Here is a 115,079-nt window from a genome sequence, read left to right on the forward strand (position 1 = left end):
TCCGAGCCGACGGTCCCGCAGTGGGGACAGCCGGTCGCGGATCCGATCCGCTCGGAGTGGAGCCCTCCGGCGGCCGGCGTGGACCCGACCCTGCCGCAGTGGGGCGCGCCCCCGGCCGGCACGGCATCGGCGGCGTGGGGTCCGCCCGCCACGCCGCCGACCTCGGGCGCGGGCCAGCCGGCCGGCGGTTTCCCGCCGCCCACCGGCGGTGGCCACCCCCACCCGACATCCGGCGCCGGCCAGCCCCCGTCGTCGGGAGCACCGGGTGGCTATCCGCCGCCCGGCCCGTTCCCTCCGGCCGGGCCGACGCCGCTCCCACCCGGTCCGCCGCCGGGTGGCCAGTGGGGTGTCCCCGGCGGGTACGCTGCGCCGCCCACACCGCCCAGGAAGGGTGGCGGCGGAAAGATCGCGCTGATCATCGGGCTGGTGGTGGTCCTCCTGCTCTGCCCCTGCCTGGGCCTGGCCGGCTGGGCGGTGTGGCAGGCCGCGAGCGACGACTCCCCGTCGGTCTCGATTCCGGAGACGACCTCGGTGCCCGTCCCGCCGAGCGGGCCCCCGGCGCCGACCGCCGAGCCCAGCCCGACCGGGGCCGAGGACTTCCGGCGTGGCGACTGCGTGGTCAACGACGGCACCGACGACGACGCCGAGCTGCGCAAGGTGCCGTGCGGCCCGAACACCTACGAGGTGCTGCTGCGGATCCCGGCGTCGACCGACGGCGACCGCTGCCAGGTCCTGGCGCCGGAGGCGACCGCGAACTACGTGCACGACAACTCGGTGAACCTGCTCGACTACGTGCTCTGCCTGAAGGAGCGCTGATTGCCGAAACTAGGGCTGTCTAGCGTGAGTGCTAGACAGCCCTAGTTTTGGATCGAGACCCGAACGAATCGCCGACACGCCGGTAGCCCCATCTACGGATATCTAGCCCGGCCGCTAGACGGCCCGATACTCTCCGATTCGTGGATCCGGTCCGCAACCCCTACGCCCCCGGCGCTGGACAGCGCCCGCCCGAGCTGGCCGGGCGGGGACGCGAGCTGGACGTCTTCGACATCGTGCTGGAACGCATCGCGCGCGGCCGGCCCGAACGCAGCCTGATGCTCACCGGCCTCCGCGGGGTGGGCAAGACCGTCCTGCTCAACACGTTGCGGTCGCAGGCCATCAACCGGCTCTGGGGCAGCGGCAAGATCGAGGCCCGGCCGGACCAGTCGCTGCGCCGCCCGGTCGCCGCCGCCCTGCACATGGCGGTGCGCGAACTGGCGCCCCGGCACCGCGCCCCGGACCGGATCGACGCCTTCCTCGGCGTCCTGAAGGCCTTCGCGCAGCGCTCGGCGCCAGCCGGGCGGGGCGGCGCCGCCCCCAGACTGCGGGACCGGTGGCAACCGGGCATCGACGTTCCGGCCGCGAGCGGACGGGCCGACTCCGGTGACATCGAGATCGACCTGGTGGAGCTGCTCTCCGACGCCGCCGGGGTGGCCGCCGACGTCGGCACCGGCATCGCGATCTTCATCGACGAGATGCAGGACCTCGGCGCCGAGGATGTCTCCGCCCTCTGCGCCGCCTGCCACGAGCTGTCCCAGCTGGGCGCCCCGCTGATCGTGGTCGGCGCCGGCCTGCCGCACCTGCCGGCCGTGCTCAGTGCCGCCAAGTCGTACTCCGAGCGGCTCTTCCGCTACCAGCGCATCGACCGGCTCGACCGGATCGCCGCCGACCAGGCGCTCTGCGCGCCGGCCGAGCGCGAGGAGGTCGAGTACGAGCAGAAGGCGCTCGACCTGCTCTACGAGAAGTCCGGGGGCTACCCCTACTTCGTCCAGGCGTACGGCAAGGCGACCTGGGACCACGCTCCGCGTTCCCCGATCACCGCCGCCGACGTGCGGGTGGCGGCGCCCGAGGCGGAGGCCGAACTGGCGGTGGGCTTCTTCGGCTCCCGGTTCGAGCGGGCGACCCCGGCCGAGCGCGAGTACATGCGGGCCATGGCCACGCTCTCCCTGGTCGACGGCGACGCGGACGGCGGTGGCCGGGACGACATGGACGCCGCCGTGCCGACCGCCGAGATCGCCCGTGCCCTGGGCCGCAAGCCCGCCAGCCTCTCCCCGGCCCGTGACGCCCTGATCAAGAAGGGCCTCATCTATTCCGGCGAGCGCGGCACGGTCGCCTTCACCGTCCCCCACTTCGGCCGCTACCTGCGGACCCAACCGGCGTGATCCCGCCGCCCCACCCCGCGCGAGGTGCGGGCCGGGGATGGAGCCGAGCGGGGTCAGACCTTGGACCAGGGGGGTGGGAAGAGGACCTCGCCCTGCGGGGGCGGGCCGTCGCCGCTGGTCGCCGGGGGCAGCACCAGGGCCTGCCACGGCTCGCCCAGGCCGGACCAGGGGCTGGTGAGGCCCATCCGGTCGGCGCGGTCGAAGCCGAACCGCCGGTAGTAGGCCGGATCGCCGAGCACCACGACGAGCCGCTCGCCCAGTTCGGTGGCCGCGTCCAGGGCGGCCTGCACGACCGCCGTACCCAACCCGATGCGCTGCCGGTGCGGAGCGACCGCCACCGGGCCGAGGGCGAGCGCCGGCGCAGCACCCCGCTCGGAGCGCACCCGTACGCGGGTGAGCAGCGCGTAGCCGACGACCTCGCCCCCGTACTCGGCCACCATGGCGAGCTCCGGCAACCAGGCCTCGGTGCCGCGCAGCTCGTCGACGAGACCGACCTCCGGCGGGGTGGTCACGTCGGGGCGGGCGAAGGCGGCCGCCAGCACGCGACGGACCGCGCCGCTGTCGGCCGGGTCCTCCGGCCGGAGGCGCAGTGTCGTCACGCCGGGGACGTTACCCCTCGACCGGGGTCCATCCGCGACGGTCGCTGGAATCGGCGTGGCGGAAGTCCACGCCGACCGATCCGGATCGGCGGTTGCCGGGGTAGCGACGGGCGGTACGGGGTATGACTGAGCCATGACACCCGTACGCTCCCTCGCCCGCGCCATGCTGAGCGGCATCTTCGTGGTCAGTGGGGCCCGTAACTTCGCCAACCCGGACCGGCTCGTCGCTGCCGCCAAGCCGGTGACCGATCGGGTGACGCCCCTGCTGGAGCGGACCCACCCCCGCATTCCCACCGACACCGAGACGCTGATCCGCGCCAACGCCGCCGTGCAGCTCGGCGCCGGCCTGATGCTCGCCACCGGGCGGTTCACCCGACCGGCGGCGCTGATCCTGGCCGGCACCCTGGTGCCCACCACCGTGGCCGGGCATCCCTTCTGGACCAACCAGGACCCGGCCCAACGCAACAACAACCAGATCCACTTCCTGAAGAACCTCGGCCTCTTCGGCGGCCTCCTGCTCGCCGCCGCCGACACCGAGGGGAAGCCGGGCCTGCGCTGGCGGGCCGGTCACCGGATCGGCCACTCCCGACGCTCCGTGCAGCGAGCTGTCCGTACCGCCCGCCGGGAGGCGCGGATCGCCGTACGATCGGCAGCGACGGCTCGACGCCTTCCCGGCTGACCTGCGTCGATCCTCCCCTCCGTCGGCTTCCATCCGGGTCAACGCCGCGAATTCGGCGAACCACCCGCTAGGCGTTAACGCGGTGGAAATGTCAAAAACTTGTGTGGGATCGGACACGGTCGCATAACGCGGGAGGCACTGACGTGAGGGACCGTTCTAGGCTCCCTACCGGACCTGGACGGCTAGGACGACCTTGGTACGGGGGTGGCCACGCGATGCCGACGACCGTCGGTAGACGGGTGGACCGCCTCGCCCCGGTCCGTCGCGTTGCGCGCGGCATCGACCGCAGGATCGTCGTACGGGCCGGCGTCGTGGCCGCTGTCGCCTACGCCGCCTGGCTCGCCATCGGCGCGTTCGGGCGGCCGTACAACTTCTTCGACATGAAGATCTACCACGGCGCGGTCGTGTGGTGGGCGAGCGGCCACGAGTTGTACGAGTTCATCTCCCCCGGCACCACCCTGGGTTTCACCTACCCCCCCTTCGCGGGGCTGGTCATGCTCCCGATGGCACACCTCCCGGTCGGCCTCGCCGGCCTGGTGAACGCGGCCGCGAGCATCGCCGCGCTGGCCGTCGTCCTGGCCGGGCTGCTGCGCCCGGTCGTGGACCGGCTCGGCTGGCCGCTTTGGTACACGGTGGCGATCGCCACGCCGCTCGCCGTCGCCCTCGAACCGGGCCGGGAGACCCTCGGCTACGGCCAGGTCAACCTGCTTCTCTTCGCACTGGTCATGGCCGACCTGATCGGCCTGCGCTGGCAGGCCCGCCGGGGCACCCACATGGCGCCCACGGACGGCCTGCTGCTGCGGTTCGTCTACAGCGGCGCCTGGGCCGGCGTGGGCATCGGTCTCGCCACCGCGGTGAAGCTGACCCCCGCTCTCTTCATCGTCTACCTGATGATCACCCGCCAGTGGCGGGCGGCGGCCACCGCCGTCGGCACGGTGGTGGCCGTGACGATCGGCTCGTTCGCCGTGGTCGGCCCAGAGTCGCGGGCGTACTTCGGCGGGGTGCTCTGGCAGACCGAGCGGGTCGGCGCGGCGGACATGACGCCCAACCAGTCGCTCGCTGGCCTGCTGGCCCGCCTCTACGACTCGATCGAGACGCCCGGGCTGTTGTGGTTCGCGTTCGCGATCCTGATCCTCGCGCTCGGCCTGTCCCGGGCCGCCAACGCCCGGGCCGACGGCGACGAGCTGACCGCGTTCACGCTGGTCGGGCTCACCACGAACGTGGTCAGCCCGATCTCCTGGACGCACCATCTCGTCTGGGTGATCCCGGCGATCATGGTGCTGGCCGACGCCGCGGTACGCCGCCGGGAAGCCAGCCGCGGGCTCATCGCCCGGGCCGGGCTGGGTGGCCTGCCGGGGGTCAACGGTCTGCGCTACCCGATCTGGTACCCGGCGCTGACCGGGCTCCGCCACGGCGTCGCCGCCGTGGTTCTCTACCTGCTGTTCCTGATCTCCCCGATCTGGCCGTACGAGCACCAGCTCCCCGAGGTGTCGCACTATTACGACGGCCTCTTCGGCGCCCTGATGGAGAACTCGCTGGCCCTGGCGCTGATCGTGCTGGTCGCCGCGCTGCCGTGGCGGCCGGGCGCGGAACCGGCCTTCTACGGTGAGCGGGCGGGCCGGGCGATTGCGCAGGCCAACCGGCGCTGACCGCCGGCCCGCCAGCGCGTGCACCTGGCGGCGGGCCGACCGCCGGCCGGGCCGGAGGTCAGGGGCAGTTCACCCACTCCTCGGTGCCGTCGGCGAACACCTGCCGCTTCCAGATCGGCAGCCGCGCCTTCACCTCGTCGACCAGTCGGGCACAGGCGGCGAACGCGGCGGCCCGGTGGGCGGTGCTGACGGCCGCCACGAGGGCCGCGTCGCCGATCTCCAGCGGCCCGATCCGGTGCGAGACGGCCACCGCGTACACCTCGGGGTCGGCGGCGATCTCCGCGGCGACCTCGCGCAGCACCCGCTCGGCGCTCGGGTGGCCCTCGTACTCCAGGCTGACCACCGCGCGGCCGTGGTCGTGGTCGCGGACCACCCCCTGGAACGACACGACCGCACCGGCCCGCCGGTCCGCCACCGCCGCCTCGTGCGCGGCCAGGTCCAGTGGGCGCTCGGTCACCTCGCCGAACGCGATGGCCGGAGCGGTCACGACGCACGCTCCCCGGGCAGCAGCGGCAGCGGGACGACGGGCACCCGGTCGCCGGGCTGGCCGGCCGTGCCGGGCCGGATCACCGCGAACCCGTCCGCGCCCGCCAGCCCGCGCAGCATGGCCGACCCGACGTGCCGCAGCGGGTGGGCGGTGCCGGCGGCGCGGTCCAGCCGGACCAGGGCGAGGTGCGTGTGGTCGCCGCGACCGGGAACCGGCTCGGCGAGCGTGGCGTGCGGCAGCACCGGCATCGGACGGCCGGCGAGACCCGCCAGCAGCGGGGCGACCAGCGACACCAGGGCGACCACCGCGGACTGCGGGTTGCCCGGCAGGCCGGCGACGAACCGCACCCGGCCGTCCGGGTCGACCAGCCGGGCCAGCAGCATCGGGAAACCGGGTCGGACGGCGACCGTGTTGACCACGTACTCCGCCCCCAGCTCCCGCAGCGCCGGGTGCAGGTGGTCGACCGGGCCGTGCATGGTGCCGCCCGTCGTGCACACCAGGTCGGCGTCGGTGAGCGCCCCCCGCAGTGCGGCCACGTGCGCGGGGAGGGTGTCGGCCACCGGCCCCACCACGTCGGCAGGCCGCACCACGCACCCGTACCGGCGCAGCCAGCCCGGCACCACCGGGCCGAGGGCGTCCCGCACCCGGCCGGCGCCGGGTGGCCCGGCCGTCAGCAGCTCGTCGCCGAAGACCCGCAGCGCCGCGCGCGGCTGCCGCCGCACGCGCAGGCTGTCGTGACCGCAGGAAGCGGCCAGGCCGATCACCGCCGGATCCACGGGAGTGCCGGTGGGGAGCAGAACCTCCCCGGCGTGCGCCTCCTCGCCCGGCTCGCGCCACTCCGGCACCGGCCGCGGGGTGCCCGCCACCAGCCCGTCGGGGGTGCGGCTCGACTCCTCGACGCGCAGCACGGCGGTGGTGCCGGCCGGGACCATCGCGCCGGTGGCGATCTCGACGGTCGTGCCGTCCTCGGCCAGCGGTGCCGGGGTGCCGCCGGCCAGGACCCGGCCCACCGGCCGCCACGGACCGGTGCCGCGCACCGCCCAGCCGTCCACGCTGGAGGTGGGGAACGCCGGCAGCGGCGTGCGGGTCGTCAGCGGCTCGGCCAGGGTGTGCCCGTCGATCTCGGCGAGCGGCCGGTCGACCACGGGCAACGCGGCGGCCAGGCCGACCTCGTACACCCGGGCGCGGGCCTCCGCCCACCCCGCCGAACGGGACGCGGCGACCGGCTCGGCGGCCGATGCGGTTTCCGTGCTCACCCGACGAGCCTATCGGGGCGGTCCGACGAACGCCGCCCGCCTGCGTGCCGGCCTGGCCCGACGGGTGCGATTCAGTGGTCGCCGCCCCGGATCTGGTCGACGGCGTGGGCGAGGATCGGACCCAGCACGGCCAGCCCGTCCCGGGCGCCCCCGGTGGACCCGGGCAGGTTGACCACCAGCGTCCGGCCCAGGACCCCGGCCACCCCCGGGACAGCACCGCGGTCGGCACCCGGTCCCGGCTGTACGCGCGGATCGCCTCCGCGATGCCCGGGATCTCGTGGTCGAGCAGTGCCCGGGTCACCTCCGGGGTGCGATCCGACGGGTTGATGCCGGTGCCGCCGCTGGTCACCACGACGTCCACCCCCTCGGCCGCGGCGGCGCGCAGCGCCGCGCCGACCGGCTCGCCGTCGGGCACCACGATCACCGGCTCGTCCACCGCGCAGCCCAGCTCCCGCAGCCCGGCGGCGAGCAGGGGACCGCTGGTGTCCGCGTACACGCCGGCGGCGGCCCGGTTCGACGCCACGACCACCCGCGCCCGGATCACGGCCGGTCCTCGGGCCGCACCCACTCGCCGGTCTTGCCGCCCTCCTTGCGCAGCACCCGGACCGCCTCCAGCGACGCCGCCGGGTCCACCGCCTTCACCATGTCCACCAGGGCCAGGCCGGCGACCGCCACCGCGGTGAGCGCCTCCATCTCGACGCCGGTGCGGTCGGCCGTGCGGGCCGTCGCGGTGATCTCGACGGTTTCGTCGGTCAACGTCAGGTCGACCGTCACCCCGTGCAGGGCGATCGGATGGCAGAGCGGAATCAGGTCGGGGGTGCGCTTCGCACCCATGATCCCGGCGAGCCGGCCGACGGCGAGCGCGTCGCCCTTCGGCAGCCCGTCGCTCCGCAGCAGGTCGACGACCTCGCGGGTGGTCCGGAGCCGCCCGGCGGCGACGGCCAGCCGGCCGGTCACCGGCTTGGCGGAGACGTCGACCATGCGGGCGGCCCCGGCCGGGTCGACGTGGGTGAGCTGCGCGGAATCCGTCACGAGCGCGAGCCTAGCCGCCCGGTGGGACGGCCGGTGCTCGGCGGCGTGGCGGAGGAGCGGCGGCGACCCTCCGGTGCCGGGATGCGATCGGCCCGGTCCACTGCGACGCCGCCCCTCCGCGTTGGCCCGCCGCAGAGGAAGCTGGGGGATCCCCCGGCGGCGGGCGCCTCGGCGCTCGAGGTTCTGCCATGAGTCAGAACCTCCCCCGTTCGGCCGGACCAGTCGAAGTTAGTGGTAGCCGCGATAAGAAATCGATAAGCGGGTGTTTCCTCAGCTCAGGAGGCATCGTCGGTGCGCTGGGCGGCGTCGCCTCGACGGCCGTCGTCGATGTCGGCGAGACGGTGCTCGACCTCGGCGCGCTCGGGCACACCCATCCGCCGGAAGATCGCCAACGCGCGCTCCCAGCACCGGCGGGCCTCGGCCACGTCCGTCGCCACGGCGTGCTCGGCGAGGCCCGCCAACGCCCGCCCCTGCTCGTACGGGTGGGCGATGCGGGTCGCGATGCGGAGCGCCGCCTGATGCAGTTCGACGGCCCGCTCGGTCCGCCCCATCCTGGTCAGGGTCAACGCCAGGTCGTTGAGCACCGCGGCCTCCACGTGTCGCTCGCCGGAGTCCACAGCCAGCTTGGCGGCGAGTTCGTGCTGCTCGACGGCCTCGTCGAGGCGGCCCAGGTGCCGCAGCGCCACGCCCATGTCGTTGCGCACCTCCGGCTCGGCGTACCGGTGGCCGGTCCGTTCCCGCAGCGCCAAGGCGGCGGACATCAGCCGGATCCCCTCGGCGTGCCGCCCCATCCGGCTCTTGACCGAACCGATGTGGCCGAGAGCGTTGAGCAGGTGGAAGTAGTTGTTGTTCAGCCGGCCATGGAAGAGATGGGTGCGATGCATCCGCAACGCCTCGTCATACCGGCCGAGCGACGTCAGCGCGAGACCGATGTTCGGCAGAAAGCTCGGCACCTCGTCGCTCTCGAGGTAGCGGCGGGCACGCAGGCCCCGGTGGCCCACCTCGACGGCCTTGGCCAGGTCGCCGCGTATCCAGTAGACCGCGACCATGTTCGCCCGATAGCGGTCGGTGCTCGGGCGATCGCCGAGATCCTCGGCGATCGACACCGCGGCGGCGAGGTGCTCGAGGCAGGACCCGTACTCCGACATCCGCAGGTAGGCGGAGGCCAGATAGTTGTGCATCATCGCCGTCGCCCGCTTGTCGCCGAGTGCGCGTGCGGCCGCCAGACCGTGCGTGTGGATGTTGATGATGTCGTCGAAGTAGGCGCGGATGTAGAGGAAACGCCACAGCACCCGGGCCAGGCGCCAGGTCTGCTCCCGCAGGCCGCGTTCGTGGGCCGCCGCGACGAGCGACACGAGATTGCCGCGCTCCGACTCCAGCCATTCCGTGCCGGCCGGTTGCGGCGACTCGACGAGGTCGGGCCTGCGCGGTGCGCCCAGTGCGACCTGGCTCCGGAGGAACCTGGGCTCCACCGTCAACGCCGCACGGAGTGCGGTGTGAAGCACGAAGTCGAGCAGATCCGACAGGGCGCCGGCCCGTTGCCGGGGCGGGTGATCGCGTTGCGCCAGTTCGTGGGAGTACTGGCGGATGAGGTCGTGCATCCGGTAACGCCGGGCTGTTGTCTCCTCCACCAGGTGGAGGTCGACCAGTTCGTCCAGCGCGAGTTCCGCGGTTTCCGCCGGCAGGCCGGCCAGCGCAGCCGCCATCGGCAGCGTCAGGTCGTCGCCCGGATGCAGACTGAGCAGCCGGAACAGCCGTTTCGCGGACGGTTCGAGGAGCTCGTACGACGTGGCGAAGGCGCCCGCCACCGACCGGTCCTTCGCGGTCAGATGACTGAGTCGACCAGCGCTGTCCTCCAGCAGCTGCGCCAGGTGCGACACCCGCCACGCCGGGCGGTTCGCCAGCCGCGACCCGGCGAGCCGGATGGCCAGCGGGAGGTGCCCGCACCGCCGGACGACGGTCGCGGCGGCCTCGGCCTGCCCCGCCATCCGGGTCGCGCCGGCGGTCGCTTCCAGCAGCGCCAGCCCTTCCTCGGTGCTGAGGACCGGCAGCGAGTGCGGCGGGCCGGCGTCCAGACCGACAAGTCGACGACGGGACGTGACGATCACCAGCGTCCCGGGCTTCACCGGCAGGAGCGGGGCGACCTGATCGGCGCTGGCGGCGTTGTCGAGCACCACGACGCTGCGCCGGCCGGCGAGTTCTCGACGCCACAGATCGCCGCGCCGGGCCCGGTCGGTCGGAATCCGTCCGGCCGGCACGCCGAGCTGCCGAAGCAGGACACCGAGCGCGGCGGCGGGGTCGATCGCGCCCGGACCTTCGTGCCCACGCAGGTCGATGAAGAGAGCGGCGTCCGGGTAGCGCGGCGCGAGCAGCCGGGCCACGTGGACCGCCGTCGTGGTCTTGCCGCTGCCGGCCATCCCGTCGATGACGTGCACGGGGGACGTGTGCCCCTCGAGCCGCCGCGTCTCGGCCAACAGCAGGCTGACCGTCTCGCCGCGCCCGATGAACTGCGGCACGGGTCGCGGCAACCAGTCGAGCGCGCCGTCGGGGGGCCGTCCGCCCGCCCCGCCGGCCAGATCCGCCGGGCCCGGCACACCATCGGCTCCGGGGACCCTCCGGCCGGCTCCGGACAGGTCGCGTAGCAGTCGTCGGACCCGTTGCAGTTCCGCACCCGGCCCGACACCCAGTTGCTCCTCGAGCACGGTACGGGCAGCCTCGTACGCCTCGAGGGCCGCCGCCCGGTCACCCCGCAGGTGCAGGGCCCGGACCAGCAGCGCCTGGGCGGTTTCCCGGAGCGGGTGCGACGCCACCAGGTCCCGCAACAACGGGATGGCCGTCCCGGGATGACCCCGGCGCATCCGGACCTCGGCGAGGAGTTCCGTGGCCAGGATCCGCTCCTCCTCGGCGGCCGCCACCCGGGCGGACAGCAGCGGTCCGAGTGGTACGCCGGCGAGCATCGGGCCGGTCCAGCGGCTCAGTGCCCGCTCCAACAGCGCCTCGGCCTGTTGGTGTGCGCTTCTGGCGATGCTGCGGCGGGCGTCCGCACACTCGTCCGCGAATCGGAAGAGATCGAACGCCGCCGGCCGGAGGGCCAGTCGGTAGCCGCCGCCTTCCCGCACCAGCAGTCCCCGCCCGGACTGGTGCGCCTCGAAGGTACGTCTGAGGTTCGCGGCGTAGGTCCGCACGTTCGCGACCGCGGACCGTGGCGGCTTCGTCGGCCACAGCTCGTCCACCAACCGGTCGACCGTGATCACCCGGTCGGCCTCCATGGCCAGGACCGCCAGAACCTGCCGCTGTTTAGGCGTGCCGAGGGCGAGGGGACCGTGCCCGGGCGTCCGCACCTCGAGAGGGCCGAGAAGACGTATCCGCACCTCATTCCCCCGCTCGCCGGCCCGCCACAAAACGCACATCCGTCGCAACTGGCCCAGAATTGTTCACCGGACCTGAAGATATCAGAGAGCGATGGCAGTTTCTCGATCCGTAGACCCAATGACCAACGGCCGTCGTTCGGCGTTCAACACTCGAATGACCGGTTCCCCGCGCGCGCGAAACCATTCAAACTCGATAATTGAGAGGCCGACGCTTACGCACCGACATCCGGACCGGAACGGACCGTAACAATCAATGGCTGCATTTGCGCATACTGCGCCAAAAGACATCTAACCCGCCTAAGAACTCCTTATCCGTCATAACATCAACGGGCCTTCAGGGGCGCGAATCGATGAGGACGATCGGACGAGGAGAGAGCGATGCGAGTCAACGACTGGCTGTGAGCAGGATCTTTCGACACGGCCCGAACGCCCGTAAAGTGTTGACAGACACTACCGGCGCCGCCCGCACAGGGGGGACGTGGCCAGAGATCAGCGACGCGACAACGAGACCGATCGGCGGCTTCGGCTGCTAGTCGGTCTCGTCGTGTTCTCCGCGAGCGTCGCGCTCGCGATATCTGTACACGCGATGAGCCGGAGCGTCCCGGCCACCAGCCGAATGCTGGTGCTTCTAGGAACGCTCACCTTCCTGGTCGCAGTCGGTGCCAAGTTCAACGTCCGTATCCGGATCAGGGCCACCACGCACGGCATCTCCTGGACCGAGGTCGCATTTCTCGTCGGTCTCGCCGTGGCACCGGCACCGATGGTCATCGTCGCCACCGCACTCGGAGTGGGAATTGCACGGACCATCGGCCGACTGGCGCCCTTGAAGCTCGCCTTCGGGGTAGCGAAGGACACCCTGCTCGTCACGACCGCCGCGCTGGTACTGGCCGCCGCGGACTGGCGGTGGTCGGCGAGCGGCTCCCTCACCGAACTGCTGCCTCCGCTGGCGGCGGCCTACCTGGCGGTGGTCGTACTGGACGAGGTACTGACGATGCCGGTGATCGCCCTGGCGACCCGGACGCGTCTCCGTGACCTCTTCCGGGCGCACTACGATCTGCGGCTCGCGAGCGCCGCGGCCCGGTTCGTCGTGATCGTCGCGACACTCGCCATTCTCCGCAGCAACCCCAGCTTCCTGATCGTCGTGCCACCCCTCGTCCTGAGCCTGCACCTCGCCTACTCCAACCGTCTCCGCCACCGCGCCGAACGCGACGCCTGGCAGCGGCTCGCGCGTACCACCGACGCGCTCAACGTGGTCGACCTCGACCAGGTCCTCACCACCGCCGTCACCCAGGCCGGCGAACTGTTCAGCGCCGACGAGGTCGAGATCGAACTGCGCGAGGGCGGTCGCACCGTGCGCGGCGGGGCCGGCACGATCACGTACGACGGGGCCGCCGGCGAGGCCACCACGGTCGACGGCACGGTCCTCACCGCCCCGCTGGAGGGTCACGACCGGGCCACCGGCGTCGGCGTGCTGCGGCTGCGGTTCCGCGGCCCGGTGCAGCTCTCCGAACGCGAGCAGTACACCCTGCGTACCTTCGCCTCGGCACTGTGCACCGCCGTGCGCAACGCCCAGGCGTACGCGGAACTGGCCCGGGTCGCCGACGAGCACGCGTACGCGGCCACCCACGACGCCCTCACCGGCCTGGCCAACCGTCGGCACCTGCTGGACGAGGGCACCGAACAGCTCGGCACCCGGCACGCCGAGGGCGTCACCGCCCTCGTCCTGATCGACCTCAACCACTTCAAGGAGGTCAACGACACGCTCGGGCACGCCGCCGGGGACCAGGTGCTGGTGCAGGTCGCCGAGCGGCTGCGCACCGCCGCCCAGCCCACCGATCTGGTGGCCCGGCTGGGCGGCGACGAGTTCGCCGTCCTCCTGCGCGGCCTGCCCGCCCCGGCGGTGGCCGCGCACCGCGCGGAGTCGCTGATCGCCACGCTGCACGAACCGTTCGATCTCGACGGCATGCGGATCAGCCTGGAGGCGAGCGGCGGCATCGCCGCCGCCCCGGCGACCGGCGGCATGGCCGAACTGCTCCGCCGCGCGGACGTCGCGATGTACCAGGCGAAGCGGGCCGGCCAACGCATCGCCACGTACGCCCCGAACCGGGACACCGCCGACGTCGCCCGGCTCACCCTCGGCGGCGACCTGCCGCGAGCCGTCGCCGACCACGAGTTCACCGTCAACTTCCAGCCGATCGTCGACCTCGGCACCGGCGCCGTGACCGGCGCGGAGGCACTGGCCCGCTGGCATCACCCCACCCACGGCGTGATCGACCCCCTGCGGTTCCTCGAGGCGGTGGAGCGCTCCGGCCTGCTCCCCGCGTTCGCCGAGGCGATCCTCGACCAGGCGCTCGTCGCCGCCGGCAGCTGGCGGGATGCCGGGTTCGACGTGCCGGTGGCGGTCAACGTGTCGCCCCGCAGCCTCCTCGACGCCCGCTTCCCCGGCTCGGTGCTGGCCCGCCTGCGGGCCCACGACCTGCCGCCCGACCGCCTCGTGCTCGAGCTGACCGAGACGCTCACCCTCAGCCAGCTCGACATCGTCGACCGGGTGCTCAGCCGGCTCCGGGACGAGGGCGTACGCCTCGCCCTCGACGACTTCGGCACCGGCTACTCGTCGCTCTCCCTGCTGTCCCGCATCCCGGTCCACGAACTCAAGATCGACCGGAGCTTCGTGACGGAGATGGAGAGTTCCGTCGAAGCGGCCGCCGTCATCCGCTCCACGCTGGACCTCGGCCGCAGCCTGGGCCTCACCGTGATCGCCGAGGGCGTCGAGAACGAACCGCAGCGCCGCGCCCTCTGGGAGCTGGGCTGCACCGGCGGGCAGGGCCACCTCTTCGCGCGGCCGATGCCCGCCGGCACGCTGCTCGCGGCGCTGCGACGCGGCCCCGGCGGCCGCCCCGGTCTGCTCGCGGCACCGCTGCACGACGCCGGCGCCGTCGTCCGGCTACCCGCCGGCCGCCGCTCCGCCACCCGCGGTCGCAACCAGCCGGCCTGACCGGCGGAGCCCTGGCGACCCGCCCGCGACCCCGCGTCCGACCGGCGGAGCCGGTGGCCCGACCCGTGACCAGCCGCGCCCGGTCCACCCACCGGCGTTCTGCCAGACTGGCCGGCGTGACCGTCGCCGCTCCGACCGTCCGCCGCCACCGGTGGCAGGCCATCGACACCGCCGCCGGCGGTCTCGCCCTCGACCTCACCCTCTACGCCGTCGCCGCGGTGTTCGCCGCGGTCACCGCGCTGACCTCCACCCTTCTCCCGCACCGGGCGTGGGGCGGCGTGGCCGCCGTCGGCTACCTGGTCGCCGCGCTGGCCGTCGCCGGCCAGCTTCTGATCCGCCGCCGCCACCCCGGCTCGGCGCTGGCCGGCCGGCCCGGCCGCTGGGCGCTCACCGCATTCACCTGGGCCGCCACCGCCCTGCTCCCGGTCGTCCTGCAGAGCGTCGAACGCGCCGGCGGACGCACCGACCGGGCGCAGGAGGAGGTCATCGTCGTCGAGGAGTCCGGGCGGCGCCTGGTCGACACCGGCACGCCATACCTGGGCCACGACGCGATCGCCACCCTTCCTCCCGGCGAGCAGCTGCTCGGTTACACGCCGTACCAGCCGGGGATGGCGCTCTTCGGCCTGCCCCGGGCCGCCGTCGACGCCGCGTGGACCGACGCCCGGGTCTGGTTCGCGCTCGCCACCGCCGTCGCGCTCGCGCTCGCCGTGCGTACCCTCCGGCACGCCGGCACCCCCGACCAGCAGGGCCGCCGGGACGGCACGGTGCTGCGCGGCGTCCAGGCCGCCACCGTTCTTCCGGTCTGTGCCCTCACCCTCGCCACCGGCGGCGACGACCTGCCCGTACTCGCACTCTGCCTGCTGGCGCTCGCGCTCGCCGCCGCCGGCCGACCCGGCCGGGCCGGTGTCGCCGTGGGCCTGGCCGGCGCCCTAAAGCTCTTCGCCTGGCCGGTGGCCCTCGTGCTGGTGATCTGGGGCGCGACCCGCCGCGCGGGCTGGCGGGTCGCCGCCGGCGCCCTCGGGCTGCCCATCGCCGCTCTCCTGCCCGTCCTGCTCGTCGACCGCGACGCGCTCGTGGAGAACGTGCTGCGCTTCCCGCTCGGCCACGGCCTGGTCACCAGCCCGGCCCAGTCGCCGTTCCCCGGCCACCTCGTCGCCACCGCGCTGCCCGCCGGCCGCGCGGTTGCCGGCGCCCTCCTGCTCGCCGCCGGCCTCGCCATCGCCGTCCGGGTCGCCCGCCGCCCGCCCCGCACCGCCGCCGGCGCGTCGCTCATCTGCGGGTACGGGCTGCTCGCCGCGATCGTGCTGATGCCCTCGACCCGGTTCGGCTACCTGCTCTACCCCCTCGCCTTCCTGGTCTGGGTGCCCGCGCTCACCCGGCCCGGATCCGCCAACCACCCGGCGGATTCCGCAGCCACGGCGTAAACCTGAGGGATGACCACCTACCGAGACCGAACCGACGCGGGACGCATGCTCGCCGACCGGCTCACCGCGCTCGTCGGCGACCCGGACGTCATCGTCCTCGGCCTGGTACGCGGGGGCGTGCCCGTGGCCAAGGTGATCGCCCAGCGGCTCGGCGCCCCGCTCGACGTCCTCGTCGTCCGCAAACTCGGCATGCCGTGGGCTCCCGAGGTCGCCTTCGGCGCCCTCGGCCCCGGCGAGGTGCAGGTGCTCAACGACGTGGTCGCCAGCCGGCTCAGCCCGGAGGACATCGCCGACGTCCGCCGGCGCGAGCAGGCCGAACTGGACCGCCGTGAGCGGCTCTACCGGGGCGACCGGCCACCGCTGGACCTCGCCGGCCGCACCGCCGTCATCGTCGACGACGGGCTCGCCACCGGCGCGACCGCCCGCGCCGCCGTCCAGGTCGCCCGTCACCTCGGCGCCCGCCGGGTCATCGTGGCCGTCCCGGTCGGTTCGCAGGAGGCGTACGAGATGCTCTCCGCCGAGGCGGACCAGGTCGTCTGCCCACAGCACCCGGCGGACTTCATGGCGGTCAGCGCCTACTACGACGACTTCCACGAGGTCTCCGACGACGAGGTCACCGACGCGCTGACCGCGACCGCGTGAGCCGACCAGGTACCGTCGCATGATGAGCCTCACCTGTCCCAAGTGCCACGGAGAGATGCGCCAGTACGAGCGCAGCGGCGTCGTCATCGACCAGTGCAGCGAGTGCCGGGGGATCTTCCTCGACCGCGGCGAACTGGAGAAGCTGTTCGAAGCGGAGGCCAACTGGAACCGGCAGCACGCCGCTCCCGCCGCCGCCCAGCCCGGCCAGCCCACCCACCAGCAGGGCGGGTACCCGCCGCCCCCGCCACCGCCGCCCGCACCGGCCCCGCACCAGCCCGGCTACGGCACCGTGCCGCCCCCACCGCCGCCCGCGCACGGCTACCCGCCGGCGCCGGCGTACGGGGGCCACGGACAGCACTACGGCTACCACGGCCACTACCGGCGCAAGAAGCGCAAGAGCTTCCTCGACGAGATGTTCGGCTGAGCCGGCCGACCTGCCGCCCGCTCCTCGGCCGTGCGCGGCCGCCCCGCCCGTGCGACGCTGCGTCCATGAGGGCGCACGTCGCACTGGCGGAGGCGTACGACGGGGTCACCCGGGTCGTCACCGGCCTCGACGACGCCGACCTGCAGCGACCCACCCGATGCCGGGGCTGGCTCGTCGTCGACCTGCTCCTGCACCTCGTCGGCGACGCCCAGCGGGCTCTGGTCGCGCTGGCCAGCCCGGCCGCCGGCCCTCCGGACGTGGACGACGTCGGCTACTGGCGCTCGTTCCCGGCCGGCGATGACGACGGTTCGCGGCACGCCTGGTGGGTACGCCGCTCTGCCGCCGCGTTCAAGCGGCCCACCGGCGTCGTCCGGCTCTGGGCCGACACCGCCCCCGCCGCCGTCCGCGCGGCCGCCGCCGCGGACCCCGACGCCTGTGTCGCCACCCAGGGCCACGTGCTGCGGGTGGCCGACATGCTGGCCACCCTGACCACCGAGGCGGTCGTGCACCACCTGGACCTCGTGGTGGACCTTCCCGACGCGCCCCTGCCCGGTCCGGCGGCGACCCGGATCGCGGTGGCGACCATGGACAGGCTGCTCAGCGACGACGCCGTCCGCCCGGCCGGCTGGGACGGCCACGAGTACCTGCTCAAGGCGGCCGGGCGGCTTCCGCTCAGCGACCGGGACCGCCTGGAACTCGGCGAGGTGGCCGGCTGGTTCCCCCTGCTGGGCTGACCGACCGTGGAGTCAGACGATGGCCATGTCCACGAAGCGCGACAGGTGCAGCTGCGCCGCGACCGTCACCGTGTCAGTCGGTCCATTTCGATGTTTTGCAACGATGAAGTCCGCTTCGCCCGCTCGCGGCGACTCCTTGTCGTAGTAGTCGTCACGGTGCAGAAGTATGACGACGTCCGCATCTTGCTCAATTGAGCCGCTCTCGCGCAAATCGGACAATTGTGGCCGCTTGTCGGTGCGCTGCTCGGGGCCGCGGTTCAGCTGGCTCACCGCGATCACCGGGCACTCGACCTCCTTGGCCAGGAGCTTGAGGCCACGCGACAGGTCGGCGACCTCCTGCTGCCGGCTCTCGGTGCGCTTCGGTGAGGTCATCAGCTGGAGGTAGTCGACGACGATGAGCTTCAGGTCGTGCTTCTGCCTGAGCCGGCGCGCCTTGGCCCGGATCTCCATCAGGTTCATGCTCGGCGTGTCGTCGACGAAGAGCGGCGCCTCACTGATCTCGCCCATGCACCGGGCGAGCTTCGTCCAGTCGTCGTCCGAGAGCTGGCCGCTGCGCAGCACGTGCAGCGGCACCCGAGCCTCGGCCGAGAGCAGCCGCATGACGATCTCGACCTTGCTCATTTCCAGCGAGAAAATCGCCGACGCCTGGTTGGCCCGGATAGCGGCATTTCGGGCAAAATCCATGCTCGCCGTGCTGTTGTGGGTGGGAATCATGGACCGGCCGGCCAGATAGAGGTGCTCTGGGTTGTCGACCGTGACGCACCGGACCGGCACGCTCGGGGCCGGTCGAACGTCCACGATGAAACGCGACGTCGACCGCACATCCGACGTGGTGCGCCGGCGGGCTGTGTGCGCCGCCCGCTTACGCTCCAGCCGGAAGATCGGATCCGGCGTCGAAAAGTTCAGGGTGTACGCGGTCGAGGAGTCGGACGTGCGGCCCCGAACGGCCCTCGTCGTAACGGTGCAGCGATAGCCGAGGCCGACCACCAGCTCGTGCACGTCCTCAGCGAGCCGCCTGGAGGTGGAGGTGTACTGCAGGTTGCCGGTCGGGGCGACGGTGCCGTCGGTGTCCATCAGGCCGGCCAGCAGGGCGCGTCGCTGCGTCTCGGACGCGCGTAGGTAGTCCCGTGGGATGTGCTTCTCGGCCGCGACGCCGATCTGTCGGAGCAGGGCGATGAACGACCCGTTCGCGGCTCGGCAGTCGGCGCAACGCCGGACGGCGGGGTTCTCGCGGAGCGCGCGCCGGCCGCAGTGTGGGCAGGTCCGGTCCGGCGAGGCGACGACCCCGGGAAGCCGGATGGTGTAGATCATCGGGCCGCTGGGCCGAACAGCGAAACCGTCCCGCTCGACGTACTCGCAGATCTCTGGATCGGCGGTGGTGAAGCGGCTGGCACCGGTCTGCCCGTCGCCGAGCCAGACGCCCAGGGTGTAGGGCGGGATCGACAGATCCCGCTCCGGGAGTTGGAGCGGACGGCAGTTCTCCACGGCGTGGTTCAACCGCCGGTCGGCCGTATCGGTGCGCAACGTGGCCGCGATCTCGGTGGTCGTCACCACGCCGTCGTGGCGGGCGCGGGTCGGCGGAGCGCCCTGCCGCTCGACCCGAGCGAGCAACCCGGCGAGCAGCGGGCTGGCCGGGTGACCCGGGGCGGTCCAGTTCCGCGCCTTGCCGGCTCTCGTGACGGGCCGGCTGATGCGGCCGTTGGAGCCGATCTCGGCCGCGACGGTGTGCAGAACGTTGCGGAACCCCGTGCCGACCTGGGCGACGGCGTCCGACATCGTGACGAGGTGGTCGGGAGCTGTCGCCGCCCTCGCGGACGCGGCCCGGACCGTCGCCACCGATGACTCCGACCAGCGTCGACGGGACCGCCGCTCCGGCTGGCGGCGACTGGCCCGGGTGGTCGTCTTCCACAGGTGCTCGGCGTCGGCCACGATCACCGTGCCGTCGGAGAATTCCACCTCGTAGCACGGTCGGCCATACATGACGTCGAACGCCGCCGTGACGGTGGTGGGCCGGCCGTCGGCGGCGAGCAGTTGATCGCCGGTCTTGACCTCGCCCATGGTGGTCCACCCCTCCGGTGTCGGCAGGGGCGTGTCGAGGGCGAGCGCCTTGCCCAAACCAGGCCGGCCCGCAACGATGATCAATTGGCCCGGGTGCAGGCCGTTGAGCAGGCGGTCGAGGTCGGTGAAGCCGGTGGGCACACCGGTCATGACGCCGCCCTGGGCGCCGACCGCCTCGATCTCGTCGAGGGTGGGCTGGAGCATGTCGGCGAGGACCGCGAAGTCCTCGCTCACCCGCCGCTCGGTGACGTCGTACACGGCCTGCTGGGCGAGGTCGACGACGTCGTCCACGTCGCGGCTGCCGCCGGCGGCGGTGCCGTAGCCGAGTTGGACGATGCGGGTGCCGGCCTCGACCAGCCGGCGGAGCACGGCCCGCTCGCTGACGATCCGGGCGTAGTAGGCGGCGTTGGCCGCGGTGGGCACGCTCGCGATGAGAGTGTGCAGATAGGGTGCGCCACCGATCCGGACCAGGTCGCCGGAGTCGGCCAGCGCCGCTGCCACGGTGATCGAGTCGGCTGGCTCGCCCCGGCCGTAGATCTCCAGGATGGTGTCGAAGATCGTGGCGTGGATCGGCCGGTAGAAGTCGTTGCTCTTGAGGATCTCGACGACGTCGGCGATCGCGTCCTTGGAGAGCAGCATGCCGCCCAGCACGCACTGCTCGGCGGCGATGTCCTGCGGTGGCGTCTTCTCGAACTGGCCGTCGCGCGGCGCCGGCGCGGAAGGCTGCTCGCCGGGGCGCGGGGCCGCCCGCATGTCGTCGGTGACCGACACGGTGCCCCCCTCCACGCCGTCGATGCTCGTTCCAGCTCTACCGCCGGGGTACGACAACTCGTCGACCCACACTGCGATCGGGGGTCATCGCGCGGCGGGTCGGGTGGTCACGATACGGAACACGTGGTCAGCCGCTCAACCGCGCCGGTGGACGAGTCTCGGGACAACCTGTGGACGCCGGTGGGCGAGCATGTGCGCAGCGTGTGCACAGGCTGTGGACAACGGTTGGGGAATCCACCGCCATTACGGCGGTGAGCTGGGAGAATTCCATCCCCACCCTGTGGACGACAGAATCTCGGTCAGACTTGGGCCTCATTTGTCCCGTACTATCTGCACCACCGGCTATGTCGAGACAGCGGGTTGCGCTTTCAGGTGGAGAAGGGTCACGCTGCGGCCGTGAGTTACCGGGACTGGGAACGCGGAGAGGATGGCCCGCGGGGACGACGGTCGGTCGCCCGCTGGGGCGATCCGGCCGTCCCGCCGGTCGACTCGTACGAGGCCGAGAGCTACCGCACGCCGAGCCGCCGCCGGGCGATCGAGCGGGGCCAGGAGGAGCCGGTCGACGCCTACCTGCCGCGTTGGGCCCTGGAGTCTGGCGTCCGCCGGGCCGACGGCGGCGGGCGGCACGCGGCGCCCGACGACGATGACAGGTACGAGGTGTATCCGCCCCGGTCGCCGGACGCCTGGGACGCCGCCGAACCGACGAGCGGGTGGCGGCGGGTCGCCGAGACCAGCTGGCGGGAGACGCCGGCGATCGGCGCCGCGCCGGCGGCGGACCACACCCGCGAGTGGACGTTCGACCGGCCCCAGGGCCAGGGGTACGTGGGGAGCCGCCGGGCCGACGACGAGCCGGTCTCCGAGGTGGGTCCGCAGACGCGCCCGAGGCGGGCGGTGTCGCGCCGGCAGCCGGTGGTCTGGTCGGGTCTGGAGGAGACGGAGACGCCAGCCGAGTCGGAGCCCGCCTGGTCGGACCGGCCGACCGGGCGGAGCCGGCGGGCGGTCACCGGGACGCCGGCCGGGGATCCCTGGGACCGGTCGTCAGCCTCCGGCCCGGCCGATCCCTGGGACCGGGAGGCGCGGCGCGGGGCGGAGCCGCCGTACCGGCCGGCGGTGGATCCGTGGGACGCGTCGGGTGTGCACGCGTGGCAGCCCGTCGACGAGGGCGACCGGTGGGGCCGCACCGAGAGTCCGGACCGGTGGGACCGGACGGACGCCACCGGCCAGTGGCAGCAGCCGGACGTCACCGGTCAGTGGGACCGGTACGTGGAGCCGGCGTGGGAGCGGACGGAGGCGCCCCGGTCGGACCGGGAAGCCGAGAAGTGGGCCTGGGCGCGGGACGACCGGGACGACGGGTTCTGGTCGGGCACCCGGCTGGCCGGCGACGACCCACGGTGGATGGACGCTCCGCCGTCGGCGCCGCGCTCGCCGGTGGTCTCGTACTCGGCGCCGCGGCCGCGGCCGCGCCCGGCGCCCCGGCGTCAGCTGGACCGCCCGCTGGCCGCCGCACCGGCCTCGGTCGGGTCCGTACGGCGCCGGATGGAGTCGGTGGGTGCTGGGCCGTGGTCCCGCCGCCTCGAGGACGACCTGCTGGATCCGGAGGCGGGCGGGTCGCTGCGACCGTTGCTCTACACGGCGGCCTGCTATCTCCTGCCGATACTGGTGATCTTCGTGTGGGTGTTGACGCTGGACGCCTCGGCGCCCGCCGGATGCGTGACCGACATCAACGGCGGAGGGTGCAACTCGCCGCGGTCGCGGGCGCTCGGGTCGCTCGCGGAGGGCATGCCGCGGTTCGGGTTGGCGCTGGCGAGCAGTCTGGTCGTGGCGATGCTGCTGCGCCGGGTCGGAACGACGTGGCGGGCGGCCACCGTGGCGCTGGCGGCGGCGGTGGTGGGCGGCGGCGTGTCGACGGTGATGATCAGCGCCATCACCGGGCAGCCGATCGGCTGACAGCGGCGGCCCGGGGACGTCGTCCACGCGGTGGCCCACGCGGGCCGAGGCGACCGGATTACACATACACGACAGGGCCCGCGCCGGACTCGGCGCGGGCCCTGTCGTGCTGGTGGCGGGGTGTCAGCCCTTGACGACGCTGAGGTCGAACGTGGCGGTCACCTCGGGGTGCAGCTTGATCCGCACCGGGTAGGAGCCGGTCGACTTGATGTGACCGGGCAGCTCCAGCCGGCGGCGGTCCAGCGTCGGGCCACCGGCGGCCTTGACGGCCTCGACGACCTCGGTCGGGGTGACCGAGCCGAAGAGCCGGCCGCCGTCGCCGGCGCGGGCCTTGAGGGTGACCTTCAGGCCCTCGAGCTGGCCCTTGACCTCGTTGGCGTGGCCGAGGTCGCGGATCTCCCGGGCGGACCGCGCCCGCTTGATCAGCGTGACCTGCTTCTCCGCGCCCTTGGTCCAGGTGATCGCGAAGCCCTGCGGCAGCAGGTAGTTGCGGCCGTAGCCGTCCTTGACCTCCACGATGTCGCCCGGGCTGCCGAGGCCGGACACCTCCTGAGTCAGGATGATCTTCATCTCGGTGCCCCCTCTCAGCGAGCCGTCGCCGTGTACGGCAGGAGCGCCATCTCGCGGGCGTTCTTGACCGCACGGGCGATCTGCCGCTGCTGCTGCGAGGTCACGCCGGTCACCCGCCGAGCGCGGATCTTGCCGCGGTCGGAGATGAACTTGCGCAGCAGCGCGGTGTCCTTGTAGTCGATGTAGGTGATCCCGTCCTTGTCGAGCGGGTTCACCTTCTTCTTCGGCTTGCGAAGTGCCGCAGCCTTGGCCATTGCTCTTGCTCCTGGTTTGCGATCGCGGGCGCTCGGCGCCATCAGAACGGGGGCTCTTCGTCGAAGTTGCCGCCACCGGAACCGCCGCGCGAGGGGGCGGGAGCCGCCGAGGCCCAGGGGTCGTCGAAGTTGCCTCCGCCGCCCTGGCCACCACCGCCGCCGAAGCCGCCGCCGCCCGAGCGGGACATCTTCTGCACCTTCGCCGTGGCGTAGCGCAGCGACGGGCCGATCTCGTCGACCTCGAGCTCGATGACGGTGCGCTTCTCGCCCTCGCGGGTCTCGTAGGACCGCTGGCGCAGTCGGCCGGACACGATCACGCGGGTGCCGCGCTGCAGCGACTCCGCGACGTGCTCGGCGGCCTGCCGCCAGACGGTGCACGAGAGGAACAACGGCTCGCCGTCCTTCCACTCGCCGGACGCCTTGTCCATGAACCGGGGCGTCGAGGCGACCCGGAACTTGGCGACCGCCGCACCGGAGGGGGTGAATCGCAACTCGGGGTCATCGGTCAGGTTGCCGATGACCGTGATGGTGGTGTCTCCTGCCATGACCATCTCCTCGCGCACTCATCGTCTCGCCGTACAGGCTCTCAGAGCCGTCCGACAATGCCGATGAGGCTGATCCGGGGGTGTCGGGTCGGGATGCGACTAGCGCGTCTCCGGCCGGATGACCTTGGTGCGCAGCACCGACTCGTTGAGTCGCAGCTGACGGTCCAGCTCTGCCACGGCCGCAGGCGTCGCCTGCAGGTCGATGACGGCGTAGATGCCCTCGGCCTTCTTGTTGATCTCGTACGCGAGGCGCCGGCGGCCCCACACGTCGGTCTTCTCCACCGAGCCACCCGCGGTCCGGATCACGTTCAGGTACGTGTCGAGCGACGGGGCGACGGTGCGCTCCTCGAGGCTGGGGTCGAGGATCACCATGATCTCGTAATGACGCAAGACGTGCTCACCTCCTGTGGGCTAAGCGGCCACGGTCCTTCCGTGGCAGGAGGTCGTGCGTCGTGGCCCGGGCCGGACCGGGGGGACCCGGCCGAACGCGGACAACCGGACCAGGATAGCCGGTCCGGACGATCATGCCCGGGGTGGTGGCGCCACCCGGACGTACGCCGACGGGGGGCCGACCACGACGTCGATGTCGAGGCGGCCCCCCGTGACGGAGGCCGCGGGGCGTCCCGTCCGCATTCCTTGGGTGGGACCTGGGGAGGAACGACCACACCGATGAGGTTGGACCGGAGACGCCCCGCGGAGCTTCATCATGTTGTTACCCGAACTTATACCTAATCAAGCTACTTGTCGGAGAAATCGGAGAATCTCCGACAATTTTCTTGAGTAGTTGAATCGGTTGGATCGGGCTGTCCCCGCCGCGCCGGGCCGCGCGGCGGGGCGCCCTGCCTGGATCGGGTCCATGCGGCCACGGTGCTCGAGGTTCCGCCGCCTGACACGGCGGGCCGGACGTCCCACTCCCCTCAACGACCGCCGACCACCTCGGGTGACGCGCGGCGCTCCACCGCCGTCGCCCCGACTGTCGGCGACTCGACGTAGGCTCCCCTCCATGCGCATCGGAGCCCACGTCGATTCGACCGACCCGCTGGCCGAGGCGACCGCGAGAGCGGCCGACGCCGTGCAGTTCTTCCTCGCCGACCCGCAGGGCTGGAAGGCGCCGAAGCCCCGCGAGGACGCCGATCGGCTGCGCGCCGCCGAGGTGGACCTGTACGTGCACGCGCCGTACGTCATCAACGTGGCGACGTTGAACAACCGGATCCGCATTCCCAGCCGGAAGCTCCTGCTGGCGCACGCCCAGGCCGCCGCCGCCATCGGCGCCCGCGGCCTCATCGTGCACGGCGGCCACGTCAACGCCGGCGACGACCTCGCCGTCGGCTTCGACAACTGGCGCAAGACCTTCGCGTACGCGGCCGACTCGGGCGGCTTCGGCGTGCCGGTGCTGATCGAGAACACCGCCGGCGGTGACAACGCCTGCGCCCGCCGGCTGGACGCGCTGGCCCGGCTCTGGGACGCGCTCGGCGACCACGAGGTGGGCTTCTGCCTGGACACCTGTCACGCGCACGCCGGCGGTGAGGAGCTGCTCGGGCTGGTCGATCGGGTGAAGGCCATCACCGGCCGGATCGACCTGGTGCATGCCAACAACTCCAAGGGCGCCTTCAACTCCGGCCAGGACCGGCACGACAACCTGGACGGCGGCACGATCGATCCGGACCTGGTGGTGGCGGTGATCCGCGCGGCCGGTGCCCCGGTGATCGTCGAGACCCCGGGCGGGGTGGGCGGTCAGGCGGCCGACATCGCCTTCCTGCGGGACCGGCTCGGGATGCGGGCTCCGGGCGCATGACAACCGGACAGGCCGGCGGCTCGCCACCACTCCGCCCCGTCGCGCCCACCGGCGGCGGGGCCGGCGACGCCGCGGACCGGGCCGGTGACACCGCGAGCACGGCCGGCGGGGCCGACGACGCTCCGAGCCGGAACGGCACGACCACCCCGCCCGGCGACGGGACCGACCCGACCGACCCGCCCGGCGACGGGACCGGCACGACCGACCCGCCCGGCGACGGGACCGACCCGACCGACCCGCCCGGCGACGGGACCGGCACGACGAGGCCAGCTGGCGACGAGACCGGGACGAAGGCCGCCGGTGGCCGGGCCGGCACCGACCGGGCGGCGGACGGCACCGCGGCGGCGACCGGCAACGGCGCCGGTGGCGAGCCGGATCCGTTCGCCTCGTTCGCGCCCGCGCCGGAGCCGGTGCCGACCCGGGTCGGGCGGGCGGGCCGTGCCGTCGGGCGGGTGCTGGTGCACGAGTGGACGCTGGCGGTCCTCGGCTCGCTCGTCCTGGCCGTGCTGATGACCTGGCCCGCGCTGCGCTACCCGCGCTACACGCTCCCCCAGGACTACTTCGACCCGAGCCTCCAGGCCTGGCAGATGGCCTGGTCCGGCCACACGCTGCTGACCGAGCCGGCCCGGCTGTGGCACTCGAACGCGTTCTTTCCCGAGCGGTGGAGCTTCGCCTTCTCCGACACCCTGCTGGGGTACGCGCCCGCCGGGATGATCGGGACCGGGCCGGAGGACGCCATCCTCCGGTACAACATCATGTTCGTCCTGGCGCACGCGCTCGCCACGTTCGGGGCGTACGCGCTGGCCCGGCAGCTCGGGTCGGGTCGGATCGGCGCGGCGGTCGCCGGGGTGGCCTACACGTACGCCCCCTGGCTGCTCGCCCAGGCCGGGCACCTGCACGTCATCTCCAACGGCGGCATCCCACTGGCGCTGGCCATGCTGGCCCGCGGCCACGGCTGGTCGCTGCGCCACGGCTACCGCCCGGAGCAGCGGCGGGTGGGCTGGGTGTACGCCGGATGGCTGGTCGCCGCGTGGCAGTTGAGCCTCGGTTTCGGCATCGGGCTGCCGTTCGCGTACGTCCTCGCCGGCGCCGTGCTGGTCTCGGCGGTGACCTGGTTCCTGCGGCGCTGGGTCATCCGCCCGGTGAAGCGGCCGTTCGGGCAGCGGCTGCTCACCGCGGACGTGTTCGGCGGGCTGCTCTTCGCCGCCGTGGGGCTGCTGCTGGCAGTTCCGTACTTCGAGGTGGCCGAGCTGCATCCGCAGGCGGAGCGGACGATCGGCGACATCGCCCTCTTCTCCCCGCCCGCGACCGGCTTCCTCACCGCACCGGCCGAGTCGCGGATCTGGGGCGGCCTGCACGAGGGGGCCCGGGCGACCCTGCCGTGGCATCCGGAGATGACGCTGCTCCCCGGGTACGTGCTCTACGCGCTCGCCCTGGGCGGGCTCTTCTTCTCGGTCTGGCGGCTCCGGCACCGGCTCCTGCTGCTGGCCGGTGTCGTGGTCAGCATGCTGCTGGCCATGGGCACCGAGTTCTTCGGCGGCCGGTTCACGTTCGTGCCGCTCTTCGAGCACCTGCCCGGGTGGAACGGCCTGCGTACCCCCGGCCGGCTGATGCTGTGGGCGACGCTGCTCCTCGGGCTGCTCGCCGCCGGCGCGGTGAGTGCGTTCGCCGCCCGCGTGCGCGAGATCTCCGCCGAGCGGATCCCGTCCTGGCCGGGCCCGTGGCTGCGGTTCGCGACGCTGCTTCCGCTGCTGCTGGTGACCGTCGAGGGGCTGAACCGCACCCCGCACCCCGTCGTCCCGGTGCAGCCGGCGGCGATGCGCACGGTGGACGGTCCGTTGCTGGTGCTGCCCAGCGGCCAGAACCACGATCAGCCGGTGATGCTCTGGTCGACCACCCACTTCCAGGACATCGTCAACGGCGGGAGCGGCTTCACCCCGACCCTGCTCGACGACGTGCGCCGGGTGACGATCGCGTTCCCCGACCAGACCAGCATCGAGTACCTGCGCACCCTGGGCGTGCGCAACGTGCTGATCGTGCGGGACGAGGTGGCCGGCACGCCGTGGGAGATCAGCGTGGACGCGCCGGTCGACGGACTCGGCATCGCCCGTGAGGAGATCGGCGACGTCGTCGTCTTCCGGCTCTGACGCGACCGCGGGTCAGGCGGGGGCCGGCTCGGGTGCCGCCTCGGCGGTCTCGCGACGTCGTCGTAGCCAGGGGGCGTCCGGTGCCCCGTCGATGACACCCGCGTCCGGGTCGTCGGCGTAGGTGGCCCGCACCGCGTCCTGCTCCGGCCGGAGGATCTCCCGCACGACGAGGACGCAGAGCACCACCACGGTGGTCAGCCGGAGCGTGGCGGCCAGCACGAACACGCCCTCGGGGAAGACCGGCCGGCCGGTCGACGCGCCGAGCAGTTCCCCGTAGAAGGCCGCAAAGTAGGCGACCTCGGCGAGCTGCCAGGCCAGGAAGGCGCCCCACTTGGGGCGCGCGAGCACCACGAGCGGCAGCAGCCAGAGCACGAACTGCTGCGACCACACCTTGCTGAAGATCAGGAACACGGCGACGACCAGGAAAGCGAGCTGGGCGAGGCGCGGCCGGCGCGGCGCCCGCAGCGCCAGCACGGCGATGCCGACGCAGGCCAGCAGGAACAGCGCGTACGACAGGTTGTTGAGCACCGGGATGTGCACGTTCAGCCACTCGAACGGCCCCTGCGCGCCCGGGTCCCCGATGTTGATCTTTCCGTCCAGGTAGCGGCCGATGTACCAGAGGGTGCCCCAGTCGATCGGCCGTTCGGTGTTGAGTTCGAGGAAGCGTCCCCAACTGGTGGGGTAGAGCAGCGCGGTGGGCAGGTTCACCACGAGGAGGGCGGCCGCGCCGGCGCCGATCGCGGTGAGGGCGGCCCGCACCCGGCTGCTGCGGATCGCCAGCAGCAGGATCGGCCAGAAGAGGAACAGCGGCCAGAGTTTCGCCGCCCCACCGAGGCCGAGCAGCAGGCCGGCCAGCGCGGGACGGCTGCGCGCCCAGGCGAGCAGGCCGAAGGCGGCGAGCCCGATGGCGAGCAGGTCCCAGTTGACCGTGGCGGTGAGCACCAGCGCGGGCGACAGCGCGAACAGCGCCGCGTCCCAGGGACGGCGGCGGCGCAGCGCGAGGAGTACGGCCACCGTCGCCACCGCGAGCGCGCCGAGCACCAGGACGTTCAGGTTGTAGAACCACATGCCCTGGTTGAGGCCCGGGTCGTCGGCGCCGAGCGCATGCACCGGCAGGCCGAGGGCACCCATGAAGTAGCCGGTGAGCACCGGGTACTCCACCGGGTGGTCCCGGTACGGGACCTTGCCCTCGTTGAGCCCTTCGGCGTAGTAGAGGGCGAGCACGTCGGTGTAGCAGAAGCGGGTGTACTGGACGTTGTTCGTCCAGGCGCCGTCCTGGCAGGGTGACTTCTGCACCCAGTGCAGGGCCAGCGCCAGGCAGACCAGGGCCAGGACGATCCGGACGGCGGTCCAGAACCGACGCTCCCGCCCGACCGGCCGGTCCAGCGCGACGGCGTGGTCGCCCAGCGGGCCGCCGATCAGGCCGGACACTCCACGGACGAAACCGTCGGAGCGGGACGGGTGGTCCGGGGCACCGGCGTCGTCGATGCCGCGCGTCGACTGCGTGCTCATGAGGGTGCATCCTGCCGTACGCCGGGGCTCCGCGTCCCGCCCCGAGCCGCCATGTCGTACCCGAAGACGCCGCCGGTGAGCGGAGCGGCTGCTCTACTCGCCGGCGGCGTCGGTCGGTCAATCGCGTCTCGGTGTCAGGGTCGGCGCGACCCCGTCCCGATCGTCGCGGTTCGGCGGGGGCGGCTCGGCCGGGTTGCCCGGGCCGGGATTTCCGCCGCCGTTGTTGCCGCCACCGTTGTTGCCGCCGTTGTTGCCGCCACCGAACTGGCAGAACAGGTCGAGCGGCGGGCACTGCGGCTGCTCCGGCGGCGGCGGGGCCTCACCGTTGCCGGAGTTCGGGTCACCGACGTTGGCGGCCGGCGGGAACTCCGCCTTTTCCTCCCCCTTGAGCGCACGCTCCATGAACTTCTCCCAGATGTCCCCGGGGAGGCTAGAGCCGGTGACCTTCCTGTTGCCCTTCATCCGGAGGGCCTTGCGGTCCTTGACGTTGCCGACCCAGACGGCGGTGGCGAGCTGCGGAGTGTAGCCGATCATCCACGCGTCGCCGTTCTCCTTGGAGCCCTCCTTGAGCTCCCAGGTGCCGGTCTTGGACGCCGCCTGACGGCCGCCCTCCAATGTGTGGCCCACCCGGCTCGGGTAGTCCTTCAGGACGCTGGTCACATCGGCGACGACGTCCCTCTTGATGACCTGCTTGCCCTTGACGCTTCCCTCGTCGGCGACCTTGTCCCACTTGCCGGTCTGCTGGTTCCGCTTGAACACCCGGTAGAGGAAGTGGGCCTTGACGTACTTGCCCTCGTTGGCGAAGGTGGCGACGCCGTTGGCGTGGTCCAGCACCGTGATCGGGTACTGACCGTAGGCGACCGGGTGGAAGAACGGCGCCGGCGCGACCTCCTTCGCGTCCTTCACCTTGGTCAGGTCGACCGCCTCGGACGGGTTGGTGTTCCACATCGTGGTGATGCCGGCCCGCTTGGCCACATCTACGATCTTGTCGGCGCCGATGTCTTCGCTGACGTGGTAGAACGGCACGTTCAGCGACTTCAGCGTCGACTCGCGCAGCGTGCAGGAGTTGCCGCAGCTCGGGTTGTTGGTGCCCGCATTGCTGACCGTGTACTCGACGCCCTCGGGCTTGTACGCCTTGCCCTTCCACCGGGACTCGAGGGACTTTTCGTGCTCGAGGGCTGCCGCCAACGTGTAGATCTTGAAGCTCGAGCCCGGCGGGTGGCCACCGATGAGGTTGCCCTTGCTGTCGGTGTTCTTGCCGGCGTAGTCGGTGCCGGTGCCGTTGTCACCGCCGTAGTAGCCCTTGACCCGGCCGGTCGACGGCTCGATGGCGACCATCGCGGCCATCAGGTTCGTCGGCTGGCCGGCGAGCTCGGAGCCCTTGCTCTTGCGCTGCGCGGTCTGCACCGCCGCCGCCTGGACCTTGGTGTCGATCGTGGTCTGGATCCGGTACCCACCGGACATCAGGGCATCCGAGCAGGTGGGCTTCTCGGCGGTGACCTCCGCCTCGTTGGCGACGCAGACGCCCTTCTCCCGCATCTCCGTCTTGACGTAGTTGATCACGTTGCCGTACGGGGTGTCGATCCCGAAGTCCAGCCCGGCGCCGGCCTTCTTCGGGTCCTTGATGTTCGTGGGGTACTCGGTCGGCGCCGCCTCCCGGCCGGGAGCGTTGAGCCAGCCCTCCTGGATCATTCCCTGGATGACGTAGTTCCAGCGGGCCTTCGCCTCTTCCGGGTTGACCGCCGGGTCGTACCCCTTGTGGGTCGGGCTCGGCACCGGCTGCTTGATGAGGGCCGCGAGCACCGCGCCCTCGGCAACGGTGAGCTTGCTGGCCGACTTGCCGAAGTAGGTCAGCGCCGCCGCCTCGATGCCGTACGCCCCCCGGCCGAAGTAGATCACATTCAGGTAGTGCTGCATGATCGTCGGCTTGTCGTACTTGTCGTTGAGCTTGGAGGCGAGGATCGCCTCCTTCACCTTCCGGGCGTACGTGTCGTCCTTCAGGTTGTCGTAGGCGTTGCGGGCGTACTGCTGGGTGATCGTCGAGGCGCCCTGCTTGTCGCCGCCGGTGAAGTTGTTCCACGCGGCCCGGGCGATGCCCTTGTAGTCGACGCCGGAGTGCTTGTAGAAGTTGCGGTCCTCGGCGGCGGCGACCGCGTCCTGCACGTGCTGCGGGATCTGGTCGATGGTGACCAGGGTGCGGTCCTCGGTGCCGAGCTTGGCGATCAGCGTCTTGTTGTCGTACGCGTACAGCGTGGTGGCCTGCGGCGGGGTCGTGTCCTCCGGCAGGACCACGTTGGTCGAGTAGTAGGTGAAGCCGACGACGCCCAGACCGGCGAGCATGATGAACACCGCGAACGCGGCGATCAGCAGGTTGACCCGTTTGCGCTTCTTCGCCCGGGCGATGGCGTCCGGATCGCGACCGGGACGGCCGAACCCGCCCGGGCCGCCGGGGCCGCCCGGCCCGCCTGGTCCACCCGGCCCGCCCGGGCCGCCGGACAGCGGCGAGACACTGGCCCGCGCCACCGAGGCGCGCCCACCCACGGCGGCCGAGCCGACCCGTGCACGGCCGGCCGAGCCGGCGCCGACCGAGGCCGCGCCGACCGCGGCGGCACCGACGGTCGCGCGCCCGGCCGGTGCCGGCGACACCGGCACCGAGGCGCGGCCGGGCCGGCCGACCGAGGCCGAGCCGGAGTTGCCCCGGGAGGGGACGGACGCCGAGCCGCCGACGGAGGCCCGGCCGTTGGAGGCGCCACCCCGGGGGGACACCGAGGCGCGGCCCGCCGATGCCGTACCCTCCGATGCGGCCGACCAGCCACGCGCCTCACCACCCCTGGCGCGGTACGCGTCGTCGGCCGGCCCGGGGTCGCCGTGCTGGCCCGGAATCCGGGCCCGCCCATGCGGGGAACTGGGATCGCCGTACGAGTTCATTCCTCACACCCTGCCGGTCGCGGTGGAGCGCTGCTGCGCACCACCGGGTTGCCGTGAGTTGGGACACCCGCCACCGCGCGGTCGCGCCGGACGGTCGGTGTCACTTGCGAATCTTTCGGGCCAATCAGACCAACGAGCCGTCGGTCGCTCCGGGCGTGCGCACGCGAACCGGAGTCAGCCGATCGAGCTGGTGTCACCGTTGCGCCTCTCGCCTCCGTCGCCCGGCCCGGGCGCCCGCGGCGGCCACGCCACCGACCGCGCCCTGCTCCGGCCCTTCCTCGGCCAACCCGTCCCGCCCGAGCAGGTACTGCTCGACGAGATGGTTCCAGTCGCAGCCGAGGCACACCTCCACTACGAAAACCTGGAACTCACACAGCGTCATCGCCAGCACCGGCAACTCGGCCAGTGTCCGGGCCTGGCCGGCGGACTGCTTGAGTTCGTCCCCGTAAATGTAGTGCACGTGCGTCAGGTTCTCGCTCCGGCAGATCGGGCACCGCTCGTCCGTGGGCTCACCGTGGAAGCGAGCCGCGTTCTTCAGGTACGGCGATGCGTCGCACACGTCGTACGTGCCGACCCGCCCGGCGAGAAGGTCACGCAGCACCGCTCGCTTCCGGAGCGAGTAGTCGACCACCTGGCGCTGCGTACGCATGCGGAAGAGGGTACGCGGTCTCGTCCGGCCCGGCGACCATGGTGACCGAGCGTGACGGAGAAACCCCGGAACGGGGGTTTGCTCCGTCCATGGCGATCCGCTAGCGTGCGATGTATCGGTCCGATACATCGCAGCGAATAGCGCCCGGTGCACAGGGTAAAGGAAGGATGGCCCATGCTCGAACTCGCCATCCTCGGCCTCCTCCAGGAGGCCCCGATGCACGGCTACGAACTGCGCAAGCAGTTGACCGCGAAGCTCGGCGCCATCCGGGCCGCGATCAGCTACGGCTCGCTCTACCCGACGCTACGCCGGTTGCAGGCGGCAGGGTGGATCACCGAGGCCGCCGAGACACCTGCCGATGCCGAGGAGGTTCCCGCGCTGACCAGCCGACGAGGTCGGGTGGTCTACAAAATCACCGCGGAGGGCAAGGAACGCTTCGCCCAGCTCATCGCACAGGCCGGGCCCGAGACGTACGACGACACGGGCTTCGGGGTGCACTTCGCGTTCTTCGCCCGGACCGACCAGGCGACCCGACTCCGCATCCTGGAGGGTCGCCGCCGAAAGATAGAGGAGCGTCGCGAAGGGCTCCGCGACGTGCTCGGCCGCGCCGCCGAGCGCCTCGACGCGTACACGCTGGAGCTGCAGCGCCACGGCCTGGAGGCCTGTGAGCGTGAGGTCCGCTGGCTGGAGGAGCTCATCGCCAACGAGCGCTCCGGCCGTGCCCCGACGGTCCCGGGCACCGGGACGGCCGGCGGCCGACACGAAGACAACAGCCCGCCTCCGCCTGGAGAGTCCAGGAAAGAGCGGCCGTGATGAAGAAGAAGGAGGCAGACGCTATGGGCTCCGTCCGCGTCGCCATCGTCGGTGTGGGGAACTGCGCCTCGTCCCTCGTACAGGGCGTGGAGTACTACCGGAACGCCGATCCGAACGACCGCGTCCCGGGTCTCATGCACGTCACCTTCGGCGACTACCACGTCTCGGACGTGAAGTTCGTCGCGGCGTTCGACGTGGACGCCAAGAAGGTGGGCATGGACCTCGCCGAGGCGATCGTCGCCAGCGAGAACAACACCATCAAGCTGTGCGATGTCCCGCCGACCGGCGTGACCGTGCAGCGCGGCCCGACCTTCGACGGTCTCGGCCAGTACTACCGCGAGATCATCGAGGAGTCGGACGTCGAGCCGGTCGACGTCGCCCAGGCGCTGCGTGACGCCGAGGTCGACGTGGTCGTGTCCTACCTGCCGGTGGGCTCGGAGGCGGCCGACAAGTTCTACGCCCAGGCCGCGATCGACGCCGGCTGCGCGTTCGTCAACGCGCTGCCGGTCTTCATCGCCTCCGACCCGGTGTGGGCGAAGAAGTTCGAGGACGCCGGCCTGCCGATCGTCGGCGACGACATCAAGAGCCAGGTGGGCGCCACCATCGTGCACCGCGCCCTGGCGAAGCTGTTCGAGGACCGCGGCGTCGAGCTGCTGCGCACGTACCAGCTCAACTTCGGCGGCAACATGGACTTCATGAACATGCTGGAGCGCAACCGCCTGGTCTCGAAGAAGATCTCGAAGACCCAGTCGGTGACCTCCCAGGTGCCGCACGAGATGGCCAAGAGCGACGTGCACATCGGCCCGTCGGACCACGTGCCGTGGCTGGACGACCGCAAGTGGGCGTACATCCGCCTGGAGGGCCGCTCGTTCGGTGACGCCCCGCTCAACGCCGAGCTGAAGCTCGAGGTGTGGGACTCGCCGAACTCGGCCGGCGTCATCATCGACGCGGTCCGCGCCGCGAAGATCGCGCTGGACCGGAAGATCGGCGGCCCGATCCTGTCGGCGTCGTCGTACTTCATGAAGTCCCCGCCGGTCCAGTACGCCGACCACGACGCGCACGCCGCCGTCGAGGCGTTCATCGCCGGCGAGGTCGAGCGCTGACGCGCTGAGGCGCCGTCCAGCACCGCCGAGGGCCGGGTCCGCACGGACCCGGCCCTCGCTGTCTCCTCATCCCGACCAGGCGCGGCGCAGGGCGACCCCCGCCTCCAACTCCAGCAGCTTGACCTTGCGGTCGAGCCCGCCACCGAAGCCGACCAGCTTGCCGCCCGCCCCGACGATCCGGTGGCAGGGCACGATCACCGGCACCGGGTTGCGGTTACACGCCACTCCCACGGCACGCGCGGACGAGGAGTCGCCGAGGCGGCGGGCCACCTCGCCGTAGGTGAGCGTCTCCCCGTACGGGATGGTGGTCATCTCCCGCCATACCGCCCGCTCGAACTCCGACCCGCGCGGGACCCGCACCGGCACCGCGAAGGCGGTCAGCTCGCCGGCGAAGTACGCCCGCAGCTCGGCGACCGCCCGCGCCGCGAGGCCGTCGAACGGCTCGTCGCCGGCGGACTCGACCCGCCCGAAGTGCGTCCCGCAGACGGCGTCGCCGTCGGTGGCCACGGAGAACTCGCCGATCGGGGAGTCGAGCACGGTCCAGCGCATCCGCCCATTGTCCCCGCCGGTACGACGCCGGGCGTCACAGCAGGTTCACCCCGAGCACCAGCGTGCCGGCGACCAGGCTGCCGCCGCCGGCGACGGTGAGCCAGATCAGTTTGTTGGGCTTCGTGTCGCGGGGGCGGACGACGGAGAGGAAGAAGCCGAGCGGCATCAGGATCGGCGCGGCGACGAACAGCGTCCGCAGCAGCGTGGCGGTGCCGTCCGAGACATCCGCCGCGTCGATGTAGGGCAGGGCGACCAGGGCGAAGAGGACCAGCACGCCGGCGTGCGCGTGCCCGGCGGTCCAGAGCCCCCGGCGGACCGGGTTGTCCAGGTAGCCGGTCTTGCGCCGGGCGAGGTGGGTGAGCAGGGTCAGCCCGCCGTACGCGATGGTCACGACCGTGACCAGCAGGATGCCGGCGGTGGTCTGCGTCGCTGGGGACATGTGGACACCTCCATCTAGTCACCGTAAAGATGCCCGCCGATCGCAATCTTGTCAACAGCTAGATCGGAGCCAGGGGCGAATGTTCGCCCGGCGCCCGGCGTCCGAGTACCGGTCGGCCGCGACGTTGCGGATGGTCGATACCGTGGCGGGCGTGGCCACGGGGACTCTGATCTTCCTCATCGTCGGCGCGGTGGGCGTCGCGGTGCTGGTGCTCGCGCTGCTCGGCGTTGAGCTGCTCCACCTCGGTCAGCCGGATTTCGACGGTCCGGTCTCGACCGAGGCGGTCGCCGGGTTCGCCGGCGCGTTCGGCTTCGGCGGCGCCGTCGTCAACGAGCTGCTCGGCGGGCATACCCCCGGGATGGTGGCGCTGGCCGTGGCCGGCGGCGTCGTCGCGGCCGTCCCCACCGCGTGGGTCGCGTCCCGCCTCGGGCGGGCGGCCCGCGACATGCCCACCGATCCCACACCCACCCGCGCCGACGTGGTCGGCGCGCTCGGCCTGGTCGTCACCCCGGTCCCCGCCGAGGGGTACGGCGAGGTCCGGGTCCGCGTCGCCGGCACGCAGGTGAAGTTCAACGCGCGTGCCGACCGGCCCATCCCGGCCGGCTCCCAGATCTTCGTGGTCGAGGCGCTCAGCGACACCAGCGTGCACGTCGAGACCTACTGACGCTCAAGCAACCCCCACCGACGCGCCCCGGGCGCGTCGGGATCCGTCCACGCCAGAAAGGCGGCCCTCATGCCCCTCGTCATCGCCATCGCCGGCGCCGCGATCCTCTTTCTCGTACTCATCCTCTTCGTGCTCTCCCGGATCAAGGTCGCCGGGCCCAACGAGGCGTTCATCGTCACCGGCCGCAAGGGCCGCACCACGCAGACCGCCGACGGCAGCCGGTCCACCGACATGTCCGGGCAGAAGGTCGTGCTGGGCGCCTCGGTCTTCGTGCTGCCCGTCGTCCAGAAGCTCCAGTCGCTCGACCTGTCCAGCCGCCGCATCGACGTCGGCATCCGGGGCGCGGTCAGCAAGCAGGGCATCCGCGCCGACCTGCACGGCGTGGCGATCGTCAAGGTCGGTGGCACCGAGGACTCCATCCGGGCCGCCGCGCAGCGCTTCCTGCACCAGCAGGACGAGATCGACAACTTCACCCGGGAGGTGCTGGCCGGCGCGCTGCGCTCGATCGTCGGCCGGCTCACCATCGAGGAGGTCATCCGGGACCGGGCGGCCTTCGCCAGCGCGGTGGCGGAGGAGGCCGAGCACTCGATGACCAACCAGGGGCTGGTGCTGGACACGTTCCAGCTCCAGGACATCCTGGCCGAGGGGTCGTACCTGGCCGACCTGGGCCGGCCCGAGGCCGCTCGGGTGCTCAAGGACGCGGCGATCGCCGAGGCGCGCGCCCGGCAGGCGGCCGAGCAGGAGCGGCTCCTGGCCGAGGAGGCGATCGCCGAGGCCAACCGGAACCTGTCGCTCAAGCAGGCCGCCATCCAGGCCGAGATCGACGCCGCGAAGGCGAAGTCGGCGGCCGCCGGCCCGCTCGCCCAGGCCGAGCGCGACCAGGCCATCCTCTCCGAGCAGCAGAAGGTCGCCGAGCGCAACGCCGAGCTCAAGCAGCGCCAGCTCGACACCGAGGTGCGCAAGCCGGCCGACGCGGCCCGCTACAAGGTCGAGCAGGAGGCCGAGGCCGCCCGCAACGCCGCCGTCCTCCAGGCCGACGCCCAGCGCCAAGCGGTCATCGCCGCCGCCCAGGCCGCCGCCGAGCAGGCACGGCTCACCGGTGAGGGCGAGCGGGCCCGGCGCGCCGCGCTCGCCGAGGCGAACGCTGTCGAGGGCGCCAAGGAGGGCGAGGCCGAGCAGCGCCGGCGCTCGGCGATCGCCGAGGCCGTCGAGCGGGAGGGCCAGGCCGAGGCCGCGGCCATCCTGGCCCGGGGGCAGGCCGAGGCCGACGCGATGGCGCGCAAGGCGGAGGCGTTCGCCGCGTACGGGGAGGCCGCCGTCCTGGACCTGCTGGTCAAGGTGCTCCCGCAGGTCGTCGAGGCGGCCAGCGCGCCGATCGGCGCGATCGACAAGATGACGGTGATCTCGACCGACGGCGCGTCCTCGCTGACGAAGTCGGTCGCCGGCAACGTCGCCCAGGGCCTCCAGCTCGGCACCGACCTCACCGGCATCGACCTGGCCGGTCTGCTGGCGAAGCTCGGCTCGGCGTCCTCGGCCGGCAACGGCAAGCCGGCGGTGGACGGCACCGCGGTCGAGGCGAAGTAGCGCCGACCACGGCGAAGGGCGCCGCTCCCGCGGAGGGGCGGCGCCCTTCGCGTCGGCTCAGTCGCGCAGGCCCTGCTCCCGGGCCCAGCGCAGCAGCTCCGCCTCGGCCTCGGCCCGCTCCAGGGGGCCGCGCTCCAGCCGCAGCTCCTTGAGGTGCTTCCAGGCGCGCCCGACGACCGGCCCCGGCGGTACGCCGAGCAGCTCCATGATCGCGTTTCCGTCCAGGTCGGGGCGGACCCGGGCCAGATCCTCCTCGGCGGCGATCCGGGCGATCCGCTCCTCCAGCGCGTCGTAGTCGGCGGCGAGCTGAGCGGCCTTGCGCCGGTTGCGGGTGGTGCAGTCGGAGCGGGTCAGCTTGTGCAGCCGCGGCAGCAGGTCGCCCGCGTCGGCCACGTACCGGCGGACCGCCGAGTCGGTCCACTCGCCCCGCCCGTACCCGTAGAACCGCAGGTGCAGGGCGACCAGCGTGGTGACCTTGGCGGTCACGTCCTTGGGGTAGCGCAGCGCCTTCATCCGGGCCTTGGTCAGCCGGGCGCCGACCACCTCGTGGTGGTGGAAGCTGACCCGGCCGTCCGGGCCCACCGCCTTCGTGGCCGGCTTGCCGACGTCGTGCATGAGCGCGGCCATCCGGAGGATGAAGTCGCAGCCGTCGTCCTCGTACGAGACCGCGTTGCTCACCACGGTCAGCGTGTGCTCGTACACGTCCTTGTGCTGCGCGTGCTCGTCGATCTCCAGCTTCAGCCCGGCCAGCTCGGGCAGGAACCGGTCGGCCAGACCGGTGTCGACCAGCAGGCGCAGGCCGGTCACCGGGTCGGCGCCGCAGAGCAGCTTGGTGAACTCGTCCCGGATCCGCTCCGCGGTGATCCGGTCCAGGTCGGCCGCCATCCGGGTCATCGCCGTCCGCACGTCGGGGTGGACCGCGAACCGCAGCTGCGCGGCGAACCGGGCCGCCCGCAGCATCCGCAACGGGTCGTCGCCGAACGACTCGTGCGGCGCGCCCGGCGTGCGAATGACCCGGGCGGCGAGGTCGACCAGGCCGCCGTGCGGGTCGGTGAACCGGTGGTCGGGCAGGCTCACCGCCATCGCGTTGATCGTGAAGTCCCGGCGGCGCAGGTCCTCGGTCAGATCCGTGCCGTACTCGACCACGGGGTTACGGCTGACCTGGTCGTACGACTCGGCCCGGAACGTCGTGATCTCCAGGCGCAGGCCGTCGCGCTGGACGCCGATGGTGCCGAACTCGCGCCCGGTCTCCCAGATCGACTCCGCCCAGCCGCGGACGATCCGCAGCGTCTGGTCGGGGTGCGCGTCGGTGCAGAAGTCCAGGTCCTCGCCGAGCCGGCCAAGCAGGGCGTCCCGGACGGAACCGCCGACCAGGTGCAATTCGTGCCCGGCCGTCGCGAACCGGCGGCCCAGTTCGTCGGCGACCGGCGAGACCCGGAGCAGTTCGGCTACGGCGGTGCGCTGCGCGGCGGTGAGCTCGCGGCGGTCGGCGGCGTACGGTGCGGAGGCGGCGTCGGACATCGGACGGCCAGCCTATCGGGCGGGGCGGGCATCCCGTCCGGCGGGCGCGGGTAACGACGGGCCGTTGACTAAGGTCTGTGGGCGGGCTCCGACTCGGTGGCGGGCTCCGACGTACCCCTGGAGGCGACAAGGATGAGCGGCCGGGTCTACCGCAGCGCGAACGCGCAGGGTGGCGACGACGGGGCCTTCATCGCCGCCGAGCCGCTCAACCAGCCGGCGGCCGAGGCGGTCGCACCGCCCCAGGAGGTGGTGGCCGAGGGCAGCGCCGCGGCCAACAGCATGGTGATGGCCGTCGGCAGCCTGGTCAGCCGGGGCACCGGCTTCATCCGCAACCTGATGATCGGCGCCGCCCTGGGCAACCTGGTCGGCAACGCGTACACCACCGCGCTGTTCCTCCCGAACCAGGTGTACGAGTTCCTGCTCGGCGGCGTGCTGACCAGCGTGCTGGTTCCGGTGCTGGTCCGGCGGCGCAAGGCCGACCCGGACCGCGGCGAGGCGTACGCGCAGCGCCTGCTCACCCTGGCGGTGGTGGCGCTCGCCGTCGCCGTCCTGGCCGCCCTGGCCCTTGCGTCGACGCTCACCGCCATCTACGCCGGCGGCAAGGACAACGACTACCAGGGCCTGGTCACCGACCTGTCGTACCTGATGCTGCCGATGCTGTTCTTCACCGGCGTCAGCGCCCTGATCGCCGCCGTGTTGAACACCCGGGGCCACTTCGCGGCACCGATGTGGGCGCCGATCCTGAACAACCTGGTGGTCATCGGCACGTTCGGCCTCTACATCGTGGTCTACGGCGCGGAGGCCCTGCGGCCGGACCAGCTGGGCCTGGGCCAGATCCTCCTGGTCGGCGGGGGGACGCTGCTGGGTGTCGCGGTGCAGGCCGCCGGGCTGCTGCCGGCCCTGCGCAAGGTCGGTTTCCGGTGGAAGCTGCGGTTCGACTTCCGCGAGCTCGGGCTGCGCGAGCTGGCCCGGCTCGGCGGCTGGATGTTCTGCTACGTCGCGGTCAACCAGCTCGGCCTGTTCGTGGTGGTCAACCTGCTCACCCGCGTGGCCGGGGAGGACGACGCCGGCCTGCTGATCTACAACAACGTGTTCCTGCTGCTGATGATGGCGCACGGGATCATCGCCGTGTCGATCATCACCGCGCTGATGCCGCGGATGAGCGCGGCCGCGGCGGACGGCCGGTTCGGGGACCTCACCGCCGACCTGTCCCGGGGCACCCGGATGGTCACGGCCGTGCTCGCCCCGATCGCGGTCTGCTACGCCGTGCTGGCCGCACCGATCTCGGTGGTGGTGTTCCGCTACGGCGCATTCACCGGGGACAACGCGGTGGCGACCTCGACGGTGCTGCTGGTCGCCGCGGTGGGGCTGGTGCCCTTCGCGATCAGCCAGCTGTTCACCTTCGCGTTCTACGCGCTGCCGGACACCCGCACGCCGGCGCTGGTCAACATCCCGGTGGTGGTGCTGCGGGTGCTGCTCCAGATCGGGCTCTTCGTCGCCTTCTCGGCCACTTTCGCGGCGGCGGGCATGATGCTCGGCAACGCGATCTCGTACGTGGCGGCGGCGGTCCTGTCGGCCATGCTGCTGCGGCCCCGGGTCGGGCGGATCGGGTTGGGCGGGATCATGCGCACGATGGGCAAGGTGCTCGTCGCCGCGCTCGGGTCGGCCCTGGTCGGTCTCCTGGTGGTCAGCCTGCTGCCGGGTGAACCGGCGAGTCTCGGCTGGCTCGCGGCGGCCGTCCAGTTGCTCATCGGTGGGGCCGTGATCGGCGGCGCGTACCTCGGGCTGGCCATGCTGCTGCGGATCGGGGAGATCACCGAGGTGGTCGGGATGGTGCGCCGCCGGCTCGGTCGCTGAGCGTACGGTCCGGCGGTCGGACGAGCCGCCGCCCGGATGGACTGCACGCTGAGTGAACGAGGATCACCAGCCTGGGGATGCGGCTGTGGATAACTTCGGGTTCCAGCGCTCACCGACCGGATGGTCCTGTGGATAACCGGCCGGAAGGCCGAGCATGGCCGACCGTGGCGCGGGAACTACCAACCGTCGGCGTGGCTGTCTGTTCCGGTTCCGGCCCCTCCGACGACTACTTGCGGTCAACCTCTAGATTGGCTAGTACATGTGCAAGCAACGTGGCTGACAACGGTCGTAAGCGGACAAGTCCGCTGACTGCCGGCAGCCTCTCCCGGTGCGGCGGGAAGATGACATGTCGAGGAGCCGGCCAACCCGGGTAAGGTCGCTCTCGACGGGTACGGCAGGCGCCGGCGCTCGCGCGCCGACACCGGTCGGCCGGTTCCTGGAAAGCAGAGCGGAAGCCACAATGCCCAGCAGCGCGGGTCCATCGATCGACAAGATCACCGAGGGAGGACGGGTGACCCAGGTCGGCGAGGGTCAGGAGGCGGACGAGAGCGCTCCGTCGGTCATGACCTTCGGTGCTCCCACGGCCGGTGAGGTCCTCGCCGAGCGGTACGAACTCGTCGAGCACATCAACAACGACAGCGCAGGCCGACTGGTCTGGCGCGGGGTCGACGTCGTGCTGCGCCGTCCTGTCGCGGTGGTGCTGCGCTACCCCGGTGGCGACTCCGCGACCGAGATGCTCCAGGCCGCCGTCGCGGCCAGCCGGGTCATCCACCCCAATCTGGTCGGCGTCTACGACGCGATCGACGAGGGCGAGCGGGCGTACGTGGTCCGCGAGTGGGTCGACGGGCAGTCGCTTCGCGAACACGTGACCGAGGAGCCGCTCGACCCGGCCCGTGCCACCGCCGTCGGCAACGCGGTCGCCAGCGCCCTGGCCGCGGTGCACGCCACCGGGATGGTGCACGGCAACGTCCATCCCGGCACGGTCATGATCAGCGATGACGGTCGGGTGGTGCTGGCCGACGCGCGCACCGACGGGGACGACAGCCAGGAGAGCGACGTCCGGGCCGTCGGCGGCGTCCTGTACTTCGCCCTGACCGGCCACTGGCCGCACACCGAGGTCCCGCTGCGCGGCGCGACCGCCGGCCACGGCCGCGCGGCCATCCCCGACGCCCTCCGGGACGCGGAGGGGGTGCTCGCCGCGCCGCGCCAGATCCGGGCCGGTGTTCCGGCGTACCTGGACGACCTCACCATGGACCTGCTGGACACCGAGATCACGCCCCCGCCGTCGGACGTGCTCGCGGCGGAGCTGGCCCGGCTGGACGTCCCGGCCGACGAGCACTTCCTGGACAACACCGGTCCGCTGCGCTTCGCCGCCGAGACCGAGGAGGAGCCGTCGCCGCTGGCCGCCGCGGGCGGGCGCAAGGTCGCCATCGGGATCGCCGGCCTGCTGGCCGTCGCGCTGGTCGGTCTGCTGGTCGGCATCAGCGCCCTCGGCAACGGTGACGACTCCGACCGGCGCCCGAACTCGGCCGCCGTCCCCACCCCCAGCACCTCGGCCGGGGACGCGACTCCGGCAGCCGCCGCAGTCGGCCCGCTGAGGATCAGCGCCGCCAAGATCGTTGACGATCCCGCCGGGGACCGCAAGGAGGTCCGCGACGCCGAGAAGGTCTTCGACGGCAGCGAGGACGACGGCTGGGAGACCCAGACCTACAACCGGTCCAACTTCGGCAACTTCAAGAAGGGCATGGGGGTCTGGATCGATCTCGGCGAGCCGCACACCGTCAAGTCGCTGCAGGTCAAGCTCTCCGCCCGCGGGGCGTCCGCCCGGCTGTTCGCCGGCACCAACGACCACCCGTCCTCGAAGGCGGGCGACGACGCGCTCTACCAGGAGTACTCGAAGAACCCGGTCGGCCAGCCCTTCGAGGACGCCGACACCACGATGACCTTCATCGGCTTCGACCCCGACAAGCAGTACCGCTACCTGCTGTTCTGGCTCACCGACCTGCCGGCCAACGATGGTGGCTACAAGGTCGGTGTCCAGGAGATCACGGTCCAGGGATCGTGATCCGACAGCCGCGTTCCGGGCACCGCCTCCGCCGGACGTGGTGATGCCGACGAACGGGACCACCGGGCGGCCGGCGGGCGACGACCTCCCGCCGGCCGGCGCCGCGCCGTCCGACCTCGACCTGCTGCGCGCCCACGTCGCGGGTGACCCGGACGCGTTCGCCGAGCTGTTCCGCCGCCACCGGGACCGCCTGTGGGCGGTCGCGCTCCGCACGCTCGGTGACCGCGAGGAGGCAGCCGACGCGCTGCAGGACGCGCTGCTGTCCGCCCACCGCGCCGCCGGGCGGTTCCGTGGCGACTCGGCGGTGACCACCTGGCTGCACCGGATCGTGGTCAACGCCTGCCTGGACCGCGTACGGCGCCGGCAGGCGCACCCGACCGTGCCGCTACCGGACGGTGTGCGGGACGCCGAGGGAGCGACCGGCGGCGTGGAACCGGCCGTCCCCGCACCCGACCACGAGACCGCCCTCGTCGTCCGGGAGGCGCTGGCGGGGCTGCCGATCGAGCAGCGCGCCGCGCTGATCCTGGTCGACGTGCAGGGCTACCCGGTCGCCGAGGCGGCCCGCATCCTCGGCGTCGCCGAGGGGACGGTCAAGAGCCGGTGCGCCCGCGGCCGGGCCCGGTTGGCGACGGTGCTCGGGCACCTCCGTCCGAGGCCCGAGGCCGGGCCCCCGCGGTCCGGCGGGAACGTGCCGGCCGTCACGCGGGGGAACCCACAGCCCGCCGGGGGCGTCGGATCGGTGTCGGGGCGGTCCCGGCGCGACAGCCACCAGGAGGACTCGTGACGGCCGGGGGGTTCCGGGAGGTCGACCACGACCTGCTCGCCGACTACGTCGGCGGGGCGCTGGACGGCACCCCGGACGAGGTGACGGTCGGCCGCCTGGTCGAGGAGGACGCGGCCTGGGCCGGCGCGTACGCCCGCCTCGCTCCGGCGGTCGCGGACGTGCGTGCCGACCTCCTCGCCTGGGGCGCCCCGGCGGAGGAGATGCCCGCGGACGTCACCGACCGGATCGTCGCGGCGCTGGCCGCCGCCGGCGAGGGTGGGCCGGTCGAGACGGCACGCACCCCGGCCGGGCCGGTCGTCCCGGTCCAGCCGCACGGCGCTCCGCGACGACCCGGCGGCGTGCCCCGGCCGGGCTCGCCCGCGACGGCCGGCCCCGGCCGGCGGCGTCGGCGCTGGACGCGGATCGGCGCCCCCGTCGCGCTCGCCGCGGCTGCGGTGACCGCGGTCGGTCTCCTCGGCCTGGACCAGCTCGACGGCGGGCAGGCCGGCGACAGCGCGGTCACCGGAGCGGGCTCCGAGGCGGCGGCTCCGGCCGTCGGCCAGCCGCTGCGCACCGCCGCACCCCCGCTGCGCAGCGGTCGGAACTACACGCCGGAGGAGCTGGCCGCCGCGCCGGCACGGGCCTTCGCCAGTGACGGCCCGCTGGTCCAGAGCAGCCGGGACCAGGAGGGCGGCCGGGTGGCCGGACCGATCGGGCTCGACCGGCTCCACGACCCCGGTGCCCTCACGGCCTGCCTCAGCGAGATCGGCGCCGAGCACGGCAACGGTCCACTGGTGGTCGACCTGGTCGACTACGCCCGCTTCCAGGGCCTTCCGGCGCTGGTGGTGCGCTTCACCGACGCCACCGGCACCCGGTGGGCCTGGGTGAGCGGTCCCGAGTGCGGCGTGCCCGGGTCCGGCTCGGACAACCGGTACCGGACGCGGGTAGGGTGAGACCACGATCGCAGGGGCGATGTCCCGCGACGTGACGTGACCCACCGGATGACCGGCTCGGGAATCCCCGGTTCGTCGATGACGTTCTGCACATCAGCTGCCGGCACTGGCTGAGGGCGCCGGCACCGGATCGGCATCGGTGCGCGCGTCGATGGCGAACACACACAATCGGGAGACGGCAGTGGACGAGGTCCGCAACCTGATCATCATCGGCTCCGGGCCGGCCGGGTACACCGCGGCGGTCTACGCCGCGCGCGCCAACCTCAATCCGCTGGTCATCGAGGGCGTGCAGTCCGGCGGTGCGCTGATGACCACCACCGAGGTGGAGAACTTCCCGGGTTTCGCCGACGGCATCCTCGGCCCCGAGCTGATGGACAACATGCGCAAGCAGGCCGAGCGGTTCGGCGCTGAGTTCCTGACCGACGACGCCACCCGGGTCGAGCTCAAGGACACCGGTGAGATCGGGTCGGACGCGGTGAGCACCGTCTGGGTGGGCGAGACCGCCTACCGGGCCAAGGCCGTCATCCTCGCCACCGGCTCCGCGTGGCGGCCGCTGGGCGTGCCCGGCGAGCAGGAGTACCTCGGCCACGGCGTCTCCTCCTGCGCCACCTGCGACGGCTTCTTCTTCCGCAACCAGCACATCGTGGTGGTCGGCGGCGGTGACTCGGCCATGGAGGAGGCCAGCTTCCTGACCCGGTTCGCCGAGTCGGTCACGATCATCCACCGCCGGGACGCGTTCCGGGCCAGCAAGATCATGGCTGCGCGCGCGCTGGGCAACGACAAGATCAAGGTCGAGTGGAACACCGTCGTCGAGGAGATCCTCGGCGCCGACGGCAAGGTCTCCGGCGTCCGCGTGCGCAACGTGCACACCGGCGAGACCAAGGTGCTCGACGTGACCGGCGTCTTCGTGGCCATCGGCCACGACCCCCGCAGCGAGCTCTTCCGGGGCCAGGTGGAGCTGGACGGCGAGGGGTACGTCAAGGTGGAGGCCCCCAGCACCCGGACCAGCATCCCCGGCGTGTTCGCCGCCGGCGACCTGGTCGACCACACCTACCGGCAGGCGATCACCGCCGCCGGCACGGGCTGCGCCGCCGCCCTGGACGCCGAGCGCTTCATCGCCACGATCCAGGGCTGAACAACCGAACACATCCCCGAGGAGGGTCGTAGTGGGAGCAACCAAGTCGGTCACCGACGCCAGCTTCGCCACGGACGTGCTCAAGTCCGACAAGCCGGTTCTGGTGGACTTCTGGGCCGAGTGGTGCGGACCGTGCCGGAAGGTGTCGCCGCTGCTCGAGGAGATCGCCGGCGAGATGGGTGACCAGGTCACCATCGTCAAGGTCAACATCGACGAGAACCCGGAGACGGCCCGCACTTACCGGGTCATGTCGGTGCCGACCCTCACGGTGTTCAAGAACGGGGAGCCGGTGCAGTCGATCGCCGGCGCCAAGCCCAAGGGCGAGCTGGTGAAGCTCATCCAGTCAGCGCTCTGACCAGCGCGGACGCACCTCGACCCCGCATCCGGTGCCGCCGGATGCGGGGTCGCGTCTTTTTCCCGGCGCGCCGCACCTCGGGCCCGGCGAGCGCCTAACCTCAACCTCAGAGGGCTGTCGGGTGGCCCCGGGCGAGCGAGGCGGAGTCCAGCCGGCGCGGGTCACGACAGCCGCTCCGGGCCGCCCGGCCAGCCAGCGTCCGTGCAGAGGGGGTCGAGCGTGCGTCCGATCCGACCCGGTGACCGTGGACCGGCGGTCACCGAGATCCGTACGGTGCTGGCCGGCCTCGACCTGCTCGCCCCGTCGGCGCCGGACGCCGACGAGTTCGACGCCCACACCGAGCGGGCCGTACGGGCGTTCCAGCAGTCGCGGGGGCTGAGCGTCGACGGCCGGGTGGGCGCGGAGACCTGGCGGGCGCTCGACGCGGCCCGCTGGCGGCTCGGCGCCCGCACCCTCTACCACGCCGTGCCTGAGCCAATCACCGGCGAGGACGTCCGGTCACTCCAGGAGCGACTGCTGGAGATGGGGTACGACGTGGGCCGGGCCGACGCCATCTACGGCGTACGGACGTCCCGGGCGGTCGCCCAGTTCCAACGGGAGGTGGGGCTGACCCCGGACGGCACCTGCGGCCCCCACACCATGAACGCGCTGCGCCGGCTCGGCCGCAAGGTCGTCGGAGGGCGCCCGCAGTGGCTGCGCGAGTCCGACGCCATCCGGCAGTCCGGGCCCACCCTGGTCGGGCGGACCGTGGTCGTCGACCCCGGCCACGGCGGCACCGACCCCGGGGTGGTGGTGCCCGACGGCGCGCTGCGCTGGACCGAGGCCGACCTCGTCCACGACCTCGCCAGCCGCCTCGAAGGGCGGCTCGCGGCGGCCGGAGTGCGGGTCCAGCTCACCCGGGGTCCGGCGCAGCGGGAGTGCCCGCCCGACGTCGACCGCGCGGGCCTGGCCAACTCGCTCGGCGCGGACGTGTTCATCTCGCTGCACCTCGACGGACACGCCAACCCGGCGGCCGAGGGGGTGGCGACGTACCACTACGGCACCGACAACGGCGTCACCTCCGCCACCGGGGAGCGGTTGGCCGGCCTGGTGCAGCGGGAGATCGTCGCGCGGACCGGGCTGCGGGACTGCCGTACGCACGCGAAGGCGTGGGACCTCCTGCGGCTCACCCGGATGCCGGCCGTCCGCGTCGAGGTGGGCTACCTGACCTCGCCGGGTGACCGCGCCCGGCTGGTCGACCCCCGGTTCCGGGACCGGGTGGTGGAGGCGATCGTCGCGGCCGTCCAGCGGATGTACTACCCGGTCGAGCGGGACGTCCCGACCGGGTCGATCGACGTGAGCGAGCTGCGGGCGGTGGTGGCCGCCGGGACGGTGGTCGACTGAGCCGCGGTGGCGAGCGACCGGGCCTCAGCCAGCCGTCGACCGGGTCGCCGGGGCTGGGCGGACCGGCCGGAGCAGGGTCTCCGGGCTCATCGAGCCGAGCAGCTTCTCCAGCGCGTACTCGACGTCGGACTTCCAGCTCAACGCCGTGCGCAGCTCCAACCGCAGGCGGGGGAAGCGCGGATGGGGGCGGACCGTCTTGAAGCCCACCGAGAGGAAGAAGTCGGCCGGCGCCACGCAGGCCCGCGTCGGGTCGTCGCCGTCGCCGAACTTCGCGTCACCGAACGCCTCGATGGCCTTGATCCCGCGCTTGGTGAGGTCCCGGGCGACGCCCTGCACCAGCATCCGCCCCAGACCGCCCCCGGCGAACGCGGGCACCACCTTCGCCGTCATCAACAACGCCGCGTCCGGCGACACCGGCGAGGTGGGGAAGGCCATCGAGCGGGGCACGTACGCCGGCGGGGCGTACATCACGTAGCCGGCCGGCATGCCGTCGACGTACACCAGCTTGCCGCAGGACCCCCACTCCAGCAAGGTCTGCGAGACCCACGCCTCCTTCTCCAGCCCCGGGTCACCGGCGGCGCAGGCCCGGTCGGCAGAGACCGGGTCGAGCTCCCAGTAGACACACTGCCGGCAGGGGCGGGGCAGGTCCTCCAGGGTGTCCAGGGTCAAGCTGACCAGACGTCGCGACATTGGCGCATCCCCACATTAGGCTCGGAGGTGAGATCGGCACGGAGCGGCCCCGCCGCCTTCCCTGCCCCCGACGAGCGATCGTACGCCGGGTACGGACGGCGCGGGAGGGGACGCGCGAACGGGCACCGTGTGGGTGACCGGGCCGTCCGGGATGTGGACCTGGCCGTCCGGTCGGCGACGCTGCTGGTGGCGGCCGACTAGGATCGACATCCGGCGCCCCGAGTCGCCATGGTCGCCGGTGTCCCGGGTACGCCCGGGGCGGGGGAGGCACCCGAGCACGCATCGAGGTGATGGCATGACCGGCACGACGCTCGACGACTACACCGACCGGTACGCCCGTCGGGTCCGGGGCATGACCGCCTCGGAGATCCGGGCGCTCTTCGCGGTGGCCAGCCGGCCGGAGGTGGTCTCGCTCGCCGGCGGCGCGCCGTACATCGCCGCCCTTCCCCTGGACGCGGTCGGCGACATGCTCGGTCGGCTCGGCGCCGACCACGGCGTCACCACCCTCCAGTACGGCATCGGCCAGGGCACCCTGGAGCTGCGTGAGCGGATCTGCGAGGTGATGGCGCTCTCCGGCATCGACGCCGCCTGCGGCGCTTCCCCGGACGACGTCGTGGTCACCGTCGGCGGTCAGCAGGCGCTCGACCTGGTCGCGCGACTCTTCCTCGACCCGGGCGACGTGGTGCTCGCCGAGGGCCCGACGTACGTCGGGGCGCTCGGGGTGTTCCAGGCTGCCCAGGCACAGGTCGTGCACGTGCCGATGGACGACGACGGGCTGATCCCCGAGGCGCTGGAGGCGGCCATCGCCGAGCAGGCGCGGGCCGGGCGCCGGGTGAAGTTCCTCTACACCATCCCCACCTACCAGAACCCGACCGGCGTGACGCTGACCGAGGAGCGGCGGGAGCGGGTGCTCGACATCTGCGAGCGCGCCGGCCTGCTCGTGGTGGAGGACGACCCGTACGGTCAGCTCGGCTTCTCCGGCGACGCGCCGGCCCCGCTGCGCGCCCGCCGCCGGGACGGGGTCTTCTACCTGAGCACGTTCTCCAAGACCTTCGCCCCCGGGCTCCGGGTGGGCTGGATCCTCGCGCCGCACGCCGTGCGGGACAAGCTGGTGATCGCCAGCGAGGCGCAGATCCTCTGCCCCAGCGGCTACGCGCAGGCGGCCGTGTCGACCTACCTCGGGACGATGCCGTGGCGGGAGCAGCTCAAGGTCTACCGGGAGGTCTACCGCGAGCGGCGGGACGCCATGCTCGACGCCCTGGCGGACCTGATGCCGGACGGCACGACATGGACCCGGCCGGACGGCGGCCTCTTCGTCTGGGCGACCCTGCCCGACGGGTTGGACTCGAAGGCGATGATGCCCCGCGCCATCGCCGCCCGGGTCGCCTACGTGCCCGGCACCGGCTTCTACGCCGACGGCACCGGCACCGGCACCATGCGGCTCAACTTCTCGTTCCCGTCTCCGGAGCGGATCCGGGAGGGCGTCCGGCGGCTGGCCGGCGTCATGGAGCAGGACATCGCCATGCGCCGGGTGTTCGGCGCCGTCCGTCGCCCCGGTTCGCGGCGGGGCCAGGCCGGCTCGGACACGCCGGGACCTGACTTGGCATGATTCCGGCATGCGTACGACCGCTGCCGATCCCTCCGCCCTGACCGACCTCCGCGTGCTGGTGCTCGCCGGCGGCCTGTCCTACGAGCGGGACGTCTCCCTACGGTCCGGTCGCCGGGTGCTGGACGCCCTGCGCGCGGTCGGCGTCGACGCGGAGCAGCGCGACGCCGACGTCGCCCTGCTGCCGTCGCTCACCGCCGACCCGCCCGACGCGGTTGTCATCGCGCTGCACGGGGCCACGGGTGAGGACGGCTCGCTGCGCGGCGTGCTGGACCTGTGCGACGTCCCCTACGTCGGCTGCGACGCCCGCGCCTCCCGCCTCGCCTGGGACAAGCCGTCCGCCAAGGCGGTGCTGCGGGAGGCCGGCATCTCCACGCCCGACTGGGTGGCGCTGCCCCACGACCGCTTCTCCGAGCTCGGCGCGGTGGCGGTGCTGGACCGCATCGTGGACCGGCTGGGACTCCCCCTCATGGTGAAGCCCGCGCAGGGCGGTTCGGGTCTCGGCGCCGCCGTGGTCCGGGACGATGCGGCCCTGCCGGCGGCGATGGTGGGGTGTTTCGCGTACGACTCGACCGCGCTCGTCGAGCGCTACGTCCCGGGCATGGACGTGGCCGTGTCGGTGGTCGACCTCGGCGAGGGGCCACAGGCCCTACCGGCAGTGGAGATCGTTCCGCGCAACGGCGTGTACGACTACGCCGCCCGGTACACCGCGGGCCGCACCACCTGGCACACCCCGGCCCGGCTGACCAGCGAGGTGGCCGAGCTGGTCGCCGAGGTAGCCATCGCCGCCCACCGCGCCCTGGGGCTGCGCGACCTCAGCCGGGTGGATCTGATCGTCGACCCGGACGGCCGTCCGCACGTGCTCGAGGTGAACGTCGCGCCCGGCATGACCGAGACCTCGCTGCTGCCACTCGCCGTCCAGGCCGCCGGTCTCGACTTCGGCCGGGTGCTGGGCACGCTGGTCGCCCGTGCCGCCGCCCGCGGCAACTGACGCGACACTCCCCGGATCCGGGAGGTTGCCCGCCGGCTTCCCAGGCCGGGCCGTCAGCCGGCGCGCCGGCGCCTCGTCAGCGCCGGTCGTCCCCGGTCGCGCCGTCAGGTCCGTTGGACGGCGGGGCGGTCCGACGGGCCGGGCCAGTCCGACGGCCGGGCCAGTCGGCGCTCACCGGGGCTCACCAGCTGGCTCGGCACCGGCCTCGCTGGCGGCCACCCCGTCCGTGGCCGACCGGGACCCCGTCGCCGAGGCCGCCGAGCCCGCTGCCGTCCGCTGAGCCGCCGGCGTGGCAACCGTCCGCGCCGCTGCCGCGCTGCCGTCCGTCGCCGCCGCTGTCGCGCTGTCGCCGGGCGCCGCCGCTGCCACCCTGCTGGCCGGCGTTGACGCGTCGCCACTGGGTGCCGCCCCCGCGGCCGATCCCCTCGCGGGCGGCACGGTTCTCGCCGGCGCCGCAGCTGCCTCCCGCGTCGGACCGTCGGTGTTCGCGGCCGTCGCGTCGTCGGCCGCCGGCCTGCCGTCGCTACCCGACCCCTCGTCGCCGGCCGGCCCTCCGTCGTCGACCGACCCCTCGTCCGCCGGAATCTCCTCGACGGCGTCGATCACCGAGGCACCGGCCTCCTCTTCGGCGGGCGCGGTCACCGACTCGCTGAAGCTGGCTGGTGCCTGCCACTGGATCCGGGGCGGTTCGGCCAGTGGACGCCCGCCGAACTCGGCGAGCCATGCGGCGACCAGGGCAAGGTTCTCGCGCCACGTGGACTCGGGGATCGGAGGCAGGATCGAGTCCCACAGCGGGAGGAATGTTCCGCGGAGTTGGAGCTGACCGCGCGGCCGAGCGAGGAACCACAGGTGAAGGTGCGCTGAGCCGTCGCCCCAGCGGTTGACGTGCACCCGGGCCACCCCGTCGAGGGACCGGATGGCGCGTTCGAGTCGGACCGTCATCACCCCCAGCTCGGCGGCGAGCAGGTTCGGGAGATCACCGAGGTCCAGATGTGAGCGACATTCGAGGATCAGCACCATCGGGAGACCGGTCGGCCGGTCCATCGCGCGTACCCGCCAGCGTTCGCCCACCCAGATGTACGCCTCGTCGGGAGCACTGCAGGCGGTGCACTCCCGATGGCCTTCGCCCCGGCGGGGCGGCTCGTCCGGGACCGGATCATCGAGCTGCTTGACGCGGAGCTCGCCTTCGAAGGGGAAGGACGGCCACTGGGTGAAGTCCGGAGGTGAGGGAGGGGTGTCGTGCACGAGGCTGACCCTAGCCCTTTCCGGCACCGCTGTCCCTACCCGTTCTCACCTCTCCCGGACACGGGCCCACCGCTGCTGGACGTTATCCCCAGAGATATCCACAGGCCGCGCAGACGTTGACGACACACCGTCATCCACAGCTCAGCAAGGGAATCCGGGCGCTGTTTCACGTGAAACAGAGGCGCCCTGTGGACAACGTCTGTGGATAACGCCGAGGGATGGGGCGACGGGCCTGGAGGCGGCCGTCGACCGGCTGGTCGTGGTGGTCGGCCGAAGAGGGTCTGCGGGTGGCACCGCATGGCTGCCGGAGGTCGTCCCGGCTGGGTCGCCTCGATTGCCGGAAGTCGAGCCCAGGTCGGCCGGCGGCGACGCCGGGCTCGACGAGTGGCGCGCGATCGGCCCGTGGCTGGGTGCGGCCCGTGGCTGGGTGCGGCCCGTGGCTGGGTGCGGCCCGTGGCTGGGTGCGGCCCGTGGCTGGGTGCGGCCCGTGGCTGGGTGCGGCCCGTGGCTGGGTGCGGCCCGTGGCTGGGCTGAGCCGGAGCGGGCCGCGGGTTCCGGCCGGGAGGGGCGGTCAAGCCGAACGAAGGCCAGGCGGGACCGCGTCCAGCGCCGGCCGGGCTTGGAGCCGCTGATTCAGAGCCGGCACGTCCGTGTGCGGCAGGTTCGAGGACCGGCCCGGACACCGGGGTCCGCTCGGACACCGGGGTCGGCCCGACCCCTAGGCCGGTCCGACTACCGGGCCGGCGCGAACGGAACGGGTCGCGCAGGGAACTGGCCCCGACGTCGGGGGAACTCGGCCCAGCGCCAGTGCCGGGCCGAACCAACATCGCCGGCCGGCAGTATCGGCCCAGACCGTCGTGATTGGCGAAGGGCGGCGCGCGAGGGCTCAGGCGAGGGCTCGGGTTGGGCCACACCCGCGACGTCACCATGATCGGCTCGGGCTCGGGGACTCCGGCTCCGGCTCCGGCTCCGGGTCCCCGGGTCCCCGGGTCCCCGGCTCCCCGGCTCGCGGCTCCCGGCTCCCCGGCTCCCGGCTCCCGGCTCCCGGCTCCCGGCTCCCGGCTCCCGGCTCCCGGCTCCCGGCTCCCGGCTCCCGGCTCCCGGCTCCCGGCGAGGAGCTTAGGTCGAACCGGACCGCGCGGACTGGACCGGATGCGGCAACCCGATTAGCGGCAAGGACTCCGCTGAGCGGAGGGTCGGTGCGGGACTGGCTCGGACCCGAGCGGAACGGGACTGGCTCGGACCCGAGCGGAACGCGGCTGGGTGGCGACCGGACGGCTGGGAGCGCCGCCCCTCCTCCGGAAGATCCTGACCGTCGGGGCTAGGCGGCCCGGTCGAGCCCCGGGTTGGGGGACCACAGCCCACCCCCCGGGGGCTCGGCGACCACAGCCCCACCCCGGGCTCGACGGCCACAGCCCGCGCCGAGGTTGGGCGGCCAGCCGAGAGTGGACGCGCCCGCACTAGGTCGGTACAGCCCTGAGCCGGCAGGAGTCCGCCTAGGGCATGTGCGGTGAGGATGGCGGGTTCTGGGGCAGCACGTCTTACTGGCACCGGCGACCCGGTCTCCCGCCGACGTTCGAGCCAGCCAGTCACCCCGAGCGAGATCTGCTCCGCAACGGCCAGGCGGTCGACTTTCCGGGACGGGCCGAGGCGCAACCAGACTGCGTCGGGCAGCGAGTTCGAGTCGAGCACCGAGCAGCCGGCGTGTGGGCGATCCCGGGCCTGGGGTTCGCAGGCCGGCGTGCATGTCCCGGACCGGAGGGGGCTCGCGGTCGCCCTGTTTCACGTGAAACGAAGGGCCGCCGGTTCCACGTGAAACCGCATGCGGATCATTGCCGAGGTTGAGCTATCCCGCGAGAAGACCGCTCGCTTCGCTCCAGGTAGCTGAGGGACGCGGCTCGAACCCTCGCACGTCGAGCCGCGGCGCGTGACCAAGTGCCCGGCCTCGGCGCAGCTCGGCTCGCTCGTCGCCGTGCCCTCGAGACAACTCGGCCGCGTGGTCCAGATGGACGCACGCGGCCGATCAGCCTCGGCACGATCAGGACGTGGGCTCGTCCCGCTCGACTCCGATGATGCCGACGATCCGTTCAAGGTCGTCGACCGTGGCGAACTCGATGGTGATCTTGCCCTTGCTCCGGCCGATGTCCACCTTCACGCGGGTGTCGAACCGGTCGGAGAGCCGGTCAGCGAGATCCGACAGCGCGGGCGCGTGCGGCTTCGGGCGGCGCTTCGGCGATTCCTTCCGGCCGGTGCCCTCGCTGAGCGACAGCGCGACGATCTCCTCGGTCGCACGGACGGACAGGCCCTCGGCAACGATCCGGAGCGCGAGCTGCTCCTGCGCCTCCGCGTCATCGAAACTCAGCAGCGCCCGGGCGTGCCCGGCCGAGAGCACCCCGGCGGCGACCCGCCGTTGCACCTGGGCCGGAAGGTTCAGCAGCCGGATGGTGTTCGAGATTTGCGGCCGGCTGCGGCCGATCCGCCGGGCCAGCTCCTCGTGGGTGGCGCCGAACTCGTCCAGCAGTTGCTGGTACGCGGCGGCCTCCTCCAGCGGGTTCAGGTTGGCGCGGTGGATGTTCTCCAGCAGGGCGTCCCGGAGCATGGCGTCGTCGCGGGTGTCCCGCACGATCGCCGGAATGTTGTCCCGGCCGACCGCCTGGGCGGCGCGCCAGCGCCGCTCACCCATGACCAGTTCGAACTTCTCGCCGTCGAGCTGGCGGACGACGATCGGCTGGAGGAAGCCGACCTCCTGGATCGAGACCTTCAGCTCCTCCAGCGCGTCCTCGTCGAAGACCTGTCGCGGCTGCTTCGGGTTCGGGACGATCGCGTCCACCGGGATCTCGGCGAAGCGGGCTCCGGGCACCGGGCTCAGCTGCGCGGCGTCCTGCGGTGTCGCAGCGGGGGAGGGCGGCAGGTTGGCGGGCACCGCCGGGGTTCCGGCGGCCGGATCGAGCGCTCCGGTCACCGCCGGTCCGGTGGGGATGAGCGCACCCAGCCCTCGACCCAGACCGCCCTTGGGACGGTTCTTCATGCCCTGCCTCCCCGCGACTCGTCGGCACTACGCATTGCGGCTCACCGGCGTCATGGCGCCCCGCTCAGCGATCTCCTGGGCGGCCTCGAAGTAGCTCGTCGCCCCCCGCGATCCGGGATCGTAGGTCATCACCGACTGGCCGTAGCTGGGTGCCTCGGAGACCCGGACGTTACGCGGGATGACCGCCTGGAGGACCTTGTCGCCGAAGTGGTTCCGGACGTCCTGCTCGACGGCGTCGGCCAGCCGGGTCCGCCGGTCGTACATGGTGAGCAGGATGGTGGAGACCTCAAGCCGGGGGTTGAGGTGCTGCCGGACCAGGTTGATGTTGTTGATGAGCTGGTTCAGCCCCTCTAGCGCGTAGTACTCGCACTGGATCGGGATGAGCACCTCCTGCGCGGCCACCAACGCGTTGACCGTGAGCAGGCCGAGCGACGGGGGGCAGTCGATGAAGATGTAGTCGAAATGGCCGGGGTACCCGGTGATCGCGCGGTCCAGGCGGGACTCCCGGGCAACCACCGAGACGAGTTCGATCTCGGCGCCGGCCAGGTCGATGGTGGCCGGTACGCACCACAGGTTGGGGATGCCCTCGACCGCTTGGGCGACATCCTCGAGCGGCACGCCGTTGATGAGGCAGTCGTACACGTCCGGCACCCCGGTGTGGTGCGGAACGTTGAGCCCGGTCGAGGCGTTGCCCTGCGGATCGAGGTCGACCACCAGCACCCGGTTGCCGTGCAGGGCGAGTGCCACCGCCAGGTTCACCGTCGTGGTGGTCTTGCCCACGCCGCCCTTCTGGTTCGCGACGCACATGACCCGCGTGTGGTCCGGCCGAGGCATCATGACCTCGCCACTCGGGTTCAGAATCTGCACGGCACGCATCGCTTCCATCGCCAACGGTGGGTCATCCTCTTCGCGCGTCGGGGTTTCACGTGAAACGTACGTGTCGTCAGCCTCGCCACGCCCGTACGGCACGTCCGGAATCGCCGTCGTGTCGGTCACCCGACCGGACTCCGCTGTCGGAGCCACCTGCTGCGGCACGGCCGCCTCGAAGCGGGTCGGGGCAGCGGCGTTGCCTCGCGCCGGAGCGACCCGTTCTCCTGTCGACGAGTTACCCACGCGGGGCTCGTCCGCGGCATTGCGCGCCGCAGGAAGGTCCGGCGGCACCGGACGCGCCACGCCCGTCGCCGGAGGTTCCCTCCGGACGACCGGCTCACGGTCCGGCGGTCGGGGCGACGGGCTCACGGACGGTCCGTGCGCCGCCCAACCCGGGTAGTCGGTTTCACGTGAAACGGGGTCGCCCAAAGACCCGGTCACGCGTGGATCGTCGTACCTGCCGTCGTCATGCACCTGTCATCCCTGCCCGCTTCGGATGGTCGGTCCGCATCCCGTCAACGGGCCGCACATGCGCTCACGCCAGGAGCGTGCGGTCCGGCGGAAGCGGTCGGGACCTAGATATCGCCCGTCGCCGCCCGCTCCACATTATCGACGCGCGGCCAGCCTACGGCGATCGGCCGCAGCGGGTCCACGTCGGGTTGTCGTCCAACCCACCCGCGCCGGTCCCGCCGACACGGAAAGACGGACGAAACGGTGTCGGCCGTTCGGGGAGGGAGCTGGACCACCGCAGCAGACGAACCTCGGCGGCCGCCCTCGGCGATCAAGCGGCAAGGAGACGGCGTCGACGAAACGGAACGAGCGCGATCGGGCCGCGGCTCAGCGGCGCCGGCCACCCCGGGAGCGCTTCGGGGACTTCGGGCGGGCCGGACCGACCACCCGCTCGCGGACGATCTCGACCACGAGCGTGGGCGGCTCGATCACGCCCTCGCCGCAGTGGTGGATCTCCGGCATGCCGCCGCCGAGCCGGCCGACCGTCGCCGCGTGCTGCGCGATTTCCTCGGCCGCGGAGGAGCCTTTGAGGGCGACCAGGCGCCCACCCGGTACCGCCAGCGGCAGGCACCACGCGGCGAGGCGGTCGAGCGGGGCGACGGCCCGGGCGGTCACGACGTCGCCGAAGAGTGGTGCGCCTCCCGTCGCTCCGGACGCGACCTCCTCCGCCCGGCCCCGGACGACCCGGACCCGCTGGCCCAGCCCGAGCTCCTCCACCGCCTCGTCGAGAAACGCGGTGCGGCGGGCAAGCGGCTCGATCAGGGTCACGGCCAGATCCGGCCGCGCGACGGCGAGTACGAGGCCGGGCAGCCCGGCACCGGATCCGACGTCGAGGACCGTCGCGCCGGACGGGATCCGCTCCGCCACCGCCGCGCAGTTGAGCAGGTGCCGGTCCCAGATCCGAGGCGCCTCCCGCGGCCCGATGAGCCCACGGACCACGCCGTCGGTCACCAGCAGTTCGGCGTACGCGGCGGCCAGGTCGAGCCGGTCGCCGAAGAGCGTCCGGGCCGCGCCCGCCAGCGCCGGCGGCAACGTCGCGTCGGCGGGATCGGGCGCCGGGCGGCGATCGACAGGCGACGGCCCGGGTGGCGTGCCACCCGGGCCGGACGCGGCCGCCGCCGCGGTGTCGTCGTGGGTCACCCGGTCAGTCCGCCGGCCGCACGATGATGCGCCGGTTGGGCTCGACGCCCTCGGACTCGCTCACCACACCGCTGATGGCGTTGACGACGTCGTGGACGCACTTGCGCTCGAAGGCGGACATCGGCTCCAGGCGCACCGGCTCGCCGTACTCCTTGACCTTCTCGACGGCGTTCTTAGCCACCGCCGCGAGCTCCTTGCGCCGGGTGGCCCGGTAGCCGCCCACGTCGAGCAGCAGCCGGCTGGGCGTGCCGGTCTGGCGGAACACGGCCAGCCGGGCCAACTCCTGGAGCGCCTCCAGGGTGGCCCCACGCTGGCCGACCAGGGCCTGCAGCCGGCCACCGACGACCTCCACGACCGGACGGCCGCCGGAGACCAGCTCGTCGATGTCCCCGTCGTAGTCGAGGATGTCGAGCAGGCCCTCCACGTAGTCCGCGGCGATCTCGCTCTGCCGGAACAGGTCGCTCTCGGCGGCGGCCTTCTTCTCCGTGCCGCCGGTCTCCTCGGTCTCCTCGGTCTCCTCGGTCTCGTCGCCGTCGTGCGTCGCGGTCGGCTCGGCCCCTTCGGCGTCCAGGGACTCGTCGGCGTGGGGGATGCTGGTGTCGGTCACGGTCTCATCTCCGTACTCGCTCGGCCGGACCGTCGGGTCCGCTGGTCTCCCGGGGCCGGCGGGAGGTCGCCGGTGCCCACGGGCACGTCTGTAGGGGCAGTGTCACCCCGCGGCCGCGGCGCGCGCGGCCCTTTGCGCTCCGGCGCCGGCCGTACGGCGGCTGCACGGTGCGGGACGGGCCGCCGCCGGGGTTCCGACGGCGGCCCGGACGGTTCACCGCCGCTTGGCAGGCTTGCCCTTCTTCGGGTTGACCGGCTTGGCGCCCGGCTTCGGGCCGGCGACCTTCGGCGCGGCCGGCTTGGCGGGCGCCTGCGGGGCGGCCTTGCGGCCGAACAGCCCACCGGTCTTGGCCGGCTGCACCGGGTTGCGGGCGCCGGACGTGCCCGACTTGGCCGTCATGTTGGGCGGCGGCGGGAACTTCCGCAGCACCCACTGCTGCTGGGCCAGGGTGAACAGGTTGTTGGTGACCCAGTAGATGATCACACCGATGGGGAAGATCGCACCGGAGATGAGCAGCGACGCCGGGATGCCGTAGAGCATCAGCCTCTGGATCATCCGCTGCTGCGGGTCCTCCGCCCAGCCGGTCTTGAGGATCATCTGACGGCTGGTCAGGTACGTGGTGCCCATCATGATCAGGACCAGGACGCCGGCCATGATCTTCACGGTGGTGCCGTTGGCGTTCAGCGCGGCGAGTTCCTCGGCGGTGGAGCCGAACTTGCCGGCGATCGGCGCGGTGAACAGCTTGGCGGCCGACGCGCTCTCGAACTGGCTGACCGTCCAGCCGTAGAGCGTCATGCCGCTCTCGCTCTTGTCCGGGTTGAGCCGGCGCAGCACGTGGAAGAGGCCGAGGAAGACCGGGATCTGGAGGAACATCGGAAGGCAGCCCATGAGAGGGTTGGCCTTTTCCTTCCGGTAGAGCTCCATCATCTCCTTCTGGAGCGTCTCCCGGTCACCCTTGTGCTTCTCCTGGAGTGCCTTGACCTGCGGCTGCAACGCCTGCATGGCGCGCTGCGACTTGATCTGCTTGACGAAGATCGGGAACAGGATCACCCGGACGGTGACCACGAGGAAGATGATGGCGAGGATCCAGGCCCAGTTGGTGCCCAGCACCGCGCCGTCCGACACCCCGACGGCTTCCCAGGCCCGATGCCAGACCAGCAGGATCCACGAGATCGCGTAGTAGATCCAGTCGAGACTCAATTCTCAGGCTCCAGTCACATCGGCACGGCGGCGACCGCCCGGCTCCGGCACCGGGTCGAATCCACCTGGGTGGAATGGGTGGCAGCGCAGCAACCGCCGGACCGTCAGGCCGGCTCCCCGGAAGGCGCCGTGGCGAGCCACCGCCTCCAGGGCGTACGCGCTGCACGACGGGTAGAACCGACAGCGGGCCGGCAGTGCCGGACTTATCCACCGACGGTACGCGATGATGGGCCCGGTCAGCATCCGGGCACCGACTGTGGTCGGCCGTGGCACCTCGTGGCCCTGACTCACCGGGACCGCCGTCCCCGGGGTGACCGTGCGGCCGCGATCGCCGCGTCGAGGTCGGCGCCGAGCCGCTGGTACGAAGCGGTGGCCGCCGCGGGCAGGGCGCGGACCACCAGAGTGCTTCCGTCGGGCAGCCCGGCGAGGCGCTCGCGGACCAGGTGCCGCAACCGGCGGCGGACGCGGTTGCGGACGACGGCGTTGCCGACCGTCTTGGACACGACGAAGCCGGCGCGGGCGGGTGCGGAGTTGTCCTCCGTGCCCGCCCGCGCCGGCTCCGGCGACGTTGCGGTGGTGGGGGTCACCGGCAGGCTCAGGTGGACGACGACAGCGCCGCGCCCGGCGCGCCGGCCACCGCGGACCGCTGCGGCGAAGTCAGCGCTGCGCCGCAGTCGCTGCGCGGCGGCCAGCACGACTGCCCACGTCCTGCGGATCGGACCCGGCCGGCCTCAGGCCGACAGGCGGGTGCGGCCCTTGGCGCGACGGGTCGCGATGATGGCGCGGCCGGCACGGGTGCGCATGCGCAGCCGGAAGCCGTGGGTCTTCGCGCGCCGGCGGTTGTTCGGCTGGTAGGTGCGCTTGCTCACGTCAGGCTCTCCGTTGTTGTGCCCCCAGGCGGGGGATCGCCCAGGGTCGTGTCATGGTCAGGGTCACCTCGACGGTGACCCTCGATCGGCGCTGCCCGGCGACGCGGGACCCGGCGGTGCGGGGGAGGCGGCCACGGGCGGCAGGCACCCATCACCCTAGCAGAGGGCGAGAGAGCAGCCGCTCCAGCCTACGCAGGGGTGCAACGACCGTCAAACGTCCCCACCAGGTGCGACTCCGGCGGACGGCGGCGACCGAAGCGGCTCTTTTCACTGATACCGCCAACGTGCGGCGCGCGTCGGCGGTTGATGGCTCTGGGACATCGCTGTTACCGTGCCCGATTGCGGTCGGCGTCGACGGGTGGGGTCGCCGCCGGCTGGCAAGACCGGACAGGGCAGTGGATCGTTCGGCAGGGTGCACCCGCTTCAACGCCCGTTCGACAGGGGGCAGGTCCGCCCCGCATCCGTCGGGCGGCCACAATCGGTACGTACACAGGCTGTGGATAACTTGTGGACGAGGACCGGTCGGCCGTCCGGGTGGGGTGAACCACCCGCTCGAACGCGGCGGGCCCGGGACGGCCGACGGGGAGGACGGCGGCGTCCGGGAGCAGAGGCGAGGGGGTGGCACGACGGTGGCCGGTACGACCGACCTTGCCGCGGTGTGGACGGCGACGACGGACGAGCTCGCCGACGAGATCATCTCCGCGCAGCAGCGGGCGTACCTCCGGCTGACCCGGCTGCGGGCGATCGTCGAGGACACCGCTCTGCTCTCCGTCCCGGACGCGTTCACCCGCGACGTCATCGAGTCCCGGCTGCGACCGGCGATCACCGAGGCGCTGACCCGCCGGTTGGGCCGGCCCATCCAGGTGGCGGTCACCGTGCGGGTGCCGGAGGACGGCGCCGGCCGCCCGGCGGGCACCGTCTACCGCAGCACGCCGGACACCGAGACCGGTGAGCCGTACGGCGACGCCGGCGGCGCGCCGGGAACCGTGCCGGAGGACGACGCGAACCGGCAGCTGCCGCTGATACCCGAACAGACCCAGCCCGGTGGCCGGATCGAGCCCCCGGCCGGGCCGCCGGTCGCCGAGCGGCCGGCCCCGGTGGCCCGGGACGCCCAGGAGCCGCTGTTCGGCACCACCTTCGCCGAGCCGCCCCGCCCCGACCGCCCGAGCCTCCGCCCCGAGCGACGCGGCTTCGACGACCCGGCGGCCCGGCTGGATCCGTCGGTGGACGGCCGCGCCTTCGACCCGCGCTACCGGGAGGACGGCGCGTCGCCGCGCGACCAGCACGTGATCCGGGCCCTGCCGCGGGACCTCGGCACCGACAGCGGGCCGGGGCGGGTGGACCACCGGCCCGGTGGCCGGGAGGAGCGGCGGCTGCCAGCGCCCGCGGACAGCGGCGGCAACCGGCTGAACCCGAAGTACATGTTCGAGACGTTCGTCATCGGCTCGTCGAACCGGTTCGCCCACGCGGCCTCGGTGGCGGTGGCCGAGTCGCCGGCGAAGGCGTACAACCCGCTGTTCATCTACGGCAGCTCGGGGCTCGGCAAGACGCACCTGCTGCACGCGATCGGCCACTACGCCACGACGCTCGGCAACGCCCGCTCGGTCCGGTACGTCTCGACCGAGGAGTTCACCAACGACTTCATCAACTCCCTGCGCGACGACAAGACCAGCGCGTTCCAGCGCCGCTACCGGGACGTCGACATCCTCCTGATCGACGACATCCAGTTCCTGGAGAACCGGGAGCGGACGCAGGAGGAGTTCTTCCACACGTTCAACACGCTGCACAACGCCAACAAGCAGATCGTGATCACCTCCGACCGGTCGCCGAAGCAGCTGGCGACGCTGGAGGACCGGCTGCGGACCCGGTTCGAGTGGGGCCTGCTCGCCGACATCCAGCCGCCGGACCTGGAGACCCGGATCGCGATCCTGCAGAAGAAGGCGGCCCAGGAGCGGCTGTTCGCCCCGCCGGACGTGCTGGAGTTCATCGCGTCCCGGGTGTCGAACTCGATCCGGGAACTCGAGGGCGCGCTGATCCGGGTGACCGCGTTCGCCAGCCTCACCCGCTCGTCGGTGGAGCTGTCGCTGGCCGAGGAGGTGCTGCGGGACTTCATCCCGGACGGCGCCGGTCCGGAGATCACCGCCGACCAGATCATGGTCTCCACCGCCGACTACTTCGGGGTGAGCCTGGAGGACCTCCGGGGGCACTCCCGCTCGCGGGTCCTGGTCAACGCCCGCCAGGTCGCCATGTACCTGTGCCGGGAGCTGACCGACCTGTCGCTGCCCCGGATCGGGCAGGCGTTCGGCGGCCGCGACCACACCACCGTCATGCACGCCGACCGGAAGATCCGCCAGCAGATGGCCGAGCGACGCTCGCTCTACAACCAGATCGCCGAGCTGACCAACCGGATCAAGCAGAACACCTGAGCGACGAGCGACGACCTCAGGCCGGAACGCGGTGCCAGCCGGTGCGCCGCGCCGAGCCGTCGTGGCACACGCCGGACACCCGACGCCCGGCCGCAGCAGCGGCCGGGCGTCCGCTCTTCCACAATCAGGTTGACCCTCGACATGGTCGAGGCCGCAGCATCGGGGTCGTGACCGTCCACCGCCCGACTCGCTGTCCACACCCTGTCCACAGCCAGTTGTCCACTGCGGTGGAAAACTACGTTCCGCCGAACGCGTCGTTACCCACAGGTTGTGGAGAAACCCTGGGGACGACGCTGTGGACGCCTGGGGACAACCGTGCCGTTGTCCACCGGAGACGGTCCGCCTGTGGGCGGCCTGTTGAAGGTTCTGGGGAAAACGGGGATCGGGGCGCGCCCGCTGATCCACAGGTCTGGGGAGAAAGTCGGTGGATTACCGGTGGACAACCGGTGGATAACCGTGGACAACCTGGGGGCGGAGCCCGCCTGTGGATCGCGACACGGGTTGTACCCCTGGTTCTCCACAGCAAAACCACCGGTGGATAACCTGTCTGACCTGCGCCGACGGTGGTTCTCCACAGTTTGCACAGGTGCGATGAAGACGATGAGTTAGATCTTCTAAGACAACAAAAACCAATCATCACCGTTGGACTTTCTGTGGATCGGGCCGGAGACCGCCGAGGCCGGTCCACCGGCACCTGGACGGCACGGGGTCGGGCGCACAGCCGATGCCCTCGCGCCCTAAGGTGCGATGTGAACCCGCACGCTCAGGCGGGTCGGTAGGCAGCGGTCGGCATGAGAGAGTTGTCGCTGACGTCGACGCGGAGGCATTGATGAAGTTCCGAGTGGAGCGCGATGCGCTCGCCGAGGCCGTGGCCTGGACCGCGAAGAGCCTGCCCAACCGGCCGTCCGTGCCGGTGCTCGCCGGTGTGATGCTGCGTGTCACCGACGGCAACCTGCAGGTCTCCGGGTTCGACTACGAGGTCTCCAGCCAGGTGACCGTGGAGGTACAGGGGGATGCCGACGGCGCCGCCCTGGTCTCCGGCCGCCTCCTCGCCGAGATCACCAAGGCGCTGCCGGCGAAGCCGGTCGACATCGCCGCGGTCGGCGCACACCTCGAGCTCGTCTGTGGCAGCGCCCGGTTCACCCTGCCCACCATGCCGGTGGAGGACTACCCGACGCTCCCGGAGATGCCGGAGAGCGCCGGCACCGTCGACGCGGCCGCCTTCGCGGCCGCCGTCGCCCAAGTGGCCGTCGCCGCCGGCCGCGACGAGACCCTGCCGATGATGACCGGCGTCCGCATCGAGCTGTCCGGCCGCACGCTGGCGATGCTCGCCACCGACCGCTACCGGCTCGCCCTGCGCGAGATGGAGTGGAACCCGGACGATCCGGAGATCAGCCTCAACGCGCTCGTGCCCGCCCGGACCCTGCACGACACCGCCAAGGCGCTCGGCCCGCTGGGCGGCCAGGTGACCATGGCGCTCTCCCAGGGTGCGGCCGGCGAGGGCATGATCGGTTTCGCCGGGGGCACCCGCCGCACCACCAGCCGCCTGCTCGACGGCGCGAACTATCCGCCGGTGCGCTCGCTCTTCCCGGCCACCCACAACGCTCAGGCCCAGGTGCCGGTCAGCACACTCATCGAGGTTGTCAAGCGGGTCGCGCTGGTCGCCGAGCGCACCACCCCGGTGCTGCTGAGCTTCAGCGGCGACGGGCTGGTCGTCGAGGCCGGTGGCACCGAGGAGGCCCGCGCCAGCGAGGCGATGGAGGCCACCTTCACCGGCGATCCCCTGACCATCGGGTTCAACCCGCAGTACCTGATCGACGGCCTCGCGAACCTGGGGGCCCAGTTCGCCGTCCTCTCGTTCGTCGACGCCTTCAAGCCCGCGGTGATTTCTCCCGCCGGCGAGGATGGCGAGGTTCTTCCCGGGTACCGGTACCTCATCATGCCGATCCGCGTCTCCCGCTGATCGCTACCCGAGAAGAACCACGACGCACGGAGGTACGGTCACATGCAGCTCGGCCTGGTAGGGCTCGGCCGGATGGGCGGCAACATGCGCGAGCGGCTGCGCGCCGCCGGGCACGAGGTGGTCGGTTTCGACCACCACCCGGAGCTGAGCGACGTAGCGAGCCTCGCGGCCCTGGCGGAGAAGCTGGAGGCGCCGCGGGCCGTGTGGGTCATGGTGCCCGCCGGCGTCACCGACGCCACCATCGACGAACTGGCCGACGTCCTCAATGCCGGCGACATCATCATCGACGGCGGAAACTCGCGGTTCAGCGACGACCTCCCCCGCGCCGAGCGCCTGAACGAGCGCGGCATCGGATACGTCGACGTCGGGGTCTCCGGCGGAGTCTGGGGCCGGCAGAACGGGTACGCCCTCATGGTCGGCGGCTCCGAGGAGCACGTCGGCCGGCTCATGCCGATCTTCGAGACGCTCAAGCCGGCCGGCGAGTTCGGCTTCGTGCACGCGGGACCGGTGGGCGCCGGGCACTACGCCAAGATGGTGCACAACGGCATCGAGTACGGCCTCATGCACGCCTACGCCGAGGGCTACGAACTGCTGGCCAAGTCCGAGCTGGTCACCAACGTCCCCGGTGTCTTCAAGTCGTGGCGGGAGGGCACGGTCGTCCGGTCCTGGCTGCTCGACCTGCTCGACCACGCCCTCGACGAGGACCCGGAGCTGGCCGAGCTCAGCGGCTACACCGAGGACACCGGCGAGGGCCGGTGGACGGTCGACGAGGCGGTCCGGCTCGCCGTGCCGATGAACGTCATCGCCGCCTCGCTGTTCGCCCGGTTCGCGTCCCGCCAGGACGACTCGCCCGCCATGAAGGCCGTCGCCGCGCTGCGCCAGCAGTTCGGCGGCCACGCCGTCCGCAAGCGCTGACGCGCGTCACAGCCGTGTACGTCCGCCGGCTCGAACTGGTCGACTTCCGCTCGTACGAGCGGGTCGGCGTCGACCTCGAACCGGGGGCGAACGTCCTCGTCGGTCCCAACGGCGTCGGCAAGACCAACCTGGTCGAGGCGCTCGGCTACGTGGCCACCCTGGAATCGCACCGGGTGGCCACCGACGCCCCCCTCGTCCGGATGGGCGCCACCGCCGCGATCATCCGCTGCGCCGTGGTGCACGAGGGACGCGAGTTGCTCGTGGAACTGGAGATCGTCCCCGGCAAGGCCAACCGGGCCCGACTCGGGCGCTCTCCGGCCCGCCGGGCAAGGGACGTGCTCGGCGCCCTGCGGCTGGTGCTCTTCGCCCCGGAGGACCTGGAGCTCGTCCGGGGCGACCCGGCGGAGCGCCGCCGCTACCTCGACGACCTGCTGGTGCTCCGCCAGCCCCGGTACGCCGGGGTACGCGCCGACTACGACCGGGTGGTCAAGCAACGCAACGCCCTGCTGCGGACGGCGTACCTGGCTCGCAAGACCGGCGGCACCCGCGGCGGTGACCTGTCCACGCTCGCGGTCTGGGACACCCACCTCGCGCAGCACGGCGCCGACCTGCTCGCCGGCCGCCTCGAACTGGTCGCCGCGCTCGCCCCGCACGTCACCAAGGCGTACGACGCCGTCGCGGCCGGCCGGGGCGCCGCGGGCATCGCGTACCGGTCGTCGGTCGAGCTGGCCGAGCCGACCACCGACCGCGCCGCCCTCGCCGCGGCGCTGAGCGGCGCGCTCGCCGAGGCCCGGTCCGCCGAGATCGAGCGCGGCACCACGCTGGTCGGCCCGCACCGCGACGACCTCACGCTGACCCTGGGCCCGCTGCCCGCCAAGGGGTACGCCAGCCACGGCGAGTCCTGGTCGTACGCCCTGGCGCTGCGGCTGGCCGGGTACGACCTGCTGCGCGCCGACGGCATCGAGCCGGTGCTGGTGCTCGACGACGTCTTCGCCGAGCTGGACACGGGCCGGCGGGAACGCCTCGCCGACCTGGTCGCCGGCGCGAGTCAACTGCTGGTGACCTGCGCGGTGGACGACGACGTGCCCGCGCGGCTGCGCGGTGCCCGGTACGCCGTCGCCGAGGGGACGGTGAACCGTGTCGGCTGACCAGCCGGACCCGACGGGCCCCGGCCGGGGCGAGGACGCGGCGGCGCCGGCTGCGGACGGAGGTCCGGCGGCCGGAGCCTCCGGGCCGCAGCTCGCCCGTGCGGTGCTGGACGCGGCGAAGGCCCGTCGGGAGGCGGCAGCGAAGACGCGGCGGCGCGGCGCCGTCGGCGGGGAGGGCGGCGGCGAGCGGCGGCTGCGCGGCTACTCCGGGCCCGGCCCGGACCCCCGCGACCCGCAGCCGCTCGGCGTGGTGCTGGACCGGCTGGTCAAGGCGCGGGGTTGGCAGCAGCCGGCCGCCGAGGCGACCGTCTTCGGCGCGTGGGAGCGGGTGGTCGGCCCGGAGGTCGCCCAGCACAGCCGGCCGGTGAAGCTGGAGGACGGCGAGCTGACCGTGGAGGCCCGGTCGACCGCCTGGGCGACCCAGTTGCGGCTGCTCGCCGGCTCCCTGCTCAAGCAGATCGCCCGGGAGGTCGGCCACAACGTGGTGCGCAAGCTGCACATCCACGGCCCGGCGGCGCCGTCGTGGTCGCGCGGCCCCCGCCGGGTCCGGGGTCGTGGCCCACGGGACACCTACGGCTGACCCGTCCCGTCCGTGCCGGACCGGTCAGCGTCCCCGTCGGGCGTCTCGGCGTCCCGTCAGGCGTCGGCGTAGACCGCGAAGCCCCGGTCGGCGCAGCGGCGGTAGAACGCGGCGAGGACGCTCAGTTCGGCGCAGGTGAAGGTCCACTGCGGCGGATCGCCGTTCTCGTCGCGCAGCCGGTCCAGCCGGCTGTCCAGCCAGCGCAGCTGCTGCTCGGCCAGGCGTCCGTCGCCCAGCAGCGAGCGGAGCACCTCGCTGACCGACTCGAAGGTGACCGCCTCGGCCACCGGCCGGTGCCGCGCCACGAACTTCTCCAACCCGTCGGCGATCCAGGAGCAGCCGTCGGGGTCGATCACCGGATCCTCGTCCTCGGCCGAGTTCTCCGTGGCGTAGAGCACATTTTCCAGCCCGAGGATCAGGTCCACCAGCTCCGTGTACGCGGTCGCCCGCACCGTGCCGGTCTTGGCGATCAGCTCGGCGAGCGCGGCGGTCGGGGCGGAGATCCGCGGCATGTCGACGATCTCGCCGAAGTCCACGAACTCGGCCGGTGCGACCGGGTCGTAGAAGCGGCCGGTCCGCGGCCAGTGCACCGCGACATTGTCCAGCCCCATCTGGCGTCACCTCTCAAGCCCGTGTCCGTTCAACGGGTCGATCGTCCGGTTCCCGCACCCAAAGATCAAGCCACCGGTTCTCCCGGCCTGCGACACGCCGGGCGCGGGACCGCCGCCGGGAGGAGCGAGCCCGCAAACGGACCGATCTGCGTAGGGGGAGTCGCGGACGGCGCGTTTCGGCCCGCTACGGAGTTCTCAGCCGCCGCGCAGGGGTGCCGAGTGGTGGTTCTGTCGTCAGCGCACAGTAAGATTGAGGCTGAGACGAAGACCCGGTGCGGAGCGACGAGACACGGGGCCGGTTCGGGCCCGAGATCATCGTCCCACGTCGGGTCGAGCCGATCGCGATCCGCGGGCAACCGCGGCGACCGGCGCGTTCGACCCGCAGCCCGGATTAGTCTCCGGTGCCGGTCCGCGCGCCGACGTCGCGTCCTGTCCGCCGAACCCCGCGCCGGCGCGCCATCAGGCGCGGCGGGCGCGAGAAAGTGGCCGAGGGTGGCAGCGCAGGACAAGCAGGATTACGGCGCCGAGTCGATCACCGTCCTCGAAGGGCTGGAGGCGGTCCGGAAGCGCCCCGGTATGTACATCGGCTCCACCGGCGAACGGGGCCTGCACCACCTGGTGTGGGAGGTCGTCGACAACGCGGTGGACGAGGCGCTGGCCGGGTACTGCGACACCATCGACGTGGTGCTGCTCGGCGACGGCGGGGTCCGGGTCACCGACAACGGCCGTGGCTTCCCGGTCGACCTCCACCCGAAGCTCAAGAAGCCGGGCGTCGAGGTCGCGCTGACCGTGCTGCACGCCGGCGGTAAGTTCGACGGCAAGGCGTACGCCGTCTCCGGAGGCCTGCACGGTGTCGGCGTCTCCGTCGTGAACGCGCTCTCCACCCGGATGGCCGTCGAGATCCAGAAGGACGGGTACGTCTGGCGTCAGTCGTACACGAACTCGAAACCGACCCCGCTGGAGAAGGGCGAGCCGACCAACGCGACCGGCTCGGCGGTCGCCTTCTGGCCCGACCCGACCGTCTTCGAGACCGTCGACTTCGACTTCCAGACCATCTACCGCCGCCTCCAGGAGATGGCCTTCCTCAACCGCGGTCTCACCATCCACCTCCTCGACGAGCGTGTCGCCGAGGGCGAGGACGGCAAGATGCGGGAGGTCACCTTCTGCTACAAGGGCGGCATCGCCGACTTCGTCCGGCACCTCAACGCCTCCAAGGCCCCGATCCACAAGTCGGTGGTCGAGTTCGGCGCCGAGGAGGACGGCATGTCGGTCGAGATCGCCATGCAGTGGAACGAGTCGTACGGCGAGTCGGTCTACACCTTCGCCAACACGATCAACACCCACGAGGGCGGCACCCACGAGGAAGGCTTCCGGGCCGCGCTGACCAGCGTCATCAACCGCTACGGGGCGGACAAGAAGCTGCTCAAGAGCGACGAGAAGCTCTCCGGCGAGGACATCCGCGAGGGGCTCGCCGCGATCATCTCGGTGAAGCTGGCCAACCCCCAGTTCGAGGGGCAGACCAAGACCAAGCTCGGCAACACGCCGGTCAAGAGCTTCGTGCAGCGGGTCTGCAACGAGTGGCTGGTCGACTGGCTCGACCGGAACCCGGCCGAGGCGAAGATCATCATCCAGAAGGCCTCCCAGGCGGCCCGCGCCCGGATCGCCGCCCAGCAGGCCCGCAAGCTGGCCCGGCGCAAGTCGCTGCTGGAGTCCGGCTCGATGCCCGGCAAGCTGGCCGACTGCCAGTCCACCGACCCGCGCGAGTGTGAGGTCTTCATCGTCGAGGGCGACTCCGCCGGCGGCTCCGCCAAGCAGGGGCGCGACCCGCGGACCCAGGCGATCCTGCCGATCCGCGGCAAGATCCTCAACGTGGAGAAGGCCCGCATCGACCGGGTCCTGAAGAACAACGAGGTCCAGGCGCTGATCACCGCGCTCGGCACCGGCATCCACGACGACTTCGACATCGAGAAGCTGCGGTACCACAAGATTGTCCTGATGGCCGACGCCGACGTCGACGGTCAGCACATCCAGACCCTGCTGCTCACCCTCCTGTTCCGCTTCATGCGGCCGCTGGTCGAGCTGGGGCACGTCTACCTGGCCGCCCCGCCGCTCTACAAGATCAAGTGGAACAAGAAGGGTGACGATGCCCAGTACGCGTACTCCGACCGGGAGCGCGACGGCCTGATCGCGCTGCGCCAGCAGAAGAAGCCGAACGCCAAGCCGGACGACATCCAGCGGTTCAAGGGTCTCGGCGAGATGAACTACCCCGAGCTGTGGGAGACCACGATGAACCCGGCTACGCGTACGCTGCGTCAGGTCACGCTCGACGACGCGGCAACCGCCGACGAGTTGTTCAGCGTGCTGATGGGTGAGGACGTCGAGGCCCGCCGCTCGTTCATCCAGCGCAACGCCAAGGACGTGCGGTTCCTGGACATCTGAAATCCGCTCGGGCCCGACCGGTCGGCACCGGCCGGGCCTGCGGATCCACAGAGTTATCCACAGCATGGCCGGTATCCACAGCGGTTATCCACAGCACAAAAACGACTCTGAGTCTGATAAGGGTTAACAAGTGACCGATACCCCCGAGTCCACACCGAACGAGCCCGAGGTCCCCGAGGCCGCCGGCGCGGTGGTCGCGCACGACCGCATCGAGCCGGTCGGGCTCGAGGTGGAGATGCAGCGCTCCTACCTCGACTACGCGATGAGCGTCATCGTCGGGCGTGCGCTGCCGGACGTCCGGGACGGGCTCAAGCCGGTCCACCGCAAGATCCTGTACGCGATGTTCGACTCGGGGTACCGGCCGGACCGCGGCTACGTGAAGTGCTCCCGCGTCGTCGGCGACGTGATGGGTCAGTTCCACCCGCACGGCGACTCGCCGATCTACGACGCGCTGGTCCGGATGGCGCAGCCCTGGTCGTTGCGTTACCCGCTGGTCGACGGCAACGGCAACTTCGGTTCGCCCGGAAACGATCCGGCCGCCGCCATGAGGTACTGTCTCTCCCCGGATGTCCGGATTCGTACTGCTGTCGGCAGTGTGCGGATCGGCGACCTGGTTGCCGACGCCGCGCCGAGCAGCGAGACCGACATCGACCTGAAGGTGCGCGACCGCAATGGCGACCTGGTCCGCGCCTCCAAGTTCTTCCACTCCGGCGAGCACCCGACGCTGCGGCTGCGCACCCGCGAGGGGTACGAGGTGACCGGCACCCACAACCACCCGGTGCTCTGCCTGGTGGACGTGGCCGGCGTGCCGACCCTGCTCTGGAAGCTGCTCGCCGAGATCGCCCCCGGCGACCGGGTGGTCCTCCAGCGCAGCGTGCCGGACGAGATCGGCTACCCGATGCTGGAGCACGTCGAGGCCGCCGTCCTCGCGGGCGCCTTCGTCAGCGAAGGCTGGGTGTCCCAAGGGCGCGCCGGCTTCAACAACGTCGACCGCGACTTCTTCGTCCGGGTGCTTGCCGCCTACGACCTGGCGGTCGGCGGTCCCCGCTACGTCAGCGAACGGGTGATCGCCTCCGGCAGCACCCTGCACGAGCTGGATGTCCAGGACCTCAGCGCCCTGCGGACCAGCGTCCTCGGCGAGCTGGTCGGGGCGCGTAGCGCCGGCAAGTTCGTGCCGGAGTTCGTGTGGCGGGGGCCGGCCGCCGTCAAGCGGGCCTTCCTCCAGTCGCTGTTCGAGGGCGACGGCTCGTCCTCGTTGCTGCCGCGCAACACCATCCAGATCTCGTACTCCACGCGTAGCGACCGCCTCGCCCGCGAGGTGCAGCAGCTGCTGCTGGAGTTCGGTGTGGTCAGCCGCCAGTGCCGCTACGACAACGGCGAGATCAAGGTCGTGGTCAGCAACCGGCGCGACGCCCGGATCTTCGCCGCCCAGGTCGGCTTCCTCGGCCGCAAGCAGGCCAAGCTGGAGTCCGAGCTGGCCTCGGTGCCGGCGAGCAGCACGGCGCTCTCCAGCGACCACGTGCCGCTGGTCGGCGACTTCATCCGCGAGCACGGTGCCAGCCGCTGGACCGAGCGGGACTGGCTGCGCCGGCACAACGTCGACCGCGTCGAGCGGTGGGAGCGGGACCGGGACGAGATCGCCGCCCGGATTACCAACACCGAGGTGCTCGATGTGGTCGAGCCGCTGGTCGACGGTCGCTTCTACTACGCCGAGGTCGCGAGCGTCACCGACGCGGGCGTGCAGCCGGTCTACAGCATCCGGGTGGACACCGACGACCACTCCTTCGTCTCCGACGGCTTCGTCAGCCACAACACCGAGTGCAAGCTCGACCCGCTCGCCATGGAGATGATGCGGGACATCGACGAGGACACCGTCGACATGCAGGACAACTACGACGGTCGGGCCAAGGAGCCCACCATCCTGCCGTCCCGGATCCCCAACCTGCTGATCAACGGCTCCGAGGGCATCGCCGTCGGTATGGCGACCAAGATCCCGCCGCACAACCTGCGCGAGATCGGCGCCGCCGTCCAGTGGTGCCTGGAGCACCCGGACGAGGACGAGGCGACCACCCTCGAAGCCCTGCTGGAGATCGTCAAGGGCCCGGACTTCCCGACCCACGGTCTGATCGTCGGCCAGGCCGGCATCCAGGACGCGTACCGGACCGGGCGCGGCTCGATCCGGATGCGGGCCGTGGTGGAGGTCGAGGAGGACAAGCGGGGCCGCCCGGCGCTGGTGGTCAGCGAGCTGCCGTACCAGGTGAACCCGGACAACCTGGCCGAGCGCATCGCCGAGCTGATCAAGGAGGGCAAGCTCGCCGGCATCGCCGACATCCGGGACGAGTCCTCCGGGCGTACCGGTATGCGGCTGGTGCTGGTGCTCAAGCGCGACGCGGTCGCCAAGGTGGTGCTGAACAACCTCTACAAGCACACCCAGCTCCAGGAGACGTTCGGCGCGAACATGCTGGCGCTGGTGGACGGCGTGCCGCGCACGCTCAACCTGGCCCAGTTCATCCGCTACTACGTCGAGCACCAGATCGAGGTGATCCGCCGGCGGACGGCGTTCCGGCTGCGCAAGGCCGAGGAGCGGGCGCACATCCTGCGTGGTCTTTCGAAGGCCCTGGACGCGCTGGACGAGGTGATCGCCCTGATCCGGCGGTCGCCGACGGTGGACGACGCCCGGCAGGGCCTGATCCGGCTGCTGGACATCGACGAGATCCAGGCGACCGCGATCCTGGACATGCAGCTGCGCCGGCTCGCCGCGCTGGAGCGGCAGCGGATCCTCGACGACCTGGCCAAGCTCGAGGTGGAGATCGCCGACCTGAAGGACATCCTGGCGAAGCCGGAGCGGCAGCGCAGGATCGTCTCCGAGGAGCTGGGCGAGATCATCGCCAAGTGGGGCGACGAACGGCGGACGCAGATCATCCCGTTCGACGGCGAGGTCTCGATGGAGGACCTGATCGCCCGCGAGGACGTGGTCGTCACGATCACCCGGACGGGGTACGCGAAGCGCACCAAGGTCGACGCGTACCGGTCGCAGCGGCGGGGCGGCAAGGGCGTCAGCGGCGCGTCGCTGCGGCAGGACGACATCGTCAGCCACTTCTTCGTGTGCTCGACGCACGACTGGATCCTGTTCTTCACGAACAAGGGGCGCGTCTACCGGGCGAAGGCGTACGAGCTTCCGGAAGCCAGTAGGGTGGCCAAGGGCCAGCACGTGGCCAACCTGCTCGCGTTCCAACCGGACGAGCAGATCGCACAGATCATCGAGATTCCGAACTACCAGGTGGCCCCCTACCTGGTACTGGCCACGAAGAACGGCCTGGTGAAGAAGACGAGGCTCGAGGAGTTCGACTCCAACCGGTCCGGCGGCATCATCGCGATCAACCTGCGCGATGAGGACGAGCTGGTCGGCGCTGCCCTGGTGGCGCCGGAGCAGGATCTGCTGCTGGTGTCGAAGAACGCCCAGGCGATCCGGTTCAACGCCGCGGACGAGGCGCTGCGGCCGATGGGCCGGGCGACTTCGGGCGTGATCGGGATGCGGTTCAGCGAGGATGACGAGCTGCTCGCCATGGAGGTCGTCCGGGAGGGCATGGACGTCCTGGTGGCCACGAACGGGGGTTACGCGAAACGGACCCCGATCGAGGAATACCCGGTGCAGGGCCGGGGAGGTAAGGGCGTGCTGACTGCGAAGATCACCGAGCGGCGCGGTGGTCTGGTCGGCGCTGTGGTGATCGACCCGGACGACGAGCTGTTCGCTATCACCAGTAACGGTGGTGTCATCCGGACTCCGGTGAAGCCTGTACGCCGTACGCGTGATCGGAACACAATGGGGGTCAAGCTGATGGACCTTCCGGACGGCGTGACTATCGTGGCGATTGCTCGCAATGCCGACGAGCCTGACGAACAGGACTAGTTGAATGACGGAGACACAGGCGAAGTCGGGGAACACGGGGACCTCGGCCAACCCGGTCGACGAGGAGGGCGCCAAGAGCGGCGCGCCAGCGACCGGCCGCGCGGCCGTGGGTCGGGCGACCGTCCCCGCCGATGCGCCTGCCCCGAAATTCACCCGGGCTCCCGGCATGGCACCCCCGCCGGACAAGCCGGACGAGGAGCCGGAGTCCTCGGAGAAGCCGGAAGAGGCGACGAAGGTCGACGCGCCGAGCGCGGGTGGCACCGCCACGTCCACCACGGCGAAGCCGTCGGCCACCCAGCCGATGGCCGTGGGTGCCGGCCGGGCGTCCTCGACCGCCACGAGCGGCACGACCGCCGCAGGCCCGGCCGCCGCGAGCGGCGCGACCGGCACGCAGCCCCGGGTCACCAGCAACACGGGCACCCAGCCGCGGGTGACCGGCACGGCCCGGCCGCAGACGGACGGGCGCCCGGGCGCCCGACCGCAGGGCGGTGGCCTCCCGCCGGGCATCAGCGGCGCCGCCGCCGTCGGGGCAGCGCGCGTCGGTGAGGCGGTACGCGCTGCGCGTACCTCGGTCAGCTCGGCCGCTTCCCGCGGACCGCGCCGGGCCCGGCTGAACCTGAAGCGGATCGACCCGTGGTCGGTGATGAAGTTCGCCTTCGCGGTGTCGGTGGTGCTCTTCATCGTCGTGGTGGTCGCGACCTCGGTGCTGTACTTGGCGCTGGACGCGATGGGCGTCTTCACCAGCGTGAACGACAGCCTGACCGACCTGGTCAGCGCCGGCGGCGGGCAGAGCACCAGCGGCTTCCAGATCACCGCCCGGGGCGTGATCCTGAGTTCCGCGTTGATCGGCCTGGTCAACGTGGTGCTGTTCACGGCGCTGGCCACGCTGGGCGCGTTCGTCTACAACGTCTGCGCCGACCTGGTTGGCGGCATCGAGTTGACGCTCGCCGAGCGCGACTGAGACGACCCTGGACGCCGGGGCCGCTGGCCCCGGCGCCCCGGGCGCTTGACCCGCCCCGGCCGGCTTGATCCACTCGGATTGCGGCATCATGCGCCATCCGCCGCCCAGGACACCGCAGGATGCCGCATGCCGCGAGCGCCGGCACCGAAGTCGGTGGGCGATCCGGCCCTGCTCGGGTAGGTTCAGGAGCGACGCCGTGCCCGGGCCACCCCGATTTGGGGGCGACCGGGCGGATGGGTTAGCCTTGGCCGTCGCTACGCGGGGCTATAGCTCAGTCGGTTAGAGCGCAGAGCTGATAACTCTGAGGTCGCTGGTTCGATTCCAGCTAGCCCCACCAGAGATCGTCCGACGGCACTGTCGAGCGTGAGGGGTCGCCCCAATGTTCAAGAAGCTGCTGATCCTGGTCGGTGTCGTCGGCGTGGCGGCCGTGGTGGCCAAGAAGGTCAAGGCCTCCAACGACGAGCGCGCCCTGTGGCACGAGGCGACCACCGCGCCCGACCTGCGCTGACCGCGCCCGACCTGCCAGCACCAGGCGGCACTGCCCGCCCACGGGGCCCTAGCTCAACTGGCAGAGCACTGCCTTTGCAAGGCAGGGGTTAGGGGTTCGAGTCCCCTGGGCTCCACCAGCAATCTCCTTGGCTGATCTCGGTTCCGGGTACAGCAAGCGGTCACCCGGTCCCGTCCTCGCCGGGCACGCGATCGATGGCCGAGGCAGCCTGACAGGCCCCGCCGGCAGGACGTGCCCGTCGGTGTCAGCCGTCATCCGGATCGTGGACTGCCCGAGCAACAAACTGTGGGTGATGCCAGGTAGCACCGCAGGACGACGGTCACCTCCGCCGGAAGAAGAAGTCTGAGGTCATCGCCTCGTTGAGCTTGGGGTCCGCGGCTGCTCCGACCGACCATCCCCGTCGCTCGAAGGGGATTCCAGCACGCCAGAGGAGCACGAACGCTCCGGCCAGCATGACCAGCGAAAGCCACGCGTAGGAAAAGACCGCGTCAGCCAGGCTGATGTCATCATCAAGCGCAACAACGGCGAACGGCACCAGCTGCGGCACGATGAACAGCCGAAGCAGCCACATGGCCGATCGGTACGCCGGCCGTCGGCGGATCGCTGCCAAGTCCTCGTCACTGATGGTCACGGGTCGACGGTAGACGGCAGTCACAACACGCGACCGGGCTGACCAGGGAAGGTTAGGAGTTCGAGTTCCCTGAACCCCACCGGCACGTTCCTTGGTTGATCTCGGTCCCGAGTACAGCCAGCGGTCACGCTTCCGGGATGGCGGGCGGCACCAGCTCAGGTATCTGGTGCGGCCGTCGCGGAGATGTAGGTGTGGAACGCTGTGACTTCCTCATCGGTGACAACCGGCTCGAAGTCCAGGTACTCGCTCGGAACGATGCCGGTACCGCTATCGGTGACTGTCACCAGCCAGGCGCCTTCCTGGCCGAACCAGTGTGCCTGCGCCAGGACGCCGATGTCCGCGGTCTCTGAAAGGTCGTCCGGGTTCTCCACGGCGGAGATGCGCACCCACTGCCCGTCATGACCGTAGGGCGGCCGCGGGACGTGCAGGGTGAGGCTGCCGGCTTTCGGGCTCTCGCCGAACAGGCGAGCGGCACCCGCCTGGGCCAGTGCCCAAAGATCCGCTGTCCTGCCCGTGCGGCCGACCTCCACCTCGCCGTCCGGCCCCTCGACCAGGACCGTGTACGAGCGGTCAGGCTCGTGTCGCACCCGGGCCCGCACCTGCATCTTGGCCTCACCCATCCGTCGATAATGCTGCCTCCGCGCCACCGAACACCGCTGACGTTTCCGGGAGCATGACCGTCGGATGTCAAGACCCTACGGGCAGCAGCGAGCGGATGCTGGGCAAGCTGGACGCCCTGGCGAGCGGCGAGCTGCACCGGCCGGGTCTATCGGCTCCGCCAGCCGGGCCACACACTGGGGTACGTGGGCACGATTCAGGATCCCGACCCCGAGCGTGACCGGTTGCGGCAGAGTTACGTCGATTCGAGCACGAACCCGTACTCCATCGACTCCCGCACCGAGATGATGGGCCGCCTCGCCACGGGCACCGGAGGCAGCCGCGCCGTCCGCATCGTCGTACGCGTCGCCGCCCTGCTCGCCCTCGTCGGGATCGGCGCGACGGTGGTCCTTCAGGTGCTCCGGGTCCTGGGCCTGTCGGTGTGACGCGGTCGGCGCGCCGGCCTTCGTTGGCCGGTGTTCGCGCATCGACGGCGACCCCGAGCCGTACGTGCGGCGGATCCTCGTCAACGTGTTCGCGTCGTCGTGGCGGCGCCGGTGGCGTGGTGAACTCCCCACCGCCGACCTCCCCGAGGTCGTCGCCGACGTCGACCCGCATGCCGACCTGGACGATCGCGATCGACTTTGGCGTGCGTTGGGCCGGCTACCCCGCCGGCAGCGCGCGGTGCTCGTGCTGCGCTCTCGATGGCGGAGATCGCCGACGTGCTCGGCTGTTCGGTCGGCACGGTCAAGAGCCAGGCCAGCCGGGCGGTGGCCAAGCTGCGCCTCGACCAGACGTTGGCGCGGGAAGGAATGCCCCGATGAACCTCACCGATCTCAAGCAGGTGCTCGACGAGCGTTCCGGCGACTCGGCGGAGCACGTCCTGCACCACCTGCGGTTGCAGGGTGTCCGCGCCAAGGTCGTCGCCCGGCGTCGCCGTCGGATCGTGGCCCGGACCTCCGGCGTGGTCTTCGCGTTGGCCGGCGTCGCCGTGGCCGCGATCCTGCCCGGGCTCCGCGCGGGCGTCACGCCCACCCCGGCGGACGGCCCGGCGCCGGTACGCAGCATCGAGGGATTTCCGGCGTACGCCAACGGCGCCCGCGTGGTGGCCGCGCGCTCGGCTGCCCTGCCCGACCGTCGCGTCGAGGTGACGTTCGTGCCGGCCACCCTCGAGCTGGTCGTCTTCACCAGCTGCTACGACCTCGGCGAGGGGCTCCAACTCGAGGCGAGGGTGACCGTCAACGGCCAGCATCTCCTCGGCGGCAGCTGCGGCGGAGCCCACCGACCCCACGGCTGGGAGGGGTTCGATGTCGTGGTGGGCAGGCCCACCACCGTCGTCATGACGCTCACCGGGGCACAGCGGTTCGGCGGGACGGGCGGCGACGTACCGGCGGAGATCCCGGAGGCGGGCAGGTTCGGGCTGGCGATCGGCGAGCGGATCCCGTTCGACCAGTACCCGCTGCCGTCCCGGCCGCCGGGACCCCTCGACCCGCTGCCCGACATGCGCCCGGCCAACTGCACCGAGGCGCGGTGCCCGGGTGCCATGACCATCAGATCCGACCCGGCCGACCCGGCGCGTCCCATCCGGCAGACGTTGACGTGGAAGACCCTGGACTCGATCGACCTGTTCGCCCAGACCCCCGGGCTGCTCCACGTCCGCGTCAACGGCGTGGAGATCGCGACCGGCGAGTGGTGGGACTATCAGGCGAGCGGCAACGGAATGTACGGCGACCGGGGCGACGGTTGGACGCGGCCGTTCGGCCTCCGCCTGCGTCCCGGTGACACGGTGACGATCGAGGTCGTACCGGAGCACCTCACCGGCGCCTGGCAGGTCGTTCTCTCGCCGAGCGGAGCGGACGGCGGCGACTAGCGGCATCGTGAGGTCGCCGGCCGGGGACGCGCCGGCGCAGGTTAGCGTCAAGGCGTGAGCACCCCGCGAGTCCTGCCCGCCGACAGCGGCGTCGCCGAGGCGGCGTCCGTCCTGCGTACCGGTGGGTTGGTGGCCTTCCCGACCGAGACGGTGTACGGCCTGGGGGCGAACGCGTTGGACGCTCGGGCGGTGGCCCGGATCTTCGAGGCCAAGGCGCGGCCGAGCTTCGACCCGCTGATCAGTCACCTGGCCGAGGCGGCGGAGCTGGAGAAGCTGGTGGGGGCGGTGCCGGCGCCCGTGGCGGCGCTGGCCGAGCGGTTCTGGCCCGGCCCGTTGACGCTGATCGTGGACCGGCCGGCGGTGATCCCGCCGATCGTGACGTCCGGGCTGGCGACGATGGCGGTGCGGGTGCCGGATCACGAGGCGGCCCGGGCCCTGATCGCGGCGGCCGGGGTACCGGTGGCGGCGCCGAGCGCGAACCGGTTCGGGCAGCTCAGCCCGACCCGGGCCGAGCACGTCGTACGCGGTCTCGGCGCGGCCGTGGACGTGGTGCTCGACGGTGGCCCGACCCGCTGCGGGATCGAGTCGACGATCGTGGACGTGCGGGGCGACCGTCCGGTCGTGCTGCGGCTGGGCGCGCTGCCGGTGGAGGCGCTGGAGGAGGCGGTCGGGCCGGTGACGGTACGGCCGGGCAGCTCCGGGCAGCCGGTGGCACCCGGGACGCTGGCGGCCCACTACGCCCCGCGTACGCCATTGCGGTTGGTCGGCGGCGCGGAGCGGGCGGCCGGCGACGGTGCCCGGCGGGGTTTCCTGGCGTTCCGGGATCGGCCGGCCGGCGACTGGGCCGCCGTGGCGGTGCTCTCCGACCGCGGCGACCTGACCGAGGCGGCGGCGCGGCTGTTCGACGTGCTGCACCGGCTGGACGCCGCCGGGGTCGACGAGATCGTCGTCGAGCCGGTGCCCGAGGTGGGCGTCGGCCGGGCGATCAACGACCGGCTGAAGCGCGCCGCCGCGACCTGGCGGTGAGGTCGCCGGCACCGCCCGGCGGTGGGACCGCCGACCGCCGGCCCCGACGCGGGCCGTCAGCACCGCGTCGGGCCCGGTGCGCTCACTGCTGCTGGGCGACGTCGAGGTTGACGAAGCGTGGCTCGGTCCGGGCCAGGCTGCGCATGCGCTCGGCGAATCTGGACGAAGGGCATCTCATCCACCTCCCGGCGACTGCGTTCCCACCGGAGCGCCGGGCATGTGTGCCGCATGCCTCCGGGTGCGCGGGGTAGGAGAAGGAGCAACAACCCCCCGAAAGTGAGGTGTGACAGCCATGCCGACCGCGCGCGAGATCATGACGAACGACGTGAGCTGCGTCCGTGAGCAGGACGACCTCAGGACGGCGGCGAAGCAGATGGCCCGGTTGGGCGTCGGTTCGCTGCCGATCTGCGGCGCCGACAACCGGCTCAAGGGCATGCTGACCGACCGCGACATCGTGGTGAAGGTGCTGGCCGAGGGCCGCGACCCGGCCAGCGTCACCGCCGGCGAGCTGGCCCAGGGCGAGGCGGTGACGATCGGCGCGGACGACGAGGCCGCGGAGATCCTGCGCACGATGGGCCAACACCAGGTGCGCCGGCTGCCGGTGATCGACGGGCACGATCTCGTCGGCATCGTGGCCGTCGCCGACGTGGCCCGTTCCCTGCCGGACCGCCCCGTCGGCGACCTCATCGAGGCGATCTCCGAGCGCGGCTTACGGTAAGGGCGACGTGTTGCGGGGTCCCCGGTTACAACGCCAGGCGTTGACCGGGGGCCCTTCCTTACCGCAGAGCGGTTGTTTCGCCCCGGGCGATCGTCCGGATGCCGGCCAGGCCGCGCCGGCGGGCCTCGGCGACGAAGTGGCCGAGCGGGGACCGGAACACGCCGTAGTCGTCGTAGTGGATGGGCACGGTGAGTGCCGGGCGGATCAGTTCCACCAGGTCGGCGCCCTGGCGCGCGTCCATCGTGACCAGGATGCCGGCGATCTTCGTGCCGCCGAGGTGGATGAGCATCGCGTCGATGTCCGGGTACCGCCGGGGGATCTCGGCCAGCAGCGCCTTGTTCAGGGTGTCGCCGGTGACGTAGAGGCGGAACGTGCGGGTGCCGTCGCGTTCCAGGTCGACGAGGGTGCCCATCACGTCGGGCAGCAGCAGGTCCAGCACACCGGGACCGTGCTGGCCGGGCAGGGCCGTCAGCCGCAGCGTCGCGCCGTCGCGCCGCAGCTCACGCGACTGCCAGGTGGGCAGGCCGTCGGCGCCGCGGAAGCCCCAGCGGCGCAGCTTCCGGCTGGCGGCGGGGGTGGTGAGGATCGGCAGGGCCCGGTCCAGGTCCCGCCGGGCGACCCGGTCGAAGTGGTCGCCGTGCAGGTGGGACAGGACGACCGCGTCCAGTGCGGGGAGCTGGGCGATCTCCAGCGCCGGGTCGGTGCGGCGCTTGGACCACAGCCCCTTGCCCAGGTACGCCCGCTGTCCCCGGTGCAGGAAGTTCGGATCGGTGAGCAGGGTGAACCCGCCGATGCGCAGCACGGTGGTGGCCGTGCCGATGAACGTCACGTCCGCCTGTTCCGTCACGGGTCCCCTCCGGCCTGCCGGTCCTGTCTGGTTCGGTACCCCGGGCGCGGCGACTCACGCCCGGGCGGCCCGCCCGGGGTCCGCGGTGGCCGCTTCGGGCGTAGCCGGGCCCGACCCGTCGGGGTGGGACCCGTTCGGGCCCGACCCGTCGGGACCGGATTGCCCGGCGCCGGGCCACAGCCGCAGCCGGTGGAGCAGGTCGACGTCCGGCCGCAGCCGGTGGAGCAGGTCGGTGCCGGGACGGGGCGGCACCGGCAGCCGCTCGACCAGCCGGGCCACCGCGCCGTTGGCGAGCGTGGCGCCGACCGCGGAGCCGGTGGCCACCGTCCAGGCGACCGGCCCGAGCGGGGTGCAGCCGAAGAACTGGCTGAGGCCGGGGGTCTGCACGACCAGCACGAGCGCGCCGACCGAGCCGGCGGTGGAGAGCAGGACGCCAGGGGTGGCGCCGCCGGCCAGCAGGGTCTGGCCGAGTTGGGTGCCCACCAGCGACACCAGGGCGACCGTGCCGGCCCGGCGGGGCGACGCCGCCAGCCAGCGGGCCGCGACCCAACCGGCGGTGGCGCCGATGGCGGTGGAGGTGGCACGGACGCCGATCTCCCGGTCGAGGGTGGCGCCGAGGGAGGTGTCCGGTCCCTCGCGGAGCAGGGCGTCGCTGTGCTCCGGACGCGGCGGCCGGACCGCGATGGCCAGCGCCGGGGCCAGGTCGGTGAGCAGGTTGACCAGCAGCAGTTGGCGGCCGTTGAGCGCGGAGCGGCCGTCGACGGCGGCGGTGACGATGCTGAACGCGATCTCGCCGAGATTGCCGCCGACCAGGATGCTCAGCGCGTGCCGCACCGACGACCACATCGCCCGCCCCTCGGCGAGCGTGGCGATGATGGTCTCCAGCCGGTCGTCCATGACGACCAGGTCGGCGGCGGCACGGGCGGCGGGGGTGCCCCGCTGACCGAGGGCGATCCCGACGTCGGCGAGGCGGATGGCCGGTGCGTCGTTGGCGCCGTCGCCGGTCATCGCCACCGTACGGCCGCAGGCCTGCAACGCCTGGATGATCCGTACCTTGTGGGCGGGGGTGCACCGGGCCACCACGTCCGTGCTGATCATCCGTTCGGCCAGCGCCTCGTCGTCGAGGTCGTCGAGTTCCGCGGCGGTCACCACCCGCTGGCCGTCACCCGCGCTGATCACGGACGCGATCGCCTCCGCGGTCGCCGGGTGGTCACCGGTGATCATCACCGTGTGCACGCCGGCCTTCCGGATGCTGGCCACGGCCGGCGCGGCGCTGGCCCGGATCCCGTCGCCCAGCGCGAGGATGCCCACGAACGTCAGGTCACGGATGTCCTCGTCGGTGACCGTCTCGTCGTCGACGGCCCGTTCGGCGATGGCGAGGACCCGCTGGCCGGAGCCGGCGTGGCGGGTCAGGTCCCGCTGCACCGCGGCCCGGGTCGCCTCGTCCATCGGCACCACGCCGGCCTCGGTACGCCGGTTCACGCAGCGGGGCAGCACCGTCTCCGGCGCACCCTTCAGGCTGAGCCGGAGGCCACCGTCGCAGGCGCCGATGGTGGCGTGGTAGCCGCGGGACGGTTCGAAGGGCAGCACCCCGACCGGGTGCCACGCGGCCGCGCCGGTCTGCTCGGCCGCGCCGGTCTCCCGGGCCGCCCGGCGTACCGCCCGGTCGGTCTGTTCGGGGAGCTGCTCCGGGTCGTCGGCGTCCGGCGTGGCGCGCAGCGCGACCGCGAGGACCGTGCGGAGGTGGTCGTCGAGCTGGTCGACGTTCGCGTACCGGTCGCCGTCGCCGACGCCGGAGAGCACCAGCCGGCCCTCGGTCAGGGTGCCGGTCTTGTCGAAGCAGAGAACGTCGACCCGGCCCAGCGCCTCGATCGTGCGGGGGTTGCGCACCAGGGCGCCGCGCTCGGCGAGCCGCCGGGCCGCGGCCAGCTGCGCGGCGCTGACCAGGAACGGCAACCCCTCGGGCACCGAGGCGACGGCCAGGTTCGCGGCGGTCGCGGCGGTCGCCGCCAGGGGTACGCCCCGGGCCACGCCGGCTCCGGCGACCGCGACCGCGGAGCCGAGCGCGAGCGGTACGGACGCCCTGGTGAGCCGGCCGAGCCGCGCCTCGACGCCACCGGTGGGCGGGGCGTTCCGGGCCAGGGCGAGGCTGCGCCCGGCCTCGGTGTCCGGTCCGGTGGCGACGACGACCGCCCGGCCGTGGCCGGCGGCGACGGTGGTGCCCTCGTACAGCATGGACCGGCGGTCGGCGACGTCCGCCGCCGCGACGGGCTGGTCCGTCTTGGCGACCGGCAGCGACTCGCCGGTGAGCGAGGACTCGTCCGTCTCCAGTCCGGCCGCCTCCAGGACCCGGCAGTCGGCCGGCACCGCGTCGCCGGGTTCGAGGACGATCACGTCGCCGGGGACCAGGTCGTCGGCCGGCATCAGGTGGTCGGCGCCGTCCCGCCGGACCCGGGCGGTGACCGCCGAGCGGGACAGCAGCTCGGCCAGGGACCGCTCGGTGTTGCGCTGGTGCACGGCCCCGACCAGGGCCGAGCCGCCGACGACGCCACCGACCAGGGCGGCGTCGACGAGCGAGCCGAAGGACGCGGACAGCACCGCCCCGGCGGCGAGCACCGGCGTCAGCGGGTTGGCCAGCTCGTCGAGGAAGGCGCGGAGCAGGCTGGCGGGTGGGGCGCCGCCGTCCGCACCCGCGCCGGAGCGCCGCCTGGCGGCCTCGGCCGACTCCAGCCCGTCGGGGGTGCTCCGCAGCTGGTCGAGGACGGTGTGCACCGGCATGAGGTGCCAGGGCACCGCCGCTCGCGGTGCGGGCGTCGCGGCCGGGTCGGGCAGGTGGTGGGCCCGCCACACCCCGTTGGCGAACGCCAGCGCGGCCGTCCCGTTGACCGCCGCCAGGGTCCGCCCGGGAAGCTGCTCCCGGTCGGCGGTGAACGCGGACAGCGCCCCGAGGCCGGTGCCGGCAAGCGCGAGCCGGATGTTCTGCGCCGTCATCCGCCGTGCCACGCCGGCCGCCTCCACCACCAGCGCGGAAACCCGCGGATCGGTGCCGACCAGCAGATGCGCGCCCCACGGCGGCTGCTCCTCGTCGGCGGCCATGCCCAGCCCGCAGTCGGCGCAACCGAGCGCCGTCCGGTCTCCGGAGACCAGCATCACCACCGCGCCGTCGCGTTGCAGCCGGCGTACGGTGTCGGCGAGCTGCTCCCCGCCGGGCAGGACGGCATCGGCGAAGCCGTACCGGTCGGGGTCGTCGCCGGCGACGACCAGGCGCAGCCCCGCCCGCCGGGCGGCGGCCGGCAGGATGTCCACGCCCGGTGCCGGCGCGGTCTCCACCCGCAGCACCCCGACCAGCCGGTCGCCGTGCGCCAGGCCGAGCACCCGTCCACCGGCGGCCCGCAGCCGGCCGCTGTGCGGGGTGTCGCCGGGGTCCGTTGCGCCGAGCGCGGCCACCGGGCCGAGGCGCCAGTCGCCGTCCTCGTGGCACGCGTCCGGCCGGTCCGGGTCGAAGAGCGCGAACGCCCGCGCCGCCACCTCGCCCGGGTCGTCGTCACCGAGCGGCGCCAGGTCGGCGAGCAGCCCCCGGTCGGAGCCGAGGACCCGGGCGTCCAGCACCAGCGTGTCGATCCGGTCGAGTTCGCGCAGCACGCTGCGGTCCATCGCGATGACGCCGCGCCGGGCCAGCAGGTTGCCGAGCTGGGCGGCGTACCCCTCGCGGCCGGCGCCGGGCGCCTTCGGCAGCGCGGCGAGGCCGAGGGCGGCGGCCCGCTTGCCACCCGCCAGCGGGGTGGCGGCCGCCGCGGCGACCGCGCCAGCGTGGAGCATCCGCGTCACGTACGTCTCGACCGGGCCGTCCGGCTTCGGCCGGGGCCGCTCGGTGAGCAGGGTCCGGGCGACTGCCCGGTCCGGGTCGCCGGTGAGCCGGGGTTCCGCCTTCGCCCACGCGGCGAGCTGTGCGCGTGCCTCGCCCCACTGCACGACCCGCTGGGCGCCGTCCAGCACGATGCCGGCCCAGCCTCCGGTGAGGCCCTGCACGACCGCCTCGGCGAGCGGGAAGATCAGGTCGGCGCGGGGGTCGGCGCGTAGCCCCCGGCCGGCCAGGGCGTGCAGCTTCGGGTGCAGGTCGACCGCGCCGAGGAGCCCGGCGACCTCAGCCGGGACCGGGGTGAACGGCAGGATCCGGGTGGCGGCCGAGATGGTCAGGCCGAGCGCGTCGGAGGCGAGGGCACCGAGCGTACGGGGGGTGCGCGGGCCCTCCTCGGGCGGATGTGGCGGTGGAATCTCCGGGTCCGGCTCGTGCGGGCAGCTGCGTTCGGCGCGGGCCACCGTGGCGATCAGGTCGCGCAGCTTCGGCTCCGGCGACCCGACGGCGACCACCACCCGGCCGGACGGCGCGTTGACGCGCGCCCAGGCCACGCCGGGCACCCGCTCCAGGGCCGCCTCGACCTGCCGGGCGAGCACGTCGCCGCCGTCCTGGCAGACGCCGTGGACCTCGATGTGGTGCCGGCCCGGGCGGGACCAGACCCGGCGGCGGGTCAGACCGGCGAGCCGGGCGGCCCGGACGGCGGCGGACCCGAGGTGGCGGGACACCCCGCCCACCAGCGGCGGCACGGCGACCGGTGGGAGCAGGCGGCCGGCGGCCCGGCCCAGCGGGGTCATCGAGGCGTACGACCGGACAGGTGCCGGTCCGACCCCCCGGTGCCGCTGCTTCCGCCGTACGCCATCTCGCCTCCCAACGGCCGTGTCTCCCGGCGGCCTGGCTTCCCGGCCGGCCGTCCGTTATGCCCCGCTGAGCAGGGAAGTTTCGGCAGGGCCGGCCGGCATGGAAGGCCGGTGGCCGTGGAATGCCGAGGGGGTCGTCACCGTCTTCGGGGAGGCTGGGATGAGCACGCTGACACGGGAGCTCAGCGGGAACCGCGACATGATCCGGATCTTCACCCGCCGGGTGGAGGTTCCACTGCTGGGTCAGGTGGCGGTCCCGCCGCCGGACCGGCTGGCCTACTACGCGGGGGTGGGTGTGCTCGCCGCGCTCCAGGTCATCGAATGGCCGCTGGCGCTGGTGGTGGCCGCCGGCCACCTGCTCGCGGACCAGCACATGTCGGGGTTCGCGAAAGGGCTGGGAGAGGCGCTGGAGGGCGCGTGAGCGACCCACGTCACGCTTGACCTGAACTGCGGTTGAGGTCGCACGCTGGGCGGGTGCTGATCGACTGGCGGTTGTCCCGTGGGTGCCCTGAACCGTGGACGCCGGGGGGTGCGGCGTGACCGCCACGCTGACGCCGCCGGCTCCGCCGGCCGGTGGCGTGTTCGCGCCCCGGCTGCGGGCCATGACGGTGGGCAGCGTCGCCCTGGTGTCGCTGCTCGCGTTCGAGGCGCTGGCCGTCGGCACCGCCATGCCGACCGTCGCGCGCAGCCTCGACGGCCTGGCCCTCTACGGCATCGCCTTCGGCGGTCCGTTCGCGGCGGGGGTGCTCGCCATGGTGCTGTCCGGCCTCTGGTCGGACATGCGCGGGCCACGTGGGCCGATGTGGCACGGCCTCGGCTGGTTCGTGGTGGGTCTGGTGGTGGCCGGCAGCGCCACGTCCATGGGCACGCTGGTGGTCGGCCGGGTGGTGCAGGGGTTCGGCTCCGGTCTGCTGTCGGTGGCGCTGTACGTGGTGGTCGGCCGGGCGTACCCGGAGGGGTTGCACCGACGGATCTTCGCCGCGTTCGCGGCGGCGTGGGTCGTGCCGTCGCTGGTCGGCCCGGCGGTGGCCGGCCTGGTGGTGGAGCATCTCGGGTGGCGCTGGGTCTTCCTGGCGGTGCCCGCCGTGGCGGTGCCGGCGGGCCTGCTGGTGCACCCGGGGTTGCGGGCCGTCGGCGCCGTGCCGGTCGCGGCCGCACCGGCCGGCGCGGTGAGCCGGGTCGGTTGGGCCTGCGGAGCGGCGGTGAGCGCCGCACTGTTGCACGTCGGGGGGCAGCAGCGCGGTGCCACCGCCGTCGCGCTGACCGGGGCCGCCCTGGCCGGCCTGCTGGTCAGCGCGCCACGGCTGCTTCCGGCCGGGTTCCTCCGGGCGGCTCGGGGGCTGCCCACCGTGATCGGGCTGCGCGGGCTGGCCTCCGCCGCGTTCGTCGGCGCCGAGGTGGTGATCCCGCTGATGCTGTCCCGCGAGCGGGGCCTGTCGCCCACCGCCGCCGGGCTGGTGCTCACCGTCGGCGCGGTCGCCTGGTCCGCGGGCTCGTGGACGCAGAGCCGCGTGCCGGCGCCCCGGTCCCGGGCGACCCTGCCGACGATCGGCCTCGCGTGCATCACCGCCGGGATCGCCGTGGTGCCGCTCGCTCTGGTGCCCGCGGTGCCGGTGTGGATGCCGGTGTTCGGCTGGGCGGTGGCGGGGCTCGGGATGGGGCTGCTCTACCCGTCGCTGTCCGCGCTCACGCTGGAGCTGTCGGCCCCCGGCGAGCAGGGCCGCAACAGCTCGTCCCTGCAACTGGGCGACTCCCTCTTCGCGGCGACCGTGCTCGCCCTGACCGGCGCGGTGCTCGCCGCGGGCAGCGCGCCCGGGGCGGCCAGCTTCGCCGGCACGCTGGCGGTCGCCGCGGGGCTGGCGCTGCTCGGTGCCCTGCTGGCCCGGCGCGTGGTCCCGGCGGCCTGATCCGCGGACCTACCCGGGACGCGGGTGGCCTGATCCGCCGATCCGGCCCGGCGAGGGGTGACGGCGGTGAGGATGGCGGGGGATGGACTTCCTCGGCACGTTTCCGCTGGCGGTCGTGATGGTCGCCGGGACCCCGCTGGTCGCGGCGGTGTTCCTCGCCTCGGCCGAGCGGCCCCGGGCCGCGTCCCTGGGGTACCTCGGCGGCGCGGCCCTCGTGGTGTGCGGTGGGACGACGTTGAGTTGGCTGGCCACGCGTACGGTCAAGGTCAACCTGACCGGCGGCGGCCTGGCGGGGCGGCGGACCGTGGAGACCGGGATCGACTGGTTCGTGATCGCCGTGCTGGTGGTCCTCGCGGTGGTGGTGTTCCGACGGCGCCGCACGGCGGGCCCGCCGTCCTGGCTGGGCTGGCTCCAGCGGGCCGGCCCGGCGTACGCGGCCCGGCTGGCGGCGCTGCTGTTGGGCGCGATGCCCACCGACGACCTCACCATGCTGAGCGTCGGCGCGAGCACCGCCCGGCACGACCTGCCGTGGTGGCGGGTGCTGCCGTTCGTGCTGGTCACCGTGCTGCTGCTCGCGCTGCCGCTGCTGGCCCTGCTCCTGCTCAGGTCGCGGGCCACGGCGGTACTGCCCCGGATGCGGGACTGGGCGGATCACCACTCCTGGTTGATCAGCGAGGGCGTGATCGCGTTCTTCCTGGTCCTGACCGTGCTGGAGGTGGCGCGGTGACCCGGGCCTCGTCGCGTCACGCGCGCCCGGGCGGCTCCGTCAGTCCGACGTGGAACTCTCGAAGGGGGACGGCATGCGGGTCCTGGTGACCGGGGCGGGCGGACGGCTCGGGCGCGTCGTGGTGCCCCGGCTGCGCGAGGAGGGGTGGACGGTACGCGCGACGAGCCGGCACGCGCGCCACGAGCCGCCGGTGGAGTGGGTGACGGTGGACCTGGCGACCGGGGACGGGCTGGCCGAGGCGGTCGCCGGCGTGGACGCGGTCCTGCACCTGGCGTCGCAGCCGAGCGGCCGGCGGACCTACCGGGTCGACGTCCTCGGCACCCGCCGGCTGGTCGTCGCCGCGGGGCAGGCCGGGGTACGGCACCTGGTGTACGTGTCGATCGTCGGCGTCGACCGGGTGCGGATCCCGTACTTCCGGCACAAGCTCGCCGCCGAGCAGGTGGTGGCGGCCGGTCCGGTGCCGTGGACGGTGCTGCGGGCCACCCAGTTCGGCGGGTTCCTCGACGAGTTGCTGCGCACCGCGAGCCGTCTCGGCCCGGTGCTCGGGGACCCGGCGATCGTCGCCCAGCCGGTCGACCCGCGGGACGTCGCGGAGCGGCTGGTGCGGCGGCTCGCCGCCGGGCCGTCGCGCGGCATCGAGGAGTACGGCGGGCCGCAGGTGCTCCGCTTCGACGAGGCGGTGCGGGCGTGGAACGCGGCCCGGGGCACCCGGCGGCGGCTGCTGCCGGTGCGCGTACCGGGGCGGCTGGGTCGGGAACTGCGGGCGGGCGGGCTGGTCACCGGCGCCGGCCCGCACGGGCTGCGTACCTGGTCGGAGTACCTGAGCGACACGTACGGGGAAAACCACGCAAAGTGAACGTTCCACCGGTTCACGTCCGACCTACGGTGACGCCATGTTCACCCTGGTCACCACCGTGATTCTGTACGTCGGAGGCTTCGTCTTCCTCTACGGCGTGATCCGCCTGGCGATCCGCCACGCCCTGGAGGAGATGGAGGTACGCCGGATCCAGGCCGAGCGGGCCGAGGAACTGGCCGCCCACCGGGACCGCACCCTGCTCCGGGAGAACGGCTTCCTCACCGGCAGCTGAGGTGCTCCGGCAGCGCCGGTCGGTGGGCGGCAGCCCGGACCAGGTGCGAGGATCGCATCCGTGATGGGGACGCTGAAGACCGAACCTGCCCGTACCCGGCCGGACCTGCTCGCCGCGCCGGTGGCCGCCGCGCTCGGGCAGTGGCCCGCCGACGCGCCGGTGGACGTCGACGGCGTGCTGGTGGCGCCGATCGACGCCGACCTGGCCGACACGGCGGCGTTCTGCGCGGCGTACGAGGTGGGTCTCGACGAGTCGGCCAACTGCGTGGTGGTCGCCGGCAAGCGCGAGGGCGTCGTCCGGTACGCGGCCTGCGTGGTGCTCGCCACCACCCGCGCCGACGTGAACGGGGTGGTCCGGCGGGTGCTCGACGTACGCAAGGCGAGTTTCGCCCCGATGGCCGACGCGGTCGAACTGACCGGCATGGAGTACGGCGGCATCACGCCGATCGGCCTGCCGGAGCGGTGGCCGATCCTGGTCGACGCCCGGGTGGTCGCCACCCCGCACGTGATCATCGGATCGGGCGTCCGGCACAGCAAGATCGCACTGCCGGGCCCGGCGTTCGGCGCGTTGCCGCACGCCCGCGTGCTGGCGGACCTGGCCCGTCCGGTCTGACGGCGGCCACCGAGGTCCACTGGCCACCCGAGCCGACCAGCGCCGGACGCAGCTAGCAGCGCCGGACGGCGACGAGCGCCCGCAGCTACCGGCGTCGATCTGGTTGCACGTGAAACATCGCTCAGGCGGCCGACTCGCGCCGCGCGACCTCGCTGAGCGCGCCGAGCAGGGTCTCCGGCTCCTGGGCACCGACGACTGCGTACTTTCCGGCCAGCACGAACGTCGGCACGCTCGTGACGCCGAGATCCCGCGCGGCGGCCAGCTGACCGCGCACGTCGGCGACCCGCTCGTCGGAGTCGAGGAACGCGCGTGCCTCGGCGGCGTCCAGGCCGACCTCGCCGGCGAGCGCGGCCAGCGCCGTCCGGGAACCGACGTCCGTGCCCTCGCTGAAGTGCGCCCGGTACAGCGCCTCGACCGTCTCGCCGGCGCGCCCCCGGTCGGTGGCCCAGGAGACCAGCCGGTGCGCGTCGAAGGTGTTCGCGGCGACGGCGCGGTGGAAGTCGAGCTTCAGGCCCACCCCGGCGGCGACCTGGGTGACCTGGTCGGCCATCTGGACCGCGCGCTCCCGGCCGCCGAACTTCGCGCCCAGGGAGTCGAGCAGCGGGCGCGGCTCGGGCACCGGCGACGGGTCGAGCTGGAACGGCCGGTAGTGGACGGTCACGTCACCGTCGTACGACGCGAGGGCCTGCTCCAGCCGGCGCTTGCCGATGTAGCACCAGGGGCAGACCACGTCGGCGTAGATCTCGATCTCCATGCCTCGTGACAACTCCCTGGTCAGCTCGTCTGTTCCCGGACCTGCCGCTTGAGCCGGGCCAGGATCGCCGTGCCGCCGCGTACGCGCAGCGGGCTGATCGCCTGGGCCAGCCCCATCCGCTGGTAGAGGTCGTCGGGGACGGCCAACACCTGCTCCGGGGTGGCGCCGGCGAGACCCTCGGCGAGGATGCCCGCGAACGCGCGGGTGGTGGGTGCCTCGGGCGGGCAGTCGAAGAGCGTCTCGACGGTCTTCTCCGGGGTTACCCGCGCCCGCAGGAAAAACGCCGTCTGGCACTCCGGGACCTGCTCCATGCCCGCACGGTCGGCGTGCTCGGGCGGCAGGGGCGGGATGACGTCGGCGTACTCCAGGAGCATCTCCAGCACGACGTCGCGCGGTGCGGCGGCGAACTCGTCGACGATCTCGGCCAGCCGGGTGGGCATCTCGGGCATCCCGCCAGGCTACCGCCGTGGTCGGGGCGGAAGCGCGGGTGTTGGGAAGGGGCCCTTGCGCTGCCGGGGGCGGCAACAAGAGCCCCTTCCGTTCACACCGTCGGGGCCTGCTCGCTGATCTGGCTCAGCGCGGACTCCGGGTCGAGCTGCATGGCCAGGTCGCCGAGGGAGACGATGCCGACCAGCTTGCGCTCGCTGTCGCAGACCAGCACCCGCCGTACGCCCCGCTCCCGCATCAGCGCCGCCGCCTCGCCCGCGGTGCAGTTCTGCTCGATCATCACCACCTCGCGGGTGATGACGGAGCCGATCGTCGTGGTGGCCGGATCGCTGCGCTCGGCGACCGCCCGGACCACGATGTCGCGGTCGGTGAGCATGCCGGCGAGGGTGGCTCCCTCGGTGACGACCACGTCGCCGATGTCGGCCTCCCTCATCACCTTCGCCGCCTCGTCCAGGGTGGTCTCCGCCGGCAGGTAGATGACCTGCTTCGTCATCACGTCGCTGACCTTGTAACCGGTCATTGAGAGCCCTCCAGACACGTTCAGCCGATCAGATTGCGGTACCCCGTGACACCCTGACTACACCCCACGCGCGTCGGCGACCAGACGTTCGACGATCCCGTCCAGCGCCAGTTCGGTTCGCTCGCCGGTCGCGCGGTCGCGCAGTTCGGCGTACCCGTCGGCGAGACGGCGGCCGATCACGACGGTGCGCGGGATGCCGACCAGCTCCGCGTCGGTGAACTTCACCCCGGCGGAGACGTGGGTACGGTCGTCGACCAGCACCCGCAGGCCGGCGGCGGCCAGGCGTTCGCCGAGGTCGAGCGACGCCTCCAGCTGTGGGCCCTTGCCGGCCGCCACCAGGTGTACGTCGCACGGCGCGACCGCCGCCGGCCAGACCAGGCCCCGCTCGTCGTGGTGCTGTTCGGCGATCGACGCGACCGCCCGGGACACCCCGATGCCGTAGCAGCCCATCGTCGGCCGGACCGGCCTGCCCGCCGGACCGAGCACGTCGAGCGCGAACGCGTCGGTGTAGCGGCGGCCGAGCTGGAAGATGTGGCCGATCTCGATGCCGCGACGCAGCGTCAGCTCACCGGTCTCACAGGCCGGGCAGGGGTCACCCGGCCGGACCTCGGCGGCCTCGATGGTGCCGTCGGGGACGAAGTCCCGGCCGCAGACGACGTTCGTGGCGTGCCGGCCGGGCTCGTTGGCGCCGGTCAGCCAGGCGGTGCCGGGAACCACCCGGGGGTCGACCAGGTAGCGGAGCCCGAGCTTCGCCATCAGCTGCGGCCCGATGTAGCCGCGCACCAGCTCCGGGTGGTCGTCCCAGCCGTCGAAGACCGCGACGGTGGCCGGGGCGATGGCCGCGTCGACCCGCTTCAGGTCCACCTCCCGGTCGCCGGGCACGCCGACCACCAGCAGGTCCGGCGCGTCGGTGCCGGGCCGGCGCACGGTGAGGACGACGTTCTTCAGCGTGTCGGCGGCCGTCCAGTCGTCCCGCCCGGCGAGCCGGCGGTCGTTGGCCAGCTCGACGAGGCTCGCGATGGTCGGCGTCTCGGGTGTGTCGTGCACCTCCAGGACCGGCTGCGCGTCCGGGTCGCCGGCGGGCGGCGCGGGCGTGGTGACCGCCTCGGTGTTCGCCGCGTAGTCGCAGGCCGTGCAGCCGACGTAGGTGTCCTCGCCGACGTCGGCCGCCGCCAGGAACTCCTCCGACGCAGAGCCGCCCATCGCACCCGACATGGCGTGCACGACCGTGTAGTCCAGGCCGAGCCGGTCGAAGATCCTCCGGTACGCGGCCCGGTGCCGGTCGTACGCCGCCTGCAGGCCCGCCTCGTCCAGGTCGAACGAGTACGCGTCCTTCATCAGGAACTCGCGCCCGCGCAGCAGGCCGGCCCGGGGCCGGGCCTCGTCCCGGAACTTCGTCTGCACCTGGAAGAGCGTCACCGGGAAGTCCCGGTACGAGGTGAACAGGTCCTTGACCAGTAGCGTCGCCAGTTCCTCGTGGGTCGGGGCGAGCAGGTGCCCGGCGCCCCGCCGGTCGGCGAGCGTGAAGATGTCGTCGCCGTACTCCGTCCACCGCCCGCTGACCTGGTACGGCTCCGCCGGCAGCAGGGCCGGGAAGTGCACCTCCTGGTCACCGATGGCGAGCATCTCCGCCCTGATCACCTCGGTGACCCGGTCGAGCACGAGCCTGCCCAGCGGCAGCCAGGTGTACCCGCCCGGGGCGGCGCGGCGGATGTAACCGGCGCGCAGCAGGAGCCGATGGCTCGGCACCTCCGCGTCCGCCGGGTCCTCGCGCAGGGTCCGGAGCAGCAGAGTGGACATCCGTAGCAGCATTGCCGCAGCGTACGACCGAGCCACCGGGGGCGGCGATCCGATTCCGCGGGCCGGTCGTCACCTCACCCCCGGCACGTCGCCGGGGTCGCTCAGCCCGGCCCGGTGGGCGATGACGGCCAGGGCGGTGCGGTCGCGGGCGTCGAGCTTCGTCAGCAGCCGGCTCACGTAGGTACGTGCCGTCGCGGGGCTGATGAACAGCGCCCGCCCGATCTCGTCGTTCGTCTCGCCGAGGCCGACCCGGGCCAGGACGGCCCGCTCCCGCTCGGTCAGCTGGGCCAGCCGTGGGTCCGGCCGTGGCCGGCGCGCCGTGGTGGCGAGGTGCTCCATCACCCGGCGCGCCACGGTCGGGGAGAGCAGGTTCCCGCCCTCGGCGGCGGTGCGCACGGCGCGGCGGAGGTCGTCGGAGGGGGTGTCCTTCAGCAGGTATCCGGCGGCGCCGAGGGTGATCGCCTCGATGATGTCGTCATCGTCGTCGAAGGTGGTGAGGATCAGCACCCGGGACTCCGCGAGGGCGGGATCGGCGCGGATCGCCGCGGTGGCCGCCAGGCCGTCCATCCCGGGCATGCGCACGTCCATGAGTACGACGTCCGGCCGGAACTCCCGGGCCAGGCGCACCGCCGCGTGCCCGTCCGCCGCCTCGCCGACGACGGTGATCTCCGGGTCGGCCCGCAGCAGCGTACGGATGCCGGCCCGGACCAGGTCCTGGTCGTCGACGACGAGCACGCTGATCATGACGGCACCGCCAGCGGCAGGGCGGCCCGGACGACGAAGCCGGTGTCCCGGTACCCGGCCGTGAACGTGCCGCCCAGCGACTCGGCCCGCTCCCGCATTCCGGTGATCCCGTGCCCGGGTCGAGCGGCGGCGCCCCGGCCGTCGTCGGTGACGGCGACCATGAGGTGCTCCTCGTCCTGCCGCACCTGGACCCGCACCCGGCTGCCGGTCGAGTGCTTCACCACGTTCGTGACCGCCTCCTGCACGATCCGGAAGGCGGCGGCCTCCACCGGGGACGGCAGTCCGGCGTCGACGCGTACCTCGACCGCCACGTCGAACCCGGCGGCGGTGGCCGCCTCCGTCACCGTGTCGAGGTTCGCCAGCGAGACCACGGTCCGGCGGGCGTCCTCCCGGGAGCGCAGCAGCGCCACCGTCCGGCGCAGGTCGGCCATGCTGCGGGTGGCGGTGGACCGGATCAGGTCCAGGGCCGACCGGACGGCCGCGTCGTCCCTGCCGAGGGCCTCGCGGGCGACGTCGGCGTGCAGGGCGATCACCGACGTGGTGTGGCCGAGGGAGTCGTGCAGGTCACGGGCGATCGCCATCCGTTCGGTCTGGAGGCGGGCGTCCGCCTCGTGCCGGTACCGGTCGGCGGTGAGTTCGGCGATCCGCCGCGCGTTCGCCTGCGCGGCCCGCCGGGCCCGCACGCTGTCCCCGAGGGCGATCGCCGCGCCCATCAGCAGGACGTGCCCGGCCAGCTCGTACCCGACGACCAGCGAGAAGTCCTGCCCCTCGGCGAGGCGGAAGACGACCGACACCACGGTCACCACGACGGCGGCGACGGTCGCCGCGGCGAGCCGGCCGAGCTCGGCGGCGGAGAACAGGGCGGCCGCGACGGGCACGGCCAGGCCGACCGCCGGGTACCCGGCGGCGTAGTAGGCGAACAGCCCCAGCACGCTGATGGCGAGCACGATCACCGGGTAGCGGCGGCGGGCGAGCATCAGCGCGCCCAGCCCCACCGCCCACAGGTAGGCGACCGGGTCCGGCTCCAAGCGGCCGCCCTGGTTGGCCGTGATCACGACGGACAGGGTGACCGCGACGCCGGCGCCGATCAGGCCGTCGACGATCCAGGGGCGGATCCCGCGCCGTCCCTCCCGCTCGCTCGGCTGGCCAACCACCAGGTCAGCGTACGGCGCTGCGGGGCGGTGCCGGAGTCGTCGAGAAGCGATGCCGCTGTCGCTCCCCGACGTACCGACGACGCGATCGGAGACCGATGCCGCCCGGCTCGCCCGTTCCTAGCGTTGTCGTCATGACCTCACCGAACGTTACTTCCCCGCCCCGCCCGACCCTCGGGCTTCCGCTGCTCACCCTCCTCGGGCTCGCGCTGCTCGGCCTGCCCCGGGTGGTGCTCCACGACCTGGGCGTCGTGCACGAGCGCACCTTCGTGAACCTGCTGCTGGTCGTCGTACCCCCGGTCGTGTGGATCGCGGTCGTCCTGGCCCGGCGGGTGTCCAACCCGTTCCTGACCCTGCTCGTCGTCGGCGTGTTCTACGGCGTGCTGCTCGCCGCGACCCACCAGTTGCTGTGGGACGTCGCCTTCGGCGACGAGCCGCCCCGCCTCGGCGGCAACCTCACCGACCTCGCCCCGGGCGCGCAGGAGGTGATCCTCCGGGTCGGTGCCGCGATCAGCGGCGTCTTCACCGGGGTGCTCGTGGGCGCGGTCTCCGGCCTGGTCGCGTTGGGGCTCACCAGGATCTCGCCGCCCCGGTCCTGAGGCGCCGGGTGGCAAGGTCGCCGGTGCCGCCGGTTTCGTCGGCGGCATCGGCAACCCTGCCGGCCCGGGGTGGCGTCTGGGTGGGCGTCAGGATGGTGCATCACCTCACCCAAGGATCGGCTCGTGTGGACCCTCAGCTGAGTGAGTTCGACTCGTTCGTCCGGACCCGGACCCCCGCGCTACTGCGGTCGGCGTACCTGCTGACCGGTGACCAGCACCTGGCCGAGGATCTCGTCCAGTCCGCCCTCGCCCGTACGCACCGGTCGTGGAACCGGTTGCACCACAGCGGGAACGCCGAGGCGTACACCCGCAAGACCATGTACCACCTCCAGGTCTCCTGGTGGCGACGCCGCCGGGTCGCCGAGTCGATGCCGGGCGACCTGCCCGAGCCACGCGGAGGCGACTCGGCCCCCGACCACGCCCAGCAGACCACGCTCCGGCTGACCCTGCGGGCGGCCCTGGCCCGGCTCTCCGCCAAACAGCGGGCCGTGCTGGTGCTGCGGTTCTTCGAGGACCGCACCGAGGCTGAGGCCGCCGACCTGCTCGGCGTCACTGTCGGCACCGTCAAGAGCCAGACCGCGAAGGCCCTCGCCAAGTTGCGCGCCGTCGCACCGGAGCTCGCCGAGCTGTACGTCCTGGAAGGGAACGCCCGATGAACCACGACCGCCTCCGGCTCGACCTGGCCGACCTCGCCGCCGAGGTCACCCCGGTCGACCTGCGCGACCGGGCCCTGCGTACGTCCCGCCGGCTCGGCATCCAGCGCGCCGTCACCACGTCCGCCGCCGTGCTGGCGCTGGTCGCCGCGGCCGCCGGCACCGCCTTCGCGGTCCTTCCCCGCGCCGACGGGCCGGCACCGCTGCCGGCCGACCCGCCGTCGGTGACCGTTCCACCGTCGCCGCCGACCAGCCCCACACCTACGGCGACGGGCAGCTCCACGCCGCCTCCCGACAGCGCCGACACCCGGACCGAGACCCCGACCATCGGCAGGCTCCACTACGGGCCGGACAGCGGCTCCGTCGCGGGCAGCACCCGGCTCCAGTCCTGGCGACCAGCTACGAAGCCCGAGCCGCTGCTCAGTCTGTCGAAAGAGGCGGCACTGACCAACGCCACGGTGTCTCCGGACGGCCGCTCAGTGGCCTGGGTTGAGCAGGGCACCCTGTACGTGGCCCGGATCGACGGCTCGGGCAGGCGTGAGCTGCGCAGCGAAGTCGACGACCTGTGCATGTCACCGGCCTGGTCGCCGGACTCCCGGCAGCTTCTGATCGCCTCTCGAAACACCGAGGGCGGTGTCACCGGTCTGGTGGAGGTGTCCTCCAGAAGGTTTGTCCAGGTTGCTGGCATCAGCGGCTGTCACCCGGTCTGGGCCGCCGGCGGCACCGTCGCCATCGCTGACGGCGCCGACGGAACCATCGTGCTGACCGATGCTGACGGCGGCAACCGGCGAATCATCCCCGGGCTGGGCAAGGACCAGGAGTACGTGAGCTTCAACCTGTCCAGCGTCTCGCCGGATGGTCGGCTGATCGCGCTGTTCCGGATGGATCGCCATGGCACGTGGGGCGATGCGGCCCGGTACCTGCGGGCCAACGTGGTGCTGAACACGCGCACCGGTGCGGAGGTGGATCTCGACCTGGGCGGCCGGGAACTGCGCCAGGCGTACTTCCAGGCGGACGGGACGCTGGTGGCCCGGGTCGAGTCCGGTGGCAGGTTCGTGCTGGTGCTGCTCGACGCCGACGGCAAGAAGATCAGTGAGACGCCGGAGCCGGCGGCACTGAAGGGCATGCAGATCCTGGCGGCCACCGGCTGACGTTCCGGCCGTGGTGGAGCCGTCGCGAGCGCGGCGGCTCCACCACGGCCCGGCAGCCGTTGCCTGACGGGTACGGCCAAGCCCGCCGCGGACCTTCAGCACAGAGCAGTCGACGGCATGGAAAGCAGCCTCGCTGGTCGGGCGAGGCTGGTGATCCGGGTACGGGCCTGCGGTGGAGTCAGGGGCGCTTGGTGCGGGCGATGAAGGCGCGCCAGGTACGCGGGGTGAAGGTGAGCACCGGGCCGGTCGGGTCCTTGCTGTCGCGTACGCCGACGACGCCGGGCAGGTTGTCGGCCACTTCGACGCAGTCGCCCTGGGTGCCGCTGCGGGTGGACTTCCGCCAGGTCGCACCGATCAGCTCCATGACTGCATCACTTCCTTCATCAGCTCGATGGAGTGTTGGCGAGGCAGCGCTTCGCTGCGGACGCTCTCCCACCTCGCCAGGAGGATAGCCAGATCCTCCTCTTTGTCGATCACATCTCCGGCGAGCTGAGTCTCCAAGTGGCCTACCCAGCCACCGTCCCGACTCCTGGCCAGAGAGAAGGGGCCGACGAGGCCTACATGCACGGCGACGGTAGCCGGAATCAGATGGACGTGGATGTTCGGGCGTTGAGCATGTTCGATCAAGTGCGCGATCTGCTCCAGCATGAGCCCTCGGAAGCCCTCATCGGTTCGGCGGAGCACCGCCTCTTCTAGGACAGCGACATACTTCGGCGGATCAGCGCCGACCAGCGCCGACTGTCGGTCCAGCCGAGCGGCCACCCTCTTTTCCACCTCCTCGTCACTGATCATGTCGTCGGTGCGGATCACCGCGCGGGCGTAGTTCTCCGTCTGCAGCAAGCCATGAACCAGGGTTGGCTGGTAGCACCGCAACTGCTGTGCCTGCCGCTCAGCGTCCAGCCACGACCGGAGCCAGTCTGGATGCCCGTTCCGGTCGGCCATTCTGAGCAGGGACATCAACAGGCCGCCGGTATCCAGAACCTCGTCGGCTCGCCTGAGGAAAAAGCGGTCGAAGGGCCGCTGTCCCAACTCAATGGCTGACACCTGCGAGTTTGAGAAGTGGACCAGTTTCCCGAACTCCTCCTGGCTCAGTCCGGCCTTCGTCCGCAGCCGGCGCAGCTGCGCCCGGATCAGCTCCGAGGTGGGCTCACCTTCCACAGTTCCTCCACGATCGTCCGGCGGCTCGAAGGGACGGCGGCGCCGGGTGGACCGCCCTCCCGGGCCTCGCCACGGGCACCGTCGATGCCTTCCGACCGTAGTCGCCCGATCACCACACTGTCACCCGACGAGTCCCGCCCCGGCAGGCAGAGGAGTGGACATGTGCGGTGGTCTCCCCGTACCCCGGCTCGGGCCGCATCCGGACCGGCCCCGCGCCTATCCCGCGGACCGGCCGCCGCACCTGCCGCTGCGCCCGCTGTGGGTGTGCCGGGCGTGCGGCGGGCCGTGGCCGTGCGCGGAGGCCCGGCTGTTGCTCAAGATCGAGTACGCGGACCGCCCGGTGGACCTCGCCGTCTACCTGTCCGGGCTCTACCACGAGGCCACGCACGATCTGTTCCGGCTGAACCCGCACGACGGGCCCACCCCGCGCGAGCTGTTCGAGCGCTTCGTGGCCTGGGGACCGTACCGCCGGCCGGCGGTCGACGGATCGCGATGGCCTCCGCCACGTTCCGGCGTCGACGGGCACCGCGGGAGGGATGGCCGGTGCAAAACTACCGCTGTTAAGCAGGGACCCCTCCCGCTGTCGGAGACGTAGAGAAGGGGCCCTTCCTTGCGTCGGAGGTGGCAGTGAGCTGGGGCAGTTACGTCGCGGTCGGGGACAGCTTCACCGAGGGCATGGACGACGCGTACCCGGACGGCACCTACCGGGGCTGGGCCGACCTGGTCGCCACCCGGCTCGCCGCCGAGGCCGGGCCCGACTTCCGGTACGCGAACCTCGCCATCCGCGGCCGCACCTTCCCGCGGGTCGTGGACGAGCAGGTGCCGGCGGCGGTCGCCATGAAGCCCGACCTGATCAGCTTCGCCGCCGGCGGCAACGACGTGCTGCGCCGGACGTTCGACCCGGACGCCCTGGTCGCCCGCTTCGACGACGTGGTCGGGCAGCTCCGGTCGGGTGGCGCCGACGTGATCCTGTTCCGGTTCGCCGACGTGATGGCCCGGCTGCCCGGGCAGCGCCTCGTCGCGCCCCGGGTGCAACTGCTCAACCGCGCGGTCGGCGAGACCGCCGAGCGGCACGGCGCGATCCTGGTCGACCTGTACGCCGACGACACGTACCTCAACCCGATGTTGTGGAGCACGGACCGGCTGCACCTCTCCGCCGCCGGGCACCGGCGGGTGGCCGCCCAGGTGCTGACCGCGCTCGGGGTGGGCTGCGACGAGGACTGGCTGCTGGTCCCCGAGCGCCCGCTGCCGAAGCCGTGGCTGACCGCCCGCGCCGACGACGTCCGGTGGGCCGCCCAGCACCTGGCCCCGTGGCTCAAGCGCCGCCTGACCGGCCGGTCCTCCGGCGACACGGTGACCGCGAAGCGCCCCACCCTGACCCCGCTGACGGACTGACCGCACCACCATCTCCGCGATCTTGCACTTCTCGCCCCTGGTTCGCGGTATAAGGCCGATTTGTCGGGGCTGAAAGTGCAAGATCGCGGAGGGTGGTGTTCAGGAGAACTCGGTCCAGGCTCGGGTCTCCAGGGAGCCGAGGATCCACGTGTCGTCCTGGGTGAAGGTGATGCTGCCGTCGCGGGCCACCTCGACCGTGGCCGGGTTGCTGAAGCCCGTCTCCACCTCCAGCGCGTCGCTCAGCTCGGGAAGGTCGGCGTAGCGGCCGTCGCGCCACACACCCGCCCCGCCCTGCGCGCCGGTGACCACGAGCCGGCCCTCGCCGGCCGCCGCCACCTCGTAGGTGTCGCCGGGCAGGCTGCCCCGCTCCGTCCAGCGGTCGCCGACCAGCTGCCACACCGGTCGGGGCGCCGTCGACCCGACCAGCCAGACGTCCCGGCCGTCGGGTGAGAGCAGCAGGCTTCCGGCCTCCTCGACCGCCGGCAGCCGGTGCCAGGACGCCGTCTTGTCGGCGCTGACGGCCGCGGTGGTCCGGTCGGCGTCGACAACCGCCACCCAGAGGCGCCCGTCGCTGCCCTCGCGCAGCTGGACCGAACCACCGCCGTCGCCGGTGGTCAGCGGCGGTTGACCGACCTTCCCCCCGCCGACCCGCCCGATCCGTAACCCTTCGCAGTCTCCGTTCGGCGACGGGCAGACCAGCCGGTAGCCGCTGACCGTGGCCCACGCTCGCTGCGCGTCGAGCGACGGCGAACGCACCGAACTGCTGTCGACGGTGGCGCCGCCGTCGCCGGTGGTCACGTAGCCGTCGCCGGACAGGACGATCGCGGTCCGCTCGTCGGAGGCGTACATCTGGGAACTGCTCTTCGCCGGCGGCAGCTCCCGCCCCCGCCAGGTCAGGCCCCCGTCGGTGGTCCGCGCGAGCGCCCGCCGGCACCCCTGGGTCACCTGGTCGGGTCGGTCGCAGGTGTCGAACAGCGCCCAGCCGTGCCGGGCGTCCACGAACCGCAACCTCCGCAGCGCGCCGACGGCCCCCGCGGCAGCCACCTTCCGCTCGGTCACTGACGGGCCAGCCGTGACGGTGGGTGACGGCGGCGTGGGTGGCACCGGACCAACGTCCCGGTTGGCCACGGCGAGCGCCCCCGCCGGGCCGCCGATGACCAGGGCGGTGATTCCGGCGAGCAGGCCGCGGCGTCGCCGCCGCCGGTCGCGTACCCGCCGCTGGGCGGCGGCCACGCCCGCCGGGCGGAAGGTGCGCACCGCCTGCGCCTCGAACTCGGCGAACATCTCGTCCAGGGTCTGCTCACGCACGCGAGACCTCCTCCCGGTCGGCGAAGTAACGGGCCAGGGCCGTCCGGCCCCGGGACAGCCAGGACCTGACGGTCCCCTCGGGTACGCCGACCTGGTCGGCGATCTCGGCCACCGTCAGGTGCGCCAGGTGATGCAGGACGACCGCCCGCCGCTGGGCCTCCGGAAGCGTGGCGAGCGCCGCCAGCAACGCGACCCGGTCCGGCTCCGGGCCCGGTACGTGCTCCTCCCGCTGCCGGGCCAGGTGGCGTACGGCGGTCCCGATCCGGCGAAGCCGGCTGGTGGCGAGGTTCCAGGCCACCCGGCGGACGAACGCGGCCGGGTCGTCGTACCCGGCGATCCGGTCCCAGCGCTCCAGCGTCCGGCAGAACGCCTCCTGGGTGAGGTCCTGCGCCTCGGCGTGGTCACCGAGATAGGCGTAGAGCTGCACCGCGAGGCGGTGGAAGTGCGCCTGGTAGAACTCGGTGAAGTCCACCGGCGGTGGGGCGGCCCTGGGTGGCCGTGCAGTCATGTCGGTCCTCGGTGTCGGCGGGTCTCGCCACTGTCACGTGTGACACACCGCATTCGCTGCACCCGATCTGGGATGACGGGTCGGCGGAACCGTATCCGGCGTACCTTGGGGATCATGTCTGTGCCGAGCGATCCCGATCCCCGACTCCAGTCGTACGCCGACCCGCAGCGGCTGGTCACCACCGGCTGGCTGGCCGAGCACCTGGGCGACGAGGGCCTCGTCGTCGTCGAGTGCGACGAGGACGTGCTGCTCTACGACACCGGGCACATCCCGGGCGCCATCAAGGTGGACTGGCACACCGAGCTGAACGACCAGGTGACCCGCGACTACCTGGACGCGAAGAGCTTCGCCGACATGTGCGCCGCCAAGGGCATCGGCCGGGACGACACCGTGGTCTTCTACGGCGACAACTTCAACTGGTGGGCCGCGTACGCCCTCTGGGTCTTCACCCTCTTCGACCACCCGGACGTGCGGCTGCTCGACGGCGGCCGGCAGAAGTGGATCGCCGAGGGGCGGGAGCTGACCCGGGACAAGCCGACCCGGCCGCGCGCCGAGTACCCGGTGCCGCACCGCGACGACGCCCCGATCCGCGCGTACCGCGAGCACGTGATGGACCACATCGCCGCCGGCCGGCCGCTGGTGGACGTACGGTCGCCGGGCGAGTACACGGGCGAGATGCTGCACATGCCGGACTACCCGCAGGAGGGCGCGCTGCGCGGCGGCCACATCCCCGGCGCGGTCAACAAGCCGTGGAAGTCGGCGGCCAACGACGACGGCACGTTCAAGTCGCCGGAGGAGCTGCGGACGATCTACGCCGACCAGCTCGGGCTCAGCCCGGACGACGACATCGTGGCGTACTGCCGGATCGGCGAGCGGTCCAGCCACACCTGGTTCGTGCTGCGCCACCTGCTCGGCTATCCGAAGGTGCGCAACTACGACGGTTCGTGGACCGAGTGGGGCAACCTGGTGCGGGCTCCCGTCGTGAAGGGCGACCAGCCCGGCAGCCTGACGGGTTGAGCGGTTGTCAACCGGGGCCCCTTGTCCAACGCGAGGCGTCGACAAGGGGTCCTTCCGCTCATCCGGCCGCTAGTGAGAGTTCGCCGTAGAGGTCGCGGACGACGCCGGTGACCTCGCCGGTGTCCGGTCGCCAGCGCAGCAGGCCGCCGGGGTCGTACCGGACCAGCACGGTGCCGTCGGACTCCCAGCCCAGCACCTCGCAGCAGCCCTTCCAGCGGTCCCGGCCCAGGTCGAGCAGGCGGGTCACCAGGCCGTTCTCGGCGTTCAGCAGCGCGACACCCTCCAGCCCGCTCATCGTGCCGGTGGTGATCCAGCCGGCCCGGGCCACCTCGTTGCCGCGCTGCCAGCCGCGCCCGTAGAACTCGTCGACCCGGTTGCCGCGGGGCAGCGCGGCGGTGTCCAGTGGCCGGCTGCCGAACTCGTTGACACCGTTGCGTACCGTCCACCGGGTCAGGGCGAGCCTCTCCGGCGTGCCGCCCATCGCGAGCAGGGCGTCGGTCGGGGCGGCCGGGTCGGGTGTGACGAGGTCCCACGGCGACAGCGGCACCGTCCGCGCGACGCCGGTCGCCCGGTCCACCTCGTACGTGGTGTCGTCGTCGCCGACGAACAACCGGTCGCCGGCCCAGAGCGCGTGCTCGAGGTATCCCTCGAGCGGGTAGCGGCGGACCTGCGCGGTGGTCAGGTCGACCACGATCACCTCGCCGGTCTGCGCGAAGGCGGCGAGCCGCCCGTCCGGGGACAGGCTGCCGGGCTTCAGCGGCACCGCCTCGTTCCCCTCGGCGTCCCGGGTCCGGGCCGGGGTGACCACGTCGAGGTCGCGGACGATCCCGTCGTCGCCGAGCACCCGGATCCGGTCCTCGACGCCGGTGTCGGGGTTTACCGGTTGGTAGAGCGCCAGCGCCCGGCGTACCGGCCGGTCGGTGAGCTTCGCGGTGACCGGGTCGCCGAGGCGGCCGAGCGGGTCGGCCGGGTAGGCCAGCTCGGCCGGCGGACGCTGCACGGGCGGTGCGGTGGGGACGACCGGGCCGGCGGTCGCCGGGGCGGCCGGGACGGGCGGGTCCGCCGGGCCGAGGGCGAGCGCCGTACCGCCGGCGAGCAGGACCACCGCCAGCCCGGCGGCAGCGGCGGTGCGCCGGTTCCGCCGGACCCGGCGGGCCCGGTCCCAGCCGGTCGTCGCGGGGTGCGACGGCCGGATGTCCTCGGTGGCGGCCACCAGAAGGTCGTGCAGGTCTCCGGTCCTCACTGGGTCACCTCCGTTCCAGCCGGTCGGTCGCCGTCGAGCCGGCCCAGGTCGGGCGCCAGCTCGCGGAGCCGGCGCAGCGCCGCGTGGCTCTGGCTCTTGACGGTGCCGACGCTCACCCCCAGCGCCTCGGCGGTGGCCGCCTCGGTCATGTCCTCGAAGTACCGCAGGACCAGCACCGCCCGCTGGCGCGGTGGCAGTTGGCCGAGCGCGCGGTGCAGCACCAGGCGCAGGTCACCGTCAGCGTCGCGGGTCACCTGCTCCGGCGGGTACGCGGCGAGCCACTCCCGCCGGCGTCGTCGCCACCAGGACACCGCGTCCCGGTAGAGGATGGTGCGCACGTAGGCGGCCGGGTCGCCCTCGCGCACGCTCGACCAGCGCAGCGCCAGCTTCAGCAGGGCGTCCTGGAGCAGGTCCTCGGCCTGGTGCCGGTTGCCGCAGACCAGGTACGCGGCACGCAGCAGGCGGTGCTGGTGGTTCTCGACGAAGGACACGTAGCCCGCACGCCCGTCGTCCGCCTGCCCGCCCATCGACCAGCTCCCTCGATCCCGTCACGCACAAGACGCGGGAGCGGCCGCGAAAGGTTGGGCGGTCAGCCGCGCAGGTAACGCTGGATCGTCGGCCCGACCCATTCCACCACCTCCGCCGGCTCCAGCTCGACCACCGGCGGCAGCCGGACGATGTAGCGGGTGAGGGCGAGGCCGAGCATCTGGCTGGCCACCAGGCCGGCGCGGCGGGCGGTGGTGGCCGGGTCGGTGCCGAAGGTGGCGACGGCGGCGGTGAGCTGGTCGGCGAAGATGCGGCGGATCCGTTCGGCGGCACCCGGGTTGGCGCTGGCGGCGCGGAGCAGCGCCGCGAGGGTCTCGTCGCCCTCCCAGCGGTTGAGGAAGTGCCGCACCAGCACCTCGCCGAGCCGGTCCGGGGGCACGTCGGTCAGGTCCGGCAGGCGCAGGTCGAACTCCGCCGCCGCGGCGAACAGCCCCTCCTTGCTGCCGTAGTAGCGCATCACCATCGACGGGTCGATGCGGGCGTCCGCGGCGATGGCCCGGATGGTCGCCCGGTCGTACCCGTCGGCGGCGAAGCGGGTCCGCGCGGCTCGCAGGATCGCGGCCCGGGTGGCGTCGGAGCGGCGGGTACGGGTCGCGGAGTCGGTCATGTCAACGACCGTAGGCCAACGCCCGTTGACACCTCAAGGCGGGGGCACCTACTGTTGCCAACAACAGTTGGCCAACGATCGTTGGCATCGACTTCCGGTGCGGAGGTGGCGATGTTGCCGACCGAGACGGACGTGCTGGTGGTGGGCGCCGGGCCGACCGGCCTCACCGCCGCGCTGACCCTGGCCCGGCGCGGGGTGCCGGTGACCCTCGTCGACCGGCTGCCCCGCCCGCCGGTCACCTCCCGGGCGGCGGTCGTGCACGCGTACACCCTGGAGGAGCTGGACCGCGTGGGAGCCGGCGCCCCGCTCGTGGCGCGCGGCGTGCGGGCGCCGGAGTTCACCGTCCAGGACCGCGACCGGGTGCTGCTCCGCGTCCCGTTCGGCGACCTGCCGACCCGCCACCCGTACGCGCTGATGGTCTCCCAGGCGGTCACCGAGGAGGTGCTCACCGCGCAGCTCGCCGACGCGGGCGTGACCGTGCTGCGCCCGTACGAGCTGAGCGGCCTGGACCTCGGTGGGCCCGGCGCGGTCGCGAAGTTCGCCGACGGCACCACGGTCCGGGCGCGGTACGTGGTCGGTGCCGACGGGATGCGCAGCAGCGTCCGCGAGTTGGCCGGGATCGGCTTCTCCGGTCCGGCACACGGAGCGGAGTCGTTCGTGCTCGCCGATGTCCGGGCGACCAGCGCGCTGCCGGGCGACCGGGCGACCCTCTTCCTCGCCCGGGGCGGCCCGCTGATCTGGGCGCCGCTGCCCGACGGCGTCGTCCGGCTCGTCGCCTCGGTCCCGGCGGCGCCGGCCGACCCCGACGTGGCGTACCTGCAGGGGCTGCTCGACGTCCGCGGCCCGGCCCGCGTCCCGGGCCGGGTCGAGGAGGTGCTCTGGTCGTCGCGCTTCCGCCTGCACGAGCGGATCGCCGACGGGTTCCGGGCCGGTCCGGTGCTGCTCGCGGGGGACGCCGGGCACGTGCACAGCCCCGCCGGCGGCCAGGGGATGAACCTCGGCATCGTCGACGCCGTCGACCTCGGCGCCACCCTCGCCGACGTGCTCGCCGGCGGCCCCGACGCGCTGCTCGACGGGTACGCGGCGCGGCGCCGCCCGATGGCCGAGGACGTGGTCTCCTTCGCCGCCGGGCTGACCCGGCTGGCGACCCTGCCGCCCGTCACCCGGCCGGCCCGCAACCTGTTGCTGCGCCTGCTCTCCGCGCTGCCGCCGGCCCGCCACGGCATCGCGCTGCGCCTCTCCGGCCTCGTCCACCGCCCGGTTGGCTAGGCTGCGCCGATGGCGCAGGTATGGCGGGACTGGGGTCCCGTCCTGGCCGCCACCGCGGTCGGCCTACCGCTGGTGGCGGTGCTCGTCGTCGTCCTGGCCCGCCGCCGCCGGGACGCGGCGACGCCCCGCGAGGCGTGGCGGCGCAGCGTCGCCGAGATCGGCGCGGTCGCCGGGACGCTGCCCTGGGTGTGGATGATCCTCACCCCGCGTGCCGCGGCCGGCGAGGTCGACCTGGTGCCCCTGCGCGATCTGACCGAACTCTTCACCGGCACCCCGGCCACCGTCGTGGTCCAGGTGGTCGGCAACCTGCTGGTCTTCGCCGCGCTGGGCTTCTTCGCCCCGGTACGCTTCGCCGCGCTCGCCGGCGCCGGCCGGCTCTTCCTGCTGGGCGCGGTGTGCTCGGTGCTGGTCGAGTCGGCGCAGTACCTGCTCGACCTCGGGCGGGTCACCTCCACCGACGACGTCCTGCTCAACGCGACCGGGGCGGCCCTGGCCGGACTGCTGTCCCGGCGCTGCTGGGCGCGACCGCGGGCGGGCGCGGGGCCGCCGGTCCCAGCGTCCGCCACGCCGCGAGGGTGACCAGCGCGAAGACAACCGCGGCGGCGGCCGCCACCGGTGCCGTGCCGTACGCCGCGCCGACCAGACCACTCAGCGCCGCGCCGAGCGGTGCGGTGAGCAGCCCGACCATCCGCTGGGCGGCGCCGACCCGGCCGAGCAGGCCGGCCGGCACCCGGCGCTGCCCGTACGAGATCCAGAGGCTGTTCCACGCCGTGGTGCCGGCGGCGAAGACGGCCAGGGCGAGCGCGCCCGGCACCGGATGCCGGGTCAGCGCGAACCCGGCCAGCGCCACCGTCTCCACGGCCAGCACCACCCGCAGCGAGCGGGCCGTGCCCAGCCGCTGCGCCAGCCGCCCGGCTCCGAGCGCGCCCGCCACGCCGCCCAGGACCGCGGCCGCGGCGAAGAGCCCGTACCCGGCCGGCGGCACCCGCAGCACGTCGAGCGCGTAGAGCACCAGCACCGCCATGAGCGCACTGATCGCCAGGTTGCTGGCCGCGGTCAGGGTGGTGATCCGCCACATCGTGACATCGGCCCGCAGCCACCGCACGCCCGCCGCGGCCTCCTGCCAGACGGACCGGCCGGACCCGGAGATCGCGTTCGGGTTCCGCGCCGCCCCGGCCGGGGCGCTGGACGGTGGTGCCGGCGGGGCCGGGTGGGCGCTGGACGGTGTGGCCGGCGGTGCCGGGCGGAGGGCGAGCACGAGCAGGGCGGCCGCGACGAAGGTGAGGGCGTCGACGGCGAACGGCAGCGGTGCGGCGACGGTGAACAGCACCCCGGCGGCGGGCGCGCCGAGGAACCCACCGGCCACCGCCGTGCCGGCCTGGAGGCGACCGTTGGCCCGGGGCAGCGCTGCCGCCGGCACCACCGCCGGGAGCAGCGCGAAGGCGGCGGCGTCGAAGAAGCTGCCCAGCGTGGCGAGCAGGAAGGCCGCCACCAGCAGCGCCGCGACCCCGGCCCGGTCGGCGACGACCGCCACGGCGAGGCCACCCACCACCGCCGCCCGTAACCCGTCCACCGCCGCCATCGTCCGGCGGCGGTCCCACCGGTCCGCGTACACGCCGCCGAGCAGCCCGAACAGCAGCGGCGGCAGTTGACCGGCCACCGTCACGGCGGCGATCACCACGGGGTCGCGGGTCAGGCTCGCGGCCAGCAGGGCGAGCGCGGGTGTACGGAGGGCGTCCCCGAAGCGGGACGAGACGGTGGCGGTCCAGAGCAGACCGTAGTCGCGGCCGAGGGTGGCGGTCATGCCGGCGACCCTCCGGCCTCGACCGGGTCGAGGGTCAAATCGCCACGCGACGGGGGGTGCGAGCAGCACTGATCATGGATACGGCCTGCCGGCGCAGGAACAGTCGCGACCGGCCGGGAGGCGGACGCCGCCGCGGGCCGGTTCCCCGCCGGGTGCGGCCGATCCGGGCGTGGGGGCAGGTTCCGGGCCGGGCCCGGACGCCGGCGGGCCATCGGGCGAACCACGGCCTCCACCGGCGCCGGCAGGCGGTCTACGCTTGCCGGGTGACGGTGGAGCAGCAGGCGCGGGCGAGGACGACCGGGGGCACGGGCCGGCGCCGGTCCCGCAAGGACGAGATCCTGGAGATCGCGGTCGGCCTGTTCGCCGCCCGGGGCTACCACGGCGTGTCGATGGACGACATCGGCGCGGCCGCCGGGGTCACCGGTCCGGCGCTCTACCACCACTTCGCCGGCAAGGAGGCGATGCTGGTCGCCGCGCTCATCCCGGTCAGCGAGGGGTTGCTCGCCGGTGGCCGGGAGCGGGCCGCCGCGCACCCCGACGACGCGCGCGCCGCGCTGGAGTCGCTGATCGACTTCCACGTCGACTTCGCCCTGGCCAACCCGGCCGTGATCGCCCTGCACCTGCATGAGCTGGACCGGTTGCCCGACGAGCCCCGCCGGCGCATCCGCCGGCTCCAGCGGCTGTACGTCGAGGAGTGGGTGACCGTGCTCACCGGGCTGCACCCGGGCATGCCCGACGGTGAGGCGCGGGTGCTCGCCCATGCGGCGTTCGGCCTGATGAACTCCACGCCGTTCCTCGGCGGCGAGGTCGACCGGCAGCGCCGCGCCGAGCTGCTGCGCGCCACGACCCTGGCCGCCCTGCTCGCCCCCGTCGGGTCCTGAGGCGGCCCGGACCGTTGACAAAGCGCACTTCCGCTACCGGAGGTGTCGCGAAGGGGCCCTTCCGTCGCCGCTGACTCGTCAGTAACCGGCGTGGCATGGTTCCCTGGCTTCCGTTCGACGCCCGGGACGCTGGAGGAAACATGATCGAGTCGCTGCTGGTCGCCAATCGGGGCGAGATCGCCCGCCGGATCATCCGTACCGCCAAGCGGCTCGGTGTCCGTGCGATCGCGGTGCACTCGGAGGCCGACGCCGGCCTGCCGTTCGTGACCGAGGCCGACGAGGCGGTCTGCGTGGGCCCGGCGAACCCGGCCCAGAGCTACCGGAACGTCGAGGCCATCCTCGCCGCCGCGAAGTCCACCGGGGCGCAGGCGATCCACCCCGGCTACGGCTTCCTGTCGGAGAACGCGGACTTCGCGCGTACGGTCGGGGCCAGCGGCCTGATCTGGGTCGGGCCCGGCGCGGACGCGATCACCGCGATGGGCGACAAGATCAATGCCCGGAACCTGATGGCGGCGGCCGGGGTCCCGGTCGCGCCGGGCACCACCGACCCGGCGGCCGACCTGGCCGCGGCGGTCACCGCGGCGGCCGAGATCGGCTACCCGGTGATGGTCAAGGCCGCGGCCGGCGGTGGCGGCATGGGCATGGGCGTCGCCCTCGACGAGGCCGCCCTGCGCACCGAGTACGACAAGGTGCGGTCGTTCGCCGAGCGGATGTTCGGCGACGGCTCGGTGCTGATCGAGCGGTACTTCCCCCGGGTGCGCCACGTCGAGGTGCAGATCCTCGGCCTGGCCGACGGCCGGGTGGTGGCCCTTGGCGAGCGCGAGTGCTCGGTGCAGCGGCGCAACCAGAAGCTGGTCGAGGAGTCGCCGTCCCCGGCGGTCTCGCCGGAGCTCCGGTCGCGCCTGCTCGCGGCGGCCGTCCGCGCGGGTGAGGCGGTCGGCTACCGGAACGCCGGCACGGTCGAGTGCCTGCTCGACCCGACCACCGGGGAGTTCTTCTTCCTGGAGATGAACACCCGCCTCCAGGTGGAGCACCCGGTGACCGAGCTGGTCTACGGGGTCGACCTGGTCGAGGAGCAGCTGCGGGTGGCCGCCGGGCTGGCGCCGACGTTCGACCCGGACGCGCTGGCGCCGCGCGGGCACGCGATCGAGCTGCGGATCAACGCCGAGGACCCGAAGCGCTTCCTGCCCGGGCCGGGCGCGATCACGACCTGGGTCGAGCCGGCCGGCGAGGGCGTACGCGTCGACTCCGGGTACGTGGCCGGCAACACGGTCACCCCGTTCTACGACAGCCTGATGGCCAAGCTCATCGTCAGCGGCGCCACCCGGTCGGAGGCGATCGACCGCGCGAGGACCGCGGTGGCGCAGTTCGAGCTGGTGGGCCCGAAGAACAACCTCCCCTTCTTCACCGAACTCCTGGCGAACGCCGAGTTCCTCTCGGGCGACTACGACACCACCATCGTCCCCCGCATGCGCTGACCGCGCGCCCCCCAGTTTGCGCGCCGCCCCCGCCCGCCCGCGTTGATCGCGAAGTGGTAGCTGCGACACGCCGTGGTCGAGGGCTGTAACTTCATGATCAACGAGGTTTGGCCGGGCGGGTGGGATGCTGGGGTGGTCAGCACGGCAACTGGGTCACAGTGGGGTGATCGCTCATGGCGGAGATGCCAACGTCGGTGTCGATTCGGGAGGTCGGGCCGCGGGACGGGCTCCAGAACGAGGAACCGATCCCGACCGACGCGAAGGTGCGACTGCTCGACGCGCTCTCCCGTACCGGGGTGCGGCGGATCGAGGCGGTGTCGTTCGTGCACCCGAAGGCGATCCCGCAGATGGCCGACGCGGACGAGGTCTGGCAGCGGGCGGAGAAGGTGGACGGGGTCCGCTACTCGGCCCTGGTCCCGAACACGCGGGGCGCGCAGCGGGCCCTGGCGGCCGGCTTCACCGAGATCGAGGTGGTGGTGTCGGCCAGTGACACGCACAACCGGCGCAACGTCAACCGCTCCACGGACGAGTCGCTGGACGACATCGCCGAGCTGATCGACCTGCTGCACGGCGCCGGTGCCCGGGCCGAGGTCATCGTCGCCACCAGCTTCGGCTGCCCGTACGAGGGTGACGTCGACCCGGCCCGGGTCGCCGGGATCGTGGACCGGGTGGTTCGCGACGGCGCCGACCGGGTGGCGTTCGGCGACACCACCGGCATGGGCACGCCGCGCCGGGTCCGCGAGCTGTTGACGGCGGTACGCGACCGCAACGCCCACGTCCCGGTGCTGCTGCACTTCCACAACACCCGGGGCACCGCGCTGGCGAACCTGCTCACCGCCCTCGACCTGGGCGTGACCGAGTTCGACGCGAGCGTCGGGGGCCTGGGCGGCTGCCCGTACGCGCCGGGTGCCAGCGGCAACCTCGCCACCGAGGAGGCCGTGCACATGCTGCACGACATGGGCATCGACACCGGGATCGACCTGGACGCCCTGGTCGAGGTGGCCGAGTTGGCCGAGCGCCTGACCGGGAAGACCCTCCCGAGCGGTGTCCTCCGAGCCGGCCCGCGAACCCGCCTGACCCCGCTCCCGGCCTGACCCCGCTCCCGGCCTGACCCCGCTCGCCGGGGGATGATCGACTCCGGTTACGGCAATTCGGGGCGTCCACGGGCCGGGGCACCGCGACCTGCGGCATGCCGAGTGGATCAACCCGGCCGGGTCGGACGGCGGGGGTCGGGCGGGACGGGCTGCCGTGAGGTCGCGCCGTGCGCTAACCTAACGATCGTTCAGGTCGGTTCGCTCGCGAGGCGGAGCCGGCACAGGGCGGCAAACAGGGAGTCGGCGTGACGCTCGACGGTGAGGCACTGGAGCAGCTTCGCAAGCGCGCCAGAGCCGGCGGTGCGGACAAGTACCACGCGGCGAACGCCGCGAAGGGCAAGCTCTTCGCCCGGGAGCGGGTCGCGCTGCTGGTCGACGAGGGCTCCTTCGTCGAGGACGGCCTCTACGCCAACGCGCGGGCCGAGGGCCTGCCCGCCGACGGCGTGGTCACCGGCACCGCCACCATCGACGGCCGGCCGGTCTGCCTGATGGCCAACGACTCCACCGTCAAGGCGGGCAGTTGGGGCGCCCGTACCGTCGAGAAGATCATCCGGATCATCGAGCGGGCGTACACGACCGGCGTCCCGATGGTCTACCTGGTCGACTCGGCCGGCGCCCGGATCACCGACCAGGTCGACCTGTTCCCCGGCCGGCGCGGCGCCGGGAAGATCTTCTGGAACCAGGTCCGCGCGTCCGGCTCGATCCCCCAGGTCTGCGCGCTGTTCGGGCCGAGCGCGGCCGGCGGGGCGTACATTCCGGCCTTCTGCGACGTGGTCGCCATGGTCGACGGCAACGCCAGCATGTACCTCGGCTCGGACCGGATGGTCGAGATGGTCACCGGCGAGAAGACGACGCTGGAGGCGATGGGCGGGGCGAAGGTGCACTGCGCCGAGTCCGGCGTCGGGCACTTCCTCTGCAAGACCGAGGCCGAGGCGCTCGACGTGGTGCAGCGCTACCTGTCGTACCTGCCGACGAACTGGACCCAGGCGCCGCCGAAGGCCGAGCCGGTCGAGGCGCCGGCGAAGGCGGACCTCGCCGGGCTGGTGCCGGCCAGCGAGCGGCAGGCGTTCGACATGCGCCGGTACGCGAAGGGCCTGCTCGACGAGGGCAGCTTCTTCGAGATCCAGGCGCTGTGGGCCAAGGAGCTGACCATCGGCTTCGGCCGGCTGGGCGGCGAGGTCGTCGGCGTGGTCGGCAACAACTCGATGTTCAAGGGCGGGGTGCTCTTCGTCGACTCGGCCGACAAGGCGACCCGGTTCGTGCAGCTCTGCGACGCCTTCAACGTCCCGTTGCTGTTCCTGTCCGACGTGCCCGGCTTCATGGTCGGCAGCGCCGTGGAGAAGCAGGGCATCATCCGCCACGGCGCCAAGATGATCACCGCGATCTCCGAGGCGACCGTACCCAAGATCTGCGTGGTGGTCCGCAAGGCGTACGGCGCCGGCCTCTACGCGATGGCCGGACCCGGCTTCGAGCCGGACGCCACGATCGCCCTGCCCACCGCGAAGATCGCGGTGATGGGCGCGGAGGCGGCGGTCAACGCCGTCTACGCCAACAAGATCGCCGCGATCATGGACGAGACCGAGCGGGCCGCGTTCGTCGCGGCGAAGCGCGAGGAGTACGAGCGGGACATCGACATCGTCCGGCTCGCCAGCGAACTGGTGGTCGACGCGATCGTCGAGCCGCACGAGCTGCGTTCCGAGCTGATCCGCCGCTTCGCCGCCGCCCGCGGCAAGGACCGCCACTTCTCGAAGCGCCGGCACGGCGTCACCCCCGTCTGACCCGAGCGCACCCGCGCACCCCCCGTTCCGGCGTCACGAGCGCCCGACGGGCCTTCCATACAGGAGGAACCCATGGACTTCCGGCTCACCGAGGAGCACGAGGCGCTGCGGGCGAGCGTGCGGGAATTCGCCCGCGAGGTGGTCGCACCGGTCATCGCCGAGCACTACGGGCGGCACACCTTCCCGTACGACGTGATCCGCCAGATGGGCAAGATGGGCCTGTTCGGCCTGCCCTTCCCGGAGGAGCACGGCGGCATGGGCGGTGACTACTTCGCGCTCTGCCTCGCGCTGGAGGAGCTGGCCCGGGTCGACTCCAGCGTGGCGATCACCCTCGAGGCGGCGGTCTCCCTCGGCGCGATGCCCATCCA

The 115,079-nt window shown here is 72.8% G+C and carries 101 protein-coding genes, 2 tRNA genes and 3 pseudogenes (1 of these 106 only partly in view); 60 read left to right on the top strand and 46 right to left on the bottom strand.

Annotation, left to right across the window (positions count from 1 at the left end; all coding sequences use genetic code 11):
* Positions 1–411: 411 nt before the first annotated feature.
* Entirely contained in the window at positions 412–816 is a 405-nt protein-coding gene (locus tag EV376_RS04915) for an LppU/SCO3897 family protein (RefSeq protein ID WP_130328524.1), read from the top strand.
* A gap of 140 nt (positions 817–956) precedes the next feature.
* Positions 957–2,198, top strand: coding sequence for an ATP-binding protein (locus EV376_RS04920; protein WP_130320960.1), 1,242 nt, complete (start codon positions 957–959; stop codon positions 2,196–2,198).
* A 53-nt stretch (positions 2,199–2,251) separates the two neighbouring features.
* On the opposite strand, the gene EV376_RS04925 is transcribed toward EV376_RS04920, so the two are convergent.
* Positions 2,252–2,932, bottom strand: coding sequence for a GNAT family N-acetyltransferase (locus tag EV376_RS04925; RefSeq protein ID WP_130320961.1), 681 nt, complete (start codon positions 2,930–2,932; stop codon positions 2,252–2,254).
* Between EV376_RS04925 and EV376_RS04930 the strand changes: the two genes are divergently transcribed.
* On the top strand, positions 2,931–3,476 hold the full coding sequence (locus EV376_RS04930; protein ID WP_130320962.1) for a DoxX family protein: 546 nt from the start codon (positions 2,931–2,933) through the stop codon (positions 3,474–3,476). The two genes, EV376_RS04925 and EV376_RS04930, sit on opposite strands and share 2 nt — an antisense overlap.
* Positions 3,477–3,691: 215 nt before the next feature.
* A complete protein-coding gene (locus tag EV376_RS04935; protein WP_130320963.1) occupies positions 3,692–5,125 on the top strand; it encodes a glycosyltransferase 87 family protein in 1,434 nt (477 codons plus the stop codon).
* A gap of 58 nt (positions 5,126–5,183) precedes the next feature.
* Here the strand turns inward: EV376_RS04935 and EV376_RS04940 are convergent, their stop codons facing one another.
* The 5 genes and pseudogenes from EV376_RS04940 to EV376_RS04960 all read right to left on the bottom strand — a co-directional run bounded on the left by EV376_RS04940 (position 5,184) and on the right by EV376_RS04960 (position 11,271).
* The gene (locus EV376_RS04940; protein ID WP_130320964.1) at positions 5,184–5,612 is read right to left on the bottom strand and encodes a molybdopterin synthase catalytic subunit; all 429 of its coding nucleotides are present in this window, start codon (positions 5,610–5,612) and stop codon (positions 5,184–5,186) included.
* On the bottom strand, positions 5,609–6,868 hold the full coding sequence (locus EV376_RS04945; RefSeq protein ID WP_130320965.1) for a molybdopterin molybdotransferase MoeA: 1,260 nt from the start codon (positions 6,866–6,868) through the stop codon (positions 5,609–5,611). Before EV376_RS04945 ends, EV376_RS04940 begins: the two co-directional genes overlap by 4 nt.
* A gap of 71 nt (positions 6,869–6,939) precedes the next feature.
* Positions 6,940–7,412, bottom strand: a pseudogene (locus tag EV376_RS04950) (MogA/MoaB family molybdenum cofactor biosynthesis protein).
* Complete coding sequence (gene moaC / locus EV376_RS04955; RefSeq protein ID WP_130320966.1) at positions 7,409–7,900, bottom strand: cyclic pyranopterin monophosphate synthase MoaC; 492 nt, start codon at positions 7,898–7,900, stop codon at positions 7,409–7,411. Before moaC ends, EV376_RS04950 begins: the two are co-directional and overlap by 4 nt.
* A gap of 275 nt (positions 7,901–8,175) precedes the next feature.
* Positions 8,176–11,271: a BTAD domain-containing putative transcriptional regulator gene (locus tag EV376_RS04960; RefSeq protein WP_165437954.1), complete on the bottom strand. Its 3,096-nt coding sequence runs from the start codon at positions 11,269–11,271 to the stop codon at positions 8,176–8,178.
* Positions 11,272–11,857: 586 nt separating this feature from the next.
* Here EV376_RS04960 and EV376_RS04965 point away from each other — a divergent pair.
* The 5 genes from EV376_RS04965 to EV376_RS04985 all read left to right on the top strand — a co-directional run bounded on the left by EV376_RS04965 (position 11,858) and on the right by EV376_RS04985 (position 17,490).
* Entirely contained in the window at positions 11,858–14,266 is a 2,409-nt protein-coding gene (locus tag EV376_RS04965) for a bifunctional diguanylate cyclase/phosphodiesterase (RefSeq protein WP_130320968.1), read from the top strand.
* A 116-nt stretch (positions 14,267–14,382) separates the two neighbouring features.
* Entirely contained in the window at positions 14,383–15,690 is a 1,308-nt protein-coding gene (locus tag EV376_RS04970; protein WP_130320969.1) for a glycosyltransferase 87 family protein, read from the top strand.
* A gap of 9 nt (positions 15,691–15,699) precedes the next feature.
* Positions 15,700–16,332 carry a phosphoribosyltransferase gene (locus EV376_RS04975; RefSeq protein WP_130320970.1) on the top strand — a complete coding sequence of 211 codons (633 nt, stop codon included), beginning with the start codon at positions 15,700–15,702 and terminating at the stop codon, positions 16,330–16,332.
* Positions 16,333–16,351: 19 nt separating this feature from the next.
* Positions 16,352–16,756 (top strand): TFIIB-type zinc ribbon-containing protein, encoded by a 405-nt coding sequence (locus tag EV376_RS04980; protein ID WP_130320971.1) that lies wholly within the window; start codon positions 16,352–16,354, stop codon positions 16,754–16,756.
* Between the two features lie 65 nt (positions 16,757–16,821).
* Positions 16,822–17,490, top strand: coding sequence for a maleylpyruvate isomerase N-terminal domain-containing protein (locus tag EV376_RS04985; protein ID WP_130320972.1), 669 nt, complete (start codon positions 16,822–16,824; stop codon positions 17,488–17,490).
* A gap of 12 nt (positions 17,491–17,502) precedes the next feature.
* Here the strand turns inward: EV376_RS04985 and dnaB are convergent, their stop codons facing one another.
* Positions 17,503–20,334, bottom strand: coding sequence for a replicative DNA helicase (gene dnaB / locus EV376_RS04990; protein WP_486482519.1), 2,832 nt, complete (start codon positions 20,332–20,334; stop codon positions 17,503–17,505).
* 381 nt (positions 20,335–20,715) lie between these two features.
* On the opposite strand from dnaB, the gene EV376_RS04995 reads away from it, so the two are divergent.
* Positions 20,716–22,266: a hypothetical protein gene (locus EV376_RS04995; protein WP_130320973.1), complete on the top strand. Its 1,551-nt coding sequence runs from the start codon at positions 20,716–20,718 to the stop codon at positions 22,264–22,266.
* Positions 22,267–22,389: 123 nt separating this feature from the next.
* On the opposite strand, the gene rplI is transcribed toward EV376_RS04995, so the two are convergent.
* The 4 genes from rplI to rpsF all read right to left on the bottom strand — a co-directional run bounded on the left by rplI (position 22,390) and on the right by rpsF (position 24,025).
* Entirely contained in the window at positions 22,390–22,836 is a 447-nt protein-coding gene (rplI, locus tag EV376_RS05000) for a 50S ribosomal protein L9 (protein WP_130320974.1), read from the bottom strand.
* A gap of 14 nt (positions 22,837–22,850) precedes the next feature.
* The gene (gene rpsR / locus EV376_RS05005) at positions 22,851–23,090 is read right to left on the bottom strand and encodes a 30S ribosomal protein S18 (RefSeq protein ID WP_007073789.1); all 240 of its coding nucleotides are present in this window, start codon (positions 23,088–23,090) and stop codon (positions 22,851–22,853) included.
* A gap of 41 nt (positions 23,091–23,131) precedes the next feature.
* Positions 23,132–23,653 carry a single-stranded DNA-binding protein gene (locus tag EV376_RS05010; RefSeq protein WP_207228045.1) on the bottom strand — a complete coding sequence of 174 codons (522 nt, stop codon included), beginning with the start codon at positions 23,651–23,653 and terminating at the stop codon, positions 23,132–23,134.
* Positions 23,654–23,734: 81 nt separating this feature from the next.
* On the bottom strand, positions 23,735–24,025 hold the full coding sequence (gene rpsF / locus EV376_RS05015) for a 30S ribosomal protein S6 (RefSeq protein ID WP_130320976.1): 291 nt from the start codon (positions 24,023–24,025) through the stop codon (positions 23,735–23,737).
* 613 nt (positions 24,026–24,638) lie between these two features.
* Between rpsF and EV376_RS05020 the strand changes: the two genes are divergently transcribed.
* Positions 24,639–25,430, top strand: coding sequence for a deoxyribonuclease IV (locus EV376_RS05020; protein ID WP_130320977.1), 792 nt, complete (start codon positions 24,639–24,641; stop codon positions 25,428–25,430).
* Positions 25,427–27,577, top strand: a complete 2,151-nt coding sequence (locus tag EV376_RS05025) for a hypothetical protein (RefSeq protein WP_130320978.1) — start codon at positions 25,427–25,429, stop codon at positions 27,575–27,577. Before EV376_RS05020 ends, EV376_RS05025 begins: the two co-directional genes overlap by 4 nt.
* 12 nt (positions 27,578–27,589) lie before the next feature.
* On the opposite strand, the gene EV376_RS05030 is transcribed toward EV376_RS05025, so the two are convergent.
* The 3 genes from EV376_RS05030 to EV376_RS05040 all read right to left on the bottom strand — a co-directional run bounded on the left by EV376_RS05030 (position 27,590) and on the right by EV376_RS05040 (position 32,666).
* A complete protein-coding gene (locus tag EV376_RS05030; RefSeq protein ID WP_130320979.1) occupies positions 27,590–29,089 on the bottom strand; it encodes a glycosyltransferase 87 family protein in 1,500 nt (499 codons plus the stop codon).
* Between the two features lie 117 nt (positions 29,090–29,206).
* On the bottom strand, positions 29,207–32,017 hold the full coding sequence (locus EV376_RS05035; RefSeq protein ID WP_130320980.1) for a transglycosylase domain-containing protein: 2,811 nt from the start codon (positions 32,015–32,017) through the stop codon (positions 29,207–29,209).
* Between the two features lie 193 nt (positions 32,018–32,210).
* Complete coding sequence (locus tag EV376_RS05040) at positions 32,211–32,666, bottom strand: DUF5318 domain-containing protein (protein ID WP_130320981.1); 456 nt, start codon at positions 32,664–32,666, stop codon at positions 32,211–32,213.
* A 174-nt stretch (positions 32,667–32,840) separates the two neighbouring features.
* Between EV376_RS05040 and EV376_RS05045 the strand changes: the two genes are divergently transcribed.
* Both EV376_RS05045 and EV376_RS05050 read left to right on the top strand, forming a co-directional pair.
* Positions 32,841–33,479, top strand: coding sequence for a PadR family transcriptional regulator (locus EV376_RS05045; protein WP_130320982.1), 639 nt, complete (start codon positions 32,841–32,843; stop codon positions 33,477–33,479).
* Between the two features lie 23 nt (positions 33,480–33,502).
* A complete protein-coding gene (locus tag EV376_RS05050) occupies positions 33,503–34,582 on the top strand; it encodes an inositol-3-phosphate synthase (RefSeq protein WP_130320983.1) in 1,080 nt (359 codons plus the stop codon).
* A 66-nt stretch (positions 34,583–34,648) separates the two neighbouring features.
* On the opposite strand, the gene EV376_RS05055 is transcribed toward EV376_RS05050, so the two are convergent.
* Positions 34,649–35,131 (bottom strand): methylated-DNA--[protein]-cysteine S-methyltransferase, encoded by a 483-nt coding sequence (locus EV376_RS05055; RefSeq protein ID WP_130320984.1) that lies wholly within the window; start codon positions 35,129–35,131, stop codon positions 34,649–34,651.
* 34 nt (positions 35,132–35,165) lie between these two features.
* Positions 35,166–35,570, bottom strand: a complete 405-nt coding sequence (locus EV376_RS05060; RefSeq protein ID WP_130320985.1) for a hypothetical protein — start codon at positions 35,568–35,570, stop codon at positions 35,166–35,168.
* 130 nt (positions 35,571–35,700) lie between these two features.
* On the opposite strand from EV376_RS05060, the gene EV376_RS05065 reads away from it, so the two are divergent.
* Together EV376_RS05065 and EV376_RS05070 are read left to right on the top strand one after the other, a co-directional pair.
* A complete protein-coding gene (locus EV376_RS05065; RefSeq protein ID WP_130328526.1) occupies positions 35,701–36,234 on the top strand; it encodes a hypothetical protein in 534 nt (177 codons plus the stop codon).
* A 69-nt stretch (positions 36,235–36,303) separates the two neighbouring features.
* A complete protein-coding gene (locus EV376_RS05070) occupies positions 36,304–37,818 on the top strand; it encodes a flotillin family protein (protein WP_130320986.1) in 1,515 nt (504 codons plus the stop codon).
* 57 nt (positions 37,819–37,875) lie between these two features.
* Here EV376_RS05070 and EV376_RS05075 read toward each other — a convergent pair whose 3' ends face one another.
* Positions 37,876–39,339 carry a CCA tRNA nucleotidyltransferase gene (locus EV376_RS05075; RefSeq protein ID WP_130320987.1) on the bottom strand — a complete coding sequence of 488 codons (1,464 nt, stop codon included), beginning with the start codon at positions 39,337–39,339 and terminating at the stop codon, positions 37,876–37,878.
* A gap of 132 nt (positions 39,340–39,471) precedes the next feature.
* Here EV376_RS05075 and murJ point away from each other — a divergent pair, with 132 nt between their 5' ends.
* The 7 genes from murJ (at position 39,472) to EV376_RS05110 (ending at position 47,850) form a co-directional block, all read left to right on the top strand.
* Positions 39,472–41,196 (top strand): murein biosynthesis integral membrane protein MurJ, encoded by a 1,725-nt coding sequence (gene murJ, locus EV376_RS05080; protein WP_130320988.1) that lies wholly within the window; start codon positions 39,472–39,474, stop codon positions 41,194–41,196.
* A gap of 460 nt (positions 41,197–41,656) precedes the next feature.
* Positions 41,657–43,261, top strand: a complete 1,605-nt coding sequence (locus tag EV376_RS05085) for a protein kinase family protein (RefSeq protein ID WP_130320989.1) — start codon at positions 41,657–41,659, stop codon at positions 43,259–43,261.
* Between the two features lie 43 nt (positions 43,262–43,304).
* Positions 43,305–44,045 (top strand): RNA polymerase sigma factor SigM, encoded by a 741-nt coding sequence (gene sigM, locus EV376_RS05090; protein WP_130320990.1) that lies wholly within the window; start codon positions 43,305–43,307, stop codon positions 44,043–44,045.
* Positions 44,042–44,977, top strand: coding sequence for a hypothetical protein (locus EV376_RS05095; protein WP_130320991.1), 936 nt, complete (start codon positions 44,042–44,044; stop codon positions 44,975–44,977). The genes sigM and EV376_RS05095 overlap by 4 nt, the downstream gene beginning before the upstream one ends.
* 181 nt (positions 44,978–45,158) lie before the next feature.
* The gene (trxB, locus tag EV376_RS05100) at positions 45,159–46,112 is read left to right on the top strand and encodes a thioredoxin-disulfide reductase (RefSeq protein ID WP_130320992.1); all 954 of its coding nucleotides are present in this window, start codon (positions 45,159–45,161) and stop codon (positions 46,110–46,112) included.
* Between the two features lie 31 nt (positions 46,113–46,143).
* Positions 46,144–46,467, top strand: coding sequence for a thioredoxin (gene trxA, locus EV376_RS05105; protein ID WP_130320993.1), 324 nt, complete (start codon positions 46,144–46,146; stop codon positions 46,465–46,467).
* 219 nt (positions 46,468–46,686) lie between these two features.
* Positions 46,687–47,850, top strand: a complete 1,164-nt coding sequence (locus EV376_RS05110; protein ID WP_130320994.1) for an N-acetylmuramoyl-L-alanine amidase — start codon at positions 46,687–46,689, stop codon at positions 47,848–47,850.
* Between the two features lie 24 nt (positions 47,851–47,874).
* Here the strand turns inward: EV376_RS05110 and EV376_RS05115 are convergent, their stop codons facing one another.
* Complete coding sequence (locus EV376_RS05115) at positions 47,875–48,540, bottom strand: GNAT family N-acetyltransferase (RefSeq protein WP_130320995.1); 666 nt, start codon at positions 48,538–48,540, stop codon at positions 47,875–47,877.
* 295 nt (positions 48,541–48,835) lie between these two features.
* On the opposite strand from EV376_RS05115, the gene EV376_RS05120 reads away from it, so the two are divergent.
* Both EV376_RS05120 and EV376_RS05125 read left to right on the top strand, forming a co-directional pair.
* On the top strand, positions 48,836–50,149 hold the full coding sequence (locus tag EV376_RS05120) for an aminotransferase-like domain-containing protein (RefSeq protein WP_130320996.1): 1,314 nt from the start codon (positions 48,836–48,838) through the stop codon (positions 50,147–50,149).
* Between the two features lie 7 nt (positions 50,150–50,156).
* The gene (locus EV376_RS05125) at positions 50,157–51,137 is read left to right on the top strand and encodes a D-alanine--D-alanine ligase (protein WP_130320997.1); all 981 of its coding nucleotides are present in this window, start codon (positions 50,157–50,159) and stop codon (positions 51,135–51,137) included.
* Between the two features lie 171 nt (positions 51,138–51,308).
* Here EV376_RS05125 and EV376_RS05130 read toward each other — a convergent pair whose 3' ends face one another.
* From EV376_RS05130 to rpmH, 9 genes and pseudogenes are all read right to left on the bottom strand, one after another.
* Complete coding sequence (locus EV376_RS05130) at positions 51,309–52,157, bottom strand: hypothetical protein (RefSeq protein WP_486482865.1); 849 nt, start codon at positions 52,155–52,157, stop codon at positions 51,309–51,311.
* 2,263 nt (positions 52,158–54,420) lie between these two features.
* Positions 54,421–55,410, bottom strand: coding sequence for a ParB/RepB/Spo0J family partition protein (locus tag EV376_RS05135; protein WP_130320999.1), 990 nt, complete (start codon positions 55,408–55,410; stop codon positions 54,421–54,423).
* A 27-nt stretch (positions 55,411–55,437) separates the two neighbouring features.
* Positions 55,438–56,754: a ParA family protein gene (locus EV376_RS30720; protein ID WP_130321000.1), complete on the bottom strand. Its 1,317-nt coding sequence runs from the start codon at positions 56,752–56,754 to the stop codon at positions 55,438–55,440.
* Between the two features lie 363 nt (positions 56,755–57,117).
* Positions 57,118–57,822 carry a 16S rRNA (guanine(527)-N(7))-methyltransferase RsmG gene (gene rsmG / locus EV376_RS05145; RefSeq protein ID WP_486482866.1) on the bottom strand — a complete coding sequence of 235 codons (705 nt, stop codon included), beginning with the start codon at positions 57,820–57,822 and terminating at the stop codon, positions 57,118–57,120.
* Between the two features lie 112 nt (positions 57,823–57,934).
* On the bottom strand, positions 57,935–58,537 hold the full coding sequence (locus tag EV376_RS05150) for a R3H domain-containing nucleic acid-binding protein (RefSeq protein WP_130321002.1): 603 nt from the start codon (positions 58,535–58,537) through the stop codon (positions 57,935–57,937).
* Between the two features lie 190 nt (positions 58,538–58,727).
* A pseudogene (gene yidC, locus EV376_RS05155) lies at positions 58,728–59,737 on the bottom strand (membrane protein insertase YidC); the annotation flags it as partial.
* 3 nt (positions 59,738–59,740) lie between these two features.
* On the bottom strand, positions 59,741–59,980 hold the full coding sequence (yidD, locus tag EV376_RS05160) for a membrane protein insertion efficiency factor YidD (RefSeq protein ID WP_207228049.1): 240 nt from the start codon (positions 59,978–59,980) through the stop codon (positions 59,741–59,743).
* 44 nt (positions 59,981–60,024) lie between these two features.
* Entirely contained in the window at positions 60,025–60,432 is a 408-nt protein-coding gene (gene rnpA / locus EV376_RS05165) for a ribonuclease P protein component (protein WP_130321005.1), read from the bottom strand.
* A 36-nt stretch (positions 60,433–60,468) separates the two neighbouring features.
* Positions 60,469–60,606, bottom strand: a complete 138-nt coding sequence (gene rpmH, locus EV376_RS05170; RefSeq protein WP_046563087.1) for a 50S ribosomal protein L34 — start codon at positions 60,604–60,606, stop codon at positions 60,469–60,471.
* Between the two features lie 629 nt (positions 60,607–61,235).
* On the opposite strand from rpmH, the gene dnaA reads away from it, so the two are divergent.
* The 5 genes from dnaA to EV376_RS05195 all read left to right on the top strand — a co-directional run bounded on the left by dnaA (position 61,236) and on the right by EV376_RS05195 (position 67,638).
* The gene (gene dnaA / locus EV376_RS05175; RefSeq protein ID WP_130321006.1) at positions 61,236–63,032 is read left to right on the top strand and encodes a chromosomal replication initiator protein DnaA; all 1,797 of its coding nucleotides are present in this window, start codon (positions 61,236–61,238) and stop codon (positions 63,030–63,032) included.
* 829 nt (positions 63,033–63,861) lie between these two features.
* Positions 63,862–64,995 (top strand): DNA polymerase III subunit beta, encoded by a 1,134-nt coding sequence (dnaN, locus tag EV376_RS05180; protein WP_130321007.1) that lies wholly within the window; start codon positions 63,862–63,864, stop codon positions 64,993–64,995.
* A gap of 42 nt (positions 64,996–65,037) precedes the next feature.
* Positions 65,038–65,910 carry a phosphogluconate dehydrogenase (NAD(+)-dependent, decarboxylating) gene (gene gnd, locus EV376_RS05185; RefSeq protein ID WP_130321008.1) on the top strand — a complete coding sequence of 291 codons (873 nt, stop codon included), beginning with the start codon at positions 65,038–65,040 and terminating at the stop codon, positions 65,908–65,910.
* 14 nt (positions 65,911–65,924) lie between these two features.
* The gene (gene recF, locus EV376_RS05190) at positions 65,925–67,058 is read left to right on the top strand and encodes a DNA replication/repair protein RecF (protein WP_130321009.1); all 1,134 of its coding nucleotides are present in this window, start codon (positions 65,925–65,927) and stop codon (positions 67,056–67,058) included.
* Positions 67,048–67,638 (top strand): DciA family protein, encoded by a 591-nt coding sequence (locus EV376_RS05195; protein ID WP_130321010.1) that lies wholly within the window; start codon positions 67,048–67,050, stop codon positions 67,636–67,638. The genes recF and EV376_RS05195 overlap by 11 nt, the downstream gene beginning before the upstream one ends.
* A 56-nt stretch (positions 67,639–67,694) precedes the next feature.
* Here EV376_RS05195 and EV376_RS05200 read toward each other — a convergent pair whose 3' ends face one another.
* A complete protein-coding gene (locus tag EV376_RS05200; RefSeq protein WP_130321011.1) occupies positions 67,695–68,249 on the bottom strand; it encodes a hypothetical protein in 555 nt (184 codons plus the stop codon).
* A 492-nt stretch (positions 68,250–68,741) separates the two neighbouring features.
* Here EV376_RS05200 and gyrB point away from each other — a divergent pair, with 492 nt between their 5' ends.
* The 6 genes from gyrB (at position 68,742) to EV376_RS05230 (ending at position 76,185) form a co-directional block, all read left to right on the top strand.
* Positions 68,742–70,688 (top strand): DNA topoisomerase (ATP-hydrolyzing) subunit B, encoded by a 1,947-nt coding sequence (gene gyrB / locus EV376_RS05210; protein WP_130321013.1) that lies wholly within the window; start codon positions 68,742–68,744, stop codon positions 70,686–70,688.
* Between the two features lie 130 nt (positions 70,689–70,818).
* Positions 70,819–74,598, top strand: a complete 3,780-nt coding sequence (gene gyrA / locus EV376_RS05215) for an intein-containing DNA gyrase subunit A (protein ID WP_130321014.1) — start codon at positions 70,819–70,821, stop codon at positions 74,596–74,598.
* A 4-nt stretch (positions 74,599–74,602) separates the two neighbouring features.
* Complete coding sequence (locus EV376_RS05220) at positions 74,603–75,559, top strand: DUF3566 domain-containing protein (protein ID WP_130321015.1); 957 nt, start codon at positions 74,603–74,605, stop codon at positions 75,557–75,559.
* A gap of 260 nt (positions 75,560–75,819) precedes the next feature.
* Positions 75,820–75,896 (top strand) — tRNA-Ile (locus tag EV376_RS05225).
* 42 nt (positions 75,897–75,938) lie between these two features.
* Positions 75,939–76,067 carry a DLW-39 family protein gene (locus tag EV376_RS30725; protein ID WP_240943722.1) on the top strand — a complete coding sequence of 43 codons (129 nt, stop codon included), beginning with the start codon at positions 75,939–75,941 and terminating at the stop codon, positions 76,065–76,067.
* 42 nt (positions 76,068–76,109) lie between these two features.
* A tRNA-Ala gene (locus EV376_RS05230) sits at positions 76,110–76,185 on the top strand.
* A 201-nt stretch (positions 76,186–76,386) separates the two neighbouring features.
* Here EV376_RS05230 and EV376_RS05235 read toward each other — a convergent pair.
* On the bottom strand, positions 76,387–76,698 hold the full coding sequence (locus EV376_RS05235) for a hypothetical protein (RefSeq protein WP_207228051.1): 312 nt from the start codon (positions 76,696–76,698) through the stop codon (positions 76,387–76,389).
* Between the two features lie 155 nt (positions 76,699–76,853).
* Complete coding sequence (locus EV376_RS05240) at positions 76,854–77,318, bottom strand: hypothetical protein (protein WP_130321016.1); 465 nt, start codon at positions 77,316–77,318, stop codon at positions 76,854–76,856.
* Between the two features lie 183 nt (positions 77,319–77,501).
* On the opposite strand from EV376_RS05240, the gene EV376_RS05245 reads away from it, so the two are divergent.
* The 5 genes from EV376_RS05245 (at position 77,502) to EV376_RS05265 (ending at position 80,909) form a co-directional block, all read left to right on the top strand.
* The gene (locus tag EV376_RS05245) at positions 77,502–77,741 is read left to right on the top strand and encodes a hypothetical protein (RefSeq protein WP_130321017.1); all 240 of its coding nucleotides are present in this window, start codon (positions 77,502–77,504) and stop codon (positions 77,739–77,741) included.
* 258 nt (positions 77,742–77,999) lie between these two features.
* Entirely contained in the window at positions 78,000–78,119 is a 120-nt protein-coding gene (locus EV376_RS30730; RefSeq protein ID WP_486482520.1) for a sigma factor-like helix-turn-helix DNA-binding protein, read from the top strand.
* Positions 78,116–79,165, top strand: a complete 1,050-nt coding sequence (locus EV376_RS05255) for a hypothetical protein (protein ID WP_130321018.1) — start codon at positions 78,116–78,118, stop codon at positions 79,163–79,165. The genes EV376_RS30730 and EV376_RS05255 overlap by 4 nt, the downstream gene beginning before the upstream one ends.
* Positions 79,166–79,237: 72 nt before the next feature.
* A complete protein-coding gene (locus EV376_RS05260; RefSeq protein ID WP_130328528.1) occupies positions 79,238–80,191 on the top strand; it encodes an L-threonylcarbamoyladenylate synthase in 954 nt (317 codons plus the stop codon).
* A 292-nt stretch (positions 80,192–80,483) separates the two neighbouring features.
* A complete protein-coding gene (locus EV376_RS05265; RefSeq protein WP_130321019.1) occupies positions 80,484–80,909 on the top strand; it encodes a CBS domain-containing protein in 426 nt (141 codons plus the stop codon).
* 58 nt (positions 80,910–80,967) lie between these two features.
* On the opposite strand, the gene EV376_RS05270 is transcribed toward EV376_RS05265, so the two are convergent.
* Both EV376_RS05270 and EV376_RS05275 read right to left on the bottom strand, forming a co-directional pair.
* Entirely contained in the window at positions 80,968–81,756 is a 789-nt protein-coding gene (locus EV376_RS05270) for an MBL fold metallo-hydrolase (RefSeq protein WP_165437956.1), read from the bottom strand.
* A 54-nt stretch (positions 81,757–81,810) separates the two neighbouring features.
* Complete coding sequence (locus tag EV376_RS05275) at positions 81,811–86,409, bottom strand: cation-translocating P-type ATPase (protein ID WP_130321020.1); 4,599 nt, start codon at positions 86,407–86,409, stop codon at positions 81,811–81,813.
* A gap of 223 nt (positions 86,410–86,632) precedes the next feature.
* Between EV376_RS05275 and EV376_RS05280 the strand changes: the two genes are divergently transcribed.
* The 6 genes from EV376_RS05280 (at position 86,633) to EV376_RS05305 (ending at position 90,806) form a co-directional block, all read left to right on the top strand.
* Positions 86,633–86,893, top strand: a complete 261-nt coding sequence (locus tag EV376_RS05280) for a hypothetical protein (protein ID WP_130321021.1) — start codon at positions 86,633–86,635, stop codon at positions 86,891–86,893.
* 115 nt (positions 86,894–87,008) lie between these two features.
* Positions 87,009–88,379, top strand: coding sequence for an MFS transporter (locus EV376_RS05285; RefSeq protein WP_486482521.1), 1,371 nt, complete (start codon positions 87,009–87,011; stop codon positions 88,377–88,379).
* Between the two features lie 82 nt (positions 88,380–88,461).
* Positions 88,462–89,106: a GAP family protein gene (locus EV376_RS05290; protein WP_130321022.1), complete on the top strand. Its 645-nt coding sequence runs from the start codon at positions 88,462–88,464 to the stop codon at positions 89,104–89,106.
* Positions 89,107–89,179: 73 nt separating this feature from the next.
* The gene (locus EV376_RS05295) at positions 89,180–89,962 is read left to right on the top strand and encodes an NAD(P)H-binding protein (protein WP_130321023.1); all 783 of its coding nucleotides are present in this window, start codon (positions 89,180–89,182) and stop codon (positions 89,960–89,962) included.
* Positions 89,963–89,999: 37 nt separating this feature from the next.
* Entirely contained in the window at positions 90,000–90,194 is a 195-nt protein-coding gene (locus EV376_RS05300) for a hypothetical protein (protein ID WP_130321024.1), read from the top strand.
* Positions 90,195–90,257: 63 nt separating this feature from the next.
* Entirely contained in the window at positions 90,258–90,806 is a 549-nt protein-coding gene (locus tag EV376_RS05305) for a YbaK/EbsC family protein (RefSeq protein ID WP_130321025.1), read from the top strand.
* A gap of 121 nt (positions 90,807–90,927) precedes the next feature.
* Here the strand turns inward: EV376_RS05305 and EV376_RS05310 are convergent, their stop codons facing one another.
* From EV376_RS05310 to EV376_RS05335, 6 genes are all read right to left on the bottom strand, one after another.
* On the bottom strand, positions 90,928–91,560 hold the full coding sequence (locus EV376_RS05310) for a DsbA family oxidoreductase (RefSeq protein WP_130321026.1): 633 nt from the start codon (positions 91,558–91,560) through the stop codon (positions 90,928–90,930).
* 20 nt (positions 91,561–91,580) lie between these two features.
* The gene (locus EV376_RS05315) at positions 91,581–92,009 is read right to left on the bottom strand and encodes a SufE family protein (RefSeq protein ID WP_130321027.1); all 429 of its coding nucleotides are present in this window, start codon (positions 92,007–92,009) and stop codon (positions 91,581–91,583) included.
* Between the two features lie 92 nt (positions 92,010–92,101).
* Entirely contained in the window at positions 92,102–92,527 is a 426-nt protein-coding gene (locus EV376_RS05320) for a CBS domain-containing protein (RefSeq protein WP_130321028.1), read from the bottom strand.
* Positions 92,528–92,584: 57 nt separating this feature from the next.
* Positions 92,585–94,339, bottom strand: coding sequence for a proline--tRNA ligase (locus EV376_RS05325; RefSeq protein ID WP_130321029.1), 1,755 nt, complete (start codon positions 94,337–94,339; stop codon positions 92,585–92,587).
* A gap of 57 nt (positions 94,340–94,396) precedes the next feature.
* Positions 94,397–95,071 (bottom strand): response regulator transcription factor, encoded by a 675-nt coding sequence (locus EV376_RS05330; RefSeq protein WP_130321030.1) that lies wholly within the window; start codon positions 95,069–95,071, stop codon positions 94,397–94,399.
* A complete protein-coding gene (locus tag EV376_RS05335) occupies positions 95,068–96,225 on the bottom strand; it encodes a sensor histidine kinase (protein ID WP_486482522.1) in 1,158 nt (385 codons plus the stop codon). Before EV376_RS05335 ends, EV376_RS05330 begins: the two co-directional genes overlap by 4 nt.
* A gap of 131 nt (positions 96,226–96,356) precedes the next feature.
* Here EV376_RS05335 and EV376_RS05340 point away from each other — a divergent pair, with 131 nt between their 5' ends.
* The 3 genes from EV376_RS05340 (at position 96,357) to EV376_RS30075 (ending at position 98,625) form a co-directional block, all read left to right on the top strand.
* Positions 96,357–96,821 carry a hypothetical protein gene (locus EV376_RS05340; RefSeq protein ID WP_130321031.1) on the top strand — a complete coding sequence of 155 codons (465 nt, stop codon included), beginning with the start codon at positions 96,357–96,359 and terminating at the stop codon, positions 96,819–96,821.
* Positions 96,822–96,946: 125 nt separating this feature from the next.
* Entirely contained in the window at positions 96,947–97,477 is a 531-nt protein-coding gene (locus EV376_RS05345; RefSeq protein WP_130321032.1) for a SigE family RNA polymerase sigma factor, read from the top strand.
* Positions 97,474–98,625 (top strand): PD40 domain-containing protein, encoded by a 1,152-nt coding sequence (locus EV376_RS30075; protein WP_165437922.1) that lies wholly within the window; start codon positions 97,474–97,476, stop codon positions 98,623–98,625. The genes EV376_RS05345 and EV376_RS30075 overlap by 4 nt, the downstream gene beginning before the upstream one ends.
* Before the next feature lie 178 nt (positions 98,626–98,803).
* On the opposite strand, the gene EV376_RS05355 is transcribed toward EV376_RS30075, so the two are convergent.
* Positions 98,804–98,989 (bottom strand): DUF397 domain-containing protein, encoded by a 186-nt coding sequence (locus EV376_RS05355; protein WP_130321033.1) that lies wholly within the window; start codon positions 98,987–98,989, stop codon positions 98,804–98,806.
* Positions 98,980–99,783: a Scr1 family TA system antitoxin-like transcriptional regulator gene (locus tag EV376_RS05360; protein ID WP_130321034.1), complete on the bottom strand. Its 804-nt coding sequence runs from the start codon at positions 99,781–99,783 to the stop codon at positions 98,980–98,982. Before EV376_RS05360 ends, EV376_RS05355 begins: the two co-directional genes overlap by 10 nt.
* A gap of 160 nt (positions 99,784–99,943) precedes the next feature.
* Here EV376_RS05360 and EV376_RS05365 point away from each other — a divergent pair.
* Both EV376_RS05365 and EV376_RS05370 read left to right on the top strand, forming a co-directional pair.
* Positions 99,944–100,261, top strand: a pseudogene (locus tag EV376_RS05365) (hypothetical protein); the annotation flags it as partial.
* A 149-nt stretch (positions 100,262–100,410) separates the two neighbouring features.
* Positions 100,411–101,178 (top strand): SGNH/GDSL hydrolase family protein, encoded by a 768-nt coding sequence (locus EV376_RS05370; RefSeq protein ID WP_130321035.1) that lies wholly within the window; start codon positions 100,411–100,413, stop codon positions 101,176–101,178.
* 99 nt (positions 101,179–101,277) lie between these two features.
* Here EV376_RS05370 and EV376_RS05375 read toward each other — a convergent pair whose 3' ends face one another.
* Positions 101,278–102,486, bottom strand: a complete 1,209-nt coding sequence (locus EV376_RS05375; RefSeq protein WP_130321036.1) for a hypothetical protein — start codon at positions 102,484–102,486, stop codon at positions 101,278–101,280.
* Entirely contained in the window at positions 102,479–102,994 is a 516-nt protein-coding gene (locus EV376_RS05380) for a sigma-70 family RNA polymerase sigma factor (RefSeq protein WP_130321037.1), read from the bottom strand. Before EV376_RS05380 ends, EV376_RS05375 begins: the two co-directional genes overlap by 8 nt.
* 114 nt (positions 102,995–103,108) lie before the next feature.
* Here EV376_RS05380 and EV376_RS05385 point away from each other — a divergent pair, with 114 nt between their 5' ends.
* Positions 103,109–104,011, top strand: coding sequence for a sulfurtransferase (locus EV376_RS05385; RefSeq protein WP_130321038.1), 903 nt, complete (start codon positions 103,109–103,111; stop codon positions 104,009–104,011).
* A 58-nt stretch (positions 104,012–104,069) separates the two neighbouring features.
* On the opposite strand, the gene EV376_RS05390 is transcribed toward EV376_RS05385, so the two are convergent.
* The 3 genes from EV376_RS05390 to EV376_RS05400 form a co-directional block, all read right to left on the bottom strand.
* Positions 104,070–105,254, bottom strand: coding sequence for a hypothetical protein (locus EV376_RS05390; RefSeq protein WP_130321039.1), 1,185 nt, complete (start codon positions 105,252–105,254; stop codon positions 104,070–104,072).
* Positions 105,251–105,781, bottom strand: a complete 531-nt coding sequence (locus EV376_RS05395) for a SigE family RNA polymerase sigma factor (RefSeq protein WP_130321040.1) — start codon at positions 105,779–105,781, stop codon at positions 105,251–105,253. The genes EV376_RS05390 and EV376_RS05395 overlap by 4 nt, the downstream gene beginning before the upstream one ends.
* Positions 105,782–105,843: 62 nt before the next feature.
* Entirely contained in the window at positions 105,844–106,407 is a 564-nt protein-coding gene (locus EV376_RS05400; protein ID WP_130321041.1) for a TetR/AcrR family transcriptional regulator, read from the bottom strand.
* An 81-nt stretch (positions 106,408–106,488) separates the two neighbouring features.
* On the opposite strand from EV376_RS05400, the gene EV376_RS05405 reads away from it, so the two are divergent.
* Both EV376_RS05405 and EV376_RS05410 read left to right on the top strand, forming a co-directional pair.
* A complete protein-coding gene (locus EV376_RS05405) occupies positions 106,489–107,676 on the top strand; it encodes an FAD-dependent oxidoreductase (RefSeq protein ID WP_486482523.1) in 1,188 nt (395 codons plus the stop codon).
* 9 nt (positions 107,677–107,685) lie between these two features.
* Entirely contained in the window at positions 107,686–108,255 is a 570-nt protein-coding gene (locus tag EV376_RS05410; protein ID WP_130321043.1) for a VanZ family protein, read from the top strand.
* On the opposite strand, the gene EV376_RS05415 is transcribed toward EV376_RS05410, so the two are convergent.
* On the bottom strand, positions 108,146–109,480 hold the full coding sequence (locus tag EV376_RS05415) for an MFS transporter (protein ID WP_130321044.1): 1,335 nt from the start codon (positions 109,478–109,480) through the stop codon (positions 108,146–108,148). The genes EV376_RS05410 and EV376_RS05415 overlap by 110 nt on opposite strands.
* Before the next feature lie 263 nt (positions 109,481–109,743).
* On the opposite strand from EV376_RS05415, the gene EV376_RS05425 reads away from it, so the two are divergent.
* The 5 genes from EV376_RS05425 to EV376_RS05445 form a co-directional block, all read left to right on the top strand.
* Positions 109,744–110,361 (top strand): TetR/AcrR family transcriptional regulator, encoded by a 618-nt coding sequence (locus tag EV376_RS05425; protein WP_130321045.1) that lies wholly within the window; start codon positions 109,744–109,746, stop codon positions 110,359–110,361.
* 140 nt (positions 110,362–110,501) lie between these two features.
* Complete coding sequence (locus tag EV376_RS05430; protein WP_130321046.1) at positions 110,502–111,839, top strand: ATP-binding protein; 1,338 nt, start codon at positions 110,502–110,504, stop codon at positions 111,837–111,839.
* A gap of 173 nt (positions 111,840–112,012) precedes the next feature.
* Entirely contained in the window at positions 112,013–112,933 is a 921-nt protein-coding gene (locus tag EV376_RS05435; protein WP_130321047.1) for a hydroxymethylglutaryl-CoA lyase, read from the top strand.
* Between the two features lie 245 nt (positions 112,934–113,178).
* On the top strand, positions 113,179–114,711 hold the full coding sequence (locus EV376_RS05440; protein ID WP_130321048.1) for an acyl-CoA carboxylase subunit beta: 1,533 nt from the start codon (positions 113,179–113,181) through the stop codon (positions 114,709–114,711).
* Between the two features lie 72 nt (positions 114,712–114,783).
* Positions 114,784–115,079, top strand: the beginning of a protein-coding gene (locus EV376_RS05445) for an acyl-CoA dehydrogenase family protein (RefSeq protein ID WP_130321049.1). Its footprint extends 853 nt past the window's final position; the window shows 296 of its 1,149 coding nt (coding positions 1–296); it begins with the start codon at positions 114,784–114,786; its stop codon lies beyond the right edge, outside the window.

It is taken from the genome of Micromonospora sp. CNZ295 (assembly GCF_004217535.1).

Coding starts and splice junctions, on each gene's coding strand:
- EV376_RS04930 (WP_130320962.1), top strand. CDS start 2,931: ATGACACCCGTACGCTCCCTCGCCCGCGCCATGCTGAGCGGCATCTTC.
- EV376_RS04925 (WP_130320961.1), bottom strand. CDS start 2,932: ATGGCTCAGTCATACCCCGTACCGCCCGTCGCTACCCCGGCAACCGCC.
- EV376_RS04935 (WP_130320963.1), top strand. CDS start 3,692: ATGCCGACGACCGTCGGTAGACGGGTGGACCGCCTCGCCCCGGTCCGT.
- EV376_RS04965 (WP_130320968.1), top strand. CDS start 11,858: ATGAGCCGGAGCGTCCCGGCCACCAGCCGAATGCTGGTGCTTCTAGGA.
- EV376_RS04975 (WP_130320970.1), top strand. CDS start 15,700: ATGACCACCTACCGAGACCGAACCGACGCGGGACGCATGCTCGCCGAC.
- EV376_RS04980 (WP_130320971.1), top strand. CDS start 16,352: ATGATGAGCCTCACCTGTCCCAAGTGCCACGGAGAGATGCGCCAGTAC.
- EV376_RS04985 (WP_130320972.1), top strand. CDS start 16,822: ATGAGGGCGCACGTCGCACTGGCGGAGGCGTACGACGGGGTCACCCGG.
- rplI (WP_130320974.1), bottom strand. CDS start 22,836: ATGAAGATCATCCTGACTCAGGAGGTGTCCGGCCTCGGCAGCCCGGGC.
- rpsR (WP_007073789.1), bottom strand. CDS start 23,090: ATGGCCAAGGCTGCGGCACTTCGCAAGCCGAAGAAGAAGGTGAACCCG.
- EV376_RS05020 (WP_130320977.1), top strand. CDS start 24,639: ATGCGCATCGGAGCCCACGTCGATTCGACCGACCCGCTGGCCGAGGCG.
- EV376_RS05025 (WP_130320978.1), top strand. CDS start 25,427: ATGACAACCGGACAGGCCGGCGGCTCGCCACCACTCCGCCCCGTCGCG.
- EV376_RS05030 (WP_130320979.1), bottom strand. CDS start 29,089: ATGAGCACGCAGTCGACGCGCGGCATCGACGACGCCGGTGCCCCGGAC.
- EV376_RS05035 (WP_130320980.1), bottom strand. CDS start 32,017: ATGAACTCGTACGGCGATCCCAGTTCCCCGCATGGGCGGGCCCGGATT.
- EV376_RS05040 (WP_130320981.1), bottom strand. CDS start 32,666: ATGCGTACGCAGCGCCAGGTGGTCGACTACTCGCTCCGGAAGCGAGCG.
- EV376_RS05045 (WP_130320982.1), top strand. CDS start 32,841: ATGCTCGAACTCGCCATCCTCGGCCTCCTCCAGGAGGCCCCGATGCAC.
- EV376_RS05050 (WP_130320983.1), top strand. CDS start 33,503: ATGGGCTCCGTCCGCGTCGCCATCGTCGGTGTGGGGAACTGCGCCTCG.
- EV376_RS05055 (WP_130320984.1), bottom strand. CDS start 35,131: ATGCGCTGGACCGTGCTCGACTCCCCGATCGGCGAGTTCTCCGTGGCC.
- EV376_RS05060 (WP_130320985.1), bottom strand. CDS start 35,570: ATGTCCCCAGCGACGCAGACCACCGCCGGCATCCTGCTGGTCACGGTC.
- EV376_RS05065 (WP_130328526.1), top strand. CDS start 35,701: ATGGTCGATACCGTGGCGGGCGTGGCCACGGGGACTCTGATCTTCCTC.
- EV376_RS05070 (WP_130320986.1), top strand. CDS start 36,304: ATGCCCCTCGTCATCGCCATCGCCGGCGCCGCGATCCTCTTTCTCGTA.
- EV376_RS05075 (WP_130320987.1), bottom strand. CDS start 39,339: ATGTCCGACGCCGCCTCCGCACCGTACGCCGCCGACCGCCGCGAGCTC.
- murJ (WP_130320988.1), top strand. CDS start 39,472: ATGAGCGGCCGGGTCTACCGCAGCGCGAACGCGCAGGGTGGCGACGAC.
- EV376_RS05085 (WP_130320989.1), top strand. CDS start 41,657: ATGCCCAGCAGCGCGGGTCCATCGATCGACAAGATCACCGAGGGAGGA.
- sigM (WP_130320990.1), top strand. CDS start 43,305: ATGCCGACGAACGGGACCACCGGGCGGCCGGCGGGCGACGACCTCCCG.
- EV376_RS05115 (WP_130320995.1), bottom strand. CDS start 48,540: ATGTCGCGACGTCTGGTCAGCTTGACCCTGGACACCCTGGAGGACCTG.
- EV376_RS05120 (WP_130320996.1), top strand. CDS start 48,836: ATGACCGGCACGACGCTCGACGACTACACCGACCGGTACGCCCGTCGG.
- EV376_RS05125 (WP_130320997.1), top strand. CDS start 50,157: ATGCGTACGACCGCTGCCGATCCCTCCGCCCTGACCGACCTCCGCGTG.
- EV376_RS05130 (WP_486482865.1), bottom strand. CDS start 52,157: ATGGTGCTGATCCTCGAATGTCGCTCACATCTGGACCTCGGTGATCTC.
- EV376_RS05135 (WP_130320999.1), bottom strand. CDS start 55,410: ATGAAGAACCGTCCCAAGGGCGGTCTGGGTCGAGGGCTGGGTGCGCTC.
- yidD (WP_207228049.1), bottom strand. CDS start 59,980: ATGCTGACCGGGCCCATCATCGCGTACCGTCGGTGGATAAGTCCGGCA.
- dnaN (WP_130321007.1), top strand. CDS start 63,862: ATGAAGTTCCGAGTGGAGCGCGATGCGCTCGCCGAGGCCGTGGCCTGG.
- gnd (WP_130321008.1), top strand. CDS start 65,038: ATGCAGCTCGGCCTGGTAGGGCTCGGCCGGATGGGCGGCAACATGCGC.
- EV376_RS05200 (WP_130321011.1), bottom strand. CDS start 68,249: ATGGGGCTGGACAATGTCGCGGTGCACTGGCCGCGGACCGGCCGCTTC.
- EV376_RS05220 (WP_130321015.1), top strand. CDS start 74,603: ATGACGGAGACACAGGCGAAGTCGGGGAACACGGGGACCTCGGCCAAC.
- EV376_RS30725 (WP_240943722.1), top strand. CDS start 75,939: ATGTTCAAGAAGCTGCTGATCCTGGTCGGTGTCGTCGGCGTGGCGGCC.
- EV376_RS05240 (WP_130321016.1), bottom strand. CDS start 77,318: ATGGGTGAGGCCAAGATGCAGGTGCGGGCCCGGGTGCGACACGAGCCT.
- EV376_RS30730 (WP_486482520.1), top strand. CDS start 78,000: ATGGCGGAGATCGCCGACGTGCTCGGCTGTTCGGTCGGCACGGTCAAG.
- EV376_RS05255 (WP_130321018.1), top strand. CDS start 78,116: ATGAACCTCACCGATCTCAAGCAGGTGCTCGACGAGCGTTCCGGCGAC.
- EV376_RS05265 (WP_130321019.1), top strand. CDS start 80,484: ATGCCGACCGCGCGCGAGATCATGACGAACGACGTGAGCTGCGTCCGT.
- EV376_RS05275 (WP_130321020.1), bottom strand. CDS start 86,409: ATGACCCCGCTGGGCCGGGCCGCCGGCCGCCTGCTCCCACCGGTCGCC.
- EV376_RS05280 (WP_130321021.1), top strand. CDS start 86,633: ATGAGCACGCTGACACGGGAGCTCAGCGGGAACCGCGACATGATCCGG.
- EV376_RS05290 (WP_130321022.1), top strand. CDS start 88,462: ATGGACTTCCTCGGCACGTTTCCGCTGGCGGTCGTGATGGTCGCCGGG.
- EV376_RS05295 (WP_130321023.1), top strand. CDS start 89,180: ATGCGGGTCCTGGTGACCGGGGCGGGCGGACGGCTCGGGCGCGTCGTG.
- EV376_RS05300 (WP_130321024.1), top strand. CDS start 90,000: ATGTTCACCCTGGTCACCACCGTGATTCTGTACGTCGGAGGCTTCGTC.
- EV376_RS05305 (WP_130321025.1), top strand. CDS start 90,258: ATGGGGACGCTGAAGACCGAACCTGCCCGTACCCGGCCGGACCTGCTC.
- EV376_RS05310 (WP_130321026.1), bottom strand. CDS start 91,560: ATGGAGATCGAGATCTACGCCGACGTGGTCTGCCCCTGGTGCTACATC.
- EV376_RS05315 (WP_130321027.1), bottom strand. CDS start 92,009: ATGCCCGAGATGCCCACCCGGCTGGCCGAGATCGTCGACGAGTTCGCC.
- EV376_RS05320 (WP_130321028.1), bottom strand. CDS start 92,527: ATGACCGGTTACAAGGTCAGCGACGTGATGACGAAGCAGGTCATCTAC.
- EV376_RS05325 (WP_130321029.1), bottom strand. CDS start 94,339: ATGCTGCTACGGATGTCCACTCTGCTGCTCCGGACCCTGCGCGAGGAC.
- EV376_RS05330 (WP_130321030.1), bottom strand. CDS start 95,071: ATGATCAGCGTGCTCGTCGTCGACGACCAGGACCTGGTCCGGGCCGGC.
- EV376_RS05340 (WP_130321031.1), top strand. CDS start 96,357: ATGACCTCACCGAACGTTACTTCCCCGCCCCGCCCGACCCTCGGGCTT.
- EV376_RS30075 (WP_165437922.1), top strand. CDS start 97,474: ATGAACCACGACCGCCTCCGGCTCGACCTGGCCGACCTCGCCGCCGAG.
- EV376_RS05355 (WP_130321033.1), bottom strand. CDS start 98,989: ATGGAGCTGATCGGTGCGACCTGGCGGAAGTCCACCCGCAGCGGCACC.
- EV376_RS05380 (WP_130321037.1), bottom strand. CDS start 102,994: ATGACTGCACGGCCACCCAGGGCCGCCCCACCGCCGGTGGACTTCACC.
- EV376_RS05385 (WP_130321038.1), top strand. CDS start 103,109: ATGTCTGTGCCGAGCGATCCCGATCCCCGACTCCAGTCGTACGCCGAC.
- EV376_RS05395 (WP_130321040.1), bottom strand. CDS start 105,781: ATGGGCGGGCAGGCGGACGACGGGCGTGCGGGCTACGTGTCCTTCGTC.
- EV376_RS05400 (WP_130321041.1), bottom strand. CDS start 106,407: ATGACCGACTCCGCGACCCGTACCCGCCGCTCCGACGCCACCCGGGCC.
- EV376_RS05410 (WP_130321043.1), top strand. CDS start 107,686: ATGGCGCAGGTATGGCGGGACTGGGGTCCCGTCCTGGCCGCCACCGCG.
- EV376_RS05415 (WP_130321044.1), bottom strand. CDS start 109,480: ATGACCGCCACCCTCGGCCGCGACTACGGTCTGCTCTGGACCGCCACC.
- EV376_RS05430 (WP_130321046.1), top strand. CDS start 110,502: ATGATCGAGTCGCTGCTGGTCGCCAATCGGGGCGAGATCGCCCGCCGG.
- EV376_RS05435 (WP_130321047.1), top strand. CDS start 112,013: ATGGCGGAGATGCCAACGTCGGTGTCGATTCGGGAGGTCGGGCCGCGG.